Origin of the sequence: Embleya sp. AB8 (assembly GCF_049739465.1) — a bacterium.
GTDB lineage: Bacteria > Actinomycetota > Actinomycetes > Streptomycetales > Streptomycetaceae > Embleya.
Genome location: NZ_JBMHHY010000009.1, coordinates 1 through 115,343, shown reverse-complemented (window position 1 = coordinate 115,343; position 115,343 = coordinate 1). Strand labels below are relative to the sequence as shown.

Sequence of the window (115,343 nt, the reverse complement as noted above, 5' to 3'; positions counted from 1 at the left end):
TCGAGGTCGCCCTCAAGGCCCACCCGGGCACCCTCGACGACCGCGCGGCCCGCGCCGCGGTACACGCCACATTCGGCCTGATCAACTCGACCCCACACACCCTGCGCACCCCGCAACGCATCCTGGCCCCGATGTTGCACCGAATGGCCCTGGCAGCCTTGTCGGCGGCAGCAGCGGAGTAGCGGAGGGCGACGGGGCGGGTCGGGACGGGTCGCCCGCGCGGTGGCGCGGCGGGCAGGACGGCCCGAAGGGCGGCGGGACGGCGTGGGAGGCGGCGGCGCGAGGGCGGGTGGCGGCGCAACGAGCCGGACGGCAAGCGCGACAGGCGCGGCGCAGGGCGGCGAGCAGGACAGCGCGGCAGGCGGGATTGCGCCGCAGCAGGCCCCCTCGGCGGGGCCGCACGGCAGGCGGGGTGGGCGTGACGTCGCACTGGGGGTAAATCCCTTCGTGGCCGGCCCGGCTGTCGGCACGGCATGGCAACTCCCCCTCCCGCTACCCCGGTTCGTACGGGATGTCCACCGCGTCCGTGTGGCCCGACCAGGACAGGTCGAGGTGCCAGCAGCCGGGGGCGGGTAGGTCGAGGTAGGACGGGCCCGGGCCGTTCACCACCTCGCGGGTGACGATGTCGCTGCCGCCGATCAGGGTCGCCTCGATCTGCAACGCGCCGCCGGCCCCCGGAGCATTCGGCCGAGGACGGGCCGCCCACAGGATCTTGCTCGGCCGACCGGGCCGGGCCGGCGCCGAGTACGGGTATCCGAGCAGGATCGCGACGATCTCCCCGCGCACGCCGACCACGTGCGGCGCGGCCGAACCGGGAGCGAAGCCCGTGTGTGCCCACTCGGGCAACTCCCCGTGCGAGACCGCCGTCGCGCACGGTCCGCTGCCGCTCGCCGCCGACGCGGACACCACCGCCCGGTAGTGCGAGTGACCGCCGCACGCCACCGAGGCCGCCGCGCACAGCGCGAGGAGCAGACCGACCCGGTTGCGTCGCGGTGACATGGCGCTCCCAACGGCTCTCGCGGCCGACGCGATCGGCGTGATCGGCGTGATCGGCACGTACGACGCGTACGGCGCGATCGGCCCGACGTGACCGACCCGGCGCGATCCGTCCGGCGACCACGCCTGGTGGTGGACCCGGGACTCCGGGGAATCCGATGGGTGATCGACCGACTGCGCTCGGTGACTCGTACGAGAGTTCCCTTCCGGGGCGCCATCCGTCAACCCCATCGCATGCGAAGAGACGCACGCCGCAACCCGGTACGCGCGCAACGATCACCCGTCGGCGCAGCCCCGGACACCCGGCCGTCCGGGTCCGGACGCGCACGGCCGTCACGTCCCGACGCGTACGCACCCACCCACCCGGCACACATGCACCCGTCGTCCGCCGGCGCGGCACCCCAAATCCCGACCCGCACCCCCGACCACCCGACGCACACAACCGTCACGTCCCGGTGCAGGGGCACCCACCCGGCACCCACGCACCCGTCGCCCGCCGACGCGGCACCCCAAAACCCGACCCACACCCCCAACCGCCCGACGCACACAACCGTCACGTCCCAACACCGGGCCGCCGACCCGGCGCGGACGCGCCCGTCACCCGTCGCCGCGCCGCCCCGACGCCCGGATCGTGATGTTCAGCCGCCCACCGGTCAGCCCGCCCGCCGAACCTCCCGTGCCCGGCCGGATCTTCGGCACCCCGTGATAGGCCAGTCGGGACGGCCCGCCGAACACCACCAGGTCGCCCGTACGCAGGTCCACGTCCGTCCACGGCCGGGTCCGCGTCTCGGTGTTGCCGAAGCGGAACACGCACGTGTCGCCGATGCTCAGCGACACCACCGGCGCCGGCGAATCCTCGTCCGCGTCCCGATGCAGGCCCATTTTGGCCTGCGCGTCATAGAAGTTGACCAGGCCGATGTCGTACGGATCGGCCGGGACCGACCCGTACACATCGAGCACCGCCCGCCGGGCCAGCGCGCCCAGCAGTGCCGGGAACGGCTTGACCCGTTCGCCGTCGGGCAGGAACTCCGTGTAGCGGTAGGGCTCCCAGTGCAGCCCCAGACTCACGCTGCGGACGCTCATCACCCCGCCCGAGGGCATCACCACCTGCCGCATGCCGGCCGGCGGCGCGGCCCAGGACCGGGCCGCCACCACCAGTTCGCGCTGCTCGTCGGGCGCGAGCCAGTCCGGCACATGCCAGGCCCCGGGGGCGAGTTCGACCCGCTCCCGAGGCAGCGCGAAGAGTTCGTCACTCACCCCGCAACTCCCCTGCCGCCGCCGCTCATCCGCTCACCCACTTCGGCGCCCGCTTCTCCCGGAACGCGGCCATTCCCTCGGTCGCATCCGCCGAGGCGAACAACTCGGCCGAGCGCAGCGCCAGTTCGCGGCCGTCCCGGTCGAACCCGGCCCGGACCGCGCCCGTGGTCAGCTTCTTCGACTCGATCAGGCCCTGGCGTGAGCACAGTCGGAACGAGGCGACCAGCGCGGCGACCGCGTCGTCCGCGCCGCCGGCCCCGTCCACGGCGCGCGTGAGCAGCCCGATCCGCTCGGCCTCGACACCGTCGAACACATCCCCCGTGAGGAAGTAGCGCGACACCGAACGCGGGTCCAGCCGGGGCACCGTGGTCAGCGAGATCACCGCCGGGCTGAGCCCGAGCCGCGCCTCGGTGAACGCGAACGTGGCCTGCGCCGGCGCGATCGCCAGATCGGCCGCGCCGACCAGGCCGATCCCGCCCGCGCGCGCGTTGCCGCGCAGATGCGCGACCACCGGCACCGGCACCTCGACCACCAGGCGCAGCAGCGCGAGCAGTTGTTCGGCGCCCTGAGCCATCCCGCCCGCGGCGGCCTCGCGCAGGTCCATGCCCGAACAGAAGGTCGGCCCGGTGTGGGTGAGCACCACCGCGCGCACCCGCTCGTCCACGCCGGCCTCGGCCAGGTGGTGCCGCAGTCGGGCGACCAGGCGCGCGGAGAGCGCGTTGCGGTTCTTCGGCGAGTCCAGCGTGATGGTCGCGATACCGTCGTCCAGGCTCATTCGCACCGGCTCGTCGGTCGCGGTGTGGTGGGGCTCGTCGTCCAGGCTCGTGCGTACCGGCTCGGCGTCCACGGTTGTCCTCCGGGTTCGAAGTGGTCGGCGGTCGGCGCGACGACACGGGGGTGACCCGGGTGTGGGGGTCGTGCGGCCGGGCCCTGTCCGGCCTAGATCCTCACACGAGGGGGTCGGCTTCGATCGAACGGCGTCGCTTTCCCGCGCATGGCGTCGCTTTCATATTCCTTTCATGTCGAGCGCGCACATTGGTACGACACGCTTTGTGCCGAGTCCACCCGGAGGGTGTCCACGTGCGACCGTGGGGCGACCCGGAGTAACCGGTCCCCCGGATCCGCCGAATCAAGGAGTCGCCACCCATGACGCCCGCCGCCGACACCGGAACGCCGCCGCACATCCTCGTCGTCGACGACGAGCCCGCCGTCCGCGAGGCGCTCGAATCCAGTCTGCGTTTCGAGGGCTATCGGGTCACCCTCGCCGAAGAGGGGGTGGCCGCGCTGACCGCGATCGCCGGCGACGAGCCGGACCTGGTCCTGCTGGACGTGCTGATGCCCAGGATGGACGGCCTGACCGCGTGCCGCCGGCTGCGTGCGCGGGGCGACACGCTTCCGGTGCTGATGCTCACCGCGCGCGACGCGGTCGGCGATCGGGTCACCGGGCTCGACGCGGGCGCGGACGACTATCTGGTCAAGCCGTTCGACCTGGACGAGTTGCTCGCCCGGGTCCGGGCGCTGCTGCGTCGCAGTGCGATGGCCGGTCCCGCGAACGACCCGGCCGAGCACGTACTCACCTTCGCCGACCTGCGGATGGACACCGCCTCGCGCGAGGTCACCCGGGCCGGCCGGGCGATCGAACTCACCAGAACGGAGTACACCCTGCTCGAACTGCTGCTCACCCACCCGCGCCAGGTGCTGACCCGGGAACAGATCCTGCGCAACGTATGGGGGTTCGACTTCGAACCCGCGTCCAACTCGCTCGACGTCTACGTGATGTACCTGCGCCGCAAGACCGAGGCGGGCGCCCGGCCCCGGCTCGTGCACACCGTGCGCGGCGTGGGTTACGTGCTGCGCGCGGCGGAGACGCCGGCCTGATGCACCGTCACCTGCCGCTGCGCGCCCGCCTGGCACTGCTGACCGCGCTCGCCGTCGCACTCGCGGTGGCCGCCGCCGCGGTCACCTGCTGGGTGCTGACCCGCAATCAGCTGCGCGAGCAGATGGACCGCACCCTGGCCACCACCGGCACGCCGTTCCTGAATCCGCGCGGCGGGCCCTCCTCGATCATCACCAGCATCTGCACCCAGCCCGCGCCGCCGTTCCAGCGCGGTCTGCTCACGTTCCAGGTGATCAAGGCGGACGGGTGGTCCTGCGCGCAGGTGGGCAACAGCGGCGAGCCGACCGGCTCGGTGCCGGTGACCGCGGCCGATCAGGCGGTGGCCGCGGGCGACAAGCGGGTGGACTTCCATGACGCGACCACCCGGGACGGGCGGCATGTGCGGGTGATGACCCAGCATGTGGGCCGGGACATCGCGGTGTCGGTGTCCCGCCCGCTGGGCGAGATCGAGAGTTCCCTGGACAGCCTGGCGGCCTGGCTGGCGGTGGTGAGCGCGATCGGCGTGCTCGGCGCGGCGACGCTCGGCCTGCTGGTCGCCCGGGCCGCGCTCAAACCGGTGGACCGGCTCACCGACGCGGCCGAGCACATCGCCCGCACCGAGGATCTGGACACCGTGATCCCGATCGCGGGCAAGGACGAAATCGCCCGGCTGGGCCGCTCGTTCAACGCGATGACCGCCTCCCTCAAGGCGTCCCGGCTGCGTCAGCAGCGGCTGATCGCCGACGCGGGGCACGAACTGCGCACGCCGCTCACGTCGTTGCGCACCAATACCGATCTGCTGCTGCGCAGTGAGCAGACCGGTCGGCCGATCCCGGCCGCGGACAAGGAACGGTTGTTGCACAACGTCAAGGCACAACTGGTGGAACTCTCCGACCTGGTCGGCGATCTGCTGCTGCTGGCCCGGCCGGAGCAGGTGCCCAGCGGGCCGCCGACCACGTCCGCCCCGCTGCACACCGCGATCGACCGCGCGGTGAACCGGGCCCGGTTGCGCGCGCCCGACGCGCAAATCGAGGTGGACACGACCGCGTGGTACGTACGCGGCGAACCGGCCGCGCTGGAGCGGGCGGTGGTCAATCTGCTGGACAACGCGCTCAAGTTCGGCGGCACCGAGGGCGCGGTCGAAGTGCGCCTGGCGGACGGCGAACTCACCGTGCGCGACCACGGCCCGGGCATCGCCGCGGACGACGTGCCCTACGTCTTCGAACGGTTCTGGCGCGCGCCCGCCGCCCGCGGCCTGCCCGGCTCGGGCCTGGGTCTGGCCATCGTGGCCCGCACGGTGGCCGACGCGGGCGGCACGGTGGCCCTTGAACCGGCCCCCGGCGGCGGCACCATCGCCCGCCTGCGGCTGCCGGGGACCACGAGCTGACCGCACGTCCGGGTCGGGTGGAAGTGCCACGGCGCCCGCCGCCGCCGGCTCGCCGGCGTGGACGAGGCCGCCGACCCGGGGAGAATCGTCATGACCGAGACCGAGCACAGCGAGCAGCACGCCGAGCAGACCGAGCATCCGTCCGAGCCTCAGCCGTGGGGCAGGTCGTCAAGCCCCCGCCGGGCGGGCGTCCGGGCCCGCCCGGCGGTCGAGCGAGCGAGGGTCATCGGTCGTCGAAGGCCGCCAGGTGGGCCAGCAGCAGGCCGGTCAGCGCCGCCGCGCCGTTCTCCGGGATCCAGTGGTCGACACCCTTGAGCACCTCGAAGCGGTAGGGGCCGGTGACCGAACCGGCGGTGGCCTCGGCGGCCGGGCGGCAAAAGGCCGGGTCCCGGTCGCTCCAGACGTAGAGGGTGGGGGTCTCGATGTCGCCGATGTCGCGCAACACCTTCGGGTCGATGGCCCGATACCAGTTCAACGCCCCTGTGAGCGCGCCGGGTTCGCGCAGCACGGACAGGTAACGTTCGGCGGTCTCGGCCGGGAGCGTGGCGAAGATCGCCCGCAGGTAGGCCGCGTCGTCCGCCATCAGCTTGTCCTCGGCCGCGCCGCGGGTGCGGAACAGCCGGATGTACGCGGACCGTTCGCGTTGTCCGGAGGCCTCGTCGCGGACCGCGGAGGTGAGCGCGATCGGATGCGGCGTGGACACCACGGTCAGCGTGCGCAGCCGATCCGGGTGCAGCCCCGCGACCTGCCACGCGAGCGCGCCGCCCCAGTCGTGCCCGACCAGGTCCACCCGATCCAGCCCGAGCGCGTCCAGGACCGCGAGCACGTCCCCCACCAACTCGTCGCGCCCGTAAGCCGATTCCTGCGGTGGCCGGGCGCCCGGCGAGTAGCCGCGCTGGTCGAACGCGATGGCCCGGCGGCCGGCTCGGGCCAGGCCCAGGAGTTGCGCGGTCCAGGACGCGGACGTCTGCGGGAATCCGTGCAGGAACAACACCGGTCGACCGTGTGCCGGGCCGGCCACGCGGGCGGTGAACACCCAATCGCCGGCCGGGATCTCGACCGCCTCCACGAACGGGTGCGCGGAGTCCGCGCCGACTGATCTACCCGCCGAGGTATTCATTCGACCTCCGGATCGCTGGGTCGCGCTGTGCCGGTCGGGCGATCGGCAGCTTAGGCGTCTCGGACCGCGAGATTCGCATCCCACGCCGCGTTGCGCCAGTACCCGCTCGGCCGGCTCCCGGCGCATCCCGGTCCCAACCGGTCCCGGCGGAGGCCGGGCGGATTCTCATCGCACCTTAAGAATCGCCTCATTCGGCTCCCAGGGCGCGCCGACACCGTCGCACCATGAGCCTGACGACACCGATTCGCACCCGGATCGTGGACGTGGTGGTGCCCGTGTACAACGAGGCCCATGTCCTCGCGGCGAGCGTCCGCCGGCTGCACGCCTATCTGCTCGGCGGATTCCCGTACGCCTTCCGGATCATCATCGCGGACAACGCCAGCACCGACCGAACCTGGCCGGTGGCCCGCGAGTTGGCGAACGAATTGCCGCATGTGCGGGCGGTCCACCTCGATCGTAAGGGCCGCGGCCGGGCGTTGCGCAAGGTGTGGGCCGAGTCGGACGCCGACGTGGTCGCCTACATGGACGTCGACCTGTCCACCGATCTGGACGCATTCCTGCCGCTGGTGGCGCCGTTGGTCAGCGGACACAGCGACCTGGCGATCGGCACCCGCCTGGTGCGCTCGGCGGCGGTGGTGCGCCGGCCGCGACGCGAGGTGGTCTCGCGCTCGTACAACCTGCTGCTGCGCGGGGTGTTCGCGGCGCACTTCTCCGACGCGCAGTGCGGCTTCAAGGCGGCCCGCACGGTGGTCGCCCAGGCGTTGCTTCCGCACGTGCACGACGAGGAGTGGTTCTTCGACACCGAACTGCTGTTGCTGGCCGAGCGCAACGGGCTGCGCATCCACGAGGTCCCGGTGGACTGGACCGACGATCCGGACAGCCGGGTGGACGTGCTGCGCACCGCGCTGGACGATCTGCGCGGGATGACCCGGGTCGCCCGGCGAATCGCGGCGGGCACCTTTCGGGTCTCCGTCCCACCCCGGGTGCGCGAGGCCCGGTTGCCACGCGGAATGCGGGCGCAACTCCCGCGCTTCGCGCTGATCGGGGTGCTCAGCACGGTGGCCCATCTAATGCTCTACGTGCTGCTCCGGGACGGCCTGGGCGCGCTCGGCGCGAACGCCCTGGCACTGACCGTCACCACGATCGTGAACACCGCGGCCAACCGCCGATTCACCTTCGGGGTACGCGGGCGGGCCGGGGCCTGGCGGCATCAGGCCCAGGGCGGCCTCGCGTTCGCGGTCGGGCTCGGCCTGAGCAGCGCGACGCTGGCGGGTCTGCATGCGGCCGTCGCGCGGCCCTCACGCGCCGTGGAACTCGGCGCCCTGGTGGGCGCGGGTGTGCTGGCCACGATCGTCCGGTTCCTGCTGCTGCGGGTGTGGGTCTTCCGGACCGCACGAGGCGCGGAAGCGGCGCCCCCGGGGCCCGCGACAGGCCCGACTCGCCCGATCGCCTCGGTGACTTCGATCACGTCCGCCACCCGCAACGACATGCCCGATACGACCGCTTCGGTAAGTGAGGACGCATGACCGCCGCAGTGGCTCCGCTCCCCCTCCCCGCCGCCCGGGCCGGCAACGCGACCGCAAGGCCGTGGTACGTCCGGCTGGTTCGCGGCCGGGAGGCCGACGAGCCCTGGGTGCGGCCCGCGTTGCTCGGGCTGCTGGTCGGCACCGGGCTGCTGTACATCTGCGGGCTCGGTGCCTCCGGGTGGGCCAACTCCTTCTATTCGGCGGCGGTGCAGGCCGGCACGGAGAGTTGGAAGGCGTTCTTCTTCGGGTCCTCGGACGCGGGCAACTCGATCACCGTGGACAAGACCCCGGCGTCGTTGTGGGTGATGGGGCTGTCCGCGCGGGTGTTCGGCGTCAACGCGTGGAGCATCCTGGTCCCGCAGGCGCTCGCCGGGGTGGCCACCGTCGGGGTGCTCTATCTGGCCATCCGGCGCCGATTCCCGGCCTGGGCGGGCCTGTTGGCCGGCGCGGTACTGGCGCTGACCCCGGTCGCGGCGCTGATGTTCCGGTTCAACAATCCGGACGCGCTGCTCGTCCTGCTGCTCACCCTCGCCGGCTACGCGGTGTTGCGGGCCCAGGAGCACGCGAGTACGCGGTGGTTGCTGCTGGCGGGCGCGTGTGTCGGATTCGGCTTCCTGACCAAGATGTTGCAGGCGTTCCTGATCGTCCCGGCCTTCGCCCTGGTGTACCTGGTGTGTGCGCCGGTCGGGTTCTGGCGGCGGGTGCGACAACTGTTGTGGTCCGGGCTCGCGTTGCTGGTCGCGGGTGGCTGGTGGATCGTGCTCGTCGAGCTGTGGCCGGAGTCCGCGCGGCCCTACATCGGCGGCTCGCAGCACAACTCGATCCTCGAACTGACGTTGGGCTACAACGGGATCGGCCGGCTCAACGGCAACGAGACGGGCAGCGTGGGTGGTGGCGGCCCGCGTGGGGGCGGGTGGGGCAGCACCGGTTGGGACCGGCTGTTCAGCGCCGAAATGGGCGGGCAGATCTCGTGGTTGTTGCCGGCGGCACTGATCCTGCTCGTGGTGGGGCTGTGGCTGACCCGTCGCGCGCCACGCACCGACCCCGCGCGGGCCGCGGTGCTCCTGTGGGGCGGGTGGCTGCTCACCACCGGGCTGGTGTTCAGCTATATGGCGGGCATCTTCCACGCCTACTACAACATCGCCCTCGCGCCGGCGATCGCGGCGCTCGTGGCGATGGGCGCCGCGCTGCTGTGGGAGCGGCGAGCGGTGCCGGGTGCGGCGGCGGTGGCGGCGGTCACCGTCGCGGTGAGCGCGTGGTGGTCGTACCACCTGCTCGACCGCACCCCGGACTGGCATCCGTGGTTGCGGCACGCGGTGCTGATCGGCGGAGTGGCGGCCGCACTCGGCGTGTTCGGCTGCGCGCTGATCGCCCGGCGCGGGCTTGCGCCGATCGCGGCCGGAGTCTCCGTGGTGGTGCTGCTCGCGGGACCGGCGGCCTATACGTGGGCCACCGTCACGACCGCGCAGCGCGGGTCGATCCCAAGCGCCGGGCCGGCCGGGGCGGGCTTCGGACGCGGTGGGCCCGGCGGCTTCGCGGACGGCCCACGCGGCTTCCGGGGCGCCCCGCCGGGCCCGGTCCCGGGTGGACAGCCGGGGCAACTCGGCCCGGGTGCCGGGTCGTTCCCCGGCACTCCGGGGCAAACCGGCCGCAATCCCGACGGATCCGGCCGCACCCGAGGCCAACGCCCCGGCACGGGCGGCACTCCACCGGGCGGCCCCACCGCCCACCCGGGAGGCGGCGGCGGAATGGCCGGCCTGCTGAGCGGCAGCACACCCGGCAAGCAGGTCGTCACGACCCTGAAACAAAACAGCGGCAGGTACACGTGGGTGGCCGCCTCGGTCGGCTCGAACAGCGCGTCGGGCTACCAACTAGCCACCGGGAAACCGGTGATGCCGATCGGCGGGTTCAACGGCAGCGACCCGTCGCCGACCCTGGCCGAGTTCCGAAAGTTGGTCGGGGACGGCCGGATCCACTACTTCATCGGCGGCGCTGCGGCCGGCGGCCCGGGCGGCGGCGCGCTGCGCAGCATGGGCGGCAGCAACGCCGCCCGGGCCATCGCGACCTGGGTGGCGGGCACGTTCACCGCGACCACGGTCGACGGGGTGACCCTGTACGACCTGACCGCACCGCGCGGGAAGGTTTCCGACGAATCGTCACCAACCGCCTGACGGGTGGTCAAACCACCTGCGGCGAACGGCAAACGGTGGGCCTCGATGATCCGTAGGATCCTCCCCCGTGACGACGATCAAGATGCGAAAGGTCGGGGCCGGTTTGATCGGCCTGCTGACGACCTTGGCCATCGTGGGCGGTTCCGCACCGTCCGCGATGGCCGACGAGACCAATCCGACCGCGCCGCCACCGAAGGTCGAGTTGATCCTCGACGTGAGCGGCTCGATGAAGACCAACGACGCCGGCGGGATGACCCGCATCGACGCCGCGAAGAAGGCCTTCAACGAGGTCGTGGACGGCGTCCCGGAACCGGCCGACTTCGGCGTCCGGGTCCTGGGTGCGACGTACCCGGGCAACGACAAGGTCAAGGGCTGCGTCGACACCCAGCAGTTGGCGCCGGTCGGCAGGCCGAACAAGGTCGTGATCAAGAACGAGATCGCCAAGCTCCAGCCGACCGGCTGGACCCCGATCGCACTGTCCCTGCGCGAGGCCGCCAAGGACCTGGGCACCGGCGCCGGCACCCGCCGCATCGTGCTGATCACCGACGGCGAGGAGACCTGCGCGCCGCCCGACCCGTGCGACGTGGCCCGCGAGTTGGCCGCCTCCGGGCTCAACCTGGTGGTGGACACCCTCGGTCTGGTCCCGGACGACAACACCCGTCGCCAGCTCTCCTGCATCGCCGAGGCCACCGGCGGCACCTACACGTCGGTGGGCAGCTCGGACGAGCTTTCGCAAAAGGTCCAGCAGATCGTCAAGCGCGCGGTGCGCGAGGCGGACGAGACCCCGGCGGCGGTCAAGGGCAGCCCCAACGGCTGCCAGGACGCGCCGTTGCTCGCGCCCGGCGTGTACAGCGACCGCGAGGAGTTCGGTCAACACCTGTGGTACAAGGTCCCGGTCAAGCCCAACCAGGAGTTGCGGGCCACCGCGACGGTGGGCGCGGACCGCAAGGTGGCACGCGACTACGACGTGACGGTCACCGCGTTCAGTGAGGACGGGCGCGAGCTGGTCGGCAACGCCGGTGCGGGCAACGGGCGTACCGACGTGCAGTCGGCCGGGTTCCGCTACCCGTACAAGACTGACAACGAGCACGCGAAGACCAGGACGGTCTGTGTGGTCGTCACCAACGCGTTCGCCGCACAGCCCAATGTGGCCACCAAGCCGGGCCTGCCGCTCGAGTTGACGGTCGACCTGGTCAAGGCCACGGACAACAAGGCCGCGAACGTGCACGGTCTGGGCCGCGGTTGGGTGTTCCTGGGCGTGCTCGCCGGGTTCGGGCTGGTCGCCGGCATCCTGGCCGGCTGGCTGCGCCGGGCGTTCAAGGCTCTCGGAAAGGCGATGTCATGACGACGGCGATCGGTGGACTGAAGCGCACGCTCGCGGCGGTGGCCGCCGCGTTCGTGGGCGTGACGCTGTTCGCGGGCCCGGCGCTGGCCGATCAGGACGTGCCGCCGGGAACCTCGTTCCAGGGCGCGGGCACGCTCAAGCTCGGCGAGGAGGCCCGCTGGTCGGCGACCGAGGGCGAATACCTGTACTGGCGCTTCCCGGCCAAGGCGGGCAAGGAGATCCACGCCAAGGTCGATCTGGACCTGGCCCCGGCCAACGCGCGTACCGGCCCGGTCACCTACCGGATCGAGATCTACGACGGCCTGCGCCGGCGTCAGCCGTGCGTGGAGGGCAAGCAGGTCGCCACCGCGCAGAAGACCGACGCCAAGCTCGCGCTGACCTGTACGCCGCGCACGGTCCGGGACTGGGCCGAGCCGTGGTCGACCGACCCGCTGCCCGGGATGTACTTCGTCCGGGTCGCCGCGATGGACGTGCCCGACCTGGACGCGGGCACCGCGGTCAAGGTCGCGGTGCAGGTGGACACCAAGAGCGGCGACGACCAGGTACCGACCTCGGACCGCAAGCTCGCCGACCCGCTGGTGCCGATCACCAAGGCCGGCTCGGTGCTCAAGAGCGGGCAGACCGCGGACACCCGGTCGGTGCCGTGGGACCGGGAAAGCGACCACTGGTACCAGTGGAAGTGGATGGACGGCCCGAACGCCCGCTGGTTCTGGACCGCGATGGCGACGTTCGTCGCCGTGGTGTTCGGCATCCTGGGCTACCAGATCACCCGCAAGAAGCGGCACTGGTTCCACTGACGACGCCCGGACCCGGCGTGGCGAAGCGCCCCGGCGCCGACCGCGCCGGGGCGGTTCGGGATGATCGACCGGTCGCCCCGATCCGATCCGACCCAGTCCGGAGCTTGACATGATCATCGAACACGCGGACATCACCGTCACCGCCGGTCGCGAGGCCGACTTCGAGGCCGCGTTCCCGCGTGGCCGCGAGGTGCTCGCGAAGTCCGCCGGTTTCCGCTGGGCGCGCCTGGTTCGCCAGGTCGAGTCGCCCACGTCGTACCTGCTCCTGGTCGGCTGGGAGACGCTGGAGGCGCACACCGTGGGCTTTCGCGAGTCGGAGCTGTTCCCGCAATGGCGCGGCATCGTCGGCGAGTTCTTCGCGGTCCCGCCGACGATCGTGCACTACGAGAGCGACCTGACCCCGGCCGACGAGGGCTGAGCCGGCGGAGCCGAACCACCGAGGTCCCTCGTCCCGTACCGGGGCGGGGGACCTCGGCGCGTGGTGGCTCGGCTCACTCCTCCCACAGGCCCGCCACCGTCAGGTCCGGGCCGATGTCGGCCAGGGCCCGGATCGGATCCAGGGTCGGCACGACGCGGCGCGTGGCGGCGGCGTGCGCGTAGACCAGCAGGAGGTCCTCGGCCGTCCAGCGAACCGAGGGCCAGACCGCGTCGCGGCCCGGGCACAGCCGGGTCAACCGGGTGTGGAACTCGTCGAGTTCGGCCGGGTTGGGGAAGCTGCGGGCGGCCTCGATCGCGTCCCGATCGGTGCGCAGCAGCGCGTGCGCGGGCAGCACGGGCACCCGCATCACCGCGTCCGGGTCGGTTTCCGCCATGCCCATGCCGCGTGCGACCCGATGCAGCGCCGACGCCATCAACAGCGCGACGAGCAATCCGCTGTCCTCCCGCACTCCGCCGGACGGGAAGAACCGCGCCGCCCAGAAGTGTCGTTCGGTGTCCAGGTGCTCGCGCACGAGCATGCAACCGACGCCCACGCAGCTCTGCGGGAGGGTTCTGGCAGCCATGCGGCTACGTTACGTCTCCGGTGGCGCGCCATGGCGCGGTTCCGGCTATTTACGACAATGACGTGTTTCGAACCGCCCCGTTCGGCGCACCACGTCGGCGTGGGCCCGCCTCGGCCGGGCCGGCTCGGCCGGCTCGGCCGGTCCACTCGGCCCGGTCGGATCCGCCGACCGGATCCGCCCGCCGGCTCAGCCCAGTTGGATCGATCGTTTGGAGAGGCCGAACCAGAACCCGTCGATCACCTGGTTCAGGTTGCCCAGATCCTGGTGTCCGGCGCCGAGCGAGAGGAACAGCGGCGCGAGGTGCTCGGTACGCGGATGCGCCAGGCGCGCCGCCGGCGCCTTGTGGGTGAAGTCGAGCAGCGCGTCCACGTCGCCGAGCCGAAACGCCTCGTCGCCCCAGTGGTCGAACTCGGTCGACCAGGTCGGCGCCGGCGCGTCCGCCCGGGGGTCCAGGCCGCGCAGGTTGTGGGTGAAGAAGCCGCTGCCCACGATCAGCACACCCTCGTCGCGCAGCGGCGCGAGCCGCACGCCGACCCGGTACAGCTCGACCGGGTCCAGGGTGGGCAGCGACATCTGGAGCACCGGCACGTCGGCGTCCGGATACATCTCGACCAGCGGTACGTACGCCCCGTGGTCCAGGCCGCGCTCCGGTACGTCCTGCACATTCGGTCCGAGCAGCGCGCGCACCCGCGCGGCCAGCTCCGGTGCGCCGGGGGCCGGGTAGGTGACCCGATAGTAGTGCTCGGGGAAGCCGCCGAAGTCGTACACCAGCGGAATCGTCCGGGTCGCACCGAGGGCGATCGGCGCGTCCTCCCAGTGCGCGGACACCATCAGGATCGCGGTCGGCCGGGGCAGGTCGGCGGACCAGGCGGCCAGCTGGCCGGTCCACCGCACGTCGTCCGCGAGCGGCGGCGCACCGTGGCCGAGATAGAGGACGGGCATGCGCTGCGGGGTGGTCGTGTCCATGGCACCAGAATAGCAAGTAGTTCTACGTTCAACAATTGACCGGACAGACGCCGGTGCCCCGGAATCCGACCCGCGCCGCCCCCCGGAAGTAATCCGCTGGCTTGCGCCCCCGGGGTGCCACTTATCCTTGACCCCGTAATGGGAACGCCAGTAGCCACATCTCAGCTCGCCGACCTCGAGGCGCGCCTGCCCCACCTGATGCTCCGGGATCAGGACCGTCTGCGCCGGCGCCTGGACCGGACCCGGAAAAGTCGTCGGGGTCCACAGCAGGCCGCCGAGACCGAGAGCCTGATCACCGCGTTCGACGCCGCCGAGACGCGGGTCGCGAACCGGCGCGCCGCCGTGCCCGAAATCGCCTATCCCGCGGCGCTGCCGGTCAGCCAGAAGAAGGACGACATCCTCGCCGCGATCCGCGACCACCAGGTCGTCATCGTCGCCGGCGAGACCGGCTCCGGCAAGACCACCCAGATCCCGAAGATCTGTCTGGAGCTGGGCCGCGGTGTCCAGGGCCTGATCGGGCACACCCAGCCGCGCCGGATCGCCGCCCGCACCGTCGGCGACCGGATCGCCGAGGAACTGGGCGGCCAACTGGGCGATGTGGTCGGCTACAAGGTGCGCTTCAACGACCAGTCGAGCGACAGCACACTGGTCAAACTGATGACCGACGGCATCCTGCTGGCCGAGGTGCAGAACGACCGGCTGCTGCGCCAATACGACACGCTGATCATCGACGAGGCGCACGAACGCAGCCTCAACATCGACTTCCTGCTCGGCTACCTCAAACAGTTGTTGCCGCGCCGCCCGGACCTCAAGGTGGTCATCACCTCCGCGACCATCGACCCGGAGCGCTTCTCGCAGCACTTCGACGAGGCGCCGATCATCGAGGTCTCGGGGCGTACGTATCCGGTCGAGGTGCGCTATCGGCCACTGGTCGCCGAGGCCGACGAGGACGAGGACGACGAGGAGGGCGGCGGCCGGCGGCGCGCCGACGACCGCGACCAGGTACAGGCGATCAGCGACGCGGTGGACGAGCTGATCACCGAGCCGCACGGCGACATCCTGGTCTTCCTCAGCGGCGAGCGGGAGATCCGGGACACCGCCGAGGCGCTCAACAAACGCCAGTTGCGCAACACCGAGGTACTCCCCCTGTACGCGCGGCTGTCCGCCGCCGAGCAACACCGGGTCTTCCAGCAGCACACCGGGCGGCGGATCGTGCTCGCGACCAACGTCGCGGAGACCTCGCTGACCGTGCCGGGCATCAAATACGTGATCGACCCCGGTACCGCCCGGATCTCCCGGTACAGCCTGCGCACCAAGGTGCAGCGGTTGCCGATCGAGGCGATCTCGCAGGCCAGCGCCAACCAGCGCAAGGGCCGCAGCGGGCGCACCTCGGACGGGATCTGCATCCGGCTCTACAGCGAGGAAGACTTCGAGTCGCGGCCCGAGTTCACCGATCCGGAGATCCTGCGCACCAATCTGGCCTCGGTCATCCTGCAGATGACCGCGCTCGGTCTGGGCGACATCGCCGCGTTCCCGTTCGTCGAGCCGCCGGATCGGCGCAACATCAAGGACGGCGTGCAACTGCTCCAGGAACTGGGCGCGTTGGACCCGGACGAGGCGGACGTACGCAAGCGGCTGACCCCGGTCGGCCGCAAGTTGTCCCAGCTGCCGGTGGACCCGCGCCTGGCCCGGATGATCCTGGAGGCGGACCGCAACGGCGTGGTCCGCGAGGTGCTGATCATCGCGTCCGCGCTGTCCATCCAGGACCCGCGCGAGCGACCGGCCGAACACCAGCAGCACGCCGACCAGTTGCACGCGCGGTTCGCGGACAAGGAATCCGACTTCCTCGCCTACCTCAACCTGTGGAACTACATCAAGGAACAGCGCGACGAGCTGTCCTCGAGCCGGTTCCGCAAGTTGTGCAAGAGCGAGTTCCTGCACTACCTGCGCATACGCGAATGGCAGGACCTGCACAGCCAGTTGCGCTCGGCCGCCAAATCCCTCGGGATCGAGGCGAGCGGCGAGCCGCAGGAGCCGAACACGCAGCACATCCACACCGCGATCCTGTCCGGGCTGCTCTCGCACATCGGCCTGATGGACCCGGCCAAGCGCGAGTACGGCGGCGCGCGCGGTACCCGCTTCTCGGTCTTCCCCGGCTCGGCGCTGTTCAAGAAGCCGCCGCGCTGGGTGATGGCGGCCGAACTGGTGGAGACCTCGCGGTTGTGGGCCCGGATCGCCGGGCGGATCGAGCCGGAGTGGATCGAGCCGCTGGCCGGGCATCTGATCAAGCACACCTACAGCGAGCCGCACTGGGAACAGAAGATGGCCGCGGTGATGGCCTACGAGAAGGTCACCCTCTACGGTGTGCCGATCGTGGCCGCGCGCAAGGTCGGCTACGGCAAGGTCGATCCGGAGTTGTCCCGCGAACTGTTCATCCGGCACGCCCTGGTCGAGGGCGACTGGCGTACGCATCACAAGTTCTTCGCGGCCAACCGGCGACTGCTCGCCGACGTCGAGGAGCTCGAACACCGGGCCCGGCGCCGGGACATCATGGTCGACGACGAGACGCTGTTCGACTTCTACGACGAGCGGGTCCCCGCCGACGTGGTCTCCGGACGGCACTTCGACGCGTGGTGGAAGAAGGCCCACCGCACCGAGCCGGACCTGCTGAGCTTCGAGAAGTCGATGCTGATCAACGCCAAGGCGGGCGGGATCACCGAGGAGGACTACCCGAACACGTGGGTGGTCGAGGGGCTCGAACTCCGGCTGACCTACCAGTTCGAGCCCGGCTCGAACGCGGACGGGGTCACCGCGCACATCCCCGTCGCGGTGCTCAACCAGCTCACCGGCGAGGGCTTCGACTGGCAGATCCCGGGCCTACGCGAGGAGTTGGTGACCTCGTACATCCGGGCGCTGCCCAAGGGCATCCGGCGCGGTTTCGTCCCGGCACCGGACTACGCGCGGGCCATCCTGGCCCGGATCCCGGCCCGGCGTGGCTCGTTGGTGGACGCGCTGGAGCGCGAGCTGAGTCGGATGGCCGGGATGCCGGTCAAGCGCGAGACGTGGGACCTGGCGAAGGTGCCCGAGCATCTGCGGATGACCTTCCGGATCCTGGACGACGACCGGCGCACACTGGCCGAGGGCAAGGATCTGGAGGCGCTCAAGCTGCGGCTGCGCGAGCGGATGCGGGCGGCGGTGTCCGAGGCGGCGAGCACGCTGGACATCGAACGCACCGGGCTGACCGGCTGGAGCATCGGCGAACTGCCGCGCGTGGTCGAGCAGCGGCGCGGGCCGCTGGTGGTCAAGGCGTATCCGGCGCTGGTGGACGAGGGCACGTCGGTGGCGGTCCGGCTGTTCGACAGCGAGGCCGAACAACTGCGCGCGATGCGGCTCGGGACGCGGCGCCTGGTGCTGCTCAACGTGCAGTCCCCGGTCAAGCAGATCCAGGGTCGGCTGCCCAACATGGCCAAGCTGACGCTCAGTCACAACCCGCACGGGGGCATCGATCCGCTCTTCGAGGACATCCTCGCCTGCGCGACGGACATGCTGATCCGGGACGCGGGCGGCCCGGTGTGGGACGAGCCGGGCTTCGCCCGGCTGCGCGACCGGGTCAAGGCGGGGCTGCCCCGGCTGACCGAGGACACCGTGGTCAAGGTCGAGCGGATCCTGGGCGCGTCGCACAACGTGGCCGGCCGGCTGAAGACCACCCGGAGCCCGGCGCTGGCCCCGGCCCTCGCCGATCTGAAGGCGCAGTACACGGGGTTGGTACACAAGGGCTTCGTGGCCGACGCGGGCTGGCGCCGACTGCCGGACGTGCACCGCTACCTCCAGGCGATGGAGCGTCGCCTGCAACGCCTGGAGGCGGACCCGGTCCGAGACCGGGAGCGAATGTTGAAGGTCCACCAACTCCAGGCCGCCTACCGCGACCTGCTGGACCGTCAGCCCAAGGGCGCAGCGATCCCGGCCGAGGTCGCGGCGGTGCGCTGGCAGTTGGAGGAACTGCGGGTGAGCTACTTCGCCCAATCACTGGGCACCCCGCAGCCGGTGTCCGACAAACGAATCCTGAAAACGATCGAGGACTTGGCGCAGTAGCCCGGCGCCGAGTCCCGGATCCCGGATCCCGATCAAACCAGATCGTTCTTGAACAGGTCGTGGTCGGTCAGCAACTTCTCCAGGCGAGCCTGGTCGACCCGGCTGACCACGGCCTCGCTCTCCTGCCGGTCCCGCACCACCTTGGCGAGGGTGATGCTGGAGGTCACCACGTAGAGCACGCCGAGCCCGAGAAAGGCCCGGATCCACCGGTCCACCGGCAGATAGACGATCCCGATCAAAACCGCGGTCAGGGACACGCCGAAGGACAGCGCGGCCTGGACGAAGAACCCTTGAGTGTTGTTGGTGCGCAGTGGCGATGTCATGGCAACAGTCTTGCGCCGGCGGGGTGTTGCGCACATGAGTACGTGTACTCAGCCGGGAGCGGCCCCCGGCGGATGCCGGGGGCCGCGCGGATCTCACCGATGGCCGAGGTCACGGCCGGTCGGGGTCAGGCGGCTCGCCAACGGGCCCGGGGGTCACCTGCCTTCTCCGAGCAGACCATCGGCGTGCCCTTGACCGTGGTGCCATGGGCGCCGAGCGGCGTGCAGAACGCGCCGGGATGGACCGAACCGGCCTGCCCGGGGTCGGGCTTGGCGGGCGGATCCTGCTTCGGCGGGTCCTGCTTCGGTGGGTCCTGCTTCGGCGGGTCCTGACGGGGCGGGTCCTGCTTCGGCGGATCCTGCTTGGCTGGTTCCTGGGCCGCCGGCGGCTCGGGCTTCGGCGGCTCGGGCTTCGGCGGCTCGACGGTCGGCGGTGCCGAAGTCGGCGGCGCGGACGACGCGGGCGTGGTCGTCGGCGGCGTGCCGGTCGACGGAGCCGCAGGCAACGTGTCGACCGCGCCGGCTGCGGGGCGACTGGGCGTCGGGCCCGCCGACCCCTTGTCGTCGCCCGTACAACCGGACATCGCCAACAAAGCCAGCAGCGCGGCCACCCCCGCCGCCCGCCGGCCCGCTCCGCGCCATGAGCGCGCGGCTTGTGCCTTCACTTGTGCATTCTTCGGAAACCCGGGCACGACCCGAGAGGCAATGCCTCTCCGGCCCGGTCCCCCACCTGTTCCATAGGACATGCGCGCATGATGACAGGACGCAACCAAACAATCCGATCATGTGATCGAATCGAGATTCGTCGCCAACCGTCTTGTCCGCTCCTGGCCGAAAATGCTGCGCGAGCCGCCCGTCAGGGCGACTCGCGCAGCAGGTGACGGATCGTCAGGCGGCCACGGCGTGGGGGGCGTTGGCCGGTTCCAGGGCCAGTTCCAGGACCTCGCGGACGTCGGCCACCGCGTGCACGGTGAGGCGCGCGAGGATTTCCTTGGGGACGTCATCCAGGTCGGCTTCGTTGCGCTTGGGGATCAGGATCGTGGTGACCCCGGCCCGCTCGGCGGCGAGCAGCTTCTGCTTGACGCCGCCGATCGGGAGCACTCGGCCGGTCAGCGAGACCTCGCCGGTCATCGCCACGTCCGAGCGGACCGGCCGCCCGGTGAGCAGCGACACCAGCGCCGTGGTCATCGTGACACCGGCGCTCGGGCCGTCCTTGGGGACCGCGCCGGCGGGCACGTGGATGTGCACGCCGCGGTCCTTGAGGTCACCCACCGGCACCTCCAGCTCCGCCCCGCGCGAGCGCAGGTAGGACAGCGCGATCTGCGCCGACTCCTTCATCACGTCGCCGAGTTGGCCGGTCAGGGTCAGTCCCGTACCACCCGTCTCGGCGTCGGCGAGCGACGCCTCGATGTAGAGCACGTCGCCACCCGCGCCGGTGACCGCGAGCCCGGTGGCCACGCCCGGCACCGCCGTGCGCTGTTCGGCCTTGCTCAGCAGCGACTCCGGGGTGTGCCGGGGCCGGCCGAGGTAGTCGCGCAGGTCGCCCGCGTCGACCACGATCGGCAGCGGGTGTGCGTCCGCGTCCAGCGCCTGTCCGGCCGCGACCTTGCGCAACACCCGGGCGATCGAGCGCTCCAGGGTCCGCACCCCCGCCTCGCGGGTGTACTCGCCCGCCAGCAGCCGCAGCGCCTCCTCGGTGAAGGAGACCTCACTCTCGTCCAGGCCCGCCTTGTCGAGCTGACGCTTGATCAGGTGATCCCGGGCGATGACCACTTTCTCGTCCTCGGTGTAGCCGTCGAGCCGGACCAGTTCCATCCGGTCGAGCAGCGGCTCGGGGATGGTCTCCAGGACGTTGGCCGTGGCCAGGAACACCACGTCGGACAGGTCGAGTTCGACCTCGAGGTAGTGGTCGCGGAAGGTGTGGTTCTGGGCCGGGTCGAGCACCTCCAGGAGGGCCGCCGTCGGGTCGCCGCGGTAGTCCGAGCCGACCTTGTCGATCTCGTCGAGCAGGACGACGGGATTCATGCTGCCCGCCTCCTTGATCGCCCGCACGATCCGACCCGGCAGCGCGCCGACGTAGGTGCGCCGGTGACCGCGGATCTCCGCCTCGTCCCGCACCCCGCCGAGCGCGACCCGGACGAACGAACGGCCCATCGCGCGCGCCACCGACTCGCCGAGCGAGGTCTTGCCCACACCGGGCGGGCCGACCAGGGCGAGTACCGCGCCGGAGCGCCGACCGCCGACCACGCCCAGACCGCGCTCCTCACGGCGCTTGCGGACCGCCAGGTATTCGACGATGCGCTCCTTGACGTCGACCAGACCGGAGTGGTCCGCGTCCAGGATCGCGCGTGCCTCGGCGATGTCGTACGCGTCCTCGCTGCGCTCGTTCCACGGCATTTCCAGGACGGTGTCCAGCCAGGTACGGATCCAGCCGCCCTCGGGCGACGCGTCGGAGGCGTGCTCCAGCTTGTCGACCTCCTTGAGCGCCGCCGCCAGCACCTTCTCCGGCAGGTTCGCCGCCTCGACCCGGGCCCGGTAGTCCTCCTCCTCGCTGTCCGGGGTGCCGTTGAGCTCGTTGAGCTCCTTGCGCACCGCGGCCAGCTGCTGCTTGAGCAGGAATTCGCGCTGCTGCTTGTCCATGCCCTCCTGGACGTCCTTGCGGATCGTCTCCGCGACATCCAGCTCGGCCAGGTGGTCGCGGGTCCAGCCGACCACCTTGGTCAGCCGTTCGCGTACATCCACGGTCTGCAGCACGTCTATCTTCTGCTGCAGCGTCAGGTAGGGGGCGTAGCCGGAGTTGTCCGCCAGGTCGCTGGGGTCCTCCAGGGCCTGTACGTGGTCCACCACCTGCCAGGCGCCGCGCTTGCCGAGCACGGTGGTGACCAGGGCCTTGTACTCCCGGGCCAGTTCGTGGATCTGCTCGTCCGCCTCGACGTCCGGCACCCGGGTCGCCTCGACCCACAGCGCGGCGCCGGGCCCGGTGGTACCGGTGCCGATCCGCACCCGGCCCTCACCGCGCACCACCACGACCGACTCACCCCCGGGCAGCCGACCGACCTGCTCGATCACCCCGAGCGTGCCGACCGCCGGGTATTGCCCGTCGTCACGCGGAACAAGCAGCACCCGCGCCTTGCTCTCACTACGGATACCGGGTCCTCCGGACCGCCCCGCGGCGGCCCGGGCGGCATCCACCGCGGCACGGGTCTCCGCGTCGTCGAGTTCGAGCGGGACCACCATGCCGGGGAGGACGACCACGTCGTCCAGCGGAAGAACCGGCAGGGTCAGCGTCCCGATGGTCTCGCTCATGTCATACCCCTCAAGTAGCCACGGTCGAAAAACTTGCGCTGTATCGACTCAAGAAACAAGAGCCCCTCTTTGTTCCCCGCCCCTCCCCGATCCGTGTTCGCCCTGGGCGAAGCCGCGAGGAGGCCGACGGAGAGGAAGCCACCCCGGGCGCGGGCGCGGGGTGCGAAGCCACCCCGGGCGGGGCGGAGGGCGCGAAGCCACCCGGGGCAGGGGCGCGGGGCGCGAAGCCACCCGGGGCAGGGGCGCGGGGTGCGAAGCCACCCGGGGCGGGGGCGGGAGGGGCAGAGCCGCTGGGAGGCCGACAGAGGCGGAGCCGCCGCCCGGGGCGGAAGGGGCGGAGCCGCCCGGAAGCGGACGGGGCGAAGCCACCCGGAAGCGGGCGGGGTGGAGTCGCCCGAGGCAGGGGGCGGGAGGGATGGAGTCGGCGGCGGGTGGAGGGGCGAAGGGTGAAGTCGACCTGAACGTTGACGGCGGGATACCGCCAGACCGGGTCCCGGGTGGGCGGTTGTACTGGGGACGCCCCGTTGGTCGGGGGCTCACCCACACCGCCGAAAGGGACGTCATGTCCGTTATCACCGGAGCCGACGCGTGCGCGGCCGGATCGTCGTCGATCGAGGAGCAGCGGCGGGAGGGGCGGGCTCGGGAGTACTGGCCGGCGGTCGGGTGTCTGTTCCTGGGGATCTTCGCGATCGTGACCACCGAGATCCTGCCGATCGGGTTGCTCACCCCGATCGGGAACACGTTCGCGGTCTCGGACGGGACCGCCGGGTGGTTGATGACCGTGCCGGGGGTCCTGGCGGCGGTCTGCGCGCCGGTGGTGACGGTGTCCACCGGGCGGCTCGACCGGCGGACCATGCTGGTCGCGTTGATCGTGTTGCTGGCGGTGGCGAACTTCCTGGCGGCGATCGCGCCGGCGTTCTGGGTGGTGTTGGTGGCCCGGTCCCTGGTCGGCGTCGTCATCGGCGGGTTCTGGTCGATCGGGGCCGGCCTGGCGCCGCGCCTGGTCCGCCCGGCGGCGGTGGGTACGGCGACCGCGGTGATCTTCGCCGCCGTACCGGCCGGTTCCGTCCTCGGCCTGCCGGCCGGTACACAGTTGGGCGAACACATCGGCTGGCGCGCCTCGTTCGTGGTCATGGGCGTACTCGCGCTGGCCGTGTCGGCTGCCCTGCTCGTACTGCTCCCGCCGCTGCCCGCGCACCGGGTGACCCGCGCCGAGGTGTTGCGTGCGCTGCTGCGCGGCGCCGGGACCCGGATCGGCCTGGTCGCGACCTGTCTGATCGTGATCGCGCACTTCGGGGCGTACACCTACGTGACGCCGTTCCTGGAGCAGGTCACCCACGTCGACCGCGGCCTGATCGGGATCTACCTGCTGACCTTCGGGGTGGCCGGCATCGTCGGGAACTTCGTCGCGGGGGTGACGATGGCCCGGCACCTGCGCGCGACCTTCGTCACCTGCGCCGGGCTGATCGCCGCCGCCACCCTGCTGTTCCCGCTCCTGGCCCGCCGGGACGCGGGCGCGATCGGGCTGCTCGTGGTCTGGGGGCTGGCCTACGGTGCGGTTCCGGCCTGCTCGCAGACCTGGTTCGCGCGCTGCGCCCCGCAGGCCCGGGAGGCCGCGACGGTGGTGTTCACCTCCTCGTTCCAGCTCGCCCTGGCCACCGGCGCGCTCCTCGGCGGCGGCGCCGTCGACGCCACGTCCCCCGCCGGCGTGATGGTGTGCGCGGGCGCGGTGGCGCTCGCCATGGTCGCCGCCGTCTCCGTCCTCGGCGGTCCGCGCGACGACGCGGCGCAGGCGTGGTAACCCGGAGCGCGCGGCAAGGCCCGGCCGGCCGCCGGGAGCCGGCCCCGAGCGTGGGCTTGACCTCAAGTTGACTTGAACTTCTACGGTCTTCACCAGTCGCCCGGAGGAACCCCTCCCCGCGCCGACCGAAGACTCGTCACCTGCTTGGGGAATCTCATGGGCACGCACACCGACAACACCACCGCCGCCACCGCCACTTCGTACCGCCTCGCCGTGATCGTCGGCAGCACCCGCGAGGGCCGGTTCGCCCCGGTCGTATCGAACTGGTTCGCCGCCAAGGCCGAGGAGCACGGCGACTTCGAGGTGGACGTCATCGACCTGGCGCACGACCGGCTGCCCGACGTCTGGGCACCTAGGGGCAGCGAGCCGGCCGCCGTGGTCGGCGCCGTCGGCGCCCGGCTCGCCGCCGCCGACGCGTTCGTGGTGATCACGCCCGAGTACAACCACAGCTTCCCGGCCGGGCTGAAGAACATGATCGACCTGTTCCGCGGCGAATGGCAGGGCAAGCCGGTCGGCTTCGTCTCCTACGGCGGCATCTCCGGCGGCCTGCGCGCGGTCGAACAACTGCGCCTGGTCTTCGCCGAGCAGCACATGGTCACCACCCGCGACGGCCTGGCGTTCCCGATGGCCTGGGAGAGGTTCGACACCGACGGCCGGCCGACCGATGTCGCGGGCACCGACGCCGCCGCCGCGGTGATGCTCGATCAGTTGGCGTGGTGGACGGAGGCGACCCGGTCGATGCGCAGCCGCCGGCCGTACGGCGGTTGATGGCCGGCCTGCGGCCGATGCGTCCTCACGCGCCGGACGGGCTACTTGGCCTCAAACGCCGGCCGGGCTGATTTGTCCTCAAGCGCCGGACAGGCCGAGTGGCCTCAAACGCCGGCCGGGCTATAAATAGCCCGGCCGGCGTTGGGTGTTGCGTCCGCCGTATGGCATTGCGTCCGCCTTCTATACGTCCTCGTCGCGCTTCGTCACGGCGTCCGGGCCCTTGAGGGTGCCTTCTCGGGTCGGGGCCTGGTCGGCTTGCCATTCGCCGACGGCATCCGCCTCTCGGACCATGTCGACGATTCGGCGGCCGGTCAGGCCCAGGCTGACCAGGCTCAGGCCGTCGAAGAGCAGGGCCAGGGAGATGAACGTGCCGATCGCGTAGCGGCTGCTGCTGGGCCATTCGGCCAGTACCAGCAGGCCCAGGACCAGGTCGACCACGCCCACCCCGATGGTCCAGATCATCCGGGCGGACATGCTCGCGACGCCGCCCACGATGCGGAACATGCCCGCGCCGAGCAGGAGCAGTGCGACGAACAGGGTCAGCGCCTGGGCCGCCACCTCGGGGCGGCGCAACAAGACGATGCCCGCCGCGATGTTGAGCGCGGAGACCGCGACCACGAGCCAGAACGCGTTCTCCTTGCGGGCCTGGATGGCCTGCACGAAGCCGACCACACCGCCGATCAGCAACAACCAGCCGAAGAGCACCATCGTGGTGAGCGTGGCCAGGCCCGCGTAGAGCAGGCCGACGATCCCGCCGAGCACCAACACCGTGCCGAGCACGACCAACAGGCCGAAGCCGAATCCCTTGCCATTGCGCCGATGCCGGCCCCCGCCGGATTCGGCGATCGATCCCGTCACGCCCTTCGTGCTGTCCATGGGTGCCGCTCCTCGGATATGGCCACGCCCGCTGAACCGCGTGCGTGTTGACGCCTTCCCGCTGGAAAGCGGACATATCCGCAGGATCGACTATCCGCGCCGATCAGCGCCCCGGGGCCGGTGGCAACGACGGGGGCAGCGCGGACCGCACCGGGGACAGCGCCGGCGCCAGGGCCGGCCGGGTCGCGGCCATGGGTGCCGGCATCGGGGTGGGCACCGCAACGGCCCGGACCACCGGGCCGGGGCGGTCCGCCAGGCCCAGGAAGTGCCGGCGCAGTCGATACTTCTCCACCCGCCCGTTGGGCGTGCGCGGCATCCGGGTCACGATCCGTACGTACGCCGGCCGCATGTACGCGGGCAACGACTGCGCGCACCACGCGCGTAGCTCGTCGGGGTCGAGCCGGCGGCCGGGCTCCGGCTCGGCGTACAGCACCACCTCGTCCTCGTCCTCACGGTCCGCGGGCACCCCGAACACCGCGCCGTACGCGATGTCCGGATGCTGGTTGACCAGGTCCTCGATGTGGTACGCGGACACGTTCTCGCCGCGGATCCGGATCCGGTCCACGACCCGGTCGACGAAGTGCAGCAGCCCGTCGTCCTCGTCGAAGACCGCAGCGTCCCCGGTGTGGAACCACAGGTTGCGGGTGGCCTCGGCGATGCTCAGCGGGTCGTCCAGGTACTCCTGGACCAGCAGGCCGGGCAGGTGCGGGCGAATCGCCAGGTGGCCGACCACCCCGCGCGGCACCGGCCGGTCGTGCTCGTCCAGGATCGCCACCCGCGCGAACGGCAGCGGCCCGCCCAGGCAGCCCTTGCGCACGATCGAGGCGCGGGCCAGGACCGGTACGCCCAGCCGCTCGCACACCTGCTTGACCTGCGCCGGTCCCAGGCCGCGGCGCAGCGGCGCGGGGGTGCCCTCGCTCGGGTCGGTGCCCACCAGTACGGCGGCGATCGGCAGGCCGGTCTCGACCTGGCCGTAGCCGGCCACCACGGTGTCGATCCCGTACCGGCGCGCGAAGGTGTGGTGGGTCGGCGGCAGCGGCTGCATCAAGACCTTGGTCAGCGGGTTGTCGCGCTCGCCGCGCCGCTCGGGCGCACCCGAAAGCCAGCCGACCATGGTCTCGGTCAGGACCGCGCTGGTCGCCCCGGCCACCGCCACCCGGCGCCAGAAGTCGACCGGATGGAACCGGTCCCACAGCGACACCCCGGCGCCCGCCCAGGCCGCCCGGGCCAGCCCGGCGAAGGCGCCCTGGACCGAGTGCGGCGGCAGGTCCACGTGCACCACGTCCTCGGGCGTGGTGAGTCGGCGCAGCAGCAGTGTGTACGAGGCCAGCCAACGATGCGGCAGCACGGCCGCCTTGGGCCGGCCGGTCACCCCGGCGGTGTGCACGATCATCCCGGCGTCGTTCGGGTCGATCACCACCATCGGCGGCACCGCGCGGGCCAGGAACTCGGCGTAGGCGATCTCGGGGTAGCCGTGCGGCGGACGCGGCCCCACCGCGTCGTGCACGGTCAGTTTGGGCAGCCGGTTCAGATACGGTCGGACCGCCTCCAACGCCTGCACCAGCGCACGTTCGGTGACCACCAGTACCGGCTGGGTGGCCTCCAGTTGCTCGACGAGCAGGTTGCCGATCGTGTCCGGGTCCAGTGGGCAGTAGATCCCGCCGGCCTTCCAGATGCCGAACATCCACAGCGCGGCGGCGTAGGAGCTGCGACAGCGCACCACCACCCGGTCGCCGCGCCGGATGCCGGCCCGGGAAAGGTTGCCGGCGATGGTGTCGGTGGCCCGTTTGGCCTCGGCGTAGCTGAGGTCCAGGCCGTGTTCGCCGTAGTGGATGAAGACCCGCGTCGGGGTGCGCACCGACCAGGCGTCCAGTGCCTCGATGACCGACTCCCCGTCCGCGCCGAGTTCGGCGGCGAGGCCCGCCTCGATGTCATCGGCGGTCATGGCTGCTACGACACCCCCTGCGACGCGCGGAAACCGGGAAGGTCCGGCTGGAGTCCGTGCGTGTACGCGCCCACACGGGGAGACGAACATATCGTCTGGGCGCACCGGTTGGGGGCGCGGGCGCGGGCTTCCTACCGGTGAGTTCAGCGCCTAGCATCCAGGTGGTCCGGTTGTCGACGGTGTGTCGTGCGTCGATGGACAGGGCGTCATGACGAAGGACGGAGGCACCTGTGGTGCGAGAGCTGGACGGCGGGCGCGATCCCGACCGGGAAGCCGGTGGCGGGACGGGCGATCACGGGCTCGACGCGGCGGGGCTGCGGCGAAGAGTGGCCGATCTGGTGGCCGCGCACGATCCGACCACGATGTCCTCGACCGAGTTCCTCGGCCGGCGTTTCGACGCGGGCCTGGCGTGGGTGCACTTCCCCCCAGGCTGCGGCGGACTGGGTGCCTCGCGGGCGCTGCAGCAGGTGGTGGAGGCCGAGTTGCTGGCCGCGGGCGCGAAGGCGGCCAGTGGCTACCGCAATCCGATCGGTCTGGGGATGGGCGCGCCCACCGTGGTCGCGCACGCCGATCCCGAACTGCGGGCCCGGTTGTTGCGGCCGTTGTGGACCGGCGAGGAGATCTGGTGCCAGCTGTTCAGCGAGCCCGGCGCCGGCTCCGACCTGGCGGGCCTGGCCACCCGGGCGGTGCGCGAGGAGGGCGGCCAGTGGATCGTCAACGGCCAGAAGGTGTGGACCTCGCTCGCACACAAGGCGCGCTGGGCGATGTTGCTCACCCGTACCGATCCGGATCTGCCCAAGCATCAGGGGCTGACCTACTTCTTCCTGGACATGACCTCCCCCGGCGTGGAGGTGCGTCCGCTGCGCCAGGCCACCGGACAGGCCGAGTTCAACGAGGTGTTCCTGACCGATGTGCGCGTGCCCGACGCACACCGGGCGGGCGAGGTGGGCCAGGGCTGGAGCGTGTCCAACACGACGCTGATGAACGAGCGGGTGGCCATCGGCGGCGCCGCGACCGCGCGTGAGGCGGACGCGATCGGCGCGCTGGCCCGGATGTGGCGGGATCGGCCCGAGTTGCGCACCCCCGGGCTGCACGAGCGGGTGTTGCGGGCCTGGGTGGAGTGCGAGGTGGCGCGGTTGGCCAACGAGCGGATCCGGCAGCAGTTGGCGGCCGGGACACCCGGCCCGGAGGGGTCGGCGGCCAAGATCGCCTACGCCCGGCTGAACCAGGACGTGACCCGGTTGTGGCTGGAGTTGGCCGGCGAGGAGGGCCTGGGCTACGACGAGTGGTCGATGCGGCGCAGCGAGCTGGGCCAGGCCGCGTTCGGTACGCGGGTACCGGGCTACTACTACCTGCGGGCCAAGGGCAATTCGATCGAGGGCGGCACCTCCGAGGTGTTGCGCAACGTGATCGCGGACCGGGTGTTGAACCTGCCGCGCGAGCCGCGTACCGATACCAAGGTGCCGTGGAAGGAGATGCCGCGGTGACCGGGTCCGGGGTTCTCGAAGAAGGCGCTCCCTCGCTGCTTTACGGCGAGGTCGAGGAGGAACTGCGGGCCACGCTGCGCGAGTTGTTGCGGGATCGGTGCGCGTGGCACGACGTGTTGGCGCGGATCGACACCGATCAGGCCTACGACGAGGGCCTGTGGAAGGCGGTGGCGGTCGAACTGGGCCTGGCCGGGCTGCTGGTGCCGGCGGAGTTCGGTGGGGCCGGCGCGGGCGCGCGGGAAGTGGCGGTGGCGTTGGAGGAGTTGGGCCGGGCGGTGGCGCCGGTGCCGTTCCTGGCCAGCGCGGTGCTGGCCACCTCGGCCCTGGTGGCGGCGCCGGCCGGCGCGGCGCGCGACCGGGCACTGCGGGCGTTGGGCGAGGGGACGCGGACCGGGACGCTGGCGGTGACCGCGACGAGTTGGCCGGGCGCGGGCTTTCCGCTGTCGGTGACCGGCGCGGCGGATCCGGGCGACCCCGACGGGCTGCTGCTGACCGGCGCGGTGACCGGGGTGTTGGCCGCGGATCGGGCCGAGTTGCTGGTGGTGCCGGTGGTGGTGGCGGGCGAGCCGCACCTGGCGCTGGTGGCGGGGGACGCGGCGGGCCTGTCCCGGCAGGCGGTCACCTCGCTGGACGCGACGCGCCCGGTGGGGCAGTTGACGCTGGATCAGGTACCCGGGCGGGTGCTGGCCGGGCCGGCGCACGCGGAGCACGCGCTGACGCACGCGGTGCGCTACGGCGCGGCGTTGCTGGCGTCCGAGCAACTGGGCGTCGCCGAGCAGGCGTTGGCCGAGACGGTGGCGTATCTGAAGGTCCGGCACCAGTTCGGCCGGCCGATCGGCTCCTTCCAGGCGCTGCGCCATCGCGCCGCCGACCTGTGGTCGGACCTGGCCGCCGCGCGGGCCGCGGCACGCTACGCGGCGGCGTGTCTGGCGGAGGATTCGCCGGACGCGGCGGTGGCCACGGCGTTGGCGCAGGCGTACTGCGGCGAGGTCGCGGTACGCACCACGGAGGAGTGTGTACAGATGCACGGCGGGATCGGCTTCACGTGGGAGCATCCGGCGCACCTGTACCTGAAGCGGGCGATGGCCTGCGCGCTGCTCCTGGGCACCGCGGATCGGCACCGGGCCACGCTGGGCACGCTGGTGGACCTGCCGCCGGCGATCTGAGCGGGCCGCGAACACACCTGTGGCCGGCCCCGATCGGGGCCGGCCACACACCCGTTGCCGCGCGGTCCAGCTGCGCAACAGCGGTCTAGTGCCGCGCCCGGCAACGTTCACCCCGGCGCGGCACTAGCTGCGCAACATCAGGATGATCATCACGACCGCGACCGCCATCAGCGCGACCCACACCGCCGCGATCAGCCGCAGGCGGTGGCCGGCCCGGGGCGCGGGGGTGTCGGTCGGGCCGGGGTCCGCCGGTTGCCGGTTGTCGCTCATGTCCTGGTTGCCCTCCACGGGTGCGGCGCGCGGCGTCCGTCCCGTTCAGGATGACACCGCGCGCCGCCCGTTGAGGAGCCCCCGCCCCCGAATGTCCGGGCGCTTCGGGCGACTCAGTGTCCCGCCGCGGCGGGCAGCACCGCCGTGGCGTCGACGCCCGCGCCCACCGGGCCCGGCTGCGGGATTTGCTGGGCGGCGATCAGCCGGGCCAGCCAGAACCGCATGAACGTGGACAGCGAGTAGCGGATGAAGAGGGCGAAGCCCAGCAGGGAGACCGGGATCGCGGACAGGCCCAGGGTGATCGCGTCGTTCTGGGTCAGGATCAGCGTCGTGGTGTGCGACATGACGTAGGCGCCGATGCCCATGCCGATCCCGAGCACCATCAGCCCCACGCCCAGCCACATCAGCTGGGTGTCGAGCATCGACTTGGGCGCGCGCAGTTTGAGCGCGCCGACGTCGGCGGTGAACTGCCGGGTCCGGTCCTGGGCAACCGGCGGGATCGCCGCGTGGCGCGGGGCGAACGCCGGTGGTGGTCCGGCCGTCGGCGCCCCCGGCGGTGGCGGTGGGGCCGACGGATGCGTCGGCAACTGGCCGGCGGGGCCCGCGGGTGGTGCCGGGTGCCCGTCGGCGTTCACGCTGTTCATACTCATCTAAGTGGTCACCTCGTGGGTCGCCGTGAGGTTGATGCGTACCCGAGTGCCATATCGGATCAGCCGCCCAGGTACGCGCTGTGCAGGTCGCCGGCGATCTCGTCCGGGGTGCCGACCTGAAGGATCCGGCCACCGCTCATGACCGCGGCGAGGTCGGCGACGGCCAGGGCCGTGCGCGCGAACTGCTCGACCAGGAGCACGGTGACACCGGTCTCGGCGATCTTGCCGACCACGTCGTACAACTGGTCGACGACGAGGGGCGCGAGGCCCATCGACAATTCGTCGAGCAGGATGACGGCCGGGTTGGTGGCGATCGCCCGGGCGACGGCCAGCATCTGCTGTTCGCCGCCCGACATCGTGCCCGCGGCCTGGCTCCGGCGCTCCTTGAGGCGGGGGAAGATCGGGAAGACCTTCTCCTCGATCTCCTTGCGGGAGACTCCTCGATAGGTCGCCATCCACAGGTTCTCGGACACGGTGAGATTGGGGAAGACCCCTCGGCCCTCGGGGATGCTGCACAGGCCGATCCGGGCCAGGTCCACCGGCGCCGCGCCGGTGACACACCGGCCGGCGAGGTAGATGTCGCCGCCGGTGGGCTCGTGCAGCCCGGTGATCACCTTGAGCATCGTGGTCTTGCCGGCGCCGTTGGGGCCGAGCACGGCCATCACCTTGCCGGTGGGCACCGCGAGGTCCACCTTGTGCAGCACCTCGACCTGCTCGTACGCGGCGCTGATCCCGCGCAGTTCGAGCAGCGGCGCGCCGGCGGGCGCCCCGGCCGGTCGGGCCTCGGCCACATTCAGGCTCATCCGGTCTCCTGAAGGACTTCGTCGGCCGCCGCCGCGTCGGCGGTGCCGAGGTAGGCCGCCTGGACGGCGGCGTTGCGGCGAATCTCGTCGCACGTACCGTTGGCGATTTTTTTGCCGAAGTCAAGCACGTGCAGTTCGTCGCAGGTGTTCATCACCAGGTCCATGTCGTGCTCGACCAGGAGCACCGCCACGCCGTCGTCGGCGATCTCGCGCAACAACTGCCCGAAGCCGCGCGTCTCCTCGTCGTCCTGGCCCGAGGCCGGCTCGTCCAGGAGCAGGATCTTGGGCCGCGACGCCAGCGAGCGGGCCAGTTCGACCACGCGGCCCTGCCCGGTGGGCAGTTGGTCGGCGCGTACGTGGGCGATCTCGGTCAGGGCGAGCCGGTGCAGCAGCCGGGCGGCGGTGTCCTGCGGGGTCTCCTTGGTGCCGCGGTGCAGCCGGCGGTACTGTGCGGCGGCGATCTGGATGTTCTCCCGGACGGTCAACGAGCCGAACAGTTCCAGGCGTTGGAAGGTGCGGGCCATGCCGAGGCGGGCCCGGCGGTAGGGGGCGAGTCGGCTGACGTCGCGCCCGTCCATCCGCACCCGGCCCGAGGACGGCGGCTGCAGGCCGGTGATCACGTTGAAGATGGTGGTCTTGCCCGCGCCGTTGGGGCCGATCAGGCCGGTGACCTTGCCCTCGTGGGCCCAGATGTTGACGTTGTTCAGGGCGACGTGGCCGCCGAAGCGGACCGTGACGCCCTCGACCTCAAGCCCCATGGCGCGCTCCAGGCATGGTGGGTGACGGTGTGTCGGCCATCGCGACGGTCGGCAGCGCGGGCAGCGCGATCAGCTTGTCCAGGGCCTCGAGGTCGGCGGCCTGGAACCGGCCGCCGTTCAGGCCCAGGCCCTCGGGCTGTTCGGACAGCCCCTCGGGCAACTCCTGTACGGTGCGCGGCGCCTGGATCATCAGCTCGATCTTGAGCGCGGCCGGGATGGCGATCACCGCGAGCAGGATGCCGATCACGAACGGCCAGTTGCTCAGCACGTCGGTGAACCGCAGTACGACCAGCACCAGTTGGGCGATCGCGCTGCCCGCCAGGATCACCGGTCGGCGCAGCGCCGGCTCCCACTCGGGGCGGATCTTGGCGGCGATGAACCCGTTGGGGTTCTTGCCGAGGGCGATGCCGTTGAGGCCGATCAGGATCGTGGTGAGCTGGGCGTAGTCGGGGAAGAGGTTGGTGATCAGCGGGGTGCCCAGGAAGATGCCCGCGAACAGCGCGGCGCCCGGGGAGGTCAGGCCCGCGATGACCATCAGCATCAGCACCGAGAGTCCGGCGGTGAAGTCGAAGTTGACCGGCGACAGGGTGCCCAGCGCGCCGCCCATGATGCCGCCGCCGACGCCCGCCATCGCGGCGGACAGGCCGAAGACGGTGAGTGTGGTCAGCTTGTGGTTCATCCCGATGGTCGCGCACGCCGCCGGGCTGTCCTTCATCGCGAGCAGCCGGCGGCCGAACTCGCCGCGCCGGATCCACACCACGACCAGCGAGGACAGGGCGAAGAAGACCGCGCCGAAGATGAAGTAGGCCCGGTCGGAGGAGATGTCGATGCCGGGCCAGTCGAATCGCTCGAAGTTGAGCGTGCCGCTGTTGAACAGGTCGATTTTGGTGCTGCCCCAGGTGAACGCGGGCAGTTGGAAGATCCAGCGGTCCAGCATCACCGCGAACGCGGCGGTGGCAAGCGCCAGATAGATCCCGGACAGGCGCAGCGCGGGCAGCGCGACGAGCACACCGATGCCGGCGCAGATCAGCGCGGCCCACAGCAGACCCAGCGGATTGCCGCCGGAGCCCAGGTGGGAGACGCAGATCGCGCCGATGCCCGCGAAGCCCAGTTGGGCCAGCGACATCTTCCCGGCGTAGCCGACCAGCGGGATCACCGACAGGCCGATGATCGCGAAGCCCCACATCTTGGTACTGGCGAACAGGTCCGCCGCGCCGAGCGAGTTGGCCGCGACCACCGCGCCGGCGATCACCAGGCCGGCGAAGACCAGCGAGCCGGTCCAGGTCGGCTGGTGGGCGATCTCCCGGGTGCGGGAGGAGGCGTGGCCGCGCAGCCGGGAGGTGGGCAGCAGCATGATCGCCACGAACAACACCAGGACCGGCATCGAGTCGGTCAGGCCGGACAGGTAGGGGCCCGCGGTGGGAAACCTGGTCTCGGTGAGGTAGCCCTTGCCGTACTCGGTGACCAACCCGATGATCATCGCGCCGACGAAGGTCCACGGCAGGCTCTTGAGTCGGCCGATCACCGCCGCCGCGTAGGCGTTGACGATCAGCAGGGTCAGCGGCAGCGCGGCGAAGGAGAGCTTGGGCGCGATCAGGATGCCCGCGACCGCGGCCAGCGTGGTGCCGGTCGCCCAGGCCAGCATGCCGGGCACCTCGGGACGCGAGCCGTTGAGCACCGCGAGGTTGCGGTCGTCGACGGTGGCGCGCATGGCCACGCCCGCGCGCGTGGAGCGCAACAGCACCCACAGGCCGATCGCCACGATCAGCGCCACGGCCAGGGTGATCAGGTCGTGGTAGGAGACCCGGGTGCCGGCCAGGTCCACCGACTCGCCGGGGAAGAAGTTGACCACGTTGCGCGGGGTCTGCGGATCCCAGATCCACATCACCGCGGCCAGCAGGCTCAGCAACACCGCGACGGTGACCATCAGCCGCGTCGTCTCCGACGTGCCCTCCAGCCGGCGCATGATCGCGAAGTGCAGGAACACCCCGAAGGCCGGCGCCAGTACGCCGAGCACCATCAGCAGGGACAACCAGACCGGCCAACCCCAGTCGAAGTGCAGTTGCCAGTAGGTGAAGGCGGCGAGCGCGCCGGTGACGCCGTGGGCGAAGTTGAAGATGCCCGTGGTGGTGTAGGTCAGGGTCAGGCCGCCGGCGGTGATGGCATAGATGCCGCCGGTGACCAGGCCGCTGATGGTGAGGATGATGAACTCGTGCACGCGCCCTCCGTTCGGGCCGGGCCGTGTCGCGGGGCGATCGGTCTCGGAGACTGGTGCGGCACGGCTCCTGACAGGTCGTCAGGGCCGCTGGGGCCGCCCTCCCGCCCGGTGCGGGGCGGGAGGACGACGGGGTGTCGCCCGGTCGGACCGACGGGGACGACGGCCGACGGGTGCGACGGTGGTGCGGGTCGTGCGGTGCTACGGGTTGTGCGGTGCTACGGATGCGTCGGTGGCCGAGTGGCCCGCTCAGGTCACGTTCTCCGGCGGTGCGGCCGGCGGCGGCTCGCCCGAGTCGGCGGGCGGCGGGGTGCTCGACCCGGAGTTGTCGGCGGGCGGCGGTGGGGGTGCGTCGGTGCTCGGCGGCGCCGACGAGGGCGGCGCGCTGGGTGCGCCCGGGGCGACCGCGACCACGTTGGCCGGATCGCAGTTGAAGAACTCGGCCTTGTTCGGCTTGGTCAACGCGGCGTCGTACTCGAAGCCCTTGGCGGTCGCCTTGACCATGGTGAAGCAGTCCGAGGCGCGCACGTCCTTGGTCTCCACGATCGGGCCGGGGGCGAACAGGCCGCCCGCGTCCCAGTTGGCGCGCTTGCCCTTGGCGAGCACACACTCCGTGGTGAGCTCCGTACCGCACTCCTTGACCGCGCTCGCCCACAGCAGCCAGGAGTTGATCCCCGACATGTGGAAGAACTCCAGGTCCTTGTCCGGCGCGGCCAGGTGCAGGATCTCCAGCGCCTTCTGCACGGCGGGGTTCTTGTCACCGAGCGACTGCGGCACGAAGGTCGGGTAGACGTAGGTGTCCGGGATCTTCGAGTTCTTCGCGGCGGCCAGCGTGTAGCGGTTGTACGCGGACGCGTCCGAGACGATCACCTTGGGGTGCCAGTTCATCGCGTCCATCTCGCGGAACATCGACGCCGAGTCCACCGCGAGCCACGTGGTGATCAACATCTCGACGCCGGCGGACTTCATCTTCTCCAGCGTGGTACGCCCCGGCGGCGGCAGCACGGGTACGTCCTCCTTGTAGACGACGGTGCCGCCCGCCGCCTCCACGCCCGCCTTGTACCGGTTCATCGCCGGCCGCAACGAGGCCATGTTCTGGCCGAGCAGCCCGACCTTGGCCTTGACCTCCGGATGCGCGGCGAACACCGCCTTGTACGCGCCGACCACGGTCGTGGTGGTCGGCAGGCCCACCGCCAGGTCCTGCAGGTCGGCCTTGGCGGACTCCTCGCCCACCACGTAGGCCGGGAACGCGCCGAGCTTGCACCCGGTACGCGCCTTGACGCCGTCGTTGTCGAACGGGTTGCCGCCGCCGACCACCATGAAGTCGCTCTGGCACGCCGCGGTCATCACGGTGCCCACGTTGCTCAACGCCGCGTCGCGCTCGGTCAGCTTGATCGTGCGGCCGTTGATCCCGCCCAGGCCGTTGCACCACTTGGTGAAGCCGTCGGCCATCTCGAAGAACTCTTTGCCCAGGCCCGGTTGGGCGGGCGCGCCGGGGTCGCCGGTCACGCTGACCGAGATCTGCTTCTCGGAGACGCCCCGATCCGCCTTCTTGGTCAGCGGTTTGCCGTCGCCCTTGCCGCACACGTCCTTGAGCGTGCCGAAGTCGCCGGCCGCGCCGGTGCCGGCCGGGGCCTTGCCGCCATCCGTTCCCGAGGTCCCCGCATTGCTGGACCCACCCGATCCCGGACCCTTGGCCACCGCGTCGTCTCCCGAGCGGCTACAGCCGACCGCCAACAGGAGCGGCACGACCAGCAAGCCGGCCGCCGCTCGGCGGCGCGTCCCACGCCGCCCGGCGGAAGTTGATGCCATCAGCCCTCCCGACACTTCGTTTCCGCGGGCCGGGCCGAGATGCCCGGTGCGCTCTCACGTACTTCTCCTGCGCTGTGCCTGCGTTGCTCGCGTTGCCTGCGCCGCCTGCGTTGGTTGCCCTGGTTGCCCTGGTTGCCTTGTTCACGTCGGTGCTTCGTCCCACCTCGGGCTCCGCCTGCGAGGCGTCCCTGCGACTGGTATCTGACATGCCATCAGTCAATGGGCCATGAAGCAATGGCCGGGACCTTAACCGGGTGTCCGACAGGGTGCAAGAGTCATCGAACCGACGAAAACCGCTGGCCGGCAGGCGGATGAGGGTCGAGGGTAGGGCTCGGCGCAGCACTACACACGTGTCACCGTTCGGGCTCTCGGAAGCACGGTTCGCGGGCTTCGTGATGGCACTGTTATGCGGTGCCATCGATCGACCTCGGTGGCCGACCCGAGACCGGCCCGAGACCGGCCCGAAGACCGGCGCGCACGAGGAAAGAGACGAGAAGGCGACACGGCGACACCCGTTCTCCATAAAGCGACAAGGAGTCAGTGAACCGATGCACACGATCGATCCGACCACCGACGCACACGAGATCGAACGCGTCCCGGCGGCGGACGGCGAACTCGTCCTGCGGCGGGTGGGCGCGCACTACGAGATCATCAGCAACGGCTGCTTTTTGATGGACACTCGGGCGGGGGAATCCGAGCGGTTGTTGGCGCGTACCGCGCTGGACGCACTGGGGGCCGGCGACGTTGCGGGCGCCGGAGGCTCGACCGGGTTGCGGATTCTGGTCGGCGGGCTCGGCGTCGGCTTCACCCTGCGGGAGACGTTGGCCGATCCGCGCGTCGCGCATGTGACGGTGGTCGAGCGGGAGAGCGCCGTCGTGCGCTGGGGGCGCGGGCCGCTCGCGCCGTTCTCCGGGCACGCGCTGAACGATCCGCGCGTACGCGTGCTCACGCACGATCTGGTGGCCTGGGCCCGCTCCCCCCTCGGCCCGGAAGCACCGGACACCCGGAACACCCCGGACGGCTCGGACGCCCCGGAGCGTTTCGACGCGCTGTGCCTGGACATCGACAACGGGCCGGACTGGACGGTGACCGACGGCAACGCCTCGCTCTACGACGACGCGGGACTGGCCGCGTTGCGGGCCCGGTTGCGGCCCGGTGGCGTGCTCACGGTGTGGAGCGCGACCGCGAGTCCGGCCTTCGCCGATCGACTGCGGGCCCGGTTCGCGCGGGTGACCGTGCATCGGGTCCCGGTCGCCCGTGGGGAACCCGACGTGGTGTTCGTGGCGCGCGAGGGGTGACCGGGCGGCGGCGGGCTCGGCGCGGGGCCGGGCCGGGTTCGCCGCGCGGCGAGTTCGAGCGCGACCCGACAGGTGTAACTGACGCAACGTCAGATTAACTTGCGTGTGTCATCCAACTGCTGCCAGCATGCGAACATGCACGACGACGAGGCGGATTCGCCCACTACGCACCACCGGGACGATCCGCGTGATCGCCGCGAGCTGCGCGAACTGCGCGATCGCAGCGAACTCCGGGACGTGGTGCAGATCTACGCCCATGGCGCGGACCGCCGCCGACCCGACCTCGTCGCCTCGATGTTCACCCCCGACGGCCGCCTGGTGATCCACCGCGATCCCGGCTCCACCGAGCCGCCCGCGATCCGCGCCGGTCGGGCCGAGATCGCCGCGGCGCTGGCGAGCCTGGACCGCTACCTGGCCACCACCCATCTGATCGCCAATCAACTGGTCACCTTCGAACCGGGCGGGGATCGGGCGAACGGCGAGACGTACTGCACCGCGCACCACATCCACGAGTCCTCCGGGGTGCGCCGCGACCGGGTGATGGCCATCCGCTACCTGGACACCTTCGCCCGTACCGACGAGGGCTGGCGGATCGAAACCCGCACGCTGCACTGTGACTGGGTCGAGGACCGGCCGCTGACCGCATGAGCACCGGTACGAAGAGGACCGCGCGCACCGCGACCAGGCGGCACGGCCCGACGATGATCCTGGTCGCCCTGTCCTTCGCCGCGACCACGATGGCGGTCATGCAGACCGTGGTCTCGCCGATCCTGCCGCAACTACAGAACCGGCTCGGCGTCTCCAGCTCGGCGATCGCGTGGGTACTCACCGGCAACCTGCTCGCCTCGGCGGTGGCCACCCCGCTGCTCGGTCGACTCGGCGACCTGCGCGGGCGCAAACGTTTCCTCCTGTACGCGCTGGCCGCCGTCGCACTCGGCTCGGTGCTGGCCGCGTGCACCACCTCCTACGTGATGCTGATCGCCGGCCGGGTGCTCCAGGGCATGGGCGGCGGCGTGGTCCCGCTCGCGCTGAGCGTGGTGCGCGACGAATTCCCCAAGGAACGCTCGGCGGGCAGCATCGCCACCATCGGTGCCACGATCAGCGTCGGCGCCACGTTCGGCTCGGTGATGACCGGGCTGATCGCCGACCGCTGGGACTATCACCTGCTGTTCTGGCTCTCCGCGCTGGTCGCGCTGCTGTCCATGCTGATGGTGTGGCGGGTGGTGCCGGACACCGCCGAGCGGCGGCAGGGGCACGTGGACCTGATCGGCGCGGTGACGCTGTCCGGCTGGCTGGCCGCGCTGCTCGCCGCGGTGAGCATGGGCGGCCGGTCCGGGTGGGGCGATCCGCTGGTACTCGGCGGACTGGCCCTCGCCGCACTGCTGTTCGGCGCCTGGATCGGCTGGGCGCTGCACCACCCCGAACCGCTGGTCGACCTGCGGGTGATGGCCCGTCGGCCGGTGTTGCTCGCCAACCTGTCCGGAGTGTTCACCGGGATGGCGATGTACGGCTCGTCGTTGTTGTTCCCGCCGTTCATCCAGGCACCGTCGGCGCTCGGCTACGGCTTCGGGAAGAGCGTGCTGATCGCGGGACTGATCATGCTGCCCGGCACGCTCGGCAACCTGGCCGCAGCGCCGGTCGCGGCCCGGCTGACCAACCGCTACGGGCCCAAGCCCGCGCTGGTGCTCGGGCCGGTGCTGAGCGGTTCGGCGTTCGCACTGCTGCTGCCGCTGCACGGGCACTGGTGGGCGTTCTCCGCGGTCGGCGTGCTGTTCGGATTCGGCCTGGGCCTCGCCTTCTCCGCGATGCCGGCGCTGATCAACGACCACGTACCGGCGGACATGACGGGGGTGGCCAACGGGATGAACGCGGTGCTGCGCACGGTGGGCGGCGCGACGGGCACGGCCGTGCTGGGCGCGATCCTGAGCGCAACGCTCGTCGACCCGGGCACGGCGCGGGCGGCGGGCGTGGCCCAGGCCCCGGCGGTCACCGGCTACCTGATCAGCTTCGGCATGCTCGGCCTCGGCTGCCTCCTGGCCGCCCTGCTCGCCTGGTCCATCCCGACCACCCGCCGCCCGGTACCGCCGCTGCGCGTGCCCACCGAGCCGAATCAGGTCGAGGCGGCCCGATAGGAAAGACTGCCTGGCCTACCGGGCCGCCTGGGCTCACGCCGAGCAACCACGACTCCCCTTCCGGCACACAAGCCGAATGCCGACCAACGACGAAGCCCCCACTCCCCGAAACGCCACCCCCACCAGCCCGTCCGGCGTTTGAGGACGACTCGGGACCGGGCTCGGACTCGACACGAGCGAATCGGGCGACGCCGGCCAAATATGCTGGAAGCGCAGGCAACCAACGTTGAGGAGTGCGGATGTCGGTCACCCGGATCGAGTTCGACGACGAGACCTTGGCCGAGGCAATGCGCCTTACGGGAGCGGCGACCAAGACGGAAACCCTCAACGCCGTGCTCCGCGAATATGTAGCCGCCAAACGCCTCGCAGCCCTCGAAGACCTGGTCGAACGCGGCCGGCGCGGTGAGTTCGACCAAGCGGCGGAGGCGTACGCGGCGCGGAAAGCGGCCCTGCGCAAGGAACCGCACCGGCGCGGTACCGGAGGCGGCACGGAAGCCCCCTGACGTTCCGTGGCCGCCGAGCCGCCGCCAAGGCCCCACTCCCGAAACGGCAACCCGTCCAGCCCGTCCGGCGTTTGAGGACACCCGCAGCGGGTCGACTCCGGTCGGTCCGGAGGACTGGCCAACGGGCGACCAAAGTCGGTGTGGGCGTCGACTCCTGGCCACTGTTGGTGGGATCCGGGCGGTGCCTGGGGTGAAACGTGATCAAGAGTTCAGCCGGGCGAGACTCCCCCGGCAAAGAGCCATCGACCCCCGTGCTGCGTCGGACGTGGCGGGAGTGGGTTGCCGATGTCGGCTATGCCCTTGGGGCGTTCGGGCTCGGCGCGATGATCCTCGCCACCGCGCTGCAGGACGAGGACCAGCGGCCCGTGGTGTGGGTCGAAGCCGTGCTCGGCGGCGTCATGTTCGCGGCCATGTTGCTGCTGCGCCGCCGTCGGCCGACCGCGCTCGCCGTGGTGTGGGTGTTCGTCGGCTTCTTCTCCGCCGCCGTCACCGGAGCCGGTCCCATCGTCCTGCTCAGCCTGGCGATCCACCGGCCCTGGCGGGTGACCACGTCCGTCGTCGCCCTCCAGATCGCCGTGATCGCCGGCACGTTCTGGGTCGGCGCCGACTCGACCCGCTCCTACTGGTCCGCCGTCCTGGCGATGGTGCTGATGATCACCACCGCCGTGGCCACCGGCATGCTGATCCGTTCCCAGCACGAGCTGACCGCCGCCTGGCGCGAGCGCGCCCGCCAGGCCGAGGAAGGTCAGCGGCTGCGCGTCGAGGAGGCCCGCCACCTCGAACGCGAGCGGCTCGCACGGGAGATGCACGACGTGCTCGCCCACCGGATCTCGCTGCTCGCGATCCACGCGGGTGCCCTGGAATACCGGGCCGGCGCCACCCCCGAAGAGGCCCGCGCGGCCGAGGTGATCCGGCAGTGCGCATTCGAGGCGCTGGAGGATCTGCGCGAGGTGATCGGCGTTCTGCGCGCCCACCCCGACGAGTCCGAGGAGGACGAGCCGGAACGCCCACAGCCCGTGCTCAGCGATCTGCCCGCGCTGATCGAGGAGTCCCGCCAGGCCGGCGCCACCGTCCACCTCGACCTGGCCCACCTGCCGTCCGTGTCGGGCCGCACCGGCCGACACGCCTACCGGATCGTCCAGGAGGGCCTGACCAACGCCCGCAAACACGCCCCGGGCACACACGTACGGGTGAGCGTCACCCCCGCCCCCGACGACGGACTCGCCATCGAAGTGGTCAACCCGCTGCCACCCGACCACGGCGGCACCGGCATCCCCGGCGCCGGCGCCGGCCTGATCGGCCAACCGACCGGCCCGCCGGGCATGAGCCGACCCACGCGCATGCCATCACGGGCCCGTTATCAGGACCTCGCTCCTCCCCCGCTCCCCCGGCGCGCTACCCGGCTCCCGGGAACAACGACGAGAAGGCGTCGGACGCCGCCGTCATCCCCTGCCCGAACGGCGCGTCCAGGTCCCAGATCAGGAACAGCAGGAAGGCGATCAGCGAGCTGAACAAGCCCGCCACGATCAACTCCGGTGCGGATCTGCGGATCTGCAACGTGAAGATCATCCCGACGGTGACCACCGCCCCGACGAGCAGGCCGAACCACACCAGCCCCGGCATCGAAGCGCCCGCCTGCTCGCCCCGCGCCTGTCGCGCGTCGTCCGCGATCGCGATCTGGTCCATGAGCGGCTGGTACATCTGCATTTCCTGGTCACCCTGCGGGGCATAGTCGGTGACCCCGTTGCGGACCGTCTGGAACAGCTTCGTGCCTCGATCGGAGAGCTCGCCGTGGTCGGCCATGTAGTTCCACTCGTCCTTGACCACGTACTTCACATAGGCGTTGATGTCCGCCCGGATCTGGTCGCGCACCGGCGCCGGATAGATCCGCACCCGCTCGCTGACCTCGTGCAACGCCTGTGCCTCGTGCCGTACTTCGTCCTCCGCCGCGGCCCGGCCCTCCCACACGGCGGCGATCGCGAGGCCGAGCACGATCGCGTAGACGACGCCGATCATCATCGTCATGTACTCGAGCACATCCGGAGTCGCGGACGGATCGTCGTCCTCCGGGATTCGGCGCTGTTTGAGTACGACGACCGCCAGCACGACCGCACACACCGCGGCCATCGCCAGCGCGAGTACAACCCAATGCGACATGGGTGACCTCCGGGTCCAGAGAGTCCGACGACCGACCGGCCCGAAGCCGGACGGACGCGACGAGCAAGCGGTGTCGGAAGAAGAAGCAGGAAGACCGGGCGAAGCGGCGAACCGCCGTCGGCGCGACCGGAGTCGGCCGGCGCGGCAGACTCAGCCGGAGCGGCCCCCCGAACCGCCCACGCCGGCCCGCATCCGCGGCTTGAGCGCGGCGCCGGCCAGGATCGCGGGCGCGACGACGAGCAGCGTGGTCGTCACGATCGACCGCCCGTGCCTCGGCGGCGTCGCCTCGGGCGGCCGAACCCCCGGGCGCCGCAGCGCGATCGGTTGCAGCGATGGCGGTGTGACGACGGGCGCGGTGGTCGGCGGCGTACTCGGCGGCTCCGAGGCGGGCGGCGTGGCGCGCACCGGCGGAGGCGGCGTCGGCTTGGCCACGACCACCGCGACCGGCGTGGGGCGCGCCACAGGTGGCGGCGAAGTGGTGTGCACCGGCGTGGACTTCGGCGGCGGAGTCGGTGTAGCGGACGGCTTCGTCGGCGGCCGGCACGACCCGTTCCGTACCAGCCGGAAGTCGACGCTCATCCCGATCCCCCCGGTCGGCGGCCCGGTCGCGGTGCTCACATCGACCCGGACACCCGACCCGGGCGATCCGCCGATCGACACGCAGATGTCCACACTCGTGCCGGGCGAATGGCCGCCCCCGCCACTCGACCCCGCCCACGCCACCCCGGCCGGCGCGACCAACGCCGCCCCCACCCCGACCACGCACCCCCACCGGCGCGCCCGACCCCATGCGCTCATGGCAAGGATCTTCCGCGCGATCGGCAACTTTAGCCCGATTAGCTGCCGGATTCACTCGTAAGGGTCATGCGCGCGCCAATTACGCACATCAACCGGCGACTTACCCAACGATCCCTGGCAATTCCCAACGATCAGGGGACCAAGGCCCGAGGGCCCGCTCCCCACCGCCGCCCTCGACCCCCAACTCTCCCACTCCCCAACTCCCCAACTCCCCAAGCACCCAAGCACCCAAGCACCCAAGCACCCAAGCACCCAAGCACCCAAAGTACCTAAATCACCCAAAGCACGAAGCCAATCAGTATGTCCGCTCCCCCGCCAACCACGTCCCCACAACCGCGACCCGCCCCAGTGCCATCGGCTCCACCACCCGCGGATCCGCGGCCAGCCACACCAGGTCCGCCACGCCGCCGACCACCAGCCCTCGCCGATCGTCCGCGAACGCCTGATAGGCGACCCCGTCCGTATACGCGTCCAGGGCCTGATCCACCGTCAACCGCTCATGCGGGGTCCACCCACCCGCCGGCAGCCCATCGAACGTCCGTCGGGTGACCGCGACTTGGATCCCCTCCAGCGGCAGCTGCGAGCTCACCGGCCAATCGCTCCCGAACGACACCGGTGCGCCCGAGTCGACCAGACCGCGCATCGGATACTGCCGGTCGGCGCGCGCCGGGCCGACCCGAGGTATCGACAACTCCATTTGCAGTGGGTCGAGTTGGGCCCACAGCGGCTCGAAGTTGGCAATCACCCCGAGCGCCGCGAAGCGGGCCAGGTCGGCCGGGTCGACGATCTGTACATGCGCGATGACCGGACGCCGGTCCCAGTCGGGGTTGCCGGCAGCGGCGGCCTCGATCGCGTCCAGGGCGGCACGTACCCCCGCGTCGCCGATCGCGTGGATGTGTACCTGAAAACCGTCCGCGTCGAACGCGGTGACCGCCTCGGCAAGCGCCGCCGGCGGCCATACCGGCATCCCACAACTGTGCGGCGCGTCGCAGTACGGCGTGAGCAGCGCCGCCGTACCGCCCTCGATCACCCCGTCCGCAAAGAACTTCACCGTCCGCGCGGACAACAGCGGCCCACCCTCGGCCGCCACTGTCGCGCGCGCCGTGCCGAACTCGGCCCGCTGCTCGTGCCACCGATCCGGGTCGGCGCGGAACGCCAGATTGGCCCGAAACGCCAACGCCCCACGCCGCGCCGCCTCGACGTAGGCCGGCACCATCTCCGGTTCCACCCACGCGTCCTGAACCCACGTCAGCCCAGCGCTCGCGTACGCCGTCCCGGCCACCCGTAGTGCGTCGACCAGTTCGTCCACCGGCCGTCCCGGGACCCGGTCGAGCACCAGGTCGCACGCGTGCCATTCGCGCAGCGTCCCCATCGGCGAGCCGTCCGGCCTGCGCACGATCCAGCCCAGCCGCGGCTCGGCGGTCTCGGCGGTCACCCCTGCCCGGCGCAGCGCCTCGGTGTTGCACCACACCGTGTGGTAGTCGTACGCCCGCAGCACCACCGGCCGGTCGGCCACCGCCGCGTCCAGCCAGCGGGCGTCGAACTCGCCGTCCGGCACCAGGGTCGGGTCGTAGCTGGCGCCGACGATCCAGTCCTCGTCCGGGTGTTCGGCCGCCCAGCGCCCCACCTCGGCGGCAATCGCCTCGACGCTGGTCAGCCCCTTGACCTGCGGCCCGAAGTGTTCGAGGCCGCCGAACAGGGGGTGTGCGTGGCCGTCGCCGAAGGCCGCCATCAACAGCCCGTCGCCCAACTCGACGACCTCGTCTCCGCCGAGCGCAAGCGCGTCCGGGCCGAGCGCGACGACCCGGCCGTCCCGTACGGCGAGCGCGTCGGTATCCGGCAGGCCCGAGCCGGTGCGGATGGTGCCCCGGAACAGGGTGCTGGTCATCGTGGTAACTCCGTAGTAGCTCAAGATTGTTCGGTTGGGCTCGGGTAGCTCGGACAACTCCGAGGAATTCAGAAAGGAATTCAGATCCGCTCCGCGTCCACCGTGGTCAACGTCGCGTACCGGGCCGGATCCCGGGTCCGGATCCGCCACGCGACCACCACCCCGACCGCGAACACGATCGGCAGTGGCACCAGCAAGGCGATGTTGACCCCGTCCGAAGCCCCGGTCATCAAGTCGAAGTTGGCACACACCAACCCGATCAGCACCAGCAGCCCCACGCACGCCGACAACGGCGCGCCGACCACCCGCCAGCCGGGCATCCCGCGTCGATCGGTGCGGAAGAAGCCGTAGACGGCGAGCGCGGCGAAGGCCTGCATCAGCATGATGCCGAGGATGCCGGTCCCGTTGGTCCACAGGAAGGTGACCGTATAGGGATCGCAGTCCACCACGATCGAGATCACGATCACCACGGCGGAGATCAGCACCTGGAGGATCACGGCGTTGACCGGCGATCCGGTGCGCGGCGCCACCGCGCCCAGCCGGCGAGGCAGCAGGCCCTCGCGGCCGAGTGCGTAGAAGTACCGGGTGGCGCTGTTGTGGAAGGCGAGGGTGGCGGCGAACGCGCTGGTGATGATGAGGACTTGCATCGCGTCGGCGGCCCACGCGCCGACGAATCGGGTACTCGCGGCGAACACCATGTCGGTCCCGCCGGTGCCGTTGGCCACCGCCTGGGCCCGGTCCGCGCCGTACGCGTTGATGATCATCCACACGGTGAACGTGTAAAACAGCGCGAGGAAGGTGACCGCGATGTAAGTGGCCCGAGGCACCGAACGCGCCGGATCGCGGGCCTCCTCGGCGTAGATCGCGGTGGCCTCGAAGCCGACGAACGCGCCGATCGCGAGCACGAACATGCCGCCGACCCCGTCGCCGCTCAGCCGGGCGGGCGAAAGCACGCCGAATTCCAGCCCGTTCGGCCCGCCGCCCTTGGCAACCACGCCGACCTCGAAGACCAGCAGGATCAGCACTTCCAACACCAGCACCACACCCAGCACCTTGGCGCTGAGCGTGACCTTGAGGTAGCCGAGCACCCCGACGGCGATCAGGCCGAGCAACGACCAGACCCACCAGTCGACATGAGTCCCGGTCAGATCCGCGAAGCCGTTGGCGGTGAAGAAGCCGAACGCGGCGAGCAGGCCGACGCCGATGGCGTTGTACGACAGCAGCGCGACGTATGCCGAGCCGACGCCGGCGGGGCGACCCACGCCGCGCCCGATGTACGCGTAGAAGGCGCCGGCGTTGCGTACGTACCGGCTCATCGCGGTGAAGCCGGTCGCGAACACGACCAGGAGCAGGCCGGAGATCAGGTAGCCCAGCGGCGCGGCCCGGCCGGCCATGCCGATCGAGACGGGCGCGACGCCGGCCATCACGGTGAGCGGCGCGGCGGCGGCGACCACGAAGAAGACCAGGTCGCCGGTGCCGATGGCGCCGCGTTCCAGGCGTGCGGTGGGGGCCGGTGCGGCGGCGGTGTCGGTTGCCACGGTTGCGGTGGAGGCCACAGGTATTTCCTCCCGGGCCGGGGGTCGGCAGCCGACCCGCGTGGGCAGGGACGCGATGGACGCCCGTCGTGTCGTCGGGACATCTTCGTCCGCGACGCAGCCCCCGGTGGGGTCCACCGACTGTGAACGGGTGCCGTCGGGAAGGTGATCGGCATTAAACTAAAGCCTTTAGTTTTCCGTTCAGGCAAGACCGTACTGCGCGAGGCACCGCCCAGGGAAGACCTCGTGCGGGTCGTTTGGAAAACTGCCGGGTAGCCGGCCGGACCCGGGCGGCCCGACGGAGAGGCGCGACCATGGGCAGGCCCCGTACCGCACTGCTCAGCGCCGACGGCATCGTGCGCGAGGCGCTCACGCTGATCGACGCCGAGGGACCGGCGGCGTTCACGCTGCCCCGGCTGGCCGCTCGGCTGGGCGTGAAGCCGTCCTCGCTTTACAACCACGTGGGCGGGCGGGCCGCGATCATCGAGGGGGTCCGGCGTCTGGTGGTCGAGGAGATGGACACCGCCGCGTTCGCCGAGCGGCCGTGGCCGGAGGCGCTGACCGGGTGGGCCCGTTCCTACCGGGACGCGTTCGCGCGCCATCCCGGCACGATCGGCCTGTTGGCGACCACGACGATCAGTTCGCCGGCGACGCTGGCGATGTACGAGGCCGTGGTCGGCGCGCTGGAGCGGGGCGGCTGGCCTCGGTCGGCGCTGGTGTCGGTGCTGACCTCGGTCGAGGCGTTCCTGCTCGGGTCCGCGCTCGACCTGGCCGCGCCGGACCTGATGATCGACCCGGGTGAGCATGCCGCCGAGGTCCCGGTGCTTGCCGCCGCGCTGGCCGCTCGGCCGGACAAGGCGAGCCGCGCCGACGCGGCGTTCGCGGTCGGCCTGGACGCGCTGGTGCGCGGACTGCGGGCCCGACTCGCGGAGTCGGCCGGCGACGCAGGGTGAATCCGCGACCCCGGCCGGGTCGCAGGGATTAGGCCAGCCTAACCTGCTCCAGTGAACGTCCTCCCGACCCGGGGTCATGCGACCAGGCGCCGAGCCCTGTGGCTGGTCTCGGTACTGCTCGTCCTGGCCGCCGCGTGTCTGCTCAGCCTCGCCGTGGGCAGCCGAGCCATCGCGCCGAGCGTGGTGCTCGACGCGCTCGTACACGGCGGCGACTCCACCGACGCCATCGTGGTGAACTCGATGCGGGTGCCGCGTACCGTGGTCGCGCTCCTGGTCGGCGCCTCGCTTGGCATCGCCGGCGCCTGTATGCAGGGCCTGACCCGCAATCCGATCGCCGAGCCCGGCATCCTGGGCATCAGTACCGGCGCGGCCACCGGCGTGGTGACCGCGATCGCGGTGTTCGGGGTGACCAGCCTGACCGGCTTCGTGTGGTTCGGCTTCGCCGGCGCGCTGTGCACGGGAGTGCTCGTGTACGCGGTCGCGGCGCGCGGGCGTGGTGGTGCCACGCCGGTCAAACTCGCGCTGTCCGGGCAGGCGTTGGCGGCCACGCTCGGTGCGGTGATCACCATGGTGCTGACCACCGATCAGGGCACCCTGGACCAGTACCGGTTCTGGCTGGTCGGCTCGTTGTCCGGGCGGACCGACGAAGTGGCCTGGCAGATGTCGCCGTTCGTGTGCGTGGGTGTGGTGTTGGTGGCGGTCACCGCGCGCGGGCTCGACGCGCTCGCGCTCGGCGACGACGTGGCCAAGGGGTTGGGACACAACGTGAACCGGATCCGGGTGATCGGCGGCCTGGGGGCGACCGTGCTGACCGGCGTCGCGGTGGCCGCGACCGGGCCGATCGCCTTCGTCGGCCTGGCCGTTCCGCATGCCGCCCGGGCGCTGGTGGGCACCGATCATCGGTGGGTGCTGGCCATGTCGGCGCTGCTCGCGCCGATCCTGCTGCTGGTCGCGGATGTGCTGGGGCGGATCGTGTTCCCGCCCGCCGAGGTGGAGGTGGGGGCGATGACCGCGCTGATCGGGGTGCCGATCCTGGTCGCACTGGTACGGCGCGGGCCGGTGGTGTCGGGATGAGCGACCTGGCGCGGCGCCGGCCGAGTGGCCGGACCGGCGACGATTCGAGCGAGCGGACGAGTGGCACGGCGGGTGACCGGACGAGCGGCGCGGCGAGCGGCGCGGCGAGCGGCGCGGCGAGCGACCGGTCGGAAGACCCGGCGAGTTACCGCTCGGGAGACCCGGCGAGTTACCGCTCGGGAGACCCGGTGAGTTACCGCTCGGCAGACCGCCCGAGTGACGGTGCAAGCGACCCGGTGGGCGACCGAACGAACTACCGCCCCTACGGCCATGTGCTCGTGCGCCGCCCGCGCTTCTCCTTCCTGCTGCACCGGCGCGCCACGGTGGTGGCGGGCGTACTGGCCGTACTGCTCGCGGCGGCGTTCCTGCTCAGCCTGTGTGTGGGGGTGCGGTTCATCCTGCCCGGTGACGTGCTCAAGGTGCTGTTCGGTATGGACGACAGCATCGTGATCGAGACGTTGCGGCTGCCGCGCGCCACGGTCGGGCTGTTGGTCGGGCTGGCGTTCGGTATCGCCGGCGCGCTGATCCAGACGGTGGCCCGCAATCCGCTCGCCAGTCCGGATGTGATCGGCGTATCGCACGGCGCCGCCGCGGCCGTGGTGTGCGGCCTGGTCTTCGGCTTCGGCGGGCCCACCGCAACGCCGCTGACCGCGGTCGCGGGCGGCACCATCGCCGCCTTCCTGGTGTACGTACTGGCCTGGCGCAAAGGCCTGAACGCGCAACGTTTCGTGCTGATCGGCGTCGGCATCTCGGTCGCCCTGGCCGCGGTCACCAATCTGCTGCTGACCCGGGCCGACATCACCCTGGCCCAGCAGGCCAAGGTGTGGATGTCGGGCAGCTTGAACGGGCGCGGCTGGTCGCAGGGCGAGCCGCTGTTCTGGGTGTTGCTCGCCCTGACACCGGCGATCGTGTGGGCCGCGCGGGCGGCCCGGTCGGCCGGGTTCGACGACGACACCGCGATCGCCCTGGGCATCCGGCTTGGGCGGATTCGGCTTGGCCTGGTCGTGGTCGGCGTATTGCTCGCGTCGGTGGCGACGGGGGCCGCCGGGCCGGTGGACTTCGTCGCGCTCGTGGCGCCCCAGGTGGCCCGCCGGCTGACCCGAACACCCCAGGTGCCGCTGGTGTGTTCGGCGCTGCTCGGCGCGCTGATCGTGGTACTCGCCGACATCGGCGCGCGGATGTCGATCTCCGACGCCGAACTGCCGGTGGGTGTCCTCACTGCCGCAGTCGGCGGCCCGTACCTGCTGTGGATGTTGACCCGTTCCCGTTCCGGAGGCGCCTCGTGACCACCCATCAGCTGGGCGCCCGGGAGCTGACCCTCGGGTACGAGGACCGGATCGTGGTCCGCGACCTGGACCTCGACGTACCGGCCGGGAAGGTCACCGTGGTGGTCGGCCCGAACGCCTGTGGCAAGTCGACCCTGTTGCGTTCGCTCGGCCGGCTGCTCAAGCCGGTGTCCGGCACCGTGCTGCTCGACGGCGCCGCGCTTCGCGAGTTGCCCACGCGCGAAATCGCCCGTCGGATCGGGGTGTTGCCGCAGAGCCCGGTGCCGCCGGAGGGGATCACCGTGGCCGACCTGGTCGCGCGCGGCCGGCAGCCCTACCAGCGCTGGTGGCAGCAGTGGTCGGACGAGGACGAGGACGTCGTCGCGGACGCGATGCGCCGCACCGACGTGGTCGACCTCGCCGACCGCTACGTGGACGAACTCTCCGGCGGGCAGCGGCAACGTGTCTGGATCGCGATGGCGCTCGCACAGGGCACCGGCATCCTGCTGCTCGACGAGCCGACCACCTTCCTCGACATCGCACACCAGGTCGAAGTCCTGGACCTGATCCGCGAGTTGAACACCACGCGCGAGCGCACCGTGGTCGCCGTCCTGCACGACCTCAACCAGGCGTGCCGCTACGCCGACCACCTGATCGCGATGCGCGCCGGTTCGATCGTCGCCCAGGGCACCCCCGCCGAGATCGTCACCGCCGATCTGGTCCACGACGTCTTCGGCCTGGCCTGCGTGGTCATCCCATGCCCGGTCACCGGTGCGCCGATGGTGGTCCCCGGGCAACCCCGAAAGGCCGTTCGCTAAACCGCAGTCCGCCCTCCCCGCCAAGGAGTTCGCATGCCCGTAACGCTCCCGCTCCGGATCGCCGCCGCCCTGGGCCTGGCCGCCGCACTCACCCTGACCGGGTGCTCCTCCGGGGGTGCCGACGGCGACCGGGACACCAAGGCCACACCGGCCGACACCCGCGAGGTACGCACCGCCAAGGGCGTGGTCAAGGTCCCGGTCGCGCCGAAGCGCGTGGTAACGCTGGACATGGGCGAGTTGGATACCGCCCTCACCCTCGGCATCAAGCCGGTCGGCTCGGTGGTCGGCAGCCCCGGTGCCGGTTTCCCGAAGTACCACGGCGACCGGACGGCCGGCATCAAGGAGGTCGGCGCGATCGGCGCGCCCAATCTGGAGACGATCCAGGAGCTCAAGCCCGACCTGATCCTGGGCAGCCTGGTCCGCGACGCCGACCGCTACGACGCGCTGAGCAAGATCGCGCCGGTGGTCTTCTCCGAACAGGCCGGCACCCAGTGGCAACAAAACTTCCTGCTTGACGCCGACGCCCTCAACAAAAAGGCCGAGGCCGACCGGGTCGTCAGCACATTCACCACCCGTGCCAAGGCATTGGGCACCACCCAGGGCGACCCGGCCACCGTCAAGGTCAGCGTGCTGCGCTTCATCGCCGGCGAGAACCGCCTGTACGGCAAGGCCAACTTCGTCGGCAGCATCCTGTCCACGATCGGCCTGGGCCGCCCCGAGGCCCAGAACGTGGACAAGTTCATGGTCGCGGTGAGCCCGGAGCAGATCGAAAAGGCCGACGGCGACGTCATCTTCGTGGCCACCTACGGCCCCAAGGACAAAACCGACCACGACAAGGTCTTCACCGGCCCGCTGTGGCAGACCCTGAAGGCGGTGCAAGCCGGCCGCACCCACGAGGTCGACGACGAGTACTGGATGGTGAGCACCGGCTACACCGCCGCCGACCGGGTCCTCACCGACCTGGAACACGACCTCCCGAAACGGGGCTGACCGGGCCGAATCCGCGGCGGACCGGGCGAATGCGACGGCAAAAGGTTTCATCGGCCGCCCGGTCGACAAACATCCAGTGTGCCCACCGCCCAACGGGTCGAATTCGGCCACGTGTGCGGCGGTTCCGATCGCGACGAACGGGGGCGCACGTGGCGGGGCTCGACGACGACCGCAGGGCCGAGCCGCCCCGGCGGCCGGGGGACAGCCACAACGATCTCGGCGGCACGGTGCACGGCCCCGTCGTGCAGGCCGGCGCCGTACACGGGGGCATGCACTTCTCGGTCGCCGAGCCCGCTGCCGCCGCCGTCGTGCCGTGGCAGCTGCCGCCGGTGCCGCGGATGGTCAATCGGGTCCGCGAACTGGACGCGCTGCGCCGGCTGCGCCATGGCGCCGGCACGGTCGCGCTGCTCAGCGGCCTGCCCGGGGTGGGCAAGACCACCCTCGCCCTGGCCTGGCTGCACGAGCTCGGCGACACGTTTCCCGACGGCCGGTTGTACGCCGATCTGCGCGGGCACGGCACCGAGCAGCCGGCCCTGCCGACCGAGATCCTCGGCGGCTTCCTGCGCGGACTCGGCGTGCCCGCCGACCAGGTGCCGCGCGCGACCGGCGAACAGCTGGGCCTCTACCGCTCGTTGACCGCCGGTCGCCGACTCGCCGTGCTGCTCGACGACGCGGCCACCGCGGCCCAGGTCCGACCGCTGCTCCCGGCCGGCGCCAATGTCACGGTGGTGACCAGTCGCAGCCGGCTGTCCGGACTGCTGGTGGACGGGGTGGTCCCGATCCACCTCGAACCGCTGGACCGGCAGGCCGCGGTGGACCTGCTCGCGGCCACGATGAACGACGACCGGGTCCGTCGCGAGCCGTCCCAGGCGGACGAGTTGGTCGAGCTGTGCGCCCGGCTCCCGCTCGCGGTGCAGGTGGCCGCGGCCCGGCTGGCCGCGCGCCCCGCCCGGCCGATCGGCACGATGGTGCGGGCCCTGGCGGACGAGCAGGGGCGATTGCACGCCCTCGCCCTGGACGGCGAACACACCGTCCGGGCCGCGCTGGACGTGTCCTATCGGGAACTGCCCGAGGTGGCCGCCCTGCTGTATCGCGGGCTCGGCGTGCATCCGGGCCCGGACTTCGGGCCCGCCGTGGCGGCGGCCGTACTGGGCCCGCGCGAGGAGTACGACCCGGACGCGGCGACGGATGTCCTGGAAGACCTCATCGACCGGAACCTGATCACCGAAGCCGCCGAGGGGCGTTACCGGTTCCACGACCTGATCCGACTGCACGCGGTGGCCCTGATGTCCGCTCGTCCGGGCCGGGAACGGGCCGAGACGCAGCGGGCCGTCCTCGACCACTACCTGGCCACAGCCACCCTGGCCGAGGAGTTGTTGGAGCCCCAACACCGCTCGCTGGCCCGCGACTACGCGAACCCCCGGATCCCGCGCGTGGAGTTCACCGACGGGCGGGCCGCGCTGGCCTGGCTGGAGCAACACCGGGTCACCCTGCTGGCCGCCCTCCGGACCGCTGCCGCCGTCGCCGAACTGCAAGCCCTGGCCTGGCAGTTGACCGACGCGCTGTGGCCGCTGTTCCTGCGCGGGAAGTACTTCGACGACGCCCGCACGGCGCACGAGCTGGGCTTGCGCGCGGCCCGGGAGTGCGCCGATCCGGCGGCGGAGTCGCGGATGCTCACCTCGGGGGGACTGTGCGAACTGAGCGCCGGTCACCATGAGCGGGCACTGCGGATGTTCGCCGACGCGGCCGGGGTGTGCGCGGACTCGGGGGATTCGGTCGGCGTCGCCCGTACCCGCAACTACACCGGCTTGGCGCTGCTGCGGTTGGGCCGACTGGCCGAGGCGGCCGAGGCGTTCCGCGAGGCCGAGGTCCGGTGCCGGGCGTCGGGGGACGTCCGCCCGGCCGCGCTGGCCCGGTTCAACCAGGGCGATGTCGCGCTGCGCTCGGGACGGTTCGACGAGGCGGCGGACCACGCGTGGTCGGCGTACGCGGACCTGACCGGGGTCGGCGACGAGTACAACGCCGCCCGCGCGCAGGTCCTGATCGGTCGGGCGCTGCTGGGTTCGGGCCGGCCCGCGCAGGCCGACACATACCTGGGCACCGCCCTCGGCGTGCTGCGCGAGCAACACGCGCGCGCCGAGGCGGCGCACGTCCTGTCCGCGCTCGCCGAATCGGCCGAGCGGCAGGGCCATCCCGACCGCGCGCGCGAGCTGTACACCGAGGCGCTCGATCTGTACGAGGCCATGCGAACCCCGGCGGCCGAGGCGGTGCGTACGCGGCTGCGCGGCCTCGATCCGCCGGGGTGATCGGATTGGTTCAGTTCGCGTGCGCTCCCAGGACGGTCAACGTGTGCAGGATCGACGCGTAGACCGGCCAGGACGGATCGGCACCCGTGCGCCGCGCGGTGCCCGGCGGCGCCGCGCCGATGCGCACCAGCGCCCGGTCCGGCCCACACACGATCAGAGTGACCAGCGCACCGGGATGCGCCGCGGCCAACTCCCGATCCCGGTCGCCGGCCGCCGGCCCATCGGCCGAGGTAACCAGCACGTCGGCCAACCCGGCGCGGGGTGACGGCAGTTCGACCCGCACGTGCTCGTCGACGGTGACCCACCCGTCGGCGGCACGCACCACCACGGTGACCGAGACCGCGTCCCGGTCGGCCTGCCGGGCGGCGACCGGGCAGCCGCCGGGCGTCGTCACCAGACCCGTCCGGGCAACTCGGCGATCCGGGTGAACGGTCGTCCCGGCGGCGCCTTCAGCTTGAGGTGGCGATACATCAGATTGCGGGTGTTCCGGGCGAATTCGCCGGGTTGGGAGGTGATCCGGCCGGCCACCCGGGCGTACTCGGGCCGGCGGAAGTCCTCCGGGATCCGGGCGAGTTGGGCGAGCATCGAGCGGCGATGCCGGATCCGCGGCGCGAAGGCGGCCAACTCGCCCAGCGGCGAGGCCGGATCGATGTCCTGCTCGGGGTAGGTCGCCAGGGCCACCGGCGCCCCGGTGGCCGTCGCGTACAGGCTCAGCGAGCCGTGGTCGCCCACCACGCAGTCCGCCGAGACCAGCACTCCCCGCCAGTCGTCCTCCGGCGGAATCAACACCAGGCCCTCGCGCAACGGCCGGGCGAGCCAGGCGCGCACCTGGTACGCACCGTGCCCGCTCCACACGTTCGGGTGCATCAGCGCGGTCACCCGATAGGCGTCGCGTGGCAGTTCGGTGGTCATCCGGTGCAACAGCTCGGGGGTGCGGCCGAGCAGCGAGTTGCCGCCCCACGTGGAAGTGACCACGATGTGCCGCTGCCGGGCGCCGATCCGCAGCGCATCGCGATAGCGCGCCCGATTCGGCCGACTCGCCACCAGGCAGTCGTAGTTGGGATCGCCGGCGACCACCGCGGCGGTGACCGCCTCCGGGCAGGTCGTGCCGAGTCGAACCAACTCCTCGGCATGCGCGAGCAGGATTGTCGCGGGCACCAGCCGACCGTCCCGGATCAGCCATTGCGCGGACATCCCGTAGGTGCCGCGCGCGGCGACCTCGCGTCCGCCGCGCGGGGCGGAGACGAGCTTGTTGTGTCCCGCGCCGTGCGCCATCACGATGATCGGCGCGTCCAGTTCGTGCAGCCCCTCGTGCCCGGCCGCCAACGCGAGGTCGAACCGCATGTCCACGGCGCGCTGCCAGGGCACCGTGGTGGCGCCGAGCCGGTCCAGGAACTCCGCGACCCCGGAGCTGAACACCGTGGGCGCCATGGTGAAGAACACGTGCACCCGCAGGTCCCCCTCCAACAGCCGAACCGCGTCGATCAGCCGCTGCCCGGACGTGACGTTGTGCACCACGACCAGGACTCCCCGCACCGCCGATCGGGTCGTCCACCGTGCCGCGTCCGGTCGGACGGGTACGGGTCTCACATCGTTGGCTGTCATGATCGTCATCCACGCCTCCATGAGCGTCGTCGTCACCGGACGGGCCCCGTTCCCCCGTGGCCGGGCGGATCAGTTCGGTCGATACGGCCGATCGCCGTCGACAAGTGCGACATCCCCGACGCAGGGGACGAAATCCTTGCAGTTCGCCTGCAAGGACGCTGCACCGCCGCGGCAAACCGGAACGCGCCCTCGCGCATGGGCGATTTCCGGTCGGATTGCGGCCGTGGCGTGCTGGTGGCGCTGTGGCGGGACGTGCCACAGTGGTTGGACGACACCTCGGCACCGGCGCGCTTTTGCCAGGAGGACTGGGGCGGGGGGATAACGCGATGCCGGCAATTCGTGTGCTGGGCCCGATGGAGTTGTGGGTGGACGGCGAACGCCATCCTCTGGGGTCGCTCAAGGAACGATGTGTGCTGGCCGTGCTGTTGGCCGCCGAGGGCGGGTCGGTCGCCACGGATTCGGTGATCGCCCGGGTGTGGGACGACGAACCGCCGCTCACCTCGGTCGACACCTTGCGCAGCTATGTGTCGCGATTACGCAATCGGCTGCGGGTGGCGGGTGATTCCGTACGGCTCTTCTCGGACTCGCGCACATATCGGCTGGAAATCGATCCCGACTCGGTCGACTTCCGTCGGTTTCGCCGGCTGTACGAACAGGCGAATGCGACCGAGGACCCGGCGTCCGCCGCCGACCTACTGCGTGAGGCGGAACAGCTGTGGCACGGCCAGCCGTTCGCCGGTCTGCCCGGCCTGTGGCTCGAGTCGATGCGCGGCAGGCTCGAGGAGCAGCGCCGACAGATCCACGAACGTCGCGTCCATCTGGAGGTGACCCTCGGCCGACACGCGGAAGTCGTGGGCGAGTTACGGGAGTTGGCGGCCCGCCATCCGGTCGCCGAGCCGGTGGTGGCGGATCTGATGCTCGCGCTGTACCGATGCGGGCGCTACAGCGAGGCGTTGGAGGCCTACCGGCGCACCCGAGCCCGACTCAGCACCGAGCTGGGCGCCGATCCGGGCCCCGATCTGCAACGGCTGCACACCCGATTGTTGCACCGCGACCCCGCGCTGTCCGTTCCCGCCCAACGACGCACCCGGACGCGCGCGTTGCCGGTCGCGCCGACCCCGACCGCGCCCGACACACTGCTGCGGGACACCCGGCACTTCACCGGTCGGCAGGCCGAACTCGCCCGACTGTTGCGGGTGGACGAAATCGGCACGGCACTGCCGATAACGGTCGTGTCGGGCATGGCCGGGGTTGGGAAGACCTGTCTGGTCACCCATGCCGCGCATCGCATGCGGGCGAGCTATCCCGATGGCCGGCTCTACCTGAATCTGCACGCGCACGACCCGCACGAGGCTCCGATCGAGCCGACCGAGGCGCTGGGTTCGTTGTTGATCGCGATGGGCATGCCCGCGCAACATCTGGCGCTCACCCGGGATCTGCGGGCCGCGCAGTGGCGGCGGGAGATGGCCGATCGGCGGGCATTGATCGTGCTGGACGACGTTCGGGACGCCGGCCAGGTGCGGCTGTTGTTGCCGGGGAGCCCCCGTTGCCGGGTCCTGGTCACCAGCCGCCGCCGGCTCACCGACCTCGAGGGCGCGGGTTCGCTACCGCTGGAGGTACCGGACACGGCGGACGCGGCGGCGCTGTTCACCCGGATCGCGGAGGAGTCCCGGGACCTGGCGGGCGCGGACCACGCGCTGGTCGCCGAGATCGTGAACCGCTGCGGAAATCATCCCCTTGCGGTACAGCTCACCGCGAATCGGTTCCGTCATCGGGCCGGGCAGGTCCGCGATCTGGCGGCACGCCTGGCCGAGGCGCCGCGCCCGCTCGACGTGATCGACGCACCGCCGGGCATCGCGATGGCGTTCGACCTCTCCTACGCGGAACTGGCCCCGGCCGCACGCACCGTCTTCCGCCGGCTCGCGCTGCATCCGGGTCCGGACCTCGGCTGGTTCGCAGCAGTCGCGTTGTGCGGCGTCGGTGCGGACGAGACCCGGCGCGGCATCGACGAACTGGTGGAAACACACCTGCTCGAAGAGCCCGCCCACGACCGCTACCGCTTCCACGACCTGGTGCACGACTTCGCGATCCACGCCGCACACCGGGAGGACTCGCCCGAGACCCGCACACAGGCCATCCGACGGCTGCTCGACCTGTATCTCGACCTGGCCGAGCAGGCGGACCGGTCGGCCTATCCGCACGCGCGCCGATCGGGCCTGGTACCGATGCCGGCCCGACGTGCGGAGCCGCCGTTCCGAACGGCCGAGGAGGCGGAGGACTGGCTGGCCCGCGAGCGGGCCGCCCTGGTCGCCGCGACCCGGCTGGCCGGCGCCGCGTCCCCGGAGCATCTGCGCTTCCTGCCCGAGGTGTTGGGCAGGTCGCTGCTGAAATGGGGGTCGTGGACCCTCGCACGCGACCTGTACACCGCCGCGCTGGACGCGTGGCGTCGGGCCGAGGTGCGGGAACAGCGGGCCGAGACACACCTGTTGATCGAGCGCGCGTCGATCCAGTGGCGGCTTGCCGCGCACGAGGCCGCCTTTGCGGACGCGGCCGAGGCACTCGCCCTGGCGGAGGGCGCGAAGGATCCGTCCGGTCAGGCCGAGGCGCTCGCCGAACTCGGCGCGACATACGTACGCGCGGGCCGTTTCGCGGCGGCTCTGGAGCACCTGGAGCGGGCCCTCGCCATTCACCGCGGAATCGAGAATCCGCACGGCCGGGCCGGGGTGCTCCTGTATCTCGGGGTGGCCCTCGGCCATTTGCGGAGATTCGACCCGGCCGCCGAGCACATGTCGGCCGCCGGGGACATCTACGCATCGCTGGGCGAGCACCGCGAACTGGCGAAGATTCTCAACAACCTCGGCGAGCTCTATTTCCTGCAGGGCGATTACGACAATGCCGAGCGCTACTACCTGAAATCGCTCGACGTGGTCCGGCGCACCAACAGCCGTGCCGAATATGCGATATTGATGAACAACTTGGGCCAGGTCCAACTCGCGCGCGGAAATCCGACCGGCGCATTGGACCGCTACGCGCAGGCCATCCAGGTCTACGAGCAGATCAGCGATCTGCGCAGCGAGGCCGACACCCGGATCAATGTCGGCCTCGCGCATCTGGCGATGGGCGCCGCCGGCGAGGCGCTCGCGCACTTCGGCCGAGGGCGCGAGATCGCCGAGCGCATCGGCGACGCCCTGCACCGCCAGCGCGCCGCCGCCGGTTTCGCCCGGGCCCACGAGGACCTGGGCGACCGGATCGCCGCACGTGCGGAGTACCGCAGGAGCGCGGAGTTGGCCCACACGATGGGCACGGAACTCGAGGAGGCGCACGCCCTGGCCGGCCTGGCCCGGACGACCGAGGCACTCGACGGCCCCCTCGCCGCCCGCCCGTACTGGGTGTCCGCGCTGGCCGGCTACGAGCGTGTGGGGGCCGCGGCGGCGGAGGGGGCACGGGAGGCACTGCGCCGCATCGACGATGCGGCGCAGTGATTGCTCAGACGAGGCCCGGGGACCAGGTCGAAAGAAACTCACCCACGCTCATCATGAACGTGGTCGGTACATTGACACACCCGAGCAACCCAAGCAATTGGGATATATACATTCAATGTCCTTTGGAATCTTTTCCACGGGCTGCAAGAATTTCCGCCCGCACGCAGAAGATACCACCGAAACGATCTATGCCACCACTCCTCGTAGGCACGGGACTTCGATACGTGCACGTCCGCCCGTCAGTGCGCCCGATTCATCCGATCAGCTCGGTTCGCGACAATCGCGCAAGGCACCTCATCCGCTCTTTCCGCCTTGTCCGGATTTACCGGCAGAGTCGCCAACTCGGCCAATGCCTCCGGCGCGCCCCGCATGGTGCGCATGCCGGGGAAGGCGTTGACGTCGATGATCGACGGGGTGCCGTCGACCTCGAGGATGTCGACGCCGTAGACGTCGAGGCCGAAAGCGGTGCCGACGTCGCGGGCCAGGGTGGACCAGCCGGGTGGGAGGTCTTCGGGGGCGATCGGCTTGGTTTCGGCGGGGCCGTCGAGGGCGGTGCGGCGCAGGCCCGCGAAGACCTGGCCGGCGACCACCCACAACTTGTGGTCCCAGCCGCCGTTGTCGACGAACTCCTGGGCCACGATCGGCTCGTCGGGCCAGTCCCGGGCCAGCGCGCGCAGTGCGGCGACGTCGTCGACGCGGGCGACCAGGTCGTGTCGGCGGCTGTACCGGCTCTTGACCATGAGCGGGTACGCCGGGCCGGTCGCGAGCAGCCCGGCCGGGGATCCGAAGGCCCGGGTGGCCGGGAACGGCAGCCCGGCCGCCCAGGCGAGTTCGGCCATGCGTACCCGGTCCTGGCAGGCCCGGGTGGCAGCAGCGGAGTTGAGCACGCGCGCGCCGTGTCGCTCGGCCCGTTCGGCGAATGCGAGCGCCTTGGCGGTGCGGGCCTTGAGCAGGTAGACGTCGGCGGTGATCGGGTGTTGCTCCGGGACGGCGTCCGGGTCGAGTGCGCTCACCTCGTGACGGAGCGTCAGGAGGGCGCGCGCGGCGACCAGAAGCGGGTGATCGGGGCGATCGGTGACAAAGCAGACCCGCATGTGCGCACGCGCCCCGTCAGCCGACGTACGCGGGCGGCGCGGCGTCGACGACGGCACCCGTACCGTTCGCGGTCATCATGTTCGCACCCATCGTGTTTCGGGTCGGCGCGACCACGGCCCTGGGCCGCAGGGGCGTGACGGCCGCACCGGCGGTGCCGGTCGCGCCGAGCGCTCCGCCGCCGGCCGACGCCGCGCCGGCCGCGAGGTCGAGCACCGCGCGGGCCACCCGGGCCACCCCGTCCGGCACCCGGCGAAAACTCGGGAAGTCGTTGATGTCCACGACCATCGGCCCGTCCGGCCCCTCGATGATGTCGACGCCGAACAGGTCGAGGCCGAAGGCCGCGCCGATCCGGTGCATCAGCGCGGCCGTTCCGCTCGGCAGCGGGACCCGGCTCTCCCGGACCGGATGATCGGGATGCAGCGGCGATCGGCGTACGGTGGCGTGCAGTTCGCCCGCTACCGAGTACACCTTGAGGTCCGCGCCGTCGTTGGGCACGTACACCTGGGCCAACAGTGGCCCCTCGCCCGCCAGTTCCGCACCCAGGCGGGCCAACTCCGCAGGTGTGGACACCAGATGTACCGCCCGTCCGGAGCTGCCGTCGGCCGGCTTGACCACGAGCGGGTAGCGGTCGGCGGGGATCGAGCCGAGCAGTTCCGGCACCGCCGCGAAGTAGGTGACCGGCATCGGCAGCCCATGGGCACGCGCGATCACCGCCGCGACCGCCTTGTCCCGTACCGAACGTATCGAGCGCGCGTCGTTGATCGTGGTCGCCCCGAGCGCCGCCGCGGCCTCCAGCATGCTCAGCCCCGGACCGCCGGAGACGGTCTTGAGCACCCACGCGTCGTGCGAGCCGGCCCGGATCAGTTCGGACAGTTCGATCAGCGAGCTGCCGGGGCGCACGATGTCGACGTGATGTCCCCACGCGTCGAGCTGTCGGACCACGTCGAGCGGCATGCCGTCATGGCGGTATGTCTCCTCAACGAGGAAGGCCAATTTCATCGTCGTTTCCCCCCGGGACGGCCGCCGTTCCCCCATCCGGCAGAACTTTGACGGCACAGCATGCCACGCGCTTCGTGGACGACCGGCACACACCCCACCAAACTCCACGGGTGGGCACCGTCATGGGTCATTCGGGGGGTGCTTCGTCATCGGGTCAAGAGTAGAGAGGAATCGACGGCTCCGCTCGGACACCCGGTACGGCACGCGACGAGCGCGGACCGGACGCGAGGCACCGACGCGGCGTCACGCCGGGCGCGGGCCCGGGAATCGGCGCGGCGTCGGATCGCCCGGAATGCCGGCGATCCCGTCCAGGAGCCAGCCGATCGCGTCGGCGGGCGCGCGCGGACCCGGCGTCCGACGGTCGAACACGTCCGCCGCGTCGATTGCCGAGAGCGACGCGCCGAGGGTGCCGATATGCCCGCCGGAGGCGACCACGGCGGCGAGTTCGGGCAGTACCTGTACCTCCTCGACCCGCAGATGCGCGTCGACCGTCTCCACCAGGGCCTCGACGGCGGCGGCCACCAGCCACGTCCGCTCCCGGTCCCGATCCAGGCCGGCGATCATCGTGGTGACCGCGGCCAGGTCGTGGTCGATCCGGTGGTGGTCGGCCTCCAGGCGGTTGAGCAACAACCGCAGTTCGGGCCGGGCCACCCGAAGCACCGGCCACAGGCACGTGTCCTCGTACTCGTGATGGGCCATCAGGATCCGGGCCAGCAGCCGCCATTGGGCAAGCAGCTCGGCGGGCGCGCCCGCGTCGGCGGACAACGCGCGGATCCGCTTCGGCATCGGGTCGAGATCGCGGCGCAGCGCGGTGTGCACGAGCCGGATCCCGGTGAAGCGCAGGAGCGGTGACGCGGCGGACATGGGAGCGGCGGACATGGGGAGGTTCCTTTTTGCGGACGGCGATGCGTCGGACCGGGAGACCGGGATTCCGGGAAACGGGGAACCGGGGAACCGGGGAACCGGGGAACCGGGATTCCGGGATTCCGGGAGACCGGAAGTCGAGCATCGCGCAGCGGTGCGGCCGAGGCCGCGTGGACGCGTAAGTGTTACGCGCGTCAATCAACGTCCGATGCACATCCGCTCAACACCCTTCCGGAGGCCGCCCGATGGCGTGCCGTCGGTCAGTCCCCGGGAGTCGCAGGCGTGGGGGACGTCGCAGGCGTCGCAGGCGTCGAGGACGTCGCAGGCGTCGGGTTGGTCAGGCCGGCGAGGAGCAACCGGCGGACGTTCTCGAAGGCCGCCTCGGTTTCCGGCGCGGCCCAATCGGCGGCGTGTACCGGGTCATGGAAGCGGTCGGTGGCGTGGAAGATCGCCACGGCCGTTGCGCGCGGATCGGTCGGCGCGAACGAGCCGTCGGCGATCCCGTCCGCGACCAGCCCGGTCAACTGCTCCAGCAGGCCCTCGACATGCCGGGTGATCTCGGCACTGGCCTGGTTCGCAAGCTGCATGTAGGCCGCGAACAGCTCGGGGTCGGCGGACGCCTTGGCCCGCTTGGCCGCGAACAGCCCGGCCAGCCAACGGGACAGCCGCTCGGCGGGTGTGCCGTCGGCGGCCAGTACCACGGCGAGGGTGTCGTGGGTACGGTCCAGCCACCCGCGCGTGACCGCCTCGCGCAGCGCCTGCTTGCTCGGGAAATGCCGGTAGACGCTGCCGTGGCTGACCCCGAGCGCCCGCGCCACGTCCACGACCGTGGCCTTGGCCGGGCCGTACCGCCGCAGGACGTCCTCGGCGGCGCCGAGGATCTGCTCGGGGGTCAACGGATCGTCGGCCACGGTCGTACCTCTCTCCCTGTCTCCCGGCTCCCCTGCTCGCGAACCGCCCGCGCCGGTCGCGTGCCGACTGCGGCAGGCGGCTGCCGCTTGTGCGGTCGGCTACTTCTCGCTGTCCAGGTGGGCCATCATCGGCGCAGCGTACCGGCCGCCCGCTGCGGCGCCGGCGGGGACCGCCCGCTCGATCGCGGCGAGGTCCTCGGTGGTCAACCGTACGTCCAGCGCGCCGAGCGCCTCGGCCAGCCGGTCCCGACGGCGTGCACCGACCAGCGGGACGATGTCCTCGCCGCGCGAGAGCACCCACGCGATGGCGATCTGCGCCACGCTCGCGCCCTTGGCCTCGGCGATCGTGCGCAGTGCCTCGACCAGGGCCAGGTTGTGCTCGAGGTTGTCGCCGCTGAAGCGCGGGCTCATCCCCCGGAAGTCGCCGGGCGCGACGGCCCGCTCCCGGGTCCAGTGGCCGCTGATCAGGCCGCGCGAGAGGACCCCGTAGGCGGTCACGCCGATGCCCAGCTCGCGGCACGTGTCCAGGATGTCGTTCTCGATCCCGCGCGAGATCAGCGAGTACTCGATCTGGAGGTCGCTGATCGGATGCACCGCGTGTGCCCGGCGGATGGTGTCGCTGCCGACCTCGGACAGGCCGATATGCCGGACCCGGCCCGCCTTGACCTCGTCGGCGATGGCGCCGATGGTCTCCTCGATCGGCGTGTTCGGGTCGACGCGGGCGAGCCGGTAGGTGTCGATGTGCTCGGTGCCGAGCCGGACCAGGCTGTAGGCGAGGAAGTTCTTCACCGCGACGGGCCGCCCGTCGTCGCCGCCCCAGCCGCCCTCGGCGTCGCGCAACGCACCGAACTTGACGCTGAGGTGCACCGCGTCACGGTCCCGCCCGCGCAGCGCCTCGGCGATCAGCAACTCGTTGTGGCCCATGCCGTAGAAGTCGCCGGTGTCGAGCAGGGTGATCCCCGCGTCGAGGGCGGCATGGATGGTGGCGATGCTCTCGGCGCGGTCGGCGGGCCCGTACAGCGCCGACATGCCCATGCACCCGAGGCCGAGCGCGGAGACCTGGTCACCGGCCGAACCACCGAGATTGCGCTTGATCATGAAGTTTCCCTTCGACCGTATCGGGCCCCCGGAACGCCCGGGGCACCCGCCGCCGGCAGCGGTGCCGACGACTCAAGCATGGCTCATGGACTGACAGATTTCAATATCTGTCAGTCCATGGATATTCGGGGGTGTCGGGATGGGGTGTCGGGATGGGGTGGCCGGAGGGCGGTGCGGGGGGAGTCGGGGGGTGCGGGGCGGGGTGCCGGGCGGGGCGGCGCGGGTTGATGAGGGGCGGGGCGCGGGGCGGGCGGAGTGCGGCGGTGCGTGGGCGCGGGGCGGGGCGGGGCTGGGCGGCATGGCGCGATGCGATGCGGGGCGGCGCAGTGCGGGGTGGCGCGGCGTCGGCGCGGCATGGCGCAGGTACGGCGCGGGCGCAGCGCGGATGATGCAGCGTGGGGTGGCATGGGTGCGGGGTGCCATGGGTGCGGCGCGGCGTGAGTGCGGCACGAGCACGGGCACGGCACGGGCACGGGCACGGGGCGAATGGTGCAGCGCGGGTTGTGCGGCCGCAGTGCAGTGCGGGGTGGCGTGGGCACGGTGTGGCGCGGCGCGGGTGCGGGATGGCACGGCCCGGGCACGTCATCGGCATCGGCGCGGGCGCCGCGCGCGTGGTGCGGCGCGGGCATGGCACGGCACGGTACGACGCGACGCGCGTGGTACGGCACGGCACGGCACCGCGCACGTGGTGCGGCGCGCGCGGCCCGGGTCCGCCCAACACACGCCCTGCGCACGGCACTCAGGCACATCGGCCCCGCGACAACCGCCCTACACGCAGCGCCCACGCCCGCCATGCCGCACCGCACCACGCCCTACGCGCGGCGCCGACGCACGCCGGCCCGGCGACACCCCCCTACGCGCAGCACCCACGCACGCCGGCCCGCCCAACACCCCTTCTCCGCGCGCCATTCACGCGCGGCGGCCCACCCGACACCCGCCCCCACAGAGCGGTCCGCAGGCCGCGAGACGCGGGACGCGCGGGCGACCCACCGGCCGTCTTCGCCGGATCCGCGTCGCCATCAATAGGGCAACGGTCGCCCGGAGGGTGTGCGCAGATCGGTCGGCGGCTGAGGCCGCGGGGAAACGGGGCGTTTGACGATCCTGATCCGCGTCATGGCCACGGCCTCCTGGTCGTTCCGGGGTCCGGCGCAGTCGCCGTGGTGCGCACGATGCGCACTACCTGCTCCTTCGATACCCACCCGGACGCCCCGAACCCTCCGCCGACGGCGAACAACCCCACTTTCCCACCGCCCGACCCGAACCCCCGTCCCCCACAGGGCCGAATCACTCCGAAACACGGCCCGGCCCGCCCAACTCACCAACCGTCCCCAGCAGTTCCAAAGCCCACCGCCAACTCCCGCAACCGAAGGGGCAGACGCCCGGCAAGCCCTCGGTCCAGCCCCGCCGCCACCCCGTCCCCACCGCCGGTTCCACCCTCAACCCTTCCACCCACAACCCTCGGCCGAGCCCGCTTCCCGACCGCCGAACCGAAGGTGCTCGACCCGGCGCCGGCAGGACACCGCCGGTGACCATCTCGACGCCACCCTCCTCCTACCGGCCCCGGCCGATCCCCCACTCCGGCTATAGTGAGTCCCATTTTCCAACTCACTCGTCGGAGGCGACGCCATGGAGCACGCAGGATTGGCGCGGGCAGAACAGCCGACCACGGGGCAGTCGGCCACAGAGCAGCCGGCGGGGGCACCCCAGCCCACCTCGCTGCGCGAGATATCGGTCGATCGGTCGTGGTGGTCGTGGGCCGGCGTACACGGTGGGTACCTAGCGGCGCTCGGACTGGACGCGATGCGCGAAGACGTGCTCAGCCGGTCCCCCAATAGCGAACGGCCGGTCCGGACCGTCACCACGCACTTCCTCAGGCCGGTCGACCAGCGGCCATTCGTCCTGGCGACCACGATCGAGCACGCCGGGCGTGGTACGTCGATGTCCTCGTTCCGTACCGAACAACAGGGCGAGTTGGCCCTGTTCGGCTCGGCCGTCTTCGGTGCCCGCCGACCCGGCCCCGCCGAGGACGGCACGCCGGCGCCCTCGGTACCGCCGGCCGACGAGTGCGCCGTGCTCGACCTGCCGCTCGAACTGATCCCGTTCCCCCGGCAGTTGGAGATCCGCCCGGCGACCTCGACGCTCCCGCTGTCCGGCGCCGCCGAAGCCGAGCTGACCGCGTGGATCCGGTTCGCCGACGGACGCCCCCTCGACGCGGCGGCCGTGCTCGTCCTGACCGACGCGCTGCCGCCGGCCCTGTTCGCCCGCTGGACCCGCCCCCGGCCCGTACCGTCGGTCGAACTGACCGTGCACTTCGGCGATGCCTTGGACGACGGCCCACTCGACGGCTGGGCGCTGGTCCGAATCCGCGCCGAACACGCGGGCAACGGCTGGGCCGTGGACGACAGCGCGGTCTGGACGGCGGACGGCCGCCTGCTCGCCCTGGGCCGCCAGGCCCGCCGAGTCCTCGCCGACCCGACAGCCACTACCACCGCCACCGCCACCACCCCGTCGACGTCGGCGCACCCGTGACGCCCAGCACCTCCCATCCTTGAACCCAAACGCGAACCCGAACCCACGCCACCGATCTTGCCGGCATCGAAATCCGCACCATCAAGGGCCGGTTCGGCGACGGCTGCTCCTCGGCGGCGGCTCCTCGGCGGCGCCACCACCGCCGTCGCCGAAGCCGGCAACCCGGGCTCGCACGACGCCGGCGCCTTCTCCGGCCGCCCGGCCGGCGCAATCGCCCACCAAGTTCAGCCGCAAACCGGCCGCGTACACCAACGCCCTGCCACCGTGAACGCCGAGATCCCGCCCGCCCTGTCGGGCCGACGGGATCTCGGGATCTCGGCAACACGGAGACGGGGTGCCCACGAAGCGGCACCCGCCGTCAGTCGCTCTTCACGCCGCGCTGCGCGGTCTCCACCACACCGGTCACATGCGCCGGAGTCATCTGGAGCAGCCCGCCGACCTGATCGAGGAGCGCCCGCTCGGCCGAGCCGATGCCACCGTCTGCGGCGGCGATCAGCGCCGCCCGGGTGACACACCTGCCGTGGAGCAGCTCCGAGCCGAGGCCAACCACCGGCACTCGTCACGAGGCACCCGGAACCTCCGCTTCCCGCTCGCCATTCGGCGCGGTCCGCCCACCCCCGGAAATCACCGAAACGGCGAGCGCACCAAGAGCAAGAACCCCGAACGCCACCCAGAGCGCCACGGTATATCCATGTACGACCCCGGATCTCACGGCCGTCTCACCGTTTCCGTGGTCGTCGAGGTACGACGAGGTGACGCTGGTCTGGATCGAGTTGAACAGCGCGGTGCCGAGCGCGGCGCCCACCTGTTGCACCGCGTTGTACGCCGCGGACGCGATCCCCGCCTCATGCCAACCCACGTCGACCATCGCCAGGTTCGTCGCCACCGCCAATAGACAACCGAGCCCGAGCCCGGTGAGGATCTGCGCCGGCACCAGATACGCCACGAACACATGCGAGCTGTCCGCGGTGAGCCGAGTAAGAATCAGCAACCCGATCGCGCCGAAGATCAGGCTGAACACGATCAGCAACCGAGGGGCGACCCGACCGGACAACTTCGCGGCGATCAACATCGACCCGACGATCGTGGCGACGGCGTTCACCAGCAACGAAAGCCCGGTCTTCACCGGCGAATATCCGAGAATCGTCTGCGAGTAGTAGCTCATGAACAGGTAGAACCCGTAGATCGAAACAAACATCACCCACACGGACACGAAGGCCGCACCGCGCACCCTGTGCAGGACGATGTGCAACGGCATCAGCGGGTTCTTCGCCTTCGTCTGGACGAACACGAACAGCACCAGCAACAGCAGGCCGCCGACCAGCAGAAGTACGACCAGCGAATCGCCCCACCCACGCGGCTCGGCCTGGGTGAAGGCATAGACCATCGCGACCAACCCGCCCGTACTCGAAACAACCCCCGGCACATCGAGCGTGCGCAGACTCCCCCCGGGTTCGTCACGCAGAATCAGCGGCGTGCCGGCCAGGGCGAGCAGGGCCATCGGGATGTTGATGTAGAGGCACCAGCGCCAGTCGGCGTACTCGGTGAGCAGCCCGCCGGCCACCACACCGAGCGCCGCGCCACCCGCGCCGACGGCGGCGAACACGCCGAACGCCCTGCCTCGTTCGACCGCGCCGGTGAACGTCAGCGTCAACAGCGACAGCGCGGCCGGCGCCAGCAACGCGGCGAACACCCCCTGCGCTGCCCGGGCACCGACCAGGGTGCCCAGGTTCTGGGCAGCACCGCCGACGGCCGAGGAGACCGCGAACCCGAGCAGGCCGACCGCGAACGATCGCCGGTGGCCGAGGACACCACAGACGCGCCCGCCCACGAGAAGTAAGCCACCGAAGGCAAGCGCGTACGCCGTGATCACCCAGTGCCGGTTCGCGTCCGACATGCCCAGGTCCTGCTGTGCGGAAGGGAGCGCGATGTTCACGATCGTCGCATCCAAAACGATCATCAACGTCGCAAGGCTGATCACCGGAAGGGTCCACCAGCGCCTGTTCGACTGCGCCAGGGACTGGGACGGGGAGGCTTCCTGCTGAATATCGGTCATGTCGACTCGCACTTCGGTCCAGTCACTCGAACAACGTTCCATAGCTCGACGAGCGTACTACGACCCGACCCGCGGTAAGGCTCCGAATCCGCCCGGGCACGAGCCCGCAGAAGCCCGCCGAGATACACGAAGTAGCCCTGAATCCAAGGGAGTTGCCAGGTCGGCAACAAATCCGGAAACAGCCCGGCAAGCAGGCGCGGCCCCCGGGATCGCCCGCCGACAGCGGGCCGGGGCGGGCGACCGGCGGGCTGCGAGAAGGACCGCCGAGCGGACCGGCGGCGAACCGCGCCCGGGCCGGAGGCGAGCATCACCCACACCGGAGGCGAGCGTCACCCCACCCCCGGACGGCGAGCAACACCCCACCCCGGACGGGGACCAAGGAGGACCGATGCGGCCCGAACACACGGTGATACGTTGTGCGCAACTTTTTGGGGCAGCCAGATAAATCCGGAGGTGAAGGTCATCGCAGACAAGGACCGGAATAAGGACCGGAATTCGGTAAACCAACCCGGCCGCAGCGTCGGTAACGTCTGGCTGCGGCCCTCGCGTGGCAACAAGAATGCCGAACCGCCACTCACCCGGGCCCGCATCATCGAGGCAGCCGTCGCCTTGTTGGACGAAGAAGGAATGGATCGGCTGACGATGCGTCGGCTCGCCGAAAAACTCCAGGCGGGCGCGACCACACTTTATTGGCATGTCGCGACCAAGGACGACGTCATCGACCTCGCCGTCGATTCGATTTTCGGCGAATCACCGGTGCCCACCGGCCACGGCGCCAGCCCTCGGGACGATATCTCGACGCTGATCAACAATTGGCGCCAGGCAATGTTGCGCCACCCGTGGGCGGCCACGGTCCCATCCCGCCAACGTCCCCTGATCGGCCCGAACTTCCTGACCTGGATGGAATTCCTACAATCCGCACTCCTCCGGGCCGACCTGCCCGAGGATCGCCTGAACCCGGCAACCTGGGCCCTCTACAACCACGTAATGGGCGCAACCGCCACCCAATCGAGCCTGCAACTCTCCCCGGAGGAAACCCGAATCGGCCAGGAATACCTGAAAAGCCAAAGCGATCGATACCCCACCGTCGCCGCACACAACTACATCGCCGACGACAACTGGGACAGAAGCTTCGCCCTGGGCCTCGAATTCCTCCTGAACGGAATGACCCCCCACACCACCCACTGACCCCCACCAGGATTTCCCGCCCACCGACCCACATCACCCCAGACCCCCGTGCACCCCACGGGGGTCCGGTCGCCGCCCTCCCCCAGAGGCCCGCACCACGACCCGACACGGACACAGCCGTAAGCACACGGCCCGGAAGCCGATCGCGAGCAACGCGAACCGCATGGACCTTTCGGCGCCGGTCCGGAGAATCCTCGACCCATTGGCCAAGCGGTCGAGCACGTCGTCGCAGGCCGGAAACGGCTCGGAAACGGGCCGGAAAACAGAAAAACCCCTGATCAACAGGGGTCTCTCGCGGTGTCCGAGGGGGGACTTGAACCCCCAAGCCCTTTCGGGCACTAGCACCTCAAGCTAGCGCGTCTGCCAATTCCGCCACCCGGACGAGTGGGCGCAGGGGTGGGGCCCTGCGTGCATGGAAAGGATAGCAAGGTTTGGGAGGGCTTTGCGACACGGTTACCTGTTGGTTGGTTTGGCCAGCTGCGGTGGGTGATTCGGGGGGTCGGGTCGCGGGTGTGGGTGGCTTGGTGGCGGGTGAACATTCCTGGGAGGCGTCGATCGCGGGCGTCGGTGGCGGTGTCGATTCGGGAGGGGAATCCCATGCAGCTCGGTAGGCCGGTGGCGACGGGTGTGGTCGAAGAGGCAAGGGAGGAGAAGGCGGCGGAGCGGGTCGAGGTGGCGCCCCGGCCGAAGGAGGTGCCGGCGCCCGTAGTGGAGGTGCCGTCGGGGGTTGCCGGGCGATGATCGGGCGGCGGCGGCTGCCGGAGGAGCGGCCGGGTGTCGCGCCGGTGGGGTACAAGGTCGCGGCGCTGCTCGTGTCGGTGGACGGAGATCGGGCCGGCTTCGCCGGGGTGTCGATCGGGCGGACCCAGGCGTACGACGTCGAGGCCGAGGCGCGCTGTGCGTACGGTCGGCGGCATCGCGCGCCCGCGCCGCGGTGCGACTGCGGGTTCTACTGCCTGGCGAGTGAGGCGGAGGCGCGCGGGCTGATGTGCGTCACCGAGTATCGGCACGCGGCGCTGCTGCGGGTGGACGTACTGGGCAGCTACATCCGCTACGAGCGCGGCTTCCGCTACAGCCGGCAGCGGGTCACCGGGGTGTGGGTCGGCGCGTGCCGGTGCGGCAATCCGGCCGAGTTGCTGGTCGACGCGGGTACCGGGGTGGTGGGCCGGCGTGGCCTGGTGGGCAGTTGTACCGGGTGTGCGGTCGGGCGGGTGGGACTGTCGTTCGGGTCGTACGCGCGGCTGGCCCGGGTGCCGGTGGTCGCCGAAGCGAGTCCGTACGTACGCGGCGAGGACGAACTCGTTCCGCAGCTGGTCGCCGAGGTCACCCTGCTCCAGGCCCGGCTCGATCGTTGTCAGGAGCAGCTCGGCCGGCTGCTCGGGACGGATCCCGGGTGAGCGACCGCGGGGAGGCGCCCGCGCCCGATGTCCGGGGGCTGCTCGTGGCGTGGGGGTTGTTCTTCGGCGCGGTGGCGCTGGTCGTGCTGGACTGCACGGTCGTGCTCGCCGGTTACCGGAGTGCCACCGGGGACTGTCTGGAGACGTGGGGTTGCCGGGCACCGGCGGTCGGTCCGGCACAGGGTTCGCTGGTCGCGTTCGGTACGAGTTTGTTGGCGCTGTTCCTGGCCACCCTGTCGACGGCGTTGCCGGGGCTCGGGTTGCGTGCGGTGCGGCGGTGGCTCGGGGTGGTGACCGTGGCCGGTCAGGTGATCGGTATCGCGGTGGTGGTCGACTCCACAGGCTGATCGGGAAGGATCCGCGGGGCTCGCCTGTTTGCGCTCGTGTGAGCGACATGGCGAGTACGACGACGGCGGCGGCAGCAGCGGCAGGGGTCGGGGCCGCGCCGGCGAATGGGGCGACGGCTGCGGTCGGTCGTGTCGAACTCCCGGCGCACGAGGGCGTTCTCGACGTCGTGGTGGTCGGTGCCGGGCAGGCCGGGTTGTCGGCGGCCTACCATCTGCGCCGGTCCGGGCTGTCGTTCGTGGTGCTCGATGCCGACGAGGGGCCGGGTGGGGCGTGGCGGCATCGGTGGCCCACGCTATTGATGGAGGCGGTACACGGGATCCACGAGTTGCCGGGGTTGCCGGTGCCGGAGATCGATTCGGCGCGGCCGGCCTTCGAGGCGCTGCCCGAGTACTTCGCCACCTACGAGCGGGCGTTCGGCCTGGAGGTCGTGCGCCCGGTCGCGGTGACGGCGGTCCGCTCGGTGCCCGCGACGGGGTGGCCGGCGGCGGGCTCGGGTACCGATCACCCGGTCCGGGGCACCGCGGGCGAGAGTACGGCCGGCAACCGCTCGTCGCCCGGGGCCCGGGTGCCGGCGGCGGGCGAACGCGCCGACGCGGGCATCGCCGTCGAGCACGCCGCAGTCGAGCACGCCGCCCGCGAGCCCGCAGCCCCCGACCTCCTCGCCGTCGAGACCGATCGCGGCACCTGGACCACGCGGGCATTGATCAACGCGACGGGCACGTGGCGGCATCCGTTCGTCCCCTACTACCCCGGCGCGGCCGACTTCCGGGGTCGGCAGTTGCACACCGCGGACTATCGCGGGCCGGCCGAGTTCGCCGGGCAACACGTGGTCGTGGTCGGGGGTGGCACGTCCGCGATCCACGCGCTCGCCGAGATCGCCGAGGTCGGGACCACCACGTGGGTGACCCGTCGGCCGCCGGTGTTTCGGGACGGCGAGTTCAGCGCCGAGGTCGGCCGGGAAGTGGTCGCGCGGGTCGAGGAGCGGGTCCGTGCGGGGTTGCCGCCGGAGAGCGTGGTGGCGGTGACCGGGTTGCCGCCGACGGCCGCGGTGCGCGCGGCGCGAGAGCACGGGGTGCTGACGCGACTACCGATCTTCGATCGGATCACCGCTCTCGGTGTCGAATGGGCCGACGGCTCCTCGGTCCGCGCCGACGCCATCCTGTGGGCGACCGGATTCCGCGCGGCGCTACGTCACTTGGCCCCGTTGGACCTGCGCGAGCCCGGCGGCGGGATCCGGATGGAGGGTACACACACCGCGCGCGATCCGCGCATCCACCTTGTGGGGTACGGTCCTTCGGCGAGCACGATCGGTGCCAACCGGGCCGGCCGCGCCGCGGTGCACGACCTGAAAGCACTGCTCTCCACCGAGAGCACCGCTCACATGGCAGCCTGATGCCCGGGCCGTCCGCGAGCCCGTGCACGTGCCACCACAGGTGCCGAACACGTATCACCGTACGTGTCCAAGCACCCGTCGACGTCACCCTCCGCACACACAAAGGATCTTGCGCCGGCGACGCCGATGCGGCATAACAATGATCACGCAACGGGTGGGAGAGACCAGGTGCCGCAGGATGTGCTGTTCTCGATACCGTTCGAGGCTCCGATCAGTCCGTACCTGGACCAGGCCAGAAGCCGCCATCTCGACTGGATCCGCGACCGCGGCCTGATCCGCACCGAGGCCGGGATGCGCGAGTACCTCGCGTGGGACTTCCCGGAGGCGGTCGGCCGCACCTACCCGCACGCGTCGGCCGACGACCAATACCTGCTGATGAACTGGTTCTCGCTGGCCTTCCTGGTCGACGACGACTGCGACACCGGCCGGGACGACGCCGACCCCGACCCCGACTCCAGCACCAGCACCAGCACCAGCACCAGCACCAGCACCAGCACCAGCATCGGCACCGGCACCACCTCCCGCCCCGGAACCCCGCAACGCCCGGACCGCGTCGCCGAGATCACCCGCGAACTGATCACCATCCCGTTCCGCGAACCGGGCACCCCACCCGACCTGGTCGCGCCGATCACCCTGGCCTGGTCCGAGGTCTGGGCCTCGATGTCCGAGGGCACGTCGGTCACCTGGCAGGACCGCTTCGCGGCGAACTGGGCCCGATTCCTCGCCGCCCACGCGTCCGAACTGCGGATGGGCGGCTCGCGTACGGTCCCCGACCTGGACGCCTACCGCGTCATGCGGCGCAACACCGCCGGCATCCCGCACTCGCTGGACGCGATCGAACGCAGCCGCCGCTTCGAGGTGCCCCCGCAGATCCACGCACACCCCCTGATGCGCCGACTGCGCGAGGCGGCCACCGACACGATCGCGTACATCAACGACATCCAGTCGCCGGGCCGCCGCGGCCGTCGGGTCGCGTCGCACAACCTGGTGGCGGTGCTGCGCGATCGGCTCGACTGCTCGTACGACGTCGCACTGCGCGAGGCGACCCGGATGACCTACGAGCAACTCGACACATTCATGACCCTCCAGGCGTACATGCCGCAGATCTGCGGCGAACTCGGCCTGGGTAGCACCGAGCGGATCGCCGTCGAGATGAGCGTCGAGGGCATGCGCGACTGGATCCGGGGCTACTACGACTGGGGCCTGCTCTCGGGCCCCTACGCCGCACCCGACCGCGCCCCGGACGAGGCGGTGCACGGCTACGCCGAGGAGTCGACCAACCCGGCCGGCGGGCACCTGCGGACCCGAACCGCCTGACCGCTCCCGGCCGCGACCGCCCACGTCACTGCGGCGGTCCCGGATCCGCGTACGCGGCGCGGGCCATCCACCCCTGCGTCTCGATCGAGATCACGTTCTCGCACCGTTCCACGAACCGCGCCTCCTCGGCCGGATCGAGCGGCATCCGGGCGGCGCGATCATCGCGCAACCGGCGCAACTGCTCGGCGCTACGGGCGAAGGAGATCAGGTTCTCCTGATATCGGACGCCGTACCCGTACAACATCACCGACGCCGACACCGTGGTGACCACGGGCACCCAGGCGCCGAACGCCGAGCCGTCCGCCGTACCCGCGAGCACCGCGAGCGCCATCCCGGCGAGCGCCAACACGAACTCGGCGAACTGGATCCGATTGACGCCCCGACGCATCCGCACCACCTGCGTCCGGTAGTAGCCGTCGGCCTGTACGTCGACCCGTTCCCGGACATAGCTGTCCACGTCCTGCACGGAGGGCGGCACCGGCCGCACCGAGGCGGGCAAGTGCGGGAGATGCACGAGCAGTTCGCTCGCCTCGTCCTCGAACCGGGCGCGCCGGGCGGCCAGCGCGGCCCGACGCTCGGCGACGCCGCCCGCATACGGGACACTCACCGTCAGGTAGAGGTAGACCTCGCTCTTGAGTCCCTCGCTGACCGAGCGCAGTCGCGTCCACGCGTCGATCCGCTCCGGTTGCAGCCGCAGCGAGGTCACCAGCGGGACCAGTCCCACGCACAACGCGCCCGCCAGCGACAGCACCTTGCCCGGCTGGTCGGCCGCCCGGGTGCCCGCCGTGACCAGGATCGCCCCGGCCACGCCCAGGATCAGTCGGGTCAGCCGCCACCGTTGCACCGACGCCTTCGCCTCGGAGGCGGCCAGCGACCAGCGCCGCTGGGCGCGCCAGGTCTGTTCCAGCACGGGATCCGGTTCGACGCTCAAGCGGGCCTCCAGGGCGGGTTCGTCGGTTCGGCGCGACCGGCCAGCCGCATCGCCCGGCCGTACGTACGCTTCAACTCCCCTTCACCGGACGGCGTCAGCGGCATCAGCTCGGTCACCTCGAGCCGATCACCGGCGCCGACCCGGTCGGTGACGAACAGCAGCAGCAAACGCGGGAAGCAAACCCGCAGTTCGCGCACCAACGCGACGTCGGGCAGATACCGGACGACCACCACGATCGGTCCGGTCTCCCGCGCGTGCGCCTCGATCACCTCGCGGAACCCGCGCTCCCCAGCCAACTCCGGGTCGTGGTAACCGTCGTAGTCCAGATACCCGGCCACCGCCTCCCGGATCGCGGCGACCAGACCGGCCGCCATCCGGGCCCCGACCGGCACCGTGACCTCCACATGCGGCCACGGACGCGGTCGCCCGCCGGCCCGCAACAGGTAGGCGCGCAGCGTCACATCCCGAGTCGCCGCGAGCACCACGACCCGCCCGTCCTCGCGCGCACACACCTCGCCCAACTGCTCGGCGGCGCGGGCGGGCACCCGGGCGTGCACCACACTGAGATCGGCCACCGTGTAGGCCGGATCCGGCCGCAACACCGGCAGCACCTCGGCCAACGCCCCTACCAGTGGGTCGGGTTCGCCGCGCGGCGCGGGCGCCCGTTCGGTCAGCAGCGCCTCGCTGAGCCGCTCGCGCAGCACCTCGCGGTCGAGCCGCTCGCCCACCCCCAACAGGCTCGCGGCGGCCACCAGGCGGTCCTCGTACGCCTCCCCGAGGGCCGCCGTCACCGCATGGCGGGTGGGCGACGAACGATCCAGGTGCCACAGCCGGATCTGCGCGAGGTCCGCGCACAATTTGGCGGGCAACCGGCTCCCGGCGATCTCGTCGTCGGGCCAGTCGCACATGTCCACCTCGCCGAGGTGGATCGCCTTCAGCGCGCTCGCGGCGAGTTCGACCCGGCGCACGTCGGGCAACTTGAGTGCGATGAAGCGATATCGCGGGTCGGCCCGCCGCCTGCCGTCCGCGATGCTGGCCTCGTAGCCGACGTTCGCCGACTCCATCGCATGCCGGGACAGGAGCAGCACGGTGGCCTGGCTGGTGTGCAGTTCGACCGCGATCTCCTGCTGCCAGGCGTCCCCGCTGCGCAGGAAGTCCTTGTCGTACACGGCCTCGAAGCCCTCGGCGGTCAGTTGCTTCACGAGCGCCTCACGCGCGTCCAGACACCGACAACACACGTGCCCGGCCTTGGCTCGGGTGCTGTGGCTGATGAAGATCCGGGGCCGGGGCGCGGCCATCGCCACGTGCGGACCGGGAATCTGCCGGATCGTCACGGGCGGCTCGCGTAAAGCTCGTCGGGTGTCAGCAGTCTGAACCAGCGGTACTCGTAAGGGTCGAGGGCGAGCATCGTCGGCGCACCGCGCCGAATCCGTTCCGTGCGAGGCGACTCGGCGTCCAGGAGATCCACCAGCGTGCCGACGGGGACGCTGGGCGTGGTCAGCGCGATGACGCGGCGCTCGGCAGCGAGATTGGCCACGCAGAGCACGAACTCACCACGATGGCTGCGGAGTAGGGCGAACACGTCGGGGTGAATGGTCGGGAGGCGGGTGGCGGCGCCTCGGGAGAGGGCCCGTTCGGCGGTGTGTGCGTGCAGGAGGGCGGCGATGCGGGGGTCGGAGGGGTTCGGCGGAAGCGCGGCCAGCGCGCGGAATCCCGGCTGCGCGAGCCTGGTCGACATACGCGTATACGCGGCGATCGACACGTCGGCGTCGAACTCGAACGGCCTCAAGGCCCGACCCGATACCCCGTCCACCGGCAGTTCGTCGCCGATCGGGATCCGTTCCGGCAGGTCTGCCTCCCGAAGCAGCAGGTGGCAGGTCTCGTCCTCCCGCCATGGGGTGGGGTCGGGCTGGTAGACCCGGTCGAGCACCAGGACCCGTCCGGGATAGCCCTCGACGAACCTGCATAGCACGCCCATAAGTTCACCCAGCCGGATGGCGATCAGGGCGGTCCCATCGACCCAGTCCGACACTCGCAGGTCCACCACTCGTACACCCGCGGCTCCCGCCGCGAGCAACCTGCCGCAGTACCGCATCAGCCGGAGCACCTCGACCTGCGCCTCCCCCAAGGCTGCGGAATTCACGACCACATCGACCAAGACCTTGACCCCGGCCACCTCAGCTGCCCGCAGGAACGACGCCGGCTCGACCGGGCCGACATCGCCCGGAGCGTAGGGCAGACACACACAACCCACACCGAGCCGGGACAGCGCGGCCAAGTCGTCGAGGTCAACGGGCATCGTCCCCACAACCGTGTCCCGCAACCAATCGGTGTCCGCGTCGCCCCTCGGGCGCGGGGTGAGCAGGTACGCCCGTCCGTCCGCAGCGCGCAGTTCGATCGGGCCGCCGCGACCGACGACGGTGAACGCCGGTCGCCCCGCCCCGGATACGCTCATCGGCCGGAACGGAAGGGGCACCTCGCGGAGCGAGGAGTCCGGCAGGTCGCCGTCCCAGGCCAGCAGCCGGCCGTCTGCAGCCACCGCCAAGGAAGCTCCGGAAGTGATCGCGAGGGATGTGAGGTCCGAAGTCAGGCCTCCTCCCTGGACGACCTGGGTCGGCCCGGACCCGGGCACCCGCACCAGATGCGGCCCGGTCTGCGCGAAGTACAGCGGATTGCCGCCGCGCCCACCGGTCATGGCAGTGATCGGCCGCCGGTCGAAACGCGCGTCCCGTGAGCTCGCGCCACCCTCGCGGACCTCCACGAACTCCAACTCGCCGGCGGCCGAGACGATCACCAGTTCCGAGTTGTCGACCCCGAAGCAGATTCGGGTGCCCGCACCGGCCGTCGAGGAAAGCTTCCTAGGCTTGTCGGAGGGATCGCGAGCCGAGACGATCCACACGCCGGACTCGCTCGCCACGACCGCATGGGAGCCAACCATCAATGCATCGCAAATCTCTCCCAGGCCCGAGATGCGCCAGACTTGCGAGCCGCCCGGGCGAACGATGGCCAACTCACATCCACAGTGCAGCAGTACCAGCCCCGAACGGCCATCCACCCGCAGTAGACGTGCAGTTGCCTCCAACTGCTTGGTCATCATCTTCCCGTCGCGGAAGATCCGCAGCTCCGTCCCGTCGCCCTTCGGCCCTGACACGACCTCAAGAGGCCAATCCGCCAGCGCTTCCTTGGCACCGAACACGGTCTCCGTGCGGAACAATCTCCGCTCGGTCGAACGCTCCTCGTCGACCCGGGTCCAGAGCAGATCCGCAAACACCACAACAGGGACATGCACGGACTCGTCCGGCCCCACCTCGACCGCATATTCAGCCGCCGCCGCATCCCCGGGGCCCGCCAACGCAACCCGTATCCGCTCCCCACCGGGCAGTTCGAGCACCCGTGCCCCCGGCTCCGGCGGTCGGCTGAGGGTCAGCCCGTCGTCGTCCACCCGCACGCCCACCGCGACGAGGCCACGCGCGGCCGGGTCGTCCCGCACCGCCCCGTCCGCCGGTTCGATGTCGAGCCGATTCGCCGCCGAGGAAACCAGTGTCCGGGCCGGCGCACTGCCCGCCAACACCCGAGGCAGGCGCGGCAGGAAGTGCACCAGCCAGCGGGCCAGATCGTCGGCCGCCGCGCCATCCGGTGCGCCCGCCGCGATTCCGTGTCGGAACCCCGTCAACTCGGCGTCCACGTCGATGTCTTCGACTGCCACTGCGTCCGCCACCGCCAACCTGGTGAATCGGCGCGCCAACTCAGGTGCCCCCGCCTGCATGTCCTCGGTCAAGTCGAGCACTCGGGCCCATCGCTCCGGGTCACACGCGAGATTCGCCCTCAGCGCGGCGGCGACGTCCGGTGCCAGTACCAGCGCATTCACGTCGGCCGATTCGACCAGCGGCGAAAACCACAGATCCGCCTCCAGGCCCGCCGCACTACCCGGGACGAAGGCCAACCTGGCCCGCCGGACGAACGCCGGTGTGGCGTACGGCGCCAAACACAGGGCCTGGGCCAGCCTGAACAGAGCCGGCTGCGTCGCGGCCAACGCCCGCACGTACTCGTCGGCGGCAGCCGGTTCACCCTCCGCCCACGTACCACCGCCCCTACCCGTCACCGCCGCACCTCCCCCCGCACCCGTCGGCTCTCCCGCCACGCCGAGCCGATCGACGTACGCCGATCCAGCGGCACCAACGACACCCGCCTGCGCAGCGCCCACGGATGCGCCCATGCCTCGTACGGCGTCAGGCACACCACCGGACACCCAGCCCGGCGCAGCGCGTCGAGCCAATCCCCCCACTCGACCGTCCCCGCCGCCGCATCCCCGCTGAACGGCAGTCGCCGCAACGCCAGATCCGACACCAGCACCACCGGAGTACCCGCCGCCGGAGCCCGGTAGCCATCTCGCTCCCGCCGCCCGACCCGACGCACGCCACGCAACGGCGTGCCCTGAAAGCGCAACACCTCGACCCGGTCCCGCCCGACCACGCCACCCGCGAGATCGCGCAACCACCGCTGATCAGCCCGGAACGGTCGCATGGACTCGCCACCGTCCAAGAGGAGTTGGATGCCCCGACGAGTGGTGGCCCGCGTCCGATAAGGCAGTTCGCGAACATACGCTCGACCACCCAGGCGCCGAACCAGCAGGCGTTCGTCCACCGTGCGCCCCGGGACATCCGTCGACGCCGCCGCGAACATCACCCCCGGCGCCCAACGCCCCAACCACGGCGGTTCGGGCATACCGCCGCCACCGCCCGCGCCGGGTTCGAGTAGGCACGCGACTTGACCGGATTCCGGCTCCGACACCTCTCCGATACCGGCGCCGTCACTCGCGCCGACTTGCGACTCCCGCTTCGGCCCACGGAGCACGACGACCGAACAGCGGTCGTCCATAAGGACCGGCGGGAGAACCGGCTCCGGCTCCGGCTCCGGTCCCGTCACCGGTTCCAAAGCCAACTCCTGCTCCGGCTCCGACTCCGACTCCCGCTCCGGTTCGGCAACCTCCCAGGTCGCCCCGGCCCGCCATCCCTCCGGCCCACCTGCTCCCACCACCTGCACGGAACCGGGCAAGAGCTCCACCCGTTCCCCCAAGTCCCCCGAGCCCCCGAATTCCCCCGCCCCACCAACCCCCAACAACCGAGCAATCTCCCCCGCCGCGCCCACGTCCGTCACATCGAGCGCCACGATCGCCCGGATCAGATCGCCGAGATGGAGCTGCCCCCGCCGCGTGCTCACCCCTGTGGCCTCGCGCTCCCTCGGCCCTTGCTCAGCGCGACCTCCAGGACCAGGTCCCACGTGTGACTGCCCGGTGCGACGCCCAGTTCGTGGCAGGCCCGCAAGGTGTCGAGGAATTCGGCCGTGCTCGGCCCGGCGACCGCCTCCGAGTCGTTGGCGATCTTCAGCAGATGATCCGCGACCGGTTCGGCGACGGACGCGGCGTAGCCGGCGCCGAGATGGCTGCGGGCCACCTTCAACAGGTGGGCCCGGTCCGGTGCTTCGAGCGAGAGCAGGATGCAGCGACGGACGAACGGCGCGGGCAGCTCCCGCTCGTTGTTGCTGGTGATCACCACCAGCGGCTCGGCCCCCGGGCGGGCCCGGACCTCCTCGCCGTCCGGTCCGGTGAAGCGCAGCGTGTCCAGCGGTACGAGCAGGCTGTTCGGCAGGTCCGGATCGGCCTTGTCGATCTCGTCGACGAGCACCACGGCACGCGGCGCGGGGCCGCTGTGCCGGCCGTACTGCGGGGCGGGGGCGTCCGTCACGTCCCCGGCCCGTCCCGGCGCGACCCGATACGGGTCGAACGCCTTCCACAACACGCCCTGCGCGCAGTAGGCGCCGAGTTGCGGCGCGACCTCGCGGATCTGGGCGTCGTTGAGCCGGCGCAGCGCGTCGAAGCGCCACAGCAGATCCTCGGGTTCGGTCCGCGCGGTGATCACCTCGGTATGGCAGACCCAGCCCAGATGGCGCGCCACACTCGGCGCGAGCGTGGACTTGCCCGATCCGGGCGGCCCGAACACCAGGAGCGGTCGCCGCGTCGCGAGCGCGACATTCACGGCGAGCACGATCCGTTCGTCGTCGAACACATATCCGCCGTCGGCCGGAGCCGGTCCACCGGCCTCGAACTCCGGTACGGGCGAGGGGGGAAGCTCCTGGAAGGGGTCGAATGCCATGGCTTTGGACACCCTCCCAGTGTGCCGCCCGGCCGGGTGCCTCGGTACGGATTCCGGCGCACCGAGGCCCGATTCGATGCCGTGTCGGTCGGCGGTCTGACAGGATCCGATGCCGTGCGGATATCTCCGATCCATCTCGACGCGGACACCGCCGGCGTGCTCCGCCGCGACCGGGCGACGATCGCGGTCCTGTTCGCGCTCGACGCCGGCGCGCTGGTCTGGCGGATCGGCGCGCGCCCGGAACTGCCCGCCCTGCTCGGTTTCGGGTTGCTCGCGGCCGCCCTGGTGGTGTGCGACGCCCGGTTGTTGCGGCTGCCCGACGCCCTCACGTTGCCCGGATACCCGGTCCTGGGCGCGCTGTTGCTGATTCCGCTGGACTGGGACGCCGCCTCGCGCGCGCTGCTCGCGATGGCCGTCGGGTACGGCGTGCATCTGCTGCTCGCGCTGGCCGGCGTCGGTATCGGGCTCGGCGACGCCAAGGCGGCGGGCCTGGTCGGCCTGGTCCTGGGCTGGTTGTCCTGGGCCGCGTTCGCCCAGGCGCTGGTGCTCTCGTACGTCGGCATCGGCCTGTACGCGGCCGTGCTCGCCGCGACCGGCCGGGCCGGGCGGCACAGTTCGGTCCCGTTCGGCCCGTTCCTGCTCGGCGCGGCCGTGGTCGCGGTACTCGTCCACGGCGGGTGACCGCGACCGAACCGCGACCACGGCCGCGCCGGCGGATCGGCGATTCGCGCCGGTCCGCCCGCGGCCGGGCCGTCAGTCGTCCAACAGGTCCCGCAACAACTCGACGGTGAGCGGCTCGGGTTCCGCGCCGAGTCCGGCCAGCAGCCCGTCCAGCCGGTCCACGTAGTAGTCCAACTCCGCACGATCGCCCGTTATATGGGTGGCTCGGAACATCGTCCGGTAGAGCATCTGCGATTCCGGGCACACCACCAGGCCGACCGAGCAGGCCCGCTTGGCGGCCTGCGGGTCGTGGTTGTCCAGGTGGTAGTCCGCCAGCCGGGCGGCGACGTCGACGATCTCCGCGATCATCTGCTGGCGGAACGGCTCGGCCCAGACGTAGCGGCGCGGGCCGACCCCGTCGAATGGCGCATCGCGCACTATGTCGAGCGCCCGGGCGTAGTCCATCGCGATCTCGTGGTTCCCGTACAGGCCGGCCGCGACCAGCTCGCGGAAGCGGAACCAGTCGCACGCGAAGCCCGGTCCGAACGCGTAGCCCCCGCCGCCGATCGCCGCCGGCAGATGGCTCGTACCATCCTGGCCGGTGCCCACCCAGCGGCGCAGTTGGCTGATCGCCGAGTTGCGCGCGGTCGCGGTGACGCCCAACGGCCAGACGGCCGCGTCGAGTTCGGCCAGCGGGCGGCCCGGGTGCAGGGCGATCCAGGCGGCGAGTTCGGTGAGTCGGGCCCGGCGGCCGTGCTCGACCTCCTCGCCGACCCCGATCAGATCGACCTGGCCCAGTATCCGGATCTCCGGGTAGGTCGGCGCGAAGCCCTCCGCCGGTTGCCCGACGGGCAGCGGCACCTCGGCCGGCAACGCGGCCACCGGCGGTGCCACGTCCCACGCCGAACCCACCTCGGGGGCATCGACCACCGGCACCTCCGCCTCCGGCGCGACCACCAGGAACGCCCCGGAGTCCTCGGCGGTCAGGCCCTCCTGGACCTGCCCCGGGGCACCCCAGTACTCGGCGGACGGCATCTCCACGCCGGCCGCGGCCCGCTGCGCCGGCCTCGGCACGGCGATCTCGGCCGCGCTCGGCGCCGGGGCGACGCGCCCGCGTGCGCGGCCCTGCATCAGGTCGACCTCGTCGTCCGGGCCCAGCACCTGCGTGCCCGGGGCGGAGTGCACATCGGCCCGTACTCCCCCGTGCCCGTCGGCGGCGTGCGCCGCGTAGGTCTCGTAGGTACCCTCCGGGGCGTCGTCGACGTGCCACGGTGGGGCTTGTTCTCCGGTGCTGGTCCGAGCGTCGATGGACACTGCCGTTCCCTCGTCCGGGGCCTGTGCGGCCGCCACCGGTTCGGCCGGCGGTCCGGCGTCCTCGGTGGGTGGGTGGGGGTGGTCCTCGGGATCGTCCACCCCTTCGGGTCCTGGTTCGTCGTGCCCGGCCTGCCCGATCCGCGTCTCGCCGACCAAGGGGGCCGGCCCGACGGGCCGTTCGGGCGTCGGGGACAGTCCGAAGACCGGTTCCCCGAGCGTCGAGTCCGCCGGGTCCGGTGGCCCGAACCCCGCGATGTCGGACTCCTCCGGCCCGAAGTGCGCCGCCGCCGGCGGCTGTTCCTCGTGGCTCGGCGGGGCGACGACCGCCGCCTCGGCGATCGGCTCGGCATACACCGACCCGGCCCGGACCGACCCGTCGGCGGCCGGCTCCTCGAAGGATGGCGGCACCGGCGCTGCACCGCCATATGGCGGATGCGGATACGGCGATTCCGCATAAGGCGGTTCGGCATATGACTGTTCCGGGTATCCGGACTCGAGTCCGGTGGCCTCGCGGAGCGGCTCGACCGGTTCGCCACCGTGCGGGAACTCGCCGGATTCGACGGGTGGTTGCCCGTCGCCCGGGCCGCCCTGGTACTGGAACAGCTGCGGTTCGGCGGCGCGTTCCGCCTCGCCGGCCGCCTGCCGGTGGTACTCGTGCGGGTCCTCGGGCAACCACGGCAGCGGCAGCGAGCCGGTGTCCTCCACCGAACCACCACCACGTTCGATCCGCTCCGGCGGCGCCAACGGCAGCCCCGCGACCGGGTATACGGCGGCGCCCCACGAGCCGGTGCCGGTGTGGCCGCCGCCCTGCAGCGGGCCGACTCCGGGCCGCCCGGGAGCGGCGAACACCCGTTCGTCCGGCTCGGGATCGGTGGGATCGGGCTGGTAGTACGCGGGCGACGCGGCGAACTCGGCGGCCGGCTCGGCCGCGGTCCCGCCGCCCACCCGGGCCGGTCGCTCCATCCCGCCGACCGCGGACCAGGCGGCGGAGGACATGCTGCCGGCGGCGGCCGGACCGGCGCCCACGTGCGCGGGTTCCGCCTCGTGTTCGGCCCGCTGCCCCGGGATCAGCACCTCGTCGGCGGGCACCCCGTCCAGGTCCTTGGAGACCGTGAACATGCTCACCAGCGCCTGGTACTGCGGATCCTCCAACCGCTGGACATGAACGTCGGTATTGATCCGACTCGGCGTCACCACCCCGGGCACGGTGGGCAATCGGGTCACCCCGAGGCCGCTGAGCCACGGTTCCGAGTGCACCGGCGCGATGATCGCGGCGGCAGCGCGCGGGTAGGTGTTGGTCAACCGCTGGATGTGCGACACGTGTGCCTCGGTCAACGGCTCCAGGGACAGCACGATCTCCGGCGGCCAGGTGTCCGGCAGGATGCCCTTGGTCCGGGCCTGCCGGGGGGAGGTCAACCTGGCGTCGTCGAGTAGCCCGACCACCTCGTCGGACCAGGTCGCCAACCGGCCCAGCGCCTCGTCCAGCGAGTAGGCGTAGCGCAATTGCTGGCGTCCCTCACGTTCGACGTCGCGCAGTTCGCGGCCGAAGCCGACCACCGTCACACACAGGTCGTCGCTCCACACGTTGGAGAGCAACTCGACGGCCAACGCGCGCAGTACGGCGAGGTTGTCTTCCCCGGTGCCGTCGGTGAGGCCGACCACGCCGAGCGATTCGAGATCGATCAACAACTGCCTGCCGTCGTCGGTTTCGCCGAGCACGGCCAGCGCCGGATAGGGCGCGGGTACGTTGGCCGCGGCGCTGGTGTGCAACAACTCGGCGTCGGCCGGGCAGGTCCAGTGCATGTGGTCGCCGTGTACGGCCTCGAAGGGGTACAGCGGCGGCGACGGCGCGGCCAGGTGCAGTTCGAGCTGTTGGTCGGTCAACTGCACCGAGTCGATCAGCGGCAGGGTCCGGCCGGTGTCCGACATCCGCGCACACAGCGTGCGCAGCGTGCGGTCGAACAGGTCGAGCGCGTCCGGGGTCTCGGTGGCGCGAAGTTGCTGTTCGAGGTCGGCGGCGGCCGGTGCGGGCATCGCGATCCGGCGCCCGTCCCGCCGCACCGACTGCTGTAGTCGACGGCGGACCAACAGCGCGCCGAGCACCGCCGCGGCGCCGACCGCGCCGAGCGCGAGCGCACCGACGGGTACCGAACTCTGCTCGCCGGCGGGGCTCGGCGCCTCGGCCCGGCTGCCGGTGGGGTTGGTGTTGTCGGTCTTCTGCTTCGGCGCCTCGCTCGACGCCGCGGGCGCGCTCGGCGCGGCGATCGGGTCCTGCTTGGCGATCTGCGGCGGCGTCTCGACGAACGGCTTCTGCTGCTCGACGGGGGGTGCGGACGCCGGGGGTTGCTGCGGCGGGGGCTGCTGTTGCGGGGGCTGTTGCTGAGGAGGTTGTTGCTGAGGAGGCTGTTGCTGTGCCGGCTGCTGCGGTGGTTGTTGCTCCTGCTGCTGCTGAGGCAACTGGGGGCCCGCGTCGCCGCCGCCCGGGATGGACAACGTCCAGCCGGGCTCGATCGTGTTCGGATCGGTCAGGGCGGCGCCGGTGGTCTGCGGCTTGTCCTTGTTTGCCGCAAAGATCTCCGGATAGCGGTCGCCGTCGCCGAGCAGCTCCTTGGCGATGTCGGACAGAGTGTCGCCCGGCTTGACGGTGACCGTCTTCGGCAGCGCCCGGGGCACCTCACCGGCCGCTCCGGGCGCGGTCTCCGGCGCGTGGGCGGCCTTGACCTCGGGCGCCGGGCCCGCGTTGGCGGGCAGCGCGAGCACCCAGCCCTCCTCGACGTAGTCCGCCGAATCGAACTTCTGCCCGTTCGCCATCACCTTGCCCTCGTTGAGCTTGGCGATCTCGGTCCACCGCTTGCCGTCGCCGAGCCGCTCCTCCGCGATCGTCCACAACGAGTCGCCGCGCTGGACGGTGTGCGTGGGACCGGCGCTCGGCCCGGGTTCCTGTACCCGGACCGGGATCTCCTGCTCGACGGCCCGAGTCGGCGCGCTCGCGACCCGGTCCGGGAACTGCGGCGCGGCCTGCGCCTCACCGGCGGCCAACGCGGTACCGGCGGGCAGCATCAGCATGATGCCGCCGATCAGCGCCCCGGCCGCCTTCTGGCTCCACCCCAGACCGCGGATCCGCGGCGCGGACAACCCCCGGACCTGGGCCGGGATTTCCACCACCACGGAGATCGCGAAGCACAACCAGGCGAGCCACGCGACGATCGCGAGCGCCGCGAGGAACCCGCGCCCGTCGTCGGGCGCGGTGAGAATCCTGCCGACCTCGTCGAGTGCGGGTAACCGGTGCGGCAGCAGCGTCGTGGTGGATACGACGAGCAACGCGGGCAGCCCGACCAGCAGCGCGAACAGCACGACGAGGCTGACCAGACCGCGTACCAGGTCGAACAGGAAGCGGCCGGGTCCGCGGCGCCTGCCCCGGCCGTCACGAGTGCGCGCGTGCGCCCGGAGTCCGGGGCCGGCGCCGGGACGAGGGCCTTGGGTAACGGTCACGGTGCGTCCTCCGGGTCTTTGATCCCATGGACGAGCCCGGCACGGGCATGGCCTTTGACGGTGAGGGTGGAGACGCCGAAGAAGGCGGCCACCTTGGTCTTGTATTCGAGGGTCACCCAGACGTCGATGTAGCGGCCGTCGGGGGTGGGTATCGCGTGGCGTTCCTTCACCACGCTGTAGGCGTCGAGGTAGTCGTTCGCGGCTTTTTGCGCACGCTCCTTGGGAACCACGATCGCCGTCCCGGGGATGGCCTTGGCCGGATCGATCGCCTGTCCCGCCGCGCGGGCCGCCTCCTGGGCATATGCGTTCGCCTTGGAGTCCGCGCGCAACTTGCCGCCGCCGTCCAGGACCAGGCCGACGAGCAGGATGATCGCCGCCATCATGATCGCGAGCATGATGGCCAGTGAGCCGTGGTCCCGCGCTTCGGGCGCAACGTCCGGGCGATATCGGCGGGTTCCCGAAGAGGCCGTCATTTGTTCGGCCTCTCCCGGTAGGTGTCGATCACGGATGTGAAGGTGCCGTTCATCGTCTTCGATCCCGGGATCCCCGGGAATGCGACATCCGAGAGCGAGACATTGCATGTGACGGTCACGGTGACGGTCGCGGCTTGGCCGACATCGACACTGAACCCACTGGTGTCCACCTCGGTATGGTGCCGCTCACCGGGGCAGCCAATGCCCTCCTGCTCCAGGGAGCGGTCCACGGCCCGCTGGGCCAGGTCCCTTGCCCTGTCCGGATCCCGCGCGATCGACGCCTCCCGCGCCCCCGCCTTGGCCGCCGCGTCCACCCCGTTGCCGGCCACCGAGACACGCCCGAACGCGATGATCAGACACAGGAACGCGATCACCATCGGAGCAAGTACCGCCGCCTCCAACGCGAACGACCCCTCGTCCGACCGCGGTATCCCCCTGCGCACCCTCGCCCCCCAGGCTTTCATCGGCTCGGACTCGTCCACCGCTCGACGACCCCGTCCGCGTGCTGCGTGATGGTCAGGTTCCCGATCCCGGGCACGATCGACAACGACGTGCCACGTACGGTCACCCGAAGTTGCCCATCCTTCGTCTGCTCCGGAGTCACCCTCGGATCCTTGAGCATTCCCCCGCTGAGGTTCTTCGCCACCTTGCGCCCTTGATCTTCCGCCGCGTGCAGGTCGCCGTGCTGCCGCCGCCCCTCCTCGACGCCCTCCTTGGCCGCCTGCATCGCCACTTCCCGCGCGTACCACCACAGGCAGCCCTGGATCACCGCGAGCAGCACCAGGATGAACACCGGGAAGATGATCGCCATGGTGATGGACATGCTGCCGCGATCCGACCCGCCTGCCTGTCGCAGTCGGCGCCGGATCGCGGCGGTAGGGCGGTTGCCCGATCTCGTCATGAGGAACGTGTCGCCCGACTCGCTACTTGTCGGCGCCGTCCGGCTTGGGCATCTTGTAGTCCTTGTCGGAATCCTTCAGCCCACCCCGGTACTTCTGGTACAGCGCGTAGATGACGGCGGCGATGCTGACCGCCGCGACGATCAACACGCCCACGATGATCGCGGTTTCGATGCTGACCGCGCCGTGGTCGCGCTCCTTGCGCAGGCGTCGATAGCGGTCCACCACACCGCCGGTGACGACCATGACGGCGGCCACCGGGGCCGGGGTCAGTCTGCTGATGGTGGTCCCCACACGATCGACCACCGCGGGGGACGAGGAACCGATCTGCATTGCCTGTACTCCTTCCGGAGAACGGCTCGAAGTCCGAGGGTCGTGCACGAGATCGTGCACCCGGTTTTGCGTTCCGTTCATACCGAGAACATCCGGGAAATTGCCGGGAATCCGAGCAGGACTCCCATGATCACCACGAGCATCGTGCCCGGGACGGTGAGCCGTTCCGAGTCCGCGTTCGCCTGTTCGTGTTCGTTCGCGAGCAATTCGGTGCGCAGCGACTGGGAGCGGGCCCGCAGGGTGCCGTACACCGCGGCCCCTTCGGTGCCGGCCATCTCGATGATGTCGGCCACGTCGGCGAGTTCGGGCAGGTCGAGGTCCTTGGCCAGGTCGCGCAGGCCGTCCCAGGGATCCGCGCTGCCCACCCGGGCCCGGGCCAACGCGTCCTGGATCCGGGCGAATGCCCAGCCGTCCCCCACCGCCGCGGCCCGCTCCAGGGCCTCCGCCGGTCCCGCGTCGCCGGCCCGGCCGAGCGCCACCAGGTCCAGGTAGGCGGCGGCCGCGTGCTGGAACTCGATCCGGGCCGCCTTGGCCTGATCGCGCAGCGCGAAGTCCGGGACGAACCACATGCCCGCCGCCACCAACAGGCAGACGAACAGCGGTACATAGAACGCGACGCCGATCCCGGTGGCGAGCAGCACGGCGGACAGGAACGCGGGCAACATCAGGCCGAGCAGCGCCATCAGCGCCTTGGTACGGACGAAATGCGCGACGCTCTCCCCGACCAGGTCGAGTTCGCGGTGCGGGACCCGGAAGCCCGGGATCCGCCGGGCCAGGGTGACGAGTTGGTCGTCGTACTTGCCGCCGCCCTCCTCGGTACGCCGCCTGGGCGTGCCGGAGAGCCGATGCAGCGCGTTGCCCAGATCCGGCGGCGCGGGCCACAACTCCCGGACCAGCAGGGCGACCCCGGTGCCGAGGACGCAGCCGCTGACGATCATCTCGGGTGGGATCACGACCACTCACCCCGCAGCACGGGCGCGTTGTGCACGCCCTCGGCCTGTTCCGTGTCCACCGCGCGGGCCTCCTTGACCACACTGCGCGGGTCGGCGACCAGAAACCTCGGCTTGATCCGGTCGGTGGCCAGCGAGCGCATCCAGATCAACGTGCCGATGTACGCCATCGCGATCAGCAGCAGGACCAACTGGCCCACCGCGGTCCCGTACGGCTCGGCGTAGCTGCGGTTGATCACCACGACCAGGGCGGATACGCCGAGGGTGATGTAGGTGATCCAGCGCACCGCGATCCGGGCCCCGGCCCGGTTCGCCTCGATCGCCCGCCGCTGGCGCACCTCTTCGCGGACCGTCGCGGCCAGGTCTTTCAGCGCCATCGCCAATCCGGGTCCTCGATCGGCGGAGCGCAGGATCAACGCTGCGGCGATCTTGTCCGCGGTGGCGTCGCCGAGGTCGGCGGCGAACGCGCGCAGTGCCTCCTCCGGGCGCCAGCGCGACTGCAACCGGCTGACCAGGTCGCCGACTTCCTCGATCAGTGGTTCGGGGCAGGTGGCCCGCGAGGTGAGGATCGCGTTCTCCAGACCGGCGCCCAACTCGATCAGGTCGGCGATCCGCCGGGTCCAATCGGCCAGCGCGTCCAGGCGGTTGATCACGGTGCGATCGCTCTTCGTCGGCGCGAGCAGCCAGGGCAGTCCGCAGAACGCGGCGATCACCAGCAGTCCGGCGACCAGGAATCCGGTGAACAACCAGACCAGCGCGGCCACGACCACGCCGACGACCAACCGGATCCGCCGGGCCTGCCGCTGACGGGCCGTCACCGGCCCCGAGCGCATTCGCCGGATCGCCAACTCCAGCCGACTCGGTGCCTTGGGCGTCGGATCGTCGTAGGTGCCGACGAGGCCGACGATCAGCCCGATCACCCCGCCCACCAGCAGGCATCCGCAGACCGCGACCAACAGCGCGTCACCCATGCCGATCACCCGACCTGATGCAGCTTCAGCTGCAACGGCCGCCAGCCGTGCGGCTCGTCGAGCAGATGCGGACTGAAGCCGGCCCGGATCAGGTCCGGCATGTCCGAGGGGTACATCCGGGCCACCGCGCGCGGATCGTCGTTGGTGGGCGCGAAGATCGTGTTCACGGCCGGGCGGCGGTGCTCGCCCATCCCGGTCACCTCCAGGACGTGCGAGACGAACCGGTGCCGTTTGCCGCCGATCGCGGTCTCGTCGATCATCCGCACGAAAACCACGTAGTCGACCGCGTTGGAGGCCAGCCGATAGGCCAGTTCGGGACTCATGTGCGCGCCGTACTCCAGGCAGAGTTCGGCGATCCGGTCGAAGATCATGTCCGGCTCGCGCACGTGCAGTGTGCACATCGAGCCGCCCTCACCGTTGGTCATCACCCGCAACATCGGCACGATCTCGCTGGAGCGCACCTCGCCGACGATCATCCGGGACAGCGACATCCGCAGCGCGGAGGGGATCAGTTCGCCGATGGTCAGCTCGCCCGCCGACTTGCCGTCGATCCCACGTTCGCCGTTGCCCTCCCGGGCCTCGATCGCGACCACCTGCCGCAGATGGCCCAACTCGTGGAGGAACAGTTCGAGTTCGGTCTCGAAGGTGCCGATCCGCTCGTCCCGGGGGATCTCGTGGGACAACGCGCGCAGCAGCGAGGTCTTGCCCACGCCCTGGGTGCCGCAGATGATCAGGTTCTTCTTGGCCCGTACGAGCGAGCCGAGGAACGCGGCCAACGTCCGGTCCAGGGTGCCCAGTCCGATCAGTTCGGCGAGCCGCACGTCGCGGACCCGGTGCCGGCGGATCGTCACGTAGGTGTGCGGGGTGACCTCGGTGATCGCCTGCAGGCGCGAGCCGTCCGGCAGGCGCAGCGCCAGGGTCGGCTGGGCCGTGGACAGGGTACGTTCGCCGCTGCCGTGCCGCCGGGCCAGATCGCGCAACAACTCGCGGAGTTCGTCGTCGGAGGAGGTCAGCGGTGGTACCTGGACGCGCGGTCGGTCCGCGTAGTCGACCCAGACCGTGTCGTAGCCGTTGACCAGGATGTTCTCCACGGCGGGGTCGGTCAGATACGGCTCCAACGGCCCGGCCCGGAACAACCAGTCCCACACCGCGCGGGCCATTGCCCGGTCCTCGGCGGGGGTCGTGGAGATGCCGCGCTCGCGTGCGGTGATGTCGGCCCACTCGGCGACGACCTGGGCGACGATCGCCCGGCCGCGCTGCTCGCGGTCCCCGTTGGTCATGCCGGGGGACATCTTGTCGAACTCGTGCAGCTGTTCGGCCGCGCGATCCTTGAGGATCCGCACCACGGCCGGGTCCACGACCGGATCCCCGGACGGGTTGCGCGGCGGCCGCACGGTGGCGCCGGTCGCGTTCGCGCTCGTGGTCGGGGCGGGAGTGGCGGCCGGGGGTCGCCGGCTGACCGCGCCGACGCCGTTGGCGGTGACACTCGCGGTGGGCGGCACGGTGAACATGCCGTCCCGGGCGCCCACTTGCCGGGCGCCGCCGTTGAGCTGCCCGTTCGTCGGGCCGGCCGGGCCGGGGGCGAGGGGCGTACCGTTCGCGGGCGTCGGCGGCGGGGTGTGCCCGACGGCGGGGGTGAGCGAGCCCGCGCCCGCCGACCAGGGTTGCGCGGGCGCCGCGTTCGGATCGACCGGGCCGCCGCCGCGTTGGAAACCCTCGGGCCAGGTGCGTGGCGGGGGCGGCGCGTAGAGCACATCCTCCGCCTCGGGGATCCCCGGCACCACGTGCATGTGCGGGCGGTAGCCGGACTCGGCGGGTGCCTCGGATTCCGGTTCCGGCTTGTTGTGCGGATCCGGGTGCAGGGGCCGCGCGTTATCGAACATGGCCCGCCTCCTCGCCGGCCGGCCGCAGTGTCGGCTCGACCTCGACGCCGGCCTCGGCCGGCGTGGGCTTGCGGATGTAGGCGGCGGCCTGCGCCCAACCGTCGCCGGTCGGTTGCGCCTGCGGCTGCGGACCGGACGCCAACTCGCCGCCGGGGGCCGGGCGCGGGGCCAGCCGCATCCGGCGCTGGGCGGCCAGCGCGAGGGCGGCCTCGGCCGTGGTCCGCGCGGCGCGCATGAACTTCGAACGCAGGAAACGTTTTCCGGTGTCGCCCTCGCCCGCGGACAACACTCGCGCGCGTTCCGGATCGAACGGCAACAACCCCAGGACCGGCGCCTCCAGGTGCTTTCCGATCTCCTGCCGCGAGTAGCGGCCCTCCTCGATCACCACCAGGGCGATCGAGTCGGACCCGGTCCCGTGCGTGTCCAGGTCGTTGCGCAGCGCGGCCAGCCGGGGCTGGGCCTGGGCCAGCGAGGGCAACGTGCCGCGCACGACCGGCAGTACCAGGTCGGCCCGGCGGGCGGCGATCGCCGAGGCACCCGTGGTGCCGCGCCGACCCAGGTCGACGATCACATCGTGCGGTATCTGCTGATTGCCCAGCCCGGCCGCGAGTTGGGAGATCGGATCCCACGTGTAGGCAAGTCCGGAGGCCTGGGTGGGGTCGACCAGGCCGGGCAGCAGCAGCCGTTCGCGCCGGCCGTCGGACAGATCCACCAGTTGCCGGAAGAACGCGTCCACCAGGTTTCCCTGACGGTGCGCCACCCCCAGTTGGTGCAGGCCGTATTCGGCCGAAACCCGACCCTGGAGGGCACCGGCCAGGATCGAACCCCCGTCCGGGTCGGCCTCGATCAGGATCACCCGCCGCCCGGCCGGCAGCGGCCAGGTGAGCAGCAGCGCGAGTGCGGTCGAGGTGGCGCCCGGGGCGCCGGTGCCGCCGGTGACCGCGACGACGGTCATGTGCCGCCACCGGCCTTGGTCGGCGCGGGGCCCGGCGCCGCGTCCGCGTTGCCGGTGTTGAGCACGACAATGGAGAACCGGCCCTCGGCCACCTGGAGGGCGAGCACCGGGCCGTCCTTGGCCGGCACCGCCACATCGAGAACGGCCTTGCCCGAGCCGGAGTTCGAGTCGCTCGCGCTGGAGCGGATCACCGTGGCCGCGACGGTGACGGGCTGCGCGGCGGAGTTGGCGCTGCTCGACGCGGCGGCCGTCACGACCAGGATCCGGGTGCCCGGAGTGACCCGCTGCACCGGCATCTTGGTGCCGTCCACGGCAATCGGCACGAGTGTCTCGCCGGGCTGGATCGCGATGCGTTCGGTGACCTGATCCGAGGTCAGCAGGGTGCCCGGGCGCAACTCGACGGCCGCACGTTTGCCGACCACGACCGCCTTGGAACCGGAGCCGATCGGGTGCAGCCCGGGTGCGTCGTTGATCTCCACGACCCGCAGATCTTCGGCGGCGATGGTCTGCCCGTAGGGCACCGTACGCGCGACCGCGAGCACGGCCACCCGTTTGTCACCCAGCTGGTAGAACGCCGCCGAGCCGAGGCCACCCGCCGCGATCAGTGCGACCGAGAGCGCGATCAGCGCGGGACGCCGGCGTCTGGCGCCGAGGCTGCGCGTGGGCGTGACCGGCATCGCGCCCGCCGGTGCGCCCTGCCCCGCGACGCCGCTGCCCGCCGGCCGTTCCGTAGCTGCCTTCACCACCGGCTCCGCCCCCTTGCTCTGCCGGGTCCACCCAGGTTCCGCGCGGACCGTGATCCACTTCGGAGCTACCGCTCGTATCTTCCACCACACACACTGTCAGGTGAATGGCGAACGGCCCGAAAACAGCCGCCGAAGTTGATCTTTCGAAGCATTCGACGGCCGCTGCCCACCGCGTGGACCAGCACGATCGGGGACGCCATGTGACGAACCCGACCCCACCCAAGATCACGGGCAAGCATCTCGTTCCGGACACCGAACGGGCCCCACGATGGTCCCGAAACGAGGCGCTCCGCAAGCACTTTCAGGCAATTGTTGGCGGGCCGAGTCGTCCGCCCGCCAAGATCGCCCGGGTGTGCCGACACCCCGCCGACCCGACGTCGCGAACCGTACTCGACCCCATGTGCGAGCAACTCCCGGGCCTCGGCGGCCAATCCGGCGAAGCGGTGGAAGTGTCGGCAAATCGCTTGGGCGCTGTATGGGTGTTGTGTGGGCGCTGTATGGGCGCTGTTATGGGTGTTGCATGGGCGCTTTGCGAGCGCCGTTCGGGTGCGATCCGAGCGTCGTCCGGGCGCTGTTCGGGCGCTGTTCGGGCGCTGTTCGGGTCGCTCGGGAGTGGGCCGGTCGCTCGGGAGTCGCGTCAGCGGCGGCGTCAGCGTCGGCTTCCGCGACGGATGGCGGTGACCGGCAGATGTCCCGGGCGCGGCAGTGCGCTGGTCCTCGGTCGGGACGGTTTGCCCGGCGCCGGTTCGAGCTCCCAGCGCGCGCAGATCGTGGCGACCGTGGTGACGATCTGGGCCAGGAACAGGTGTTCGCCGATACAGCGATGCACTCCGGCGCCGAACGGCATGTACACGCCGCGCACTTGCCCGCGATACCCGGGCTCCAGCCACCGGTCCGGATCGAAGCGTTCCGGCTCCGGGAACACCTCGGGGTCCCGGTGCAGCGCGTGGTGGCTGTACAACACGTCGCTGCCGGCCGGGATGTGATGGCCCATCACGTCCACGTCGCGATTGGCCCGACGCACCACCAGCCACGGTGCATACAGCCGAAGCGTCTCGTCGACAACACACCTTGTATACCCGAGCGCGCCGAGGTTGTCCGCGTCCACCGGCCCGCCCGCCAACACCTCGTCCAGCTCGGCATGCAGACGCTTGCGGACATCCTCGTCCCGACCGATCTCGTGAAATACCCACGAAAGGGTGGCATTGGTGTTGTCGTTGCCCGCGATCAGCAGCGATACGACCTCGTCGCGCACCAGTTCGGGCGACATCTCCATTCGGGCGAACTCACCGAGCAACCCCGCACCCGAACCCGCCTCCACCGCAAGCGCGATCGCGTCCCGCAACCGGCGACCCGTCTCGGCAAAGCGGCGGTTGCCGGGCGTGGGCATCCGCCGGGCCCACTCGGGCATCAGCGTGCGGGTGAACACCTCCTGGATGAACACCGGCAACGAGCGACGCACCTCGGCCACCGCCGCGTCCGCCGCCGGGTCCTCACCGAAGATCAACCGGCCGAGGGTGCCGAGTCCGAGCTCGGTCATCTCGCGATCGAGCGCGAGGGTCGACCCGGGCAGCCATCCGGCGCTCGCCTCGTCGGCCTGACGGCGGATCACATCCACGTACCCGCCGATCCGCGAACGCTGGAACGCGGGCTGGAGGGTGCGCCGTTGGGCCCGGTGCAGCGGCCCGTCCGAGGCGGCCAGGCCGTCCCCGATGTGCAGCCGGGCCTGCTTGAAGAAGCCGTCCCGCTCGACGGTGTCCGCGTGTTCGACGAGCACGCTGCGTACCAGCGCGGGGTCGTTGAGGACGTACAACTCCTTCGGCCCGATCCGTACCCGAACGATCGGCCCGTGCACGCGCAGCGCGGACACGAAGTCCCAGCGACCGCGCAGCAGCGCCGGGGTGTGACCGAGCAGCGGTATTGCCCCCGGGGCGATCGGGACCACGTGGCGACTCCTTGACCTGAGGCTGGGCCAGGGCTGGGGCGGGTCCTCGGTCCCCCGTCGGGCTCGGTGGCGTCCGGTGCCGTGCACCGGACGTGTCGGCGGGCCGGCGCGTCGGCACGTCGGCGAAGGGACCGAGGACACGCCCCAGGCCCGGATCAGCGCGTTGAGGTGTTCGACGGCGGAGTCGAGCGTATTCGAAGCGATCCGAGGCACTTCGACGTGCCGTGTCGACGGCCGCCGAGCGCTCGGCGGCCGTCGACACGTGTGTGCGAGCGATCAGCGCTTCGCCGGCACCTCTACCGGACCTTCAGCTACCGGACCTTCAGCGCTTCGCCGGGGTGACCACGCCGCCGTCCGCCGGGGCGACGCCCGGCTGCTTCGGCACGACCTGCGAGCCGGCACCGACCTTCGGGCCCGCCGGGTCGAGCTGCGCACTCGGCTCGACGGGACTCGACACGACGCCCGAACCGGCGTTCTTGTCGGGGTGGGTATTGCCCGGCGTGAGCACCCGGGGTACGGACTCCGGGATCGGCCCGGCCTCGGCGGGGGCCGCCTTCGCCGCGGGTCGGTCACCGGTGGTGCCCTGGCCCGCCACCGAGGTCACCGAGGCGGGCGGCGACTTCGGCGTGTCCGAACCCGAGGCGGACGCGACGCCCACCCACGCGCCCAGCGCGATACCGACGGTGGCGAGCACTCCGGCCACCGGGCCCGCACGACGGATCCCCCGGCCGGACGTCCGATTTTGGCGGTTCATCATGTACGTACTCCCTCGCTGGACACTGGGCATCGGACCCCCGATCGGCGGTCCGGACCTTGCGGAAAGGAGTACGGCGGGGCGTCGACCCACGTTGCACCGCAGGCCCGGCTCGGACGCGTGCCGAACATCTCGCCGCCGACATGCAACCCAGGGCCGCCGAACCACGTATCCCCTGGGTGACCGGCCCCTCGAAAACCGGCCGACCCGCACCCCGGCAACCGCCGGACGGGTTCGCGCGCCGCGGACCCGGGCCCAGTGAGGAGAAGATCGACGTGCGCGAACCCCGCGACCGCCCCGACCACCCCCTGGCCACCCGGGTACCGAACGCGTGAGGGAGGCAGCCCGTGAACGGGAGTTCCGCGAGTACGCCGAGGCCCGCCAGGCGCAGCTGCGCCGCTCGGCCTACCTGCTGTGCGGCGACTGGTACGAGGCGCAGGACCTCACCCAGACCACGCTGATGAAGATGTACACCGCGTGGGGCCGACTGGATCGGGACGGCAACGTGGACGCGTACGCCCGGGTGGTGATGACCCGTACGTACATCGACCAGCACCGCAAGGGCCGGTGGCGCGAGCAACCGGTCGACGAACTGCCGCAGCTGCCCGACGTCGAGTCCTCGTCGCCGGACCTGCGGTTGACGCTGCGGGCGGCGCTGCTGCGGCTGCCGCCGCGCTACCGGGCGGTCCTGGTACTGCGCTTCTGGGAGGACTGGAGCGTGGAGCAGACGGCCGAGGCGTTGCAGATCAGTACGGGAACGGTCAAGAGCCAGAGCGCGCGGGGCCTGCATCGGCTGCGCGAACTCGTCGGCGAACACATGTGGGAGCTGTCCGAACGGTGAGGCCGGCCATGAACGAACGAGACCTGTTCCAGCTGATCCTCGATCAGCCCGAGCCCGACTTCCCCAGCGTGGTGGACGCGGCCGTGGCAGGCGGCAAGCGGGCTCGGCGGCGGCGCCGCGCGGCCGTCGTGGGGGCCGGGGCGGCGGTATTGGCGATCGCCGGTGCCGGGCTGTTCCTGACCGCCCCGACCCGGGAATCGGTGGGTCCGGCGGCGCCACCCGTACCCCCGCCGGCGGCGGCAAGCCCGGCGTCGAGCGCCCGACCGGCACCCGGCGTCATCGCGCCGGCCTCGGCCGTACCCGGAGCACCCAAGCAGGAGTCCGCGGGCGAGCAGGCGCCGGTCCGGCCGGAATCGCCGTCGGCGTCCTCGGAGGTGAGTCGCGTTCCGCTCGAGACCCGGATCGAGAAGGCGGCCCCAGCCGACGACTGCGGGACCATCAAGTCGGCCAAGTGCGGCCCGTCCACCCGATATTGACGGTTTGTCACGCGCCGGTGCGGATTATCGCCCGACGGTCCCGTCATACTCCCGCGCACCCGCGTCGGGCCCCTAATCTGGACCGGATCAACGTTGGTGAGTCGTGAGTGGGCAGTCACGAGTCACGAGTCACGAGTCGTGAATCGTGAGCCATGGCCACGGCTCGCGACTCGCGGCTCGCGGCTCGCCGCTCGCGGCTGACGAGTCGTCCGGAGCGAGGAGAGGCCCGCGTGAGTAGCACCGACCCGTGGACGGTGGATCGCATCGCGCATGCGCTCCCGCACCCCGAAGCCCGGCACGAATTCCTGCGGCTGGTGAACCTGACGCCGATCGGCGAGCTGCCCGGCCTGCTGGCCCGCTACGTACAGGCGGCGGAGGAGCTGATCGCCGGTCTGCCATCCGCGCGCGCCCTCGCGGCGCAGGTGCGGGCCACCGGAAAGGACCCGGATCTCGACGAGGTGGACGAGGAAGTCGTCCGCAAGTGGATCTCCCGCGGCCGAGCGCAAAGCAGTGCCGCGTGACCTGGCGCCCGAGGATCGGCATCGAGCACCAGGAAGTCATCGACCGCTTCCCCGAGGAGACGCTCAATCACTGGGGACTGCTGCTGTACAAACTGGTCTGCGACCCGTACACGGCCACCGTCCGCTACGGCGAGGACGACCGAATCGTCCGCACCGCAGCGGCGGGGCCCTTGATCGTGGTGGTGCTGCTCAACGAGGGGACGACAACCGTCACCGTGTTGCAGGTTGTGCACTTGGGTTGACGTTGACCTTCTGCTTGTGCTTCTGCTTCTGCTTGCCGCCGGACACGCAGTAGTGGTCGGCGACTTCACCCATCACGCCGTCGTGCCGCTGCCGGTGGACCGTCGGGTCACCGGTGCGGCCGACATGGTTGCCACGCTTGGCGTGCTTGGTCTCGGGGTCGAGTACCCGACAGACCTTGCGTACCTGCGGGTGCTGACCGGGAATCGCGTAGGCGGAAGCGACTCCCGCGAACGCGAGACCGAAACATGCCACAACCATGATCGCTGTCTTACGGATCCTGCTCATTCGGCAGAAGATAGCGGAGCCGGCGCCGGCACACTAACCCCGTTCGGGAAGCAATACCACGGACCTCGAAGAGAGCCGCCCACCGCTCTCGACGACAACCGGCAACACCTACCACGTCTTTACCGACCGTTCCCCTACCGGCCACCTTCGGCGACACGATCGACCAGACGGGCAACGGGCTGTTCGAGACGACTACTCCCGCCACGGAACGACCCGGCGAGCCGGTTCGACCGCAGCGCGGTGTCCGTGCCGAACAGAGCCCACCGGACGCCGGGGTCGGGGCGCGGACGCTCTGGGCTTCCGGGATCCGGGGCGCCGGGATCCGGGGCGCCGGGCGGCACGGCGAGGGGGTTCCGCAGCTTCGGGCTTCCGGGCGCCGGGTTCGGGGCGCCGGGTTCGGGGCGCCGGGTTCGGGGCGCCGGGTTCGGGGCGCCGGGCTTCTGGCCTCGGGGATTCGGCGATCCGGGAGCCGGGCTTCTGGGCGCTGGCGTGGGGAGCCGCCGACGTGGGACGCAAGGCTCGGAATCGGACTCCAGGGAGGAGGCGCGACGGACGGGGCACTGGGCACCAGGCATCGGGGGGCATTGGGCACCGGGCACGGAGCCAAACGCGCAGGACGAGGCGCGGGGCACGAGGCGGGACGCGCGAGAGGGGCAGCGGGTGGCAAGCGGCACGAGACACCACGCGGGCAGCGAGCGGTTCCAAGGGCGACACGAGACGCGAGGCGCGAGACGCGAGGCCGGCGACAGGCGGGGAGCACCAGGTGGGGAGCACCAGGTGCCGGCCGCCTCGAAGTCACCCACGTCACCCCGAAGTCACCCACACGGCCCCGCACCCCCAAAACACCCACCAACCCCCGCCCCACCGCGCCAACACCCGCACCGACAAGGGAGTTCCCATCGCCAGGACACTCACGCAAGCCATCCCCCACCCATCTCCCCCATCCAGTCGGGTGGTTGACCACACTTCCCTCCGCCTAAGCTGCCGCCCGCTCCGCCGTCGGCAGCCAACGGAGGGACCCCGCATGCCCCGAACCCCCGCCCACGCCAAGTTCCGCGGCTGGGCCATAGCCCCACTGGTCGCCCTCCCGGCCATCGCCCTGCACGACCTCTTCGACTGCGTGGGCATCAGCGGCAACGACGCCTGGCTCGCCACCGCAGCCTCCCTGGCCCTCCTGTGCGCAATCGTCCAGCTCGCCGGCTCGGCCCTCGAAAACCGCCCGGACCACGCGGACGAACGAACCTTCGAATTCCAGCTCGCCGACCTCTGCCGCCGCGACGGCCTCCTCGCCGTCCAGGTCGACCCCGACGCCGACGTCAAGGCCTACCTCCCCAACGGCAGCCTGGTCCTCATCCGCTGCGGCCCCACCGACCACGAGGCCCACCCCCGCGACCTCCACGACTTCATCGGCGCAGCCCACCACGACCACCGAGCCGACATCCCGGTATTCGTCACCCCCCACGGATTCACCACCGAGGCCCGCCGGTTCGCCGAATACCACGGCATCGTCCTGCTCGACCGCCCACGCCTGTGGCAATGGCAACAGGGCTACGGCCTGACCACCCTCGTCGGCACGACCCACTGACACAGGGCGATCTCCCGAAGACGCTTACAGGCCACCCGATCAAGTGCGATGATGCTTCGTCGGATCACCGTTGAGCACCGAACTCCGAAGATCGCAACTGCTGCGGGGGTGGCAGATTTGGCCCGACCCAAGAAGACCCAACTACTGGCAGCCATCGCCACCCTCACCCTGGCAACCACAACAGCCTGCTCCACAGACAATCCAAACAACTCCCCCAAAATCAACCCCCCAGCCCCCAAAACCGCCGCCGCCCTCCCCGGGACGCCACAGCAGGCATCAATCGCGCCCGCGCCCCCGATCAGCGAGGCAGAGGCAGCGAGCACTTCGAAGAGCTACTTCGACCTCAGCAAGAAAGCAAGAGCCGAGCGTGACGTAAAGACACTTGGCAGCATTGAGTCTGGAATTCTTTTGGAAATATCCACGGCTCGCCTGGAACGCATCCTTAAATACGGCGACAATATCGGCAATGATGAAGATTTGGCCGCGAACAGTGACATTAAAGCAATTTCCCCACAAGGGGCTCCTGCAGGAAGTGACCGCTGGCTTCTTTCGACCGGCCGTCAAACCATCGGAAAGCAGTCCAGGGGATCCCTCGGAGTTTTGCGGCAAACACAGGGTGTAGGCCCTTGGAAGATGTCATTCCTGGCCTTCACCAATGTCGGGCAGGATTTTCCGGCCATCTCACAGATTGCAACCACCGATAGTTCAACCAGCGCGGATCCCGCGAAGATCTACTATGGTGAAGACATCTGTCGAGATTTTGCTTCGTATATCGACGGCGGTCCGACTCAAACTTCCTGGGGGCCGCGGGCGAAGGCAGTTATTCAGAGCGCTCAAAAAGACAAACAAGACGCCGGATCGCTCACTAACGGTGGAACAATTTCCGTCAAAACCGAAGTGCGCGAAGATGACCGAGTTCCCGCATGGAGCACGTCCGATGGTGGAAAACTCGTGATGTGCACCACGAAAACAACGTCAAGCCTGTCCTCCGGTTCTTCCACACCGATCACAATCACAAAGAGCCAAAGTTTTCAAAACCTGAATGGAAGAACCACCAGATGGAAGTCGTTGGATCTTGTCAACGTTGGCATGACCGTCTTTAAGATCCCTCCCTCGGCCACGCAGGCAGTTGACATCATTGCGGACTCCGTTCGTTCCCTGAGTGCCGACGGCACTCCCGCGTAGACCTTCGAACGAGACCGACCAGCAAGGAGGATTCATGGAGAAGTCAACAATCGTGCGAAGTACGGCTTTGTTTTGCGCTGCTGGCATTTGCGCTGGCTTCCTGTTCCTTCCATCTGCGTCAGCAGGTGTCAACAATTGCGGCGATCTCATCATCTGTATCGAAGTCCCGACTCCTGGAGGAGATACCGGCGGCGCCACTGGCGGAAGCGGCACGGGTGGCGGCACGACAACGGGTGGCGGAAATAGCGACCCCGGATTTACACAGGGCAGCGGGTCGCACGTTGCAACAGGCGGCCAAACCACTTCGAATGCTACTGGCGGCACGGTCCCTCAAGTTCCCACCGATGCCCAGGTTGCCGGCTTGGCTTTGGGTGAGCTCAAGCTTCGTAAACCGTCGATTCATATGACACCCGAAGCCGGAAGGCTCGGCTTGGTCGGGCTCCCCGTTTGGCTATGGATCGATAGCGAAGATCCTCATCAATGGTCACTGGAGGGAATTTCGAAGACTGTCACAGATCGAGGTGTGACGGTCACTGCCACTGCTCACTCTCCGTACGTCACATGGTCCATGGGAGACGGCTCCAAGGTAGATTGCTATAACCCGGGAAAGAAATACGATCCAGCTTATCGAACCCCCACTTCGCCCGATTGCGGCTATGTGTACAAAAGGGCATCCGCTGATCAGCCACAGGCCCGGTACACGGTCACTGCGACGGTTCACTGGGAAGCCAGCTACGTAGGATCCGACCGTATTACCCATCTGCTCCCGGATATGACCGGCGAAACCAGCACAACGGTTCGCATCGGAGAGCTTCAAGTAGTCAATTAGCACCACCGAGAACCCTCGGCACAGAGTTACAAGCACGCGACCAAAACACGCCCAACTCTCTGCACACGCCGACTTCGACCTCGAATTTCTGGGCGTCCGGAGGTCGACCGTGCGCGCCCTTGGACGATCCGTACCCTCAGCCGCCGGATGCTGTGGCCTGCCGCTGAGGAATGCTGTTATGGCCGTGCGTCGCGGCGAGGATTCGTAGGGCTGCTTCCGAAGGGGATGCGGGTTCCGGGGTGTAGGTGATGAGGGTTTGGTCGGTGTCGGTCGTGGGGTGGAGGCTTTCGTAGGACAGGGTTATTTCGCCGATGGCCGGGTGGCGGAGGTGGTAGTCGCCGTGGGATTTGTCGCGGACCTCGTGGGTGGCCCACAGGGAGCGGAACTCCGGGCTCGTGTCGGAGAGTTCGGCGATCAGGTCGGTGAAGGCCGGGTCGTCGGGGTGGCGGCCGGCATCGAGGCGTAGGTAGGCGACGACGTCCCGGGCCTTGGTCGCCCAGTCCACGTAGCGCGACCGCACCTGCTCGTTGCAGAAGACCAGCCACGCCTTGTTCCGTCGCTCCTCGGGCAGCGCGTCGAGGTCGATGAACAACGTTGCGAACAGCGGATTCCAGGCGAGGATGTCGGTGCGCCGACCCAGCACGAACGCGGGCGTCTCCGGCACCGAGTCCAGGAGCCTGCGCAGCCCGGGTCGGACCCGCTGGGTCGGTGCCGGCGGCGCCGGGTGCCTCGCGCCCACCGCGCGGACAAGGGCCCTCAGGTGCTCGTGCTCGTCCCGGTTCAGCCGCAGCGCCGCGGCAACCGCGTCCAGCACCTCGGCCGAGACGTGCTCCGCGCGGCCCTGCTCGAAGCGCACGTAGTAGTCCGCGCTCACCCCGGCCAGCCGCGCGAGTTCCTCGCGGCGCAGCCCGGGGACTCGGCGGCGCTCGCCGTACTGGGTCAGGCCGACGTCATCCGGCTTGAGCCGGGCCCGGCGGGACCGCAGGAAGTCGCCCAGATCCGCTCGCTTGCTCATGGGCCGATCCTAAAGGTGGTTCCACCGGACCCAGGATGACCCGTACCCGGTCCGAGCAGAGCCCTGGGTAGGTCGCCGCGCGCACCCCAACATTGGCCGCAGGCGCCGCGAACCGCGGTGGCCCGACCACGAGCACAGCGAGTCTTTCGAGTCTGGAGAACGCACCCATGAGCCTGCCCACCACCCCCTTCGGCACCACCACGATGGACATCACCCGAGTCGGCTTCGGCTCGTGGGCGGTGTCCGGCGCGGGCTGGAGCTACAGCTGGGGCGCCACCGACGACGCCGAGTCGATCGCCGCCATCCGGCACGCCGTCGCCGCCGGGGTCAACTGGATCGACACCGCCGCCGCGTACGGTCACGGCCATTCCGAGCGGCTCGTCGGCAAGGCCGTCGCCGAACTCGCCGAGGCCGACCGGCCGTACCTGTTCACCAAGGTCGGCCTGGTCTGGGACCCGGACCGACCCACCGCGCCGGAGCGCCGGATCATGAACCCGGCCAGTGTCCGTCGCCAACTCGAGGACTCGCTGCGGCGGCTGGCCGTCGAGCGGGTCGACCTCTACCAGGTGCACTGGCCGGACACCGGTGAGGCCTTCGAGTACGGCGCCGACGCCGGCGAGCCGTCGCCCAATGCCACGCCGCTGCAGGAGTACTGGCAGGTGATGGCCGACCTGAAGGCCGAGGGCAAGGTCCGGGCGATCGGGCTGTCCAATCACTCGGTCGAGCAGTTGGAGATCGCCGAACGGATCGCCCACGTCGACGCGATCCAGCCGCCGTTCTCCGCGATCAACCGTTCCGCCGCGCCCGAACTGGCCTGGGCGGCGGCGCACGACTCGGCCGTGATCGTCTACTCGCCGATGCAATCCGGCCTGCTCACCGGCGCGTTCTCGGCCGAGCGCGTCGCGGGTCTGCCGGTCGACGACTGGCGTCGGGCCAGTCCCGATTTCACCACCGGCCTGACCGCCAACCTCGCCCTGGCCGAGGCGCTGCGGCCGATCGCGGCCCGACACGGCGTATCCGTGGCCGAGGTCGCGGTGGCCTGGACGCTGGCCTGGCCGGGCATCACCGGTGCGATCGTGGGCGCCCGTACGCCCGCCCAGGTCGACGGCTGGACCGGCGCCGCGACCCTGACCCTCACCCCCGCCGACCTCGACACCATCGCCGCCGCGATCACCGCGACCGGCGCCGGCACGGGTCCCGTCCGGGCCTGACCAGGTCACCCACCCCGCTGCCGGGCCCGCCCCCACCCGACCGCCCGACCGACCGACGGGCCCGGCACACCCTCCCCAACCCGAACCCGAACCGGCACCGGCACCGGCACCCGAACCGGGGCTCACCGCCGAGAAGTAGCGGTAGCGGTAGCGGTAGCGGTAGCGATCGAGTTCAGCCGACGTTCCAGCCCATCGTCGTCGCGATCGTCGCGGCCTGTTCCAGAGTGATGGTCGCGCCCTTGAATTCGACCGTCAGCGGGTCGAGCGAGGACAACTCGCTGCCGCGCAGGTCGGCCCCGATCAGTTTGGCCCCGTGCAGCATCGCGCCGGACAAGTCGCAGCCGGTCACAGTGGCCTGCTCCAGCCGCGCGGCGGTCAGGTCCACCTCTCGCATCCGCGTGCCGTCGAAGGTGACCTGGCGCAGATCGGCACCGGGCAGTCCCACGAACGACCAGTCGCCGCCCGAGACCTCGAACAGGGTGTAGGTGCACTGCTGGAACAGGCTGCCCACCAGTTTGCAGTCGGTGAACCGAGTGTCGAAGAACGTGCAGCGCTTGAACGTGCAGTTCGTGAAGGCCGCCCCGGTATGCCGCGACGCGTTGAACCGTACCCCCGCGAACGTGCACTCGTCGAAGACCGCGCCCTCGTTGACGACCTCGGTCCAGTCGGTGTCCAGGAACGAGTAGCGGGTGTACTTCGCGGTGTCGGTCAGTTCCTTCCCGTACCAGTCCTCGTCCCGGATGACGAGCCCTTCGTCGGGAATCGGCGGCTCGGGCGAAACGGGGTCGATATTGGCGCGCGCGGGTCGAATGGCCATCCCTCCATTCAACACGCCCACTCCGACATCCCCGCTCGTCCCCGCTCGTCCCCGCTCGTCCCCGCTCACCCCACCGACCCGGTACCGGCCACCATCCCGCGCGCCGGCGCCCGCGCCGCCGTCCCGGTCGATCGGACCGGCGACCACCGCGTGTGCGGCGGTCATGTCGGCGCGGTGCAGCTCCAGGACACGCTCCGCCGCCGCGCTCGACAACCCGTCACGGTTGCGGAAGTAGTTCGACGGCAGTGCCCGCCGGCACGCCCGCCGCCTCGTCCACCGCGCGATGGCTGAAGCCGTGTACGCCGGCCCGGGCCAGGACCTCGATCGCAACGGCACCGGCATCCTCGCCGACCTCGGCGTCCCCACCGACGGCCTGGGCGCGCCGATCGACCTGCTGGAACAGCGTGACCACACCGGCCGCGTACTAATGCGGATCGACGTATCCCTCGCCGCCACGCGATACGGCCATCCGCACCTGTCGATCCCCCGCCGAGACCTGATCCACCGCCTGGCCGGCACCGGGCCCGCACCCGAGGTCGTCTTCGCCAAGACCTGCACGGCCGTGAGCCACCCCCCCCCACCGCGCCGAAGCCGCCTTCGCCGACGGTACGCGCGAAACCGCCGACCTGGTCATCGGCGCCGACGGCGCAGGTTCGGTGGTCCGCCGACACGTATGGGGCACCAACCCCACCACCCCGACCGGCTGGGTCACCTGGCAGGGACTCGGCCCGGTCGACGTCGACGTGGTGTCCGCCCGCCGCGGCCTGATGATCGTCGGCCCCGAGGGCATGTGCGGCCTGCTGCCCGCCGCCGACGGCCTGCTCCAGTGGTGGTTCGACGTCCGCCGCAGCCCGGCCGAACCGGCGCCCGCGTCGCCGATCGCCGCGTTGCGCGCACGATTCGGCCACTGGGCCACGCCGGTACCCGAAGTGCTCGCCGCGGTCACCGACGCCGACATCGAATTCTTCGCGCACCGCCGACACCGGGTCCCGCGCAGCTGGAGCCTGGGCCGGACCACCCTCATCGGCGACGCCGCGCACACCATGCCGCCGACCGTCGCGCAGGGCGGCAACCAGGCCCTGGAGGACGCCTGGACCCTGGCCCGCGCGCTGCGCCGGACGTCGGTCTGCCCGAAGCCCTCGCGGACTACGCGAGTTCGCGCACCCGCAAGGCATCCCTGACCACCCGCCGAGCCGGCTCGGAAACCACCAACAAATACCTGCCGACCCTGTCCCGGTTGACCCCCGACGCCCTGGTCAGCCGCTACCACACCCGCTGGCTACGAAGGATCAGCACGTACCTGTCCGAAGGCCCGGTCCCGGGTCCCGATCCCGGGCCCAACCACCCTCCCCCACCGCCGCCACCGCCGCCGAATCAACTAACAGCCCACCCGCCGTCCGCCACGAACCGAAAGCCCAACGCGTCCAGGAACGCCCGCAGCAGGTCGTCCGGCGTCCCCTCCGCACGCAACGTGTTCTCCAGCGCCACCTCGTCCGGCGTCAGCCCGGCCTCCCGCGCCCAGCCGACGGCGCGCGGCAACACCCGCTCCGGCGGCGGGCCGAGCTCCGGATCGAGGGCGTACGACCTGGCCGCCCGCGGCGCGAGCGCGCAGTGCCACATCTCGCCGCCACGCGGGCTCTGCGCGTCGATCATCGCGAAGTGGCCGGAGACCACGTCGGCGGTCAGTACCGGCGCGTCGGTGTCGGCCATCAGCGTCGGCCCCGGATCGAGCCCCGCCGACAACAGCAGCACCTGCCAGTCCCCATCGCGAGCCGACCAGCGCGGTTCGCCGCCGGCCTGCTGGACGGCCGGCAACTCCAGCAGCGGCCACGCCGATCGAGCCACCACATATACCCCGAAGCTACCCATCACACCCCAGCATAGGATGCGCCGACCGGGCATCGTGGCCCATTGTCCCGAGCCGCCGGGCACCTGTACCGCGGGCATCCCGCGTGAGAGCGTGGGCGGATGGACATTGCCACACACCTCGACATCCTGCGCGCCGACGGCGAGTTGCTCGCCCGTACGGCCGAGCGGACCGGCCTCGACGCCCAGGTGCCGACCTGCCCCGACTGGCGGGTACGCGATCTCCTCGGGCACCTGGGCGGCGTACATCGATGGGCCGCGTACATCGTCGAATCACGCAGTGCGGTACGTCCGAGCCGCGAGGATTCGACGGCACTGTTCCGCGCGCCCGGCGACGACGAACTGCTCGACTGGTATCGCGCCATGCACGCCGAACTGCTGAAGACCCTCGCCGCCGGTTCGCCGGACGCGCCGGCCTGGACCCTGTTCGACGCGCCCAACCCGCTCGCCTTCTGGGCCCGGCGGCAGGCGCACGAGACCGCGATCCATCGCGTCGACACCGAACTCGCGGCCGGCGTGCCGTCGATCGTGTCGGCCGAGTTCGCGGCCGACGGGATCGACGAGTTGTTGTCCGGATTCCTGTCCGTGCCGCGCCGCAACGTGGTCGCCGACCCGCCACTGAGCATCACGATCGCACCGGACGACGCCCCGCTCGCGTGGACCATGCGAATCAAGCCCGACGACCGAGAGGTGATCGCGCACCTCGAACCCACCAAGGCCACCGAAGCCACCAAGACCACCAGCCCCGCCGACTCCGCCGAACGCGCCGAAAGCGCCGATCTCATCGTGTCCGGACCCGCCGAGACCCTGTATCTCCTGGTGTGGAACCGAGCCGACGCCACCGGCTGCCGACTCGAAGGCGACCCCGAAGTACTGGCCCGCTGGCGGGACTTGACCAAGGTGCCCTGACCTCCCGCTACCGCCGCCCATACCGAAAGTGAGCATCCGTCAATTCCTGGAAGCACTTGGTCTTGACGCCCTTCTCCACCGCGATGATCCGGTTCACTTTCGCCACTCCGCGACGCCGGCAGCGGAACACGCCTGCCGGGCAGCGGTTTTCGGCACGCGCAATACCCGTGGACCCACCGCGAGTTCGGCTCGGTCTCAGCGTGGGCTCGGCAGCGCCAGGTCGTCGTCGCCGACGACCGAATAGACGGCATCGAGCTGCCACGGACCGACCATGCCCTTGATCCGCTCGGCCCGACGCCGCTCGCTCGGCCCGATCCGCGCCAGCCAGCCGGGGATGTCCTCGGGGCCCGCGTCGATCAGCGCGACGGTCAACAACTGCTGCGGATCGGCGAGATCGATCGCGCTGAGCACCCGCCGCGGGTCGCCCGCGAACCGCTCGTCCGGGAGCCACGCGTCGCGGAAGGTCGGGTAGTCCACGCCGTCGTTGAGCCGCCGTACCGTCGCACCGATGAGCATCGTCCGGTTCCTCTCGATTCGGTCGCCATCACCATCACCGTCTTACGCCGTAAGTGTCGCGCAAGAACAGTTTGCCTTACAGCGTAAGAACGGTCAAGAAGGTCACGCCTACCCGCTCCCACCGCCTCCCTGAGCCGAACCGGTGACATACGTGTGGAACGCCTTCCGCGCGGCCACCCGTTAGGAGGTTGCAACCGATGCGACGGAAGCCCGTTCCCGGATTTCCCCGCTCCCCGACTCTTTCGGAGGCCGACATGAGTGATCTCGACGCGTACGGCGGCGCGCCCAACGACCCGGGCGTGCTCGTGGTCACCACCAACGATGTGCCGGGGTATCGGGTGGAGCGGGTGATCGGCGAGGTCTTCGGCCTCACCGTGCGCTCGCGCAACATCGGCAGCCAACTCGGCGCGGGCCTCAAGTCGATGGTCGGCGGAGAGTTGCGCGGCCTGACCAAGACCCTGGTCCAGAGCCGCACCGAGGCCGCCGAGCGGTTGGTGGAACAGGCGCGCGGACGCGGTGCGAACGCGGTTCTCGCGATGCGCTACGACGTCACCGACGCGGGCAACGGTACGGAAATCTGCGCGTACGGCACGGCGGTGGTACTGGTACCGGCGCAGTAGCCCGCCCCACGATCGAGGCCGGGTCGGGCCGGGGCGGGTCGACCTGGTCCGCCCCGACCCGACCCGACCCGATCCGATCCGATCCGACCCGGCCCGGCCCGGCCCGGCCCGGCCCTCGACGCTGCGCCTACTCGATCCCCGCCAACAGCGCCGCGATCGCCAGCGCGAAGCGCTCGTCGTGGTCGGCCCGGCTGCCGAGCCCGGCGGCCAACGCCGCGGTGAGGCAAGGAAGTTCCGCCGCCGCCTCCGGCCCGACCGGGGATGCCGAGTCGCCGGTATCCAGCTCCGCGAGCGTATGCCCGATCACGAACGTGGTGATCGCGTTGAGGAGTTGGTACGCCCGCAGCGGCGCCAGCCCCTCACCGACCAGCGCCGCCGTGGCCCGCTCCACGGCGGCCAGGGCCTCCGGGGTGGCCACCGGTCGGGTCGCCACGAGCGGGACGACCGCCGGGTGGCGAAGCAGTTCGGCACGGAACGCCCGGGCGAACTCGGCGAGCCAGACCGTACGCGGGCCGGTCGGCCGCGGTGCCACACTCGCCACGATCCGCTCGACCAGGCCGTCCAGTACGGCGTCCTTGTTCGGCACGTAGTGGTAGAGCGTCATCGCCTCGACGCCGAGTTCGGCGCCGATCCGGCGCATCGAGAGTTTGCCGATGCCGTCCCGATCGGCGAGCGCGAGCGCCGCATCCAGGACCTGCGCGCGGGAGAGTCGGCCCATCGGGTCAGGCCAACCCGAGCAGATCGGCGTGCCGCTCGACGGCGTACCCGAAGAACGGGTCGGCGGGGTCGGCGCTGGCCCTGAGTTGGCCGAACAGTTCGAAGCTGACCATGCCGAATACGCCGGTCCAGGCGAACAGCGCGCGAGCCAGCGCCGGTGGCGGCACATCGAGCCCGCCCGCCTCGACGACCGCCTGCAACTGCGCGGCGAGCGGCTGGGGCAGGCCCGCGTCGCGGGTGGGGCGGGCGAAGTCGGCGCCCGAGTCGCGCAGGATGCGCAGGAGCGCGAACGGGACGCGCGAGAACGGCGCCAACGTATCCTCCGGCGCCTGATAGCCGGGCACGGGCGAGCCGTAGATGAGCGCGTACTCGTGCGGATGCTCGCGCGCCCACGCCCGCACCGCGTCGCACAGTCCGCGCCAGGCGGCACGCGGATGCTCGGCAGCGCCCGCCGCTTCGACGGCGCGCTCGACCCGCTCGCCGATCGCGTTGTAGGCGTCCACGATCAGCGCGGTCAGCAGGTCGTCCCGGCTCGGGAAGTAGCGGTAGAGCGCGGACGAGGCCATGCCCAACTCGCGGGCAACCGCCCGGAGCGACAGCTGTTGGGCACCCTCGGCGGCGAGATGGCGGCGCGCGGCGGCCTTGATCTCCTGGGTGAGTTCGGCGCGGGCGCGATCGCGCGCGGTACGGGGGGCTGCGGTCCGGAGAGTCGCGGTCCGGGTGGCCGCGTCGTCGGGAGCTGCACTGCCAAGGGCTTCGGTCATGCGGTCAGTGTGCCAGACGCCAGAGCACTGCACATAAACGAGAGCACTGCTCTTGCATCACCGCTCCGAATCGTGCACACTGATCTCAGACAAGAGCACTGCTCGCGCTTCGAGCACCGCTTCACATCAGGAGCATGGCTTCGTATCGAGAGCACTGCTCACATCGAGAGCAGTGCTCGCAATGAGAGACCACCGGTCGCATCGAGCGCAGCGCTCCGTAACGAGAGCAGTGCTCTCCAAAAAGATCACCAGGAGCACCCATGAACACCGACCTCCCCACCCCGCCGACCAACGCCGGTGCCAGCGCTAACGCCAGCACCAGCACCAGCGAAACGACAGCCGCACCCACCGCGCCCGCTGCCCCCGCTTCACCCACCTCGCCCACTCCGCCCACCACACCCGCACCCACCACCCCCACCCGCTACATCGCCCCGAAAGCCCGCATCGATCGCGCGATGAACCGCGCCGTCGCCTTCCTCGCCCGGCACGGTGTCAGCGTGTGGGGCTCCCGCATCCTCTACGTCCGGGGCCGCAAGTCCGGCGAGCTGCGGTCGACGCCGGTCAACCCGCTGCCGCTGAACGGCGAGCGTTTCCTGGTCGCCCCGCGCGGCACCACCCAGTGGGTGCGCAACATGCGCGTGGCCGGCGGCGGCGAACTGCGGATCGGCCGGCGGCGCGAGGAGTTCACCGTCGTCGAGGTCCCGGACGCGGAGAAGCCGGAGATCCTGCGCGCCTACCTGGCCAAGTGGAAGTTCGAGGTCGGCGTCTTCTTCGACGGCGTGGACCACCGGGCACCCGACGCCGAGCTCGCCCGAATCGCCCCCGGCTACCCGGTATTCCGGGTCATCCCGCGTACCGGCTGACCCCGCCCCCGCGCCCGAGCAACCCCGGCGCGCCCGCGCCCCTCGTGCGCCCCACCCACGCCCCACTGCGACCACCGGCCGCCCACGCACCCACCGGCCAACCGGTCCGATATGTCGACCATGGCCGGTCGCTACCCCTAACCTTCAGTTGCGTGGTGATCCACCCAAGAGGGGCTCGGCCGGGGAGGCACACATGACCGAACGTGGTGGGCGGCTCATCCGAATCCCGTCCGAACGCGGCCAGTTGTTGCTCGTGGAGGGTGGCAGAGCCGGGCGGGGACGCCGCTCGGACAGCGGCGGCAACCTCGTCGCGATGTCGGCCCTGACGCCCCATCAGCTCTTCCCCGAAGCCGCCGCCGATGTCGTCCAGTTGCCCGACGCGGTGCAACCACACGCGGTACGGGCCTACCTTCAGGCCGCCGCGGCCGTCGACGGGCCGGTGATCGTATACCTCACCGGCCGCCTCCTGGTCGACCGCCGGCGTCGCGAACTGCACCTGGGTCTGCGGGATTCCACCCCCAACTCGGTCCGCTACGACGGGCTGCCGTGGTCCTGGGTGATCGAACTGCTCGGCCCGCGACCGGCCGAGACCACGCTGGTGATCTGCGATCTGACGGTGGGTCGGGAGTCCTGGGAGGCGGTCCGGGAACGGGCCCACGAGTTGTGCCGAGACATCCCCCTGTGGGGCGTGGTGAATCCGCCGGACGTCAAGGGCCCGCCGCATCCGTTCACCCGGGCGCTGGTCGCCGCGCTCGGCCAGGGCTTTCCCGAACTGCCCGACCCCGTACCGGCCGAAGAGATCCATCCGCTCCTCGCCGAGCGGGCCCGATTGGCCCCGGACACCGTCGAGTTCGCGCCGACCTCGGGATCCCTCGCCCTGGCCAACTGCTCCCCCGAGGCCCGACCGCCGACCCTGCGTACGGCGGTCCGCCGGCTCAAGGCGGTCACCCCACGCGGCACCGCGCCCGCCGGGTCGAGCGGACCGAACGCAACGCACGGAACACACGGAGCGCACGGAACACACGGAACACACGGAACGCACGGGGCGCACGGAACACACGGGCCAGGCGGGCCGAACGGCCCCGCCGATGCCACCGGGATAGGCGTCTCCGCGCTGTCCACCGTGCCGCCCAACGGCATGACCCCGGCGCAACGTTCCGGCCTGCGCGGCTCCGGAGTCGTCGGTGGCGGCACGGCCGACCTCAGCACCCCCGTCGAGCCGCTCGGCCGCCGGGCATCCACCGACCCGCTTGCCGAGCCCGGCGAACAGCCCGCCGCCCGCCGACGCGACGAACCCGGGGTCGGCCGACGGGCCCTGGACCTGGTCCGTTCCGCACTCGCCTCCGGACCCGACGACGAGCCCGAGGTCCCCGGCACCAGCCTGCGCGAAGCCCTCCGAGCCGGCGCCGCCAGACCGGGCAGCCCGCCGCTGAGCAGACCCACCGGCAGAGACCGCACCTCGGCGCCGACCGGTCGCGGCGCCGCCACCCCCACCGGACCCCGCCCGCCCGCCGAGTCCGCCCATCTGGACCGCGAGCCGGAATTCCCCGGCCCGACCGGCGGATCCACAAACGACACGCCGAATCCCAGGGCGACCGAACCGGCAGACCGCACCGGCCGCACCGGCCCGACCGGCAGCCTCGTCCGCCGCCCCAGGACCGCCCCCGCCCCTGCCGCCGGGACGACGTCCCGCCCCGCCGCCGACCGACCGAACCGCCGCGCGGCCGGTCCCGCGCCCCGCCCGCATCCCGAACCGCCGCCACCACCGCTGCCGCCTCGGATAACCGTGCGGATCCAGTCCGGCGCAAGCGCCCTGACCCCGACCCCCGCGCGCCGCCCCCCGCAGACCGGTCCCACCCAGCTGCCCCCGGCGCTGGCCCCCAATCGCGGTATCGGGCCGCATCGACCGATGTCCATGCCGGTACGCGGTCGGGCCGTCGGGCCCACCCCCGCCCGCCGCGCACTGGCCCAGGGCGCGACGGCGGCCGGCGCGCTGATCCGGCCGGCGGACGTACTGCCCACGTACTGGCACGAGTTGGCCGCCATCCGGCACGCCGCGGACACCGGGCGCGGGATGGACGCGTGGCAGCAGGCCGCCGAACTCGGCATGCGCATGGAGAAGTTGGTCGGCCCCACGCATCCGGGCACGCTCGACGCGCAGGCGATGCTGGCGTTCGTCAGCGCCGGTCTGGGTCGGGTCGCGGACGCCGTACTGATCTACTGTCAGGTCGCCGAGCGCGGCGCCGAGGCGGTCGGCCCGCAACACCCCAGCACGCTCGCCGCCGCCGACAACGCGCTCAAGGTATGGCTGCGGGTGACCGACGCGGCCGAGTCGGTACGCCTTGGCCCCGCCGTCGTGGCGATGCGCGAACTCGTACCCGGTCCGGCGAATCGCGGCCTGGACACCGCCCTGGCCCATCTCACCAGGATGCGCCTGATCGTCGACCCGACCACCGCGGACCCGCATCCCCGACCCGCCCCCGGCCCGGAGGCCCGATCCGAAGCCCGGCCCGACACCGGGTCCGACGCCCGCGGCGAAGGCCACCCCGAACCGGACTCCACCCGCCGCCCGACCACGGTCCGCGGCGCCCCGGTCCGCCGCCGACACGCAAAAACCTGACCCGCCGAACCCGAGCACCCGACACGCCAGACCGATCCGGCACGCCGACCCCGGCCAAAGGCAGCCACCCCGGCGCTACCCCTCGTCGCCCGAATCCGCGCCCGATTGCGCGCCCGACTCCCCACCCGAGTCCCGACCCGACTCCCCACCCGGCTCCCGACCCGGCTCCCCATCCGAGTCCCGACCCGGCTCCCCATCCGAGTCCCGACCCGACTCCCCACCCGGCTCCCGACCCGGCTCCCCATCCGAGTCCCGACCCGGCTCCCCATCCGAGTCCCGACCCGACTCCCCA

Annotated in this window: 99 protein-coding genes, 1 tRNA gene and 1 pseudogene (1 of these 101 running past the window's edge); 46 read left to right on the top strand and 55 right to left on the bottom strand. The window is 71.1% G+C overall.

The window, feature by feature from the left end:
* Positions 1-182 carry the 3' end of a TetR/AcrR family transcriptional regulator gene (locus ABIA38_RS14850; RefSeq protein WP_424639080.1) on the top strand. It extends 382 nt beyond the left edge of the window, so 182 of the gene's 564 nt are visible here — the last part of the coding sequence; its start codon lies beyond the left edge, outside the window; it ends in the stop codon at positions 180-182.
* Positions 183-492: 310 nt separating this feature from the next.
* Here the strand turns inward: ABIA38_RS14850 and ABIA38_RS14845 are convergent, their stop codons facing one another.
* From ABIA38_RS14845 to ABIA38_RS14835, 3 genes are all read right to left on the bottom strand, one after another.
* Positions 493-999 carry a hypothetical protein gene (locus ABIA38_RS14845; RefSeq protein ID WP_424639079.1) on the bottom strand — a complete coding sequence of 169 codons (507 nt, stop codon included), beginning with the start codon at positions 997-999 and terminating at the stop codon, positions 493-495.
* Positions 1,000-1,593: 594 nt separating this feature from the next.
* Positions 1,594-2,253, bottom strand: coding sequence for an alpha-ketoglutarate-dependent dioxygenase AlkB family protein (locus tag ABIA38_RS14840; protein WP_424639078.1), 660 nt, complete (start codon positions 2,251-2,253; stop codon positions 1,594-1,596).
* Between the two features lie 25 nt (positions 2,254-2,278).
* The gene (locus ABIA38_RS14835; protein WP_424639077.1) at positions 2,279-3,100 is read right to left on the bottom strand and encodes an enoyl-CoA hydratase family protein; all 822 of its coding nucleotides are present in this window, start codon (positions 3,098-3,100) and stop codon (positions 2,279-2,281) included.
* A 299-nt stretch (positions 3,101-3,399) separates the two neighbouring features.
* Here ABIA38_RS14835 and ABIA38_RS14830 point away from each other — a divergent pair, with 299 nt between their 5' ends.
* Positions 3,400-4,131: a response regulator transcription factor gene (locus tag ABIA38_RS14830; protein ID WP_424639076.1), complete on the top strand. Its 732-nt coding sequence runs from the start codon at positions 3,400-3,402 to the stop codon at positions 4,129-4,131.
* The gene (locus tag ABIA38_RS14825) at positions 4,131-5,516 is read left to right on the top strand and encodes a sensor histidine kinase (RefSeq protein ID WP_424639075.1); all 1,386 of its coding nucleotides are present in this window, start codon (positions 4,131-4,133) and stop codon (positions 5,514-5,516) included. Before ABIA38_RS14830 ends, ABIA38_RS14825 begins: the two co-directional genes overlap by 1 nt.
* Positions 5,517-5,739: 223 nt before the next feature.
* Here the strand turns inward: ABIA38_RS14825 and ABIA38_RS14820 are convergent, their stop codons facing one another.
* A complete protein-coding gene (locus tag ABIA38_RS14820) occupies positions 5,740-6,636 on the bottom strand; it encodes an alpha/beta fold hydrolase (protein WP_424639074.1) in 897 nt (298 codons plus the stop codon).
* Between the two features lie 224 nt (positions 6,637-6,860).
* On the opposite strand from ABIA38_RS14820, the gene ABIA38_RS14815 reads away from it, so the two are divergent.
* The 5 genes from ABIA38_RS14815 (at position 6,861) to ABIA38_RS14795 (ending at position 12,893) form a co-directional block, all read left to right on the top strand.
* Positions 6,861-8,162 carry a glycosyltransferase gene (locus ABIA38_RS14815; protein ID WP_424639073.1) on the top strand — a complete coding sequence of 434 codons (1,302 nt, stop codon included), beginning with the start codon at positions 6,861-6,863 and terminating at the stop codon, positions 8,160-8,162.
* The gene (locus ABIA38_RS14810; RefSeq protein ID WP_424639072.1) at positions 8,159-10,333 is read left to right on the top strand and encodes an ArnT family glycosyltransferase; all 2,175 of its coding nucleotides are present in this window, start codon (positions 8,159-8,161) and stop codon (positions 10,331-10,333) included. The genes ABIA38_RS14815 and ABIA38_RS14810 overlap by 4 nt, the downstream gene beginning before the upstream one ends.
* Before the next feature lie 82 nt (positions 10,334-10,415).
* The gene (locus ABIA38_RS14805; RefSeq protein WP_424639253.1) at positions 10,416-11,678 is read left to right on the top strand and encodes a VWA domain-containing protein; all 1,263 of its coding nucleotides are present in this window, start codon (positions 10,416-10,418) and stop codon (positions 11,676-11,678) included.
* Positions 11,675-12,475, top strand: a complete 801-nt coding sequence (locus ABIA38_RS14800; protein WP_424639071.1) for a peptidase — start codon at positions 11,675-11,677, stop codon at positions 12,473-12,475. Before ABIA38_RS14805 ends, ABIA38_RS14800 begins: the two co-directional genes overlap by 4 nt.
* Positions 12,476-12,584: 109 nt before the next feature.
* On the top strand, positions 12,585-12,893 hold the full coding sequence (locus ABIA38_RS14795) for an antibiotic biosynthesis monooxygenase family protein (protein WP_424639070.1): 309 nt from the start codon (positions 12,585-12,587) through the stop codon (positions 12,891-12,893).
* A 73-nt stretch (positions 12,894-12,966) separates the two neighbouring features.
* Here the strand turns inward: ABIA38_RS14795 and ABIA38_RS14790 are convergent, their stop codons facing one another.
* Together ABIA38_RS14790 and ABIA38_RS14785 are read right to left on the bottom strand one after the other, a co-directional pair.
* Positions 12,967-13,476 (bottom strand): hypothetical protein, encoded by a 510-nt coding sequence (locus ABIA38_RS14790; RefSeq protein WP_424639069.1) that lies wholly within the window; start codon positions 13,474-13,476, stop codon positions 12,967-12,969.
* 186 nt (positions 13,477-13,662) lie between these two features.
* Positions 13,663-14,442: a dioxygenase gene (locus ABIA38_RS14785; protein ID WP_424639068.1), complete on the bottom strand. Its 780-nt coding sequence runs from the start codon at positions 14,440-14,442 to the stop codon at positions 13,663-13,665.
* 138 nt (positions 14,443-14,580) lie between these two features.
* On the opposite strand from ABIA38_RS14785, the gene hrpA reads away from it, so the two are divergent.
* A complete protein-coding gene (gene hrpA / locus ABIA38_RS14780) occupies positions 14,581-18,534 on the top strand; it encodes an ATP-dependent RNA helicase HrpA (RefSeq protein WP_424639067.1) in 3,954 nt (1,317 codons plus the stop codon).
* Between the two features lie 32 nt (positions 18,535-18,566).
* Here the strand turns inward: hrpA and ABIA38_RS14775 are convergent, their stop codons facing one another.
* From ABIA38_RS14775 to lon, 3 genes are all read right to left on the bottom strand, one after another.
* Complete coding sequence (locus tag ABIA38_RS14775; RefSeq protein ID WP_424639066.1) at positions 18,567-18,857, bottom strand: YiaA/YiaB family inner membrane protein; 291 nt, start codon at positions 18,855-18,857, stop codon at positions 18,567-18,569.
* Between the two features lie 125 nt (positions 18,858-18,982).
* Entirely contained in the window at positions 18,983-19,519 is a 537-nt protein-coding gene (locus tag ABIA38_RS14770; RefSeq protein WP_424639065.1) for a hypothetical protein, read from the bottom strand.
* 223 nt (positions 19,520-19,742) lie between these two features.
* Positions 19,743-22,160 carry an endopeptidase La gene (gene lon, locus ABIA38_RS14765; protein ID WP_424639064.1) on the bottom strand — a complete coding sequence of 806 codons (2,418 nt, stop codon included), beginning with the start codon at positions 22,158-22,160 and terminating at the stop codon, positions 19,743-19,745.
* A 562-nt stretch (positions 22,161-22,722) separates the two neighbouring features.
* Between lon and ABIA38_RS14760 the strand changes: the two genes are divergently transcribed.
* Entirely contained in the window at positions 22,723-23,961 is a 1,239-nt protein-coding gene (locus tag ABIA38_RS14760) for an MFS transporter (protein ID WP_424639063.1), read from the top strand.
* Between the two features lie 156 nt (positions 23,962-24,117).
* Positions 24,118-24,729: an NADPH-dependent FMN reductase gene (locus tag ABIA38_RS14755; RefSeq protein ID WP_424639062.1), complete on the top strand. Its 612-nt coding sequence runs from the start codon at positions 24,118-24,120 to the stop codon at positions 24,727-24,729.
* A gap of 180 nt (positions 24,730-24,909) precedes the next feature.
* Here the strand turns inward: ABIA38_RS14755 and ABIA38_RS14750 are convergent, their stop codons facing one another.
* Together ABIA38_RS14750 and ABIA38_RS14745 are read right to left on the bottom strand one after the other, a co-directional pair.
* Positions 24,910-25,605, bottom strand: coding sequence for an HdeD family acid-resistance protein (locus ABIA38_RS14750; RefSeq protein ID WP_424639061.1), 696 nt, complete (start codon positions 25,603-25,605; stop codon positions 24,910-24,912).
* Between the two features lie 103 nt (positions 25,606-25,708).
* Positions 25,709-27,550 carry an AMP-binding protein gene (locus ABIA38_RS14745; RefSeq protein WP_424639060.1) on the bottom strand — a complete coding sequence of 614 codons (1,842 nt, stop codon included), beginning with the start codon at positions 27,548-27,550 and terminating at the stop codon, positions 25,709-25,711.
* 242 nt (positions 27,551-27,792) lie between these two features.
* On the opposite strand from ABIA38_RS14745, the gene ABIA38_RS14740 reads away from it, so the two are divergent.
* Both ABIA38_RS14740 and ABIA38_RS14735 read left to right on the top strand, forming a co-directional pair.
* A complete protein-coding gene (locus ABIA38_RS14740) occupies positions 27,793-29,037 on the top strand; it encodes an acyl-CoA dehydrogenase family protein (RefSeq protein WP_424639252.1) in 1,245 nt (414 codons plus the stop codon).
* Positions 29,034-30,203 carry an acyl-CoA dehydrogenase family protein gene (locus tag ABIA38_RS14735; protein WP_424639059.1) on the top strand — a complete coding sequence of 390 codons (1,170 nt, stop codon included), beginning with the start codon at positions 29,034-29,036 and terminating at the stop codon, positions 30,201-30,203. The genes ABIA38_RS14740 and ABIA38_RS14735 overlap by 4 nt, the downstream gene beginning before the upstream one ends.
* A 123-nt stretch (positions 30,204-30,326) precedes the next feature.
* Here the strand turns inward: ABIA38_RS14735 and ABIA38_RS14730 are convergent, their stop codons facing one another.
* The 6 genes from ABIA38_RS14730 to ABIA38_RS14705 form a co-directional block, all read right to left on the bottom strand.
* Complete coding sequence (locus ABIA38_RS14730; protein ID WP_424639058.1) at positions 30,327-30,473, bottom strand: hypothetical protein; 147 nt, start codon at positions 30,471-30,473, stop codon at positions 30,327-30,329.
* Positions 30,474-30,586: 113 nt separating this feature from the next.
* Complete coding sequence (locus tag ABIA38_RS14725) at positions 30,587-31,123, bottom strand: hypothetical protein (protein WP_424639057.1); 537 nt, start codon at positions 31,121-31,123, stop codon at positions 30,587-30,589.
* Positions 31,124-31,182: 59 nt separating this feature from the next.
* Positions 31,183-31,926, bottom strand: a complete 744-nt coding sequence (locus ABIA38_RS14720) for an ABC transporter ATP-binding protein (protein ID WP_424639056.1) — start codon at positions 31,924-31,926, stop codon at positions 31,183-31,185.
* Positions 31,923-32,684 (bottom strand): ABC transporter ATP-binding protein, encoded by a 762-nt coding sequence (locus ABIA38_RS14715; protein ID WP_424639055.1) that lies wholly within the window; start codon positions 32,682-32,684, stop codon positions 31,923-31,925. The genes ABIA38_RS14720 and ABIA38_RS14715 overlap by 4 nt, the downstream gene beginning before the upstream one ends.
* Positions 32,674-34,902, bottom strand: a complete 2,229-nt coding sequence (locus ABIA38_RS14710; RefSeq protein WP_424639054.1) for an ABC transporter permease subunit — start codon at positions 34,900-34,902, stop codon at positions 32,674-32,676. The genes ABIA38_RS14715 and ABIA38_RS14710 overlap by 11 nt, the downstream gene beginning before the upstream one ends.
* Before the next feature lie 246 nt (positions 34,903-35,148).
* Entirely contained in the window at positions 35,149-36,711 is a 1,563-nt protein-coding gene (locus ABIA38_RS14705; protein ID WP_424639053.1) for an ABC transporter substrate-binding protein, read from the bottom strand.
* Between the two features lie 548 nt (positions 36,712-37,259).
* Between ABIA38_RS14705 and ABIA38_RS14700 the strand changes: the two genes are divergently transcribed.
* The 5 genes from ABIA38_RS14700 (at position 37,260) to ABIA38_RS14680 (ending at position 42,155) form a co-directional block, all read left to right on the top strand.
* The gene (locus ABIA38_RS14700) at positions 37,260-38,009 is read left to right on the top strand and encodes a spermidine synthase (protein ID WP_424639052.1); all 750 of its coding nucleotides are present in this window, start codon (positions 37,260-37,262) and stop codon (positions 38,007-38,009) included.
* A gap of 135 nt (positions 38,010-38,144) precedes the next feature.
* A complete protein-coding gene (locus ABIA38_RS14695; RefSeq protein ID WP_424639051.1) occupies positions 38,145-38,657 on the top strand; it encodes a nuclear transport factor 2 family protein in 513 nt (170 codons plus the stop codon).
* Positions 38,654-40,141: an MFS transporter gene (locus ABIA38_RS14690; protein WP_424639050.1), complete on the top strand. Its 1,488-nt coding sequence runs from the start codon at positions 38,654-38,656 to the stop codon at positions 40,139-40,141. Before ABIA38_RS14695 ends, ABIA38_RS14690 begins: the two co-directional genes overlap by 4 nt.
* 239 nt (positions 40,142-40,380) lie before the next feature.
* Entirely contained in the window at positions 40,381-40,644 is a 264-nt protein-coding gene (locus ABIA38_RS14685) for a type II toxin-antitoxin system VapB family antitoxin (protein ID WP_424639049.1), read from the top strand.
* A 251-nt stretch (positions 40,645-40,895) separates the two neighbouring features.
* A complete protein-coding gene (locus tag ABIA38_RS14680) occupies positions 40,896-42,155 on the top strand; it encodes a sensor histidine kinase (RefSeq protein ID WP_424639048.1) in 1,260 nt (419 codons plus the stop codon).
* Here the strand turns inward: ABIA38_RS14680 and ABIA38_RS14675 are convergent.
* Positions 42,040-42,801 carry a DUF4239 domain-containing protein gene (locus ABIA38_RS14675; protein WP_424639047.1) on the bottom strand — a complete coding sequence of 254 codons (762 nt, stop codon included), beginning with the start codon at positions 42,799-42,801 and terminating at the stop codon, positions 42,040-42,042. The two genes, ABIA38_RS14680 and ABIA38_RS14675, sit on opposite strands and share 116 nt — an antisense overlap.
* A 244-nt stretch (positions 42,802-43,045) precedes the next feature.
* Here ABIA38_RS14675 and ABIA38_RS14670 point away from each other — a divergent pair, with 244 nt between their 5' ends.
* Positions 43,046-43,660, top strand: a complete 615-nt coding sequence (locus ABIA38_RS14670) for a hypothetical protein (RefSeq protein WP_424639046.1) — start codon at positions 43,046-43,048, stop codon at positions 43,658-43,660.
* 234 nt (positions 43,661-43,894) lie between these two features.
* On the opposite strand, the gene ABIA38_RS14665 is transcribed toward ABIA38_RS14670, so the two are convergent.
* Entirely contained in the window at positions 43,895-45,487 is a 1,593-nt protein-coding gene (locus ABIA38_RS14665) for an amidohydrolase (protein ID WP_424639045.1), read from the bottom strand.
* A gap of 80 nt (positions 45,488-45,567) precedes the next feature.
* Complete coding sequence (locus tag ABIA38_RS14660) at positions 45,568-47,043, bottom strand: APC family permease (RefSeq protein ID WP_424639044.1); 1,476 nt, start codon at positions 47,041-47,043, stop codon at positions 45,568-45,570.
* A gap of 293 nt (positions 47,044-47,336) precedes the next feature.
* Here ABIA38_RS14660 and ABIA38_RS14655 point away from each other — a divergent pair, with 293 nt between their 5' ends.
* The 6 genes from ABIA38_RS14655 to ABIA38_RS14630 all read left to right on the top strand — a co-directional run bounded on the left by ABIA38_RS14655 (position 47,337) and on the right by ABIA38_RS14630 (position 54,428).
* Complete coding sequence (locus ABIA38_RS14655) at positions 47,337-47,975, top strand: TetR/AcrR family transcriptional regulator (RefSeq protein WP_424639043.1); 639 nt, start codon at positions 47,337-47,339, stop codon at positions 47,973-47,975.
* A 51-nt stretch (positions 47,976-48,026) separates the two neighbouring features.
* Positions 48,027-49,049, top strand: a complete 1,023-nt coding sequence (locus ABIA38_RS14650; RefSeq protein WP_424639042.1) for a FecCD family ABC transporter permease — start codon at positions 48,027-48,029, stop codon at positions 49,047-49,049.
* 236 nt (positions 49,050-49,285) lie between these two features.
* Positions 49,286-50,335, top strand: a complete 1,050-nt coding sequence (locus tag ABIA38_RS14645; protein WP_424639041.1) for a FecCD family ABC transporter permease — start codon at positions 49,286-49,288, stop codon at positions 50,333-50,335.
* Entirely contained in the window at positions 50,332-51,132 is an 801-nt protein-coding gene (locus tag ABIA38_RS14640) for an ABC transporter ATP-binding protein (RefSeq protein ID WP_424639040.1), read from the top strand. Before ABIA38_RS14645 ends, ABIA38_RS14640 begins: the two co-directional genes overlap by 4 nt.
* Positions 51,133-51,165: 33 nt before the next feature.
* The gene (locus ABIA38_RS14635) at positions 51,166-52,122 is read left to right on the top strand and encodes an ABC transporter substrate-binding protein (RefSeq protein WP_424639039.1); all 957 of its coding nucleotides are present in this window, start codon (positions 51,166-51,168) and stop codon (positions 52,120-52,122) included.
* A 149-nt stretch (positions 52,123-52,271) separates the two neighbouring features.
* Positions 52,272-54,428, top strand: coding sequence for a tetratricopeptide repeat protein (locus ABIA38_RS14630; protein ID WP_424639038.1), 2,157 nt, complete (start codon positions 52,272-52,274; stop codon positions 54,426-54,428).
* 10 nt (positions 54,429-54,438) lie between these two features.
* On the opposite strand, the gene ABIA38_RS14625 is transcribed toward ABIA38_RS14630, so the two are convergent.
* Together ABIA38_RS14625 and ABIA38_RS14620 are read right to left on the bottom strand one after the other, a co-directional pair.
* Positions 54,439-54,822 (bottom strand): hypothetical protein, encoded by a 384-nt coding sequence (locus ABIA38_RS14625; RefSeq protein ID WP_424639037.1) that lies wholly within the window; start codon positions 54,820-54,822, stop codon positions 54,439-54,441.
* Positions 54,819-56,042, bottom strand: coding sequence for a hypothetical protein (locus ABIA38_RS14620; protein ID WP_424639036.1), 1,224 nt, complete (start codon positions 56,040-56,042; stop codon positions 54,819-54,821). The genes ABIA38_RS14625 and ABIA38_RS14620 overlap by 4 nt, the downstream gene beginning before the upstream one ends.
* A gap of 317 nt (positions 56,043-56,359) precedes the next feature.
* On the opposite strand from ABIA38_RS14620, the gene ABIA38_RS14615 reads away from it, so the two are divergent.
* Positions 56,360-59,515, top strand: coding sequence for an AfsR/SARP family transcriptional regulator (locus ABIA38_RS14615; RefSeq protein WP_424639035.1), 3,156 nt, complete (start codon positions 56,360-56,362; stop codon positions 59,513-59,515).
* Positions 59,516-59,754: 239 nt separating this feature from the next.
* Here ABIA38_RS14615 and ABIA38_RS14610 read toward each other — a convergent pair whose 3' ends face one another.
* The 5 genes from ABIA38_RS14610 to ABIA38_RS14590 all read right to left on the bottom strand — a co-directional run bounded on the left by ABIA38_RS14610 (position 59,755) and on the right by ABIA38_RS14590 (position 64,482).
* A complete protein-coding gene (locus ABIA38_RS14610) occupies positions 59,755-60,528 on the bottom strand; it encodes an ATP-grasp domain-containing protein (RefSeq protein WP_424639034.1) in 774 nt (257 codons plus the stop codon).
* Positions 60,529-60,625: 97 nt separating this feature from the next.
* A complete protein-coding gene (locus ABIA38_RS14605) occupies positions 60,626-61,609 on the bottom strand; it encodes an ATP-grasp domain-containing protein (protein ID WP_424639033.1) in 984 nt (327 codons plus the stop codon).
* A 243-nt stretch (positions 61,610-61,852) separates the two neighbouring features.
* Entirely contained in the window at positions 61,853-62,488 is a 636-nt protein-coding gene (locus ABIA38_RS14600) for a hemerythrin domain-containing protein (protein WP_424639032.1), read from the bottom strand.
* A 245-nt stretch (positions 62,489-62,733) separates the two neighbouring features.
* Positions 62,734-63,384 (bottom strand): TetR family transcriptional regulator, encoded by a 651-nt coding sequence (locus tag ABIA38_RS14595; RefSeq protein WP_424639031.1) that lies wholly within the window; start codon positions 63,382-63,384, stop codon positions 62,734-62,736.
* 99 nt (positions 63,385-63,483) lie between these two features.
* Positions 63,484-64,482: an aldo/keto reductase gene (locus ABIA38_RS14590; RefSeq protein WP_424639030.1), complete on the bottom strand. Its 999-nt coding sequence runs from the start codon at positions 64,480-64,482 to the stop codon at positions 63,484-63,486.
* Positions 64,483-66,108: 1,626 nt separating this feature from the next.
* Between ABIA38_RS14590 and ABIA38_RS14585 the strand changes: the two genes are divergently transcribed.
* Complete coding sequence (locus ABIA38_RS14585) at positions 66,109-67,011, top strand: acyl-CoA thioesterase (protein ID WP_424639029.1); 903 nt, start codon at positions 66,109-66,111, stop codon at positions 67,009-67,011.
* A gap of 358 nt (positions 67,012-67,369) precedes the next feature.
* Here the strand turns inward: ABIA38_RS14585 and ABIA38_RS14580 are convergent, their stop codons facing one another.
* Positions 67,370-67,561 carry a hypothetical protein gene (locus tag ABIA38_RS14580; protein ID WP_424639028.1) on the bottom strand — a complete coding sequence of 64 codons (192 nt, stop codon included), beginning with the start codon at positions 67,559-67,561 and terminating at the stop codon, positions 67,370-67,372.
* A gap of 9 nt (positions 67,562-67,570) precedes the next feature.
* A complete protein-coding gene (locus tag ABIA38_RS14575; protein WP_424639027.1) occupies positions 67,571-69,067 on the bottom strand; it encodes an MFS transporter in 1,497 nt (498 codons plus the stop codon).
* Between the two features lie 462 nt (positions 69,068-69,529).
* Here ABIA38_RS14575 and ABIA38_RS14570 point away from each other — a divergent pair, with 462 nt between their 5' ends.
* A complete protein-coding gene (locus tag ABIA38_RS14570) occupies positions 69,530-70,255 on the top strand; it encodes a TetR/AcrR family transcriptional regulator (protein ID WP_424639251.1) in 726 nt (241 codons plus the stop codon).
* A 298-nt stretch (positions 70,256-70,553) separates the two neighbouring features.
* Here ABIA38_RS14570 and ABIA38_RS14565 read toward each other — a convergent pair.
* Positions 70,554-70,637: transfer RNA gene (locus ABIA38_RS14565), tRNA-Leu, on the bottom strand.
* A gap of 355 nt (positions 70,638-70,992) precedes the next feature.
* Here ABIA38_RS14565 and ABIA38_RS14560 point away from each other — a divergent pair.
* The 4 genes from ABIA38_RS14560 to ABIA38_RS14545 all read left to right on the top strand — a co-directional run bounded on the left by ABIA38_RS14560 (position 70,993) and on the right by ABIA38_RS14545 (position 74,710).
* The gene (locus ABIA38_RS14560) at positions 70,993-71,652 is read left to right on the top strand and encodes a hypothetical protein (RefSeq protein WP_424639026.1); all 660 of its coding nucleotides are present in this window, start codon (positions 70,993-70,995) and stop codon (positions 71,650-71,652) included.
* Complete coding sequence (locus tag ABIA38_RS14555) at positions 71,649-71,999, top strand: hypothetical protein (protein ID WP_424639025.1); 351 nt, start codon at positions 71,649-71,651, stop codon at positions 71,997-71,999. Before ABIA38_RS14560 ends, ABIA38_RS14555 begins: the two co-directional genes overlap by 4 nt.
* A 47-nt stretch (positions 72,000-72,046) precedes the next feature.
* On the top strand, positions 72,047-73,393 hold the full coding sequence (locus ABIA38_RS14550) for an FAD-dependent oxidoreductase (RefSeq protein WP_424639024.1): 1,347 nt from the start codon (positions 72,047-72,049) through the stop codon (positions 73,391-73,393).
* Positions 73,394-73,561: 168 nt separating this feature from the next.
* Positions 73,562-74,710, top strand: a complete 1,149-nt coding sequence (locus ABIA38_RS14545; RefSeq protein WP_424639023.1) for a terpene synthase family protein — start codon at positions 73,562-73,564, stop codon at positions 74,708-74,710.
* A 25-nt stretch (positions 74,711-74,735) separates the two neighbouring features.
* On the opposite strand, the gene ABIA38_RS14540 is transcribed toward ABIA38_RS14545, so the two are convergent.
* The 5 genes from ABIA38_RS14540 to ABIA38_RS14520 form a co-directional block, all read right to left on the bottom strand.
* A complete protein-coding gene (locus tag ABIA38_RS14540) occupies positions 74,736-75,641 on the bottom strand; it encodes a DUF4231 domain-containing protein (protein ID WP_424639022.1) in 906 nt (301 codons plus the stop codon).
* The gene (locus ABIA38_RS14535; RefSeq protein ID WP_424639021.1) at positions 75,638-76,975 is read right to left on the bottom strand and encodes a toll/interleukin-1 receptor domain-containing protein; all 1,338 of its coding nucleotides are present in this window, start codon (positions 76,973-76,975) and stop codon (positions 75,638-75,640) included. The genes ABIA38_RS14540 and ABIA38_RS14535 overlap by 4 nt, the downstream gene beginning before the upstream one ends.
* The gene (locus ABIA38_RS14530; RefSeq protein ID WP_424639020.1) at positions 76,972-79,743 is read right to left on the bottom strand and encodes a hypothetical protein; all 2,772 of its coding nucleotides are present in this window, start codon (positions 79,741-79,743) and stop codon (positions 76,972-76,974) included. The genes ABIA38_RS14535 and ABIA38_RS14530 overlap by 4 nt, the downstream gene beginning before the upstream one ends.
* Positions 79,740-80,366, bottom strand: a complete 627-nt coding sequence (locus ABIA38_RS14525; protein WP_424639019.1) for a hypothetical protein — start codon at positions 80,364-80,366, stop codon at positions 79,740-79,742. The genes ABIA38_RS14530 and ABIA38_RS14525 overlap by 4 nt, the downstream gene beginning before the upstream one ends.
* A 491-nt stretch (positions 80,367-80,857) precedes the next feature.
* Positions 80,858-81,793, bottom strand: a complete 936-nt coding sequence (locus tag ABIA38_RS14520) for an AAA family ATPase (RefSeq protein ID WP_424639018.1) — start codon at positions 81,791-81,793, stop codon at positions 80,858-80,860.
* A gap of 114 nt (positions 81,794-81,907) precedes the next feature.
* Between ABIA38_RS14520 and ABIA38_RS14515 the strand changes: the two genes are divergently transcribed.
* Positions 81,908-82,474, top strand: a complete 567-nt coding sequence (locus ABIA38_RS14515; protein WP_424639017.1) for a prepilin peptidase — start codon at positions 81,908-81,910, stop codon at positions 82,472-82,474.
* A gap of 72 nt (positions 82,475-82,546) precedes the next feature.
* Here the strand turns inward: ABIA38_RS14515 and ABIA38_RS14510 are convergent, their stop codons facing one another.
* The 12 genes from ABIA38_RS14510 to ABIA38_RS14455 all read right to left on the bottom strand — a co-directional run bounded on the left by ABIA38_RS14510 (position 82,547) and on the right by ABIA38_RS14455 (position 97,171).
* Entirely contained in the window at positions 82,547-87,259 is a 4,713-nt protein-coding gene (locus ABIA38_RS14510) for a LysM peptidoglycan-binding domain-containing protein (RefSeq protein WP_424639016.1), read from the bottom strand.
* Positions 87,256-87,732: a pilus assembly protein TadG-related protein gene (locus ABIA38_RS14505; RefSeq protein WP_424639015.1), complete on the bottom strand. Its 477-nt coding sequence runs from the start codon at positions 87,730-87,732 to the stop codon at positions 87,256-87,258. The genes ABIA38_RS14510 and ABIA38_RS14505 overlap by 4 nt, the downstream gene beginning before the upstream one ends.
* On the bottom strand, positions 87,729-88,196 hold the full coding sequence (locus ABIA38_RS14500) for a TadE family protein (protein ID WP_424639014.1): 468 nt from the start codon (positions 88,194-88,196) through the stop codon (positions 87,729-87,731). Before ABIA38_RS14500 ends, ABIA38_RS14505 begins: the two co-directional genes overlap by 4 nt.
* A complete protein-coding gene (locus ABIA38_RS14495) occupies positions 88,193-88,555 on the bottom strand; it encodes a TadE/TadG family type IV pilus assembly protein (protein ID WP_424639013.1) in 363 nt (120 codons plus the stop codon). The genes ABIA38_RS14500 and ABIA38_RS14495 overlap by 4 nt, the downstream gene beginning before the upstream one ends.
* A 100-nt stretch (positions 88,556-88,655) precedes the next feature.
* A complete protein-coding gene (locus ABIA38_RS14490; RefSeq protein WP_424639012.1) occupies positions 88,656-88,964 on the bottom strand; it encodes a hypothetical protein in 309 nt (102 codons plus the stop codon).
* Between the two features lie 77 nt (positions 88,965-89,041).
* The gene (locus tag ABIA38_RS14485) at positions 89,042-89,917 is read right to left on the bottom strand and encodes a hypothetical protein (protein ID WP_424639011.1); all 876 of its coding nucleotides are present in this window, start codon (positions 89,915-89,917) and stop codon (positions 89,042-89,044) included.
* The gene (locus ABIA38_RS14480) at positions 89,914-90,885 is read right to left on the bottom strand and encodes a type II secretion system F family protein (protein ID WP_424639010.1); all 972 of its coding nucleotides are present in this window, start codon (positions 90,883-90,885) and stop codon (positions 89,914-89,916) included. The genes ABIA38_RS14485 and ABIA38_RS14480 overlap by 4 nt, the downstream gene beginning before the upstream one ends.
* 5 nt (positions 90,886-90,890) lie before the next feature.
* On the bottom strand, positions 90,891-92,768 hold the full coding sequence (locus ABIA38_RS14475) for an ATPase, T2SS/T4P/T4SS family (RefSeq protein WP_424639009.1): 1,878 nt from the start codon (positions 92,766-92,768) through the stop codon (positions 90,891-90,893).
* Positions 92,758-93,723, bottom strand: coding sequence for a hypothetical protein (locus ABIA38_RS14470; RefSeq protein ID WP_424639008.1), 966 nt, complete (start codon positions 93,721-93,723; stop codon positions 92,758-92,760). The genes ABIA38_RS14475 and ABIA38_RS14470 overlap by 11 nt, the downstream gene beginning before the upstream one ends.
* Entirely contained in the window at positions 93,720-94,466 is a 747-nt protein-coding gene (locus ABIA38_RS14465) for an SAF domain-containing protein (RefSeq protein ID WP_424639007.1), read from the bottom strand. Before ABIA38_RS14465 ends, ABIA38_RS14470 begins: the two co-directional genes overlap by 4 nt.
* Positions 94,467-95,118: 652 nt before the next feature.
* Entirely contained in the window at positions 95,119-96,414 is a 1,296-nt protein-coding gene (locus ABIA38_RS14460; protein ID WP_424639006.1) for a cytochrome P450, read from the bottom strand.
* A gap of 322 nt (positions 96,415-96,736) precedes the next feature.
* Positions 96,737-97,171: a hypothetical protein gene (locus ABIA38_RS14455; RefSeq protein WP_424639005.1), complete on the bottom strand. Its 435-nt coding sequence runs from the start codon at positions 97,169-97,171 to the stop codon at positions 96,737-96,739.
* Between the two features lie 328 nt (positions 97,172-97,499).
* Here ABIA38_RS14455 and ABIA38_RS14450 point away from each other — a divergent pair, with 328 nt between their 5' ends.
* From ABIA38_RS14450 to ABIA38_RS14435, 4 genes are all read left to right on the top strand, one after another.
* Positions 97,500-98,009, top strand: coding sequence for a SigE family RNA polymerase sigma factor (locus ABIA38_RS14450; protein WP_424639004.1), 510 nt, complete (start codon positions 97,500-97,502; stop codon positions 98,007-98,009).
* A gap of 8 nt (positions 98,010-98,017) precedes the next feature.
* Positions 98,018-98,485 (top strand): hypothetical protein, encoded by a 468-nt coding sequence (locus ABIA38_RS14445; RefSeq protein WP_424639003.1) that lies wholly within the window; start codon positions 98,018-98,020, stop codon positions 98,483-98,485.
* Positions 98,486-98,715: 230 nt separating this feature from the next.
* Positions 98,716-99,006: a hypothetical protein gene (locus ABIA38_RS14440; RefSeq protein WP_424639002.1), complete on the top strand. Its 291-nt coding sequence runs from the start codon at positions 98,716-98,718 to the stop codon at positions 99,004-99,006.
* Positions 99,003-99,248: a hypothetical protein gene (locus ABIA38_RS14435; protein WP_424639001.1), complete on the top strand. Its 246-nt coding sequence runs from the start codon at positions 99,003-99,005 to the stop codon at positions 99,246-99,248. Before ABIA38_RS14440 ends, ABIA38_RS14435 begins: the two co-directional genes overlap by 4 nt.
* On the opposite strand, the gene ABIA38_RS14430 is transcribed toward ABIA38_RS14435, so the two are convergent.
* Entirely contained in the window at positions 99,217-99,534 is a 318-nt protein-coding gene (locus ABIA38_RS14430; protein WP_424639000.1) for a hypothetical protein, read from the bottom strand. The two genes, ABIA38_RS14435 and ABIA38_RS14430, sit on opposite strands and share 32 nt — an antisense overlap.
* Before the next feature lie 1,024 nt (positions 99,535-100,558).
* On the opposite strand from ABIA38_RS14430, the gene ABIA38_RS14425 reads away from it, so the two are divergent.
* The 3 genes and pseudogenes from ABIA38_RS14425 to ABIA38_RS14415 all read left to right on the top strand — a co-directional run bounded on the left by ABIA38_RS14425 (position 100,559) and on the right by ABIA38_RS14415 (position 103,133).
* On the top strand, positions 100,559-101,119 hold the full coding sequence (locus ABIA38_RS14425) for a restriction endonuclease (RefSeq protein WP_424638999.1): 561 nt from the start codon (positions 100,559-100,561) through the stop codon (positions 101,117-101,119).
* A 390-nt stretch (positions 101,120-101,509) separates the two neighbouring features.
* A pseudogene (locus ABIA38_RS14420) lies at positions 101,510-101,701 on the top strand (hypothetical protein); the annotation flags it as partial.
* 637 nt (positions 101,702-102,338) lie between these two features.
* The gene (locus tag ABIA38_RS14415; RefSeq protein WP_424638998.1) at positions 102,339-103,133 is read left to right on the top strand and encodes a hypothetical protein; all 795 of its coding nucleotides are present in this window, start codon (positions 102,339-102,341) and stop codon (positions 103,131-103,133) included.
* A 136-nt stretch (positions 103,134-103,269) separates the two neighbouring features.
* Here the strand turns inward: ABIA38_RS14415 and ABIA38_RS14410 are convergent, their stop codons facing one another.
* Positions 103,270-104,148 (bottom strand): helix-turn-helix transcriptional regulator, encoded by an 879-nt coding sequence (locus ABIA38_RS14410; protein WP_424638997.1) that lies wholly within the window; start codon positions 104,146-104,148, stop codon positions 103,270-103,272.
* Between the two features lie 167 nt (positions 104,149-104,315).
* Between ABIA38_RS14410 and ABIA38_RS14405 the strand changes: the two genes are divergently transcribed.
* Positions 104,316-105,359 (top strand): aldo/keto reductase, encoded by a 1,044-nt coding sequence (locus ABIA38_RS14405; RefSeq protein WP_424638996.1) that lies wholly within the window; start codon positions 104,316-104,318, stop codon positions 105,357-105,359.
* 172 nt (positions 105,360-105,531) lie between these two features.
* Here ABIA38_RS14405 and ABIA38_RS14400 read toward each other — a convergent pair whose 3' ends face one another.
* Together ABIA38_RS14400 and ABIA38_RS14395 are read right to left on the bottom strand one after the other, a co-directional pair.
* Positions 105,532-106,389 (bottom strand): pentapeptide repeat-containing protein, encoded by an 858-nt coding sequence (locus tag ABIA38_RS14400; RefSeq protein ID WP_424638995.1) that lies wholly within the window; start codon positions 106,387-106,389, stop codon positions 105,532-105,534.
* A 4-nt stretch (positions 106,390-106,393) separates the two neighbouring features.
* Positions 106,394-106,588: a hypothetical protein gene (locus ABIA38_RS14395; protein WP_424638994.1), complete on the bottom strand. Its 195-nt coding sequence runs from the start codon at positions 106,586-106,588 to the stop codon at positions 106,394-106,396.
* A 214-nt stretch (positions 106,589-106,802) separates the two neighbouring features.
* On the opposite strand from ABIA38_RS14395, the gene ABIA38_RS14390 reads away from it, so the two are divergent.
* On the top strand, positions 106,803-107,357 hold the full coding sequence (locus ABIA38_RS14390) for an FAD-dependent monooxygenase (RefSeq protein ID WP_424639250.1): 555 nt from the start codon (positions 106,803-106,805) through the stop codon (positions 107,355-107,357).
* 193 nt (positions 107,358-107,550) lie between these two features.
* Here the strand turns inward: ABIA38_RS14390 and ABIA38_RS14385 are convergent, their stop codons facing one another.
* Complete coding sequence (locus tag ABIA38_RS14385) at positions 107,551-108,045, bottom strand: hypothetical protein (protein ID WP_424638993.1); 495 nt, start codon at positions 108,043-108,045, stop codon at positions 107,551-107,553.
* A 99-nt stretch (positions 108,046-108,144) separates the two neighbouring features.
* Between ABIA38_RS14385 and ABIA38_RS14380 the strand changes: the two genes are divergently transcribed.
* Complete coding sequence (locus tag ABIA38_RS14380) at positions 108,145-108,951, top strand: maleylpyruvate isomerase family mycothiol-dependent enzyme (RefSeq protein WP_424638992.1); 807 nt, start codon at positions 108,145-108,147, stop codon at positions 108,949-108,951.
* A gap of 195 nt (positions 108,952-109,146) precedes the next feature.
* On the opposite strand, the gene ABIA38_RS14375 is transcribed toward ABIA38_RS14380, so the two are convergent.
* Complete coding sequence (locus tag ABIA38_RS14375; protein ID WP_424638991.1) at positions 109,147-109,467, bottom strand: hypothetical protein; 321 nt, start codon at positions 109,465-109,467, stop codon at positions 109,147-109,149.
* Positions 109,468-109,721: 254 nt separating this feature from the next.
* Here ABIA38_RS14375 and ABIA38_RS14370 point away from each other — a divergent pair, with 254 nt between their 5' ends.
* Complete coding sequence (locus tag ABIA38_RS14370; protein WP_424638990.1) at positions 109,722-110,087, top strand: YbjQ family protein; 366 nt, start codon at positions 109,722-109,724, stop codon at positions 110,085-110,087.
* Between the two features lie 127 nt (positions 110,088-110,214).
* Here the strand turns inward: ABIA38_RS14370 and ABIA38_RS14365 are convergent, their stop codons facing one another.
* Both ABIA38_RS14365 and ABIA38_RS14360 read right to left on the bottom strand, forming a co-directional pair.
* Positions 110,215-110,805, bottom strand: a complete 591-nt coding sequence (locus tag ABIA38_RS14365; RefSeq protein ID WP_424638989.1) for a TetR/AcrR family transcriptional regulator C-terminal domain-containing protein — start codon at positions 110,803-110,805, stop codon at positions 110,215-110,217.
* Between the two features lie 4 nt (positions 110,806-110,809).
* Positions 110,810-111,568, bottom strand: a complete 759-nt coding sequence (locus tag ABIA38_RS14360; protein ID WP_424638988.1) for a TetR/AcrR family transcriptional regulator — start codon at positions 111,566-111,568, stop codon at positions 110,810-110,812.
* A 260-nt stretch (positions 111,569-111,828) separates the two neighbouring features.
* Between ABIA38_RS14360 and ABIA38_RS14355 the strand changes: the two genes are divergently transcribed.
* Both ABIA38_RS14355 and ABIA38_RS14350 read left to right on the top strand, forming a co-directional pair.
* Positions 111,829-112,431 carry a nitroreductase/quinone reductase family protein gene (locus tag ABIA38_RS14355; protein ID WP_424638987.1) on the top strand — a complete coding sequence of 201 codons (603 nt, stop codon included), beginning with the start codon at positions 111,829-111,831 and terminating at the stop codon, positions 112,429-112,431.
* A gap of 193 nt (positions 112,432-112,624) precedes the next feature.
* Complete coding sequence (locus tag ABIA38_RS14350) at positions 112,625-115,051, top strand: hypothetical protein (protein ID WP_424638986.1); 2,427 nt, start codon at positions 112,625-112,627, stop codon at positions 115,049-115,051.
* The last annotated feature ends 292 nt before the right edge of the window (positions 115,052-115,343 follow it).

Bases quoted from the DNA above. Each gene is read 5' to 3' on its own strand.
- ABIA38_RS14845 (WP_424639079.1), bottom strand. From the start codon at position 999: ATGTCACCGCGACGCAACCGGGTCGGTCTGCTCCTCGCGCTGTGCGCG.
- ABIA38_RS14830 (WP_424639076.1), top strand. From the start codon at position 3,400: ATGACGCCCGCCGCCGACACCGGAACGCCGCCGCACATCCTCGTCGTC.
- ABIA38_RS14825 (WP_424639075.1), top strand. From the start codon at position 4,131: ATGCACCGTCACCTGCCGCTGCGCGCCCGCCTGGCACTGCTGACCGCG.
- ABIA38_RS14820 (WP_424639074.1), bottom strand. From the start codon at position 6,636: ATGAATACCTCGGCGGGTAGATCAGTCGGCGCGGACTCCGCGCACCCG.
- ABIA38_RS14815 (WP_424639073.1), top strand. From the start codon at position 6,861: ATGAGCCTGACGACACCGATTCGCACCCGGATCGTGGACGTGGTGGTG.
- ABIA38_RS14810 (WP_424639072.1), top strand. From the start codon at position 8,159: ATGACCGCCGCAGTGGCTCCGCTCCCCCTCCCCGCCGCCCGGGCCGGC.
- ABIA38_RS14805 (WP_424639253.1), top strand. From the start codon at position 10,416: ATGCGAAAGGTCGGGGCCGGTTTGATCGGCCTGCTGACGACCTTGGCC.
- ABIA38_RS14800 (WP_424639071.1), top strand. From the start codon at position 11,675: ATGACGACGGCGATCGGTGGACTGAAGCGCACGCTCGCGGCGGTGGCC.
- ABIA38_RS14795 (WP_424639070.1), top strand. From the start codon at position 12,585: ATGATCATCGAACACGCGGACATCACCGTCACCGCCGGTCGCGAGGCC.
- ABIA38_RS14790 (WP_424639069.1), bottom strand. From the start codon at position 13,476: ATGGCTGCCAGAACCCTCCCGCAGAGCTGCGTGGGCGTCGGTTGCATG.
- ABIA38_RS14785 (WP_424639068.1), bottom strand. From the start codon at position 14,442: ATGGACACGACCACCCCGCAGCGCATGCCCGTCCTCTATCTCGGCCAC.
- hrpA (WP_424639067.1), top strand. From the start codon at position 14,581: ATGGGAACGCCAGTAGCCACATCTCAGCTCGCCGACCTCGAGGCGCGC.
- ABIA38_RS14775 (WP_424639066.1), bottom strand. From the start codon at position 18,857: ATGACATCGCCACTGCGCACCAACAACACTCAAGGGTTCTTCGTCCAG.
- lon (WP_424639064.1), bottom strand. From the start codon at position 22,160: ATGAGCGAGACCATCGGGACGCTGACCCTGCCGGTTCTTCCGCTGGAC.
- ABIA38_RS14760 (WP_424639063.1), top strand. From the start codon at position 22,723: ATGTCCGTTATCACCGGAGCCGACGCGTGCGCGGCCGGATCGTCGTCG.
- ABIA38_RS14755 (WP_424639062.1), top strand. From the start codon at position 24,118: ATGGGCACGCACACCGACAACACCACCGCCGCCACCGCCACTTCGTAC.
- ABIA38_RS14750 (WP_424639061.1), bottom strand. From the start codon at position 25,605: ATGGACAGCACGAAGGGCGTGACGGGATCGATCGCCGAATCCGGCGGG.
- ABIA38_RS14745 (WP_424639060.1), bottom strand. From the start codon at position 27,550: ATGACCGCCGATGACATCGAGGCGGGCCTCGCCGCCGAACTCGGCGCG.
- ABIA38_RS14730 (WP_424639058.1), bottom strand. From the start codon at position 30,473: ATGAGCGACAACCGGCAACCGGCGGACCCCGGCCCGACCGACACCCCC.
- ABIA38_RS14725 (WP_424639057.1), bottom strand. From the start codon at position 31,123: ATGAGTATGAACAGCGTGAACGCCGACGGGCACCCGGCACCACCCGCG.
- ABIA38_RS14720 (WP_424639056.1), bottom strand. From the start codon at position 31,926: ATGAGCCTGAATGTGGCCGAGGCCCGACCGGCCGGGGCGCCCGCCGGC.
- ABIA38_RS14715 (WP_424639055.1), bottom strand. From the start codon at position 32,684: ATGGGGCTTGAGGTCGAGGGCGTCACGGTCCGCTTCGGCGGCCACGTC.
- ABIA38_RS14705 (WP_424639053.1), bottom strand. From the start codon at position 36,711: ATGGCATCAACTTCCGCCGGGCGGCGTGGGACGCGCCGCCGAGCGGCG.
- ABIA38_RS14700 (WP_424639052.1), top strand. From the start codon at position 37,260: ATGCACACGATCGATCCGACCACCGACGCACACGAGATCGAACGCGTC.
- ABIA38_RS14695 (WP_424639051.1), top strand. From the start codon at position 38,145: ATGCACGACGACGAGGCGGATTCGCCCACTACGCACCACCGGGACGAT.
- ABIA38_RS14690 (WP_424639050.1), top strand. From the start codon at position 38,654: ATGAGCACCGGTACGAAGAGGACCGCGCGCACCGCGACCAGGCGGCAC.
- ABIA38_RS14685 (WP_424639049.1), top strand. From the start codon at position 40,381: ATGTCGGTCACCCGGATCGAGTTCGACGACGAGACCTTGGCCGAGGCA.
- ABIA38_RS14675 (WP_424639047.1), bottom strand. From the start codon at position 42,801: ATGTCGCATTGGGTTGTACTCGCGCTGGCGATGGCCGCGGTGTGTGCG.
- ABIA38_RS14665 (WP_424639045.1), bottom strand. From the start codon at position 45,487: ATGACCAGCACCCTGTTCCGGGGCACCATCCGCACCGGCTCGGGCCTG.
- ABIA38_RS14655 (WP_424639043.1), top strand. From the start codon at position 47,337: ATGGGCAGGCCCCGTACCGCACTGCTCAGCGCCGACGGCATCGTGCGC.
- ABIA38_RS14635 (WP_424639039.1), top strand. From the start codon at position 51,166: ATGCCCGTAACGCTCCCGCTCCGGATCGCCGCCGCCCTGGGCCTGGCC.
- ABIA38_RS14620 (WP_424639036.1), bottom strand. From the start codon at position 56,042: ATGACGATCATGACAGCCAACGATGTGAGACCCGTACCCGTCCGACCG.
- ABIA38_RS14615 (WP_424639035.1), top strand. From the start codon at position 56,360: ATGCCGGCAATTCGTGTGCTGGGCCCGATGGAGTTGTGGGTGGACGGC.
- ABIA38_RS14605 (WP_424639033.1), bottom strand. From the start codon at position 61,609: ATGAAATTGGCCTTCCTCGTTGAGGAGACATACCGCCATGACGGCATG.
- ABIA38_RS14600 (WP_424639032.1), bottom strand. From the start codon at position 62,488: ATGTCCGCCGCTCCCATGTCCGCCGCGTCACCGCTCCTGCGCTTCACC.
- ABIA38_RS14590 (WP_424639030.1), bottom strand. From the start codon at position 64,482: ATGATCAAGCGCAATCTCGGTGGTTCGGCCGGTGACCAGGTCTCCGCG.
- ABIA38_RS14585 (WP_424639029.1), top strand. From the start codon at position 66,109: ATGGAGCACGCAGGATTGGCGCGGGCAGAACAGCCGACCACGGGGCAG.
- ABIA38_RS14575 (WP_424639027.1), bottom strand. From the start codon at position 69,067: ATGACCGATATTCAGCAGGAAGCCTCCCCGTCCCAGTCCCTGGCGCAG.
- ABIA38_RS14560 (WP_424639026.1), top strand. From the start codon at position 70,993: ATGATCGGGCGGCGGCGGCTGCCGGAGGAGCGGCCGGGTGTCGCGCCG.
- ABIA38_RS14550 (WP_424639024.1), top strand. From the start codon at position 72,047: ATGGCGAGTACGACGACGGCGGCGGCAGCAGCGGCAGGGGTCGGGGCC.
- ABIA38_RS14525 (WP_424639019.1), bottom strand. From the start codon at position 80,366: ATGCCCGAACCGCCGTGGTTGGGGCGTTGGGCGCCGGGGGTGATGTTC.
- ABIA38_RS14520 (WP_424639018.1), bottom strand. From the start codon at position 81,793: ATGGCATTCGACCCCTTCCAGGAGCTTCCCCCCTCGCCCGTACCGGAG.
- ABIA38_RS14505 (WP_424639015.1), bottom strand. From the start codon at position 87,732: ATGACGGCCTCTTCGGGAACCCGCCGATATCGCCCGGACGTTGCGCCC.
- ABIA38_RS14500 (WP_424639014.1), bottom strand. From the start codon at position 88,196: ATGAAAGCCTGGGGGGCGAGGGTGCGCAGGGGGATACCGCGGTCGGAC.
- ABIA38_RS14495 (WP_424639013.1), bottom strand. From the start codon at position 88,555: ATGTCCATCACCATGGCGATCATCTTCCCGGTGTTCATCCTGGTGCTG.
- ABIA38_RS14490 (WP_424639012.1), bottom strand. From the start codon at position 88,964: ATGCAGATCGGTTCCTCGTCCCCCGCGGTGGTCGATCGTGTGGGGACC.
- ABIA38_RS14480 (WP_424639010.1), bottom strand. From the start codon at position 90,885: ATGGGTGACGCGCTGTTGGTCGCGGTCTGCGGATGCCTGCTGGTGGGC.
- ABIA38_RS14475 (WP_424639009.1), bottom strand. From the start codon at position 92,768: ATGTTCGATAACGCGCGGCCCCTGCACCCGGATCCGCACAACAAGCCG.
- ABIA38_RS14470 (WP_424639008.1), bottom strand. From the start codon at position 93,723: ATGACCGTCGTCGCGGTCACCGGCGGCACCGGCGCCCCGGGCGCCACC.
- ABIA38_RS14455 (WP_424639005.1), bottom strand. From the start codon at position 97,171: ATGATGAACCGCCAAAATCGGACGTCCGGCCGGGGGATCCGTCGTGCG.
- ABIA38_RS14445 (WP_424639003.1), top strand. From the start codon at position 98,018: ATGAACGAACGAGACCTGTTCCAGCTGATCCTCGATCAGCCCGAGCCC.
- ABIA38_RS14430 (WP_424639000.1), bottom strand. From the start codon at position 99,534: ATGAGCAGGATCCGTAAGACAGCGATCATGGTTGTGGCATGTTTCGGT.
- ABIA38_RS14425 (WP_424638999.1), top strand. From the start codon at position 100,559: ATGCCCCGAACCCCCGCCCACGCCAAGTTCCGCGGCTGGGCCATAGCC.
- ABIA38_RS14415 (WP_424638998.1), top strand. From the start codon at position 102,339: ATGGAGAAGTCAACAATCGTGCGAAGTACGGCTTTGTTTTGCGCTGCT.
- ABIA38_RS14410 (WP_424638997.1), bottom strand. From the start codon at position 104,148: ATGAGCAAGCGAGCGGATCTGGGCGACTTCCTGCGGTCCCGCCGGGCC.
- ABIA38_RS14405 (WP_424638996.1), top strand. From the start codon at position 104,316: ATGAGCCTGCCCACCACCCCCTTCGGCACCACCACGATGGACATCACC.
- ABIA38_RS14385 (WP_424638993.1), bottom strand. From the start codon at position 108,045: ATGGGTAGCTTCGGGGTATATGTGGTGGCTCGATCGGCGTGGCCGCTG.
- ABIA38_RS14380 (WP_424638992.1), top strand. From the start codon at position 108,145: ATGGACATTGCCACACACCTCGACATCCTGCGCGCCGACGGCGAGTTG.
- ABIA38_RS14375 (WP_424638991.1), bottom strand. From the start codon at position 109,467: ATGCTCATCGGTGCGACGGTACGGCGGCTCAACGACGGCGTGGACTAC.
- ABIA38_RS14370 (WP_424638990.1), top strand. From the start codon at position 109,722: ATGAGTGATCTCGACGCGTACGGCGGCGCGCCCAACGACCCGGGCGTG.
- ABIA38_RS14365 (WP_424638989.1), bottom strand. From the start codon at position 110,805: ATGGGCCGACTCTCCCGCGCGCAGGTCCTGGATGCGGCGCTCGCGCTC.
- ABIA38_RS14360 (WP_424638988.1), bottom strand. From the start codon at position 111,568: ATGACCGAAGCCCTTGGCAGTGCAGCTCCCGACGACGCGGCCACCCGG.
- ABIA38_RS14355 (WP_424638987.1), top strand. From the start codon at position 111,829: ATGAACACCGACCTCCCCACCCCGCCGACCAACGCCGGTGCCAGCGCT.
- ABIA38_RS14350 (WP_424638986.1), top strand. From the start codon at position 112,625: ATGACCGAACGTGGTGGGCGGCTCATCCGAATCCCGTCCGAACGCGGC.